At 71.2% G+C, this 113355-nt stretch carries 107 protein-coding genes, 1 pseudogene and 1 riboswitch (2 of these 109 cut by a window edge); of the genes and pseudogenes, 76 read left to right on the top strand and 32 right to left on the bottom strand.

What is annotated here, in order from left to right; genetic code table 11:
* On the bottom strand, positions 1-855 hold the 5' portion of the coding sequence (locus tag AC3IYJ_RS07840; RefSeq protein ID WP_489400610.1) for an ATP-binding protein. 1491 nt of this gene lie to the left of the window's left edge; the window shows 855 of its 2346 coding nt (coding positions 1-855); its start codon is at positions 853-855; the stop codon falls past the left edge of the window.
* A 157-nt stretch (positions 856-1012) separates the two neighbouring features.
* Between AC3IYJ_RS07840 and AC3IYJ_RS07835 the strand changes: the two genes are divergently transcribed.
* From AC3IYJ_RS07835 to nusB, 13 genes are all read left to right on the top strand, one after another.
* Entirely contained in the window at positions 1013-1462 is a 450-nt protein-coding gene (locus tag AC3IYJ_RS07835; RefSeq protein ID WP_489400609.1) for a DUF948 domain-containing protein, read from the top strand.
* Positions 1463-1470: 8 nt separating this feature from the next.
* Complete coding sequence (locus tag AC3IYJ_RS07830; RefSeq protein ID WP_384657400.1) at positions 1471-1806, top strand: DUF6167 family protein; 336 nt, start codon at positions 1471-1473, stop codon at positions 1804-1806.
* Entirely contained in the window at positions 1806-4475 is a 2670-nt protein-coding gene (gene alaS / locus AC3IYJ_RS07825; protein WP_489400608.1) for an alanine--tRNA ligase, read from the top strand. Before AC3IYJ_RS07830 ends, alaS begins: the two co-directional genes overlap by 1 nt.
* Positions 4475-4945, top strand: coding sequence for a Holliday junction resolvase RuvX (gene ruvX, locus AC3IYJ_RS07820; protein WP_330295417.1), 471 nt, complete (start codon positions 4475-4477; stop codon positions 4943-4945). Before alaS ends, ruvX begins: the two co-directional genes overlap by 1 nt.
* Positions 4946-5072: 127 nt before the next feature.
* Positions 5073-6836 (top strand): endolytic transglycosylase MltG, encoded by a 1764-nt coding sequence (gene mltG / locus AC3IYJ_RS07815; protein ID WP_489400607.1) that lies wholly within the window; start codon positions 5073-5075, stop codon positions 6834-6836.
* Positions 6837-6842: 6 nt separating this feature from the next.
* Complete coding sequence (locus tag AC3IYJ_RS07810; protein WP_489400606.1) at positions 6843-7670, top strand: shikimate dehydrogenase; 828 nt, start codon at positions 6843-6845, stop codon at positions 7668-7670.
* Between the two features lie 182 nt (positions 7671-7852).
* On the top strand, positions 7853-9037 hold the full coding sequence (gene aroC / locus AC3IYJ_RS07805) for a chorismate synthase (protein ID WP_489400605.1): 1185 nt from the start codon (positions 7853-7855) through the stop codon (positions 9035-9037).
* Between the two features lie 53 nt (positions 9038-9090).
* Positions 9091-9573, top strand: a complete 483-nt coding sequence (locus AC3IYJ_RS07800; protein ID WP_489402732.1) for a shikimate kinase — start codon at positions 9091-9093, stop codon at positions 9571-9573.
* Positions 9570-10661, top strand: a complete 1092-nt coding sequence (aroB, locus tag AC3IYJ_RS07795; RefSeq protein WP_489400604.1) for a 3-dehydroquinate synthase — start codon at positions 9570-9572, stop codon at positions 10659-10661. Before AC3IYJ_RS07800 ends, aroB begins: the two co-directional genes overlap by 4 nt.
* Before the next feature lie 95 nt (positions 10662-10756).
* A complete protein-coding gene (locus AC3IYJ_RS07790) occupies positions 10757-11518 on the top strand; it encodes an AAA family ATPase (RefSeq protein WP_489400603.1) in 762 nt (253 codons plus the stop codon).
* An 85-nt stretch (positions 11519-11603) separates the two neighbouring features.
* Entirely contained in the window at positions 11604-12713 is a 1110-nt protein-coding gene (locus AC3IYJ_RS07785) for an aminopeptidase P family protein (RefSeq protein WP_489400602.1), read from the top strand.
* A 59-nt stretch (positions 12714-12772) separates the two neighbouring features.
* Positions 12773-13339: an elongation factor P gene (gene efp, locus AC3IYJ_RS07780; protein ID WP_489400601.1), complete on the top strand. Its 567-nt coding sequence runs from the start codon at positions 12773-12775 to the stop codon at positions 13337-13339.
* A gap of 2 nt (positions 13340-13341) precedes the next feature.
* Positions 13342-13779, top strand: a complete 438-nt coding sequence (gene nusB, locus AC3IYJ_RS07775; RefSeq protein ID WP_489400600.1) for a transcription antitermination factor NusB — start codon at positions 13342-13344, stop codon at positions 13777-13779.
* A gap of 192 nt (positions 13780-13971) precedes the next feature.
* On the opposite strand, the gene bldD is transcribed toward nusB, so the two are convergent.
* Positions 13972-14472 (bottom strand): transcriptional regulator BldD, encoded by a 501-nt coding sequence (gene bldD, locus AC3IYJ_RS07770; protein WP_069929708.1) that lies wholly within the window; start codon positions 14470-14472, stop codon positions 13972-13974.
* Positions 14473-14706: 234 nt separating this feature from the next.
* Between bldD and pyrR the strand changes: the two genes are divergently transcribed.
* From pyrR to AC3IYJ_RS07690, 16 genes are all read left to right on the top strand, one after another.
* Positions 14707-15297: a bifunctional pyr operon transcriptional regulator/uracil phosphoribosyltransferase PyrR gene (gene pyrR / locus AC3IYJ_RS07765; RefSeq protein WP_489400599.1), complete on the top strand. Its 591-nt coding sequence runs from the start codon at positions 14707-14709 to the stop codon at positions 15295-15297.
* A gap of 123 nt (positions 15298-15420) precedes the next feature.
* Positions 15421-16407: an aspartate carbamoyltransferase catalytic subunit gene (locus tag AC3IYJ_RS07760; RefSeq protein WP_489400598.1), complete on the top strand. Its 987-nt coding sequence runs from the start codon at positions 15421-15423 to the stop codon at positions 16405-16407.
* Between the two features lie 2 nt (positions 16408-16409).
* The gene (locus AC3IYJ_RS07755; RefSeq protein ID WP_489400597.1) at positions 16410-17696 is read left to right on the top strand and encodes a dihydroorotase; all 1287 of its coding nucleotides are present in this window, start codon (positions 16410-16412) and stop codon (positions 17694-17696) included.
* Positions 17693-18286, top strand: a complete 594-nt coding sequence (locus tag AC3IYJ_RS07750) for a PH-like domain-containing protein (protein WP_489400596.1) — start codon at positions 17693-17695, stop codon at positions 18284-18286. The genes AC3IYJ_RS07755 and AC3IYJ_RS07750 overlap by 4 nt, the downstream gene beginning before the upstream one ends.
* Positions 18283-19431, top strand: a complete 1149-nt coding sequence (gene carA, locus AC3IYJ_RS07745; RefSeq protein WP_489400595.1) for a glutamine-hydrolyzing carbamoyl-phosphate synthase small subunit — start codon at positions 18283-18285, stop codon at positions 19429-19431. The genes AC3IYJ_RS07750 and carA overlap by 4 nt, the downstream gene beginning before the upstream one ends.
* On the top strand, positions 19424-22732 hold the full coding sequence (carB, locus tag AC3IYJ_RS07740) for a carbamoyl-phosphate synthase large subunit (protein WP_489400594.1): 3309 nt from the start codon (positions 19424-19426) through the stop codon (positions 22730-22732). The genes carA and carB overlap by 8 nt, the downstream gene beginning before the upstream one ends.
* A gap of 79 nt (positions 22733-22811) precedes the next feature.
* Positions 22812-23921: a quinone-dependent dihydroorotate dehydrogenase gene (locus AC3IYJ_RS07735; protein ID WP_489400593.1), complete on the top strand. Its 1110-nt coding sequence runs from the start codon at positions 22812-22814 to the stop codon at positions 23919-23921.
* The gene (gene pyrF, locus AC3IYJ_RS07730; RefSeq protein WP_489400592.1) at positions 23918-24763 is read left to right on the top strand and encodes an orotidine-5'-phosphate decarboxylase; all 846 of its coding nucleotides are present in this window, start codon (positions 23918-23920) and stop codon (positions 24761-24763) included. The genes AC3IYJ_RS07735 and pyrF overlap by 4 nt, the downstream gene beginning before the upstream one ends.
* A 371-nt stretch (positions 24764-25134) precedes the next feature.
* Complete coding sequence (locus AC3IYJ_RS07725) at positions 25135-25992, top strand: dihydroorotate dehydrogenase electron transfer subunit (RefSeq protein ID WP_489400591.1); 858 nt, start codon at positions 25135-25137, stop codon at positions 25990-25992.
* Entirely contained in the window at positions 25989-26975 is a 987-nt protein-coding gene (locus AC3IYJ_RS07720; RefSeq protein WP_489400590.1) for a dihydroorotate dehydrogenase, read from the top strand. Before AC3IYJ_RS07725 ends, AC3IYJ_RS07720 begins: the two co-directional genes overlap by 4 nt.
* A gap of 245 nt (positions 26976-27220) precedes the next feature.
* Positions 27221-27544, top strand: a complete 324-nt coding sequence (locus AC3IYJ_RS07715; RefSeq protein ID WP_489400589.1) for an integration host factor — start codon at positions 27221-27223, stop codon at positions 27542-27544.
* Positions 27545-27605: 61 nt separating this feature from the next.
* Positions 27606-28169 (top strand): guanylate kinase, encoded by a 564-nt coding sequence (gene gmk, locus AC3IYJ_RS07710; RefSeq protein ID WP_384659227.1) that lies wholly within the window; start codon positions 27606-27608, stop codon positions 28167-28169.
* 61 nt (positions 28170-28230) lie between these two features.
* Entirely contained in the window at positions 28231-28503 is a 273-nt protein-coding gene (gene rpoZ, locus AC3IYJ_RS07705; RefSeq protein ID WP_215032941.1) for a DNA-directed RNA polymerase subunit omega, read from the top strand.
* Between the two features lie 114 nt (positions 28504-28617).
* Positions 28618-29844: a bifunctional phosphopantothenoylcysteine decarboxylase/phosphopantothenate--cysteine ligase CoaBC gene (gene coaBC / locus AC3IYJ_RS07700; protein WP_489402731.1), complete on the top strand. Its 1227-nt coding sequence runs from the start codon at positions 28618-28620 to the stop codon at positions 29842-29844.
* Between the two features lie 194 nt (positions 29845-30038).
* Positions 30039-31247, top strand: coding sequence for a methionine adenosyltransferase (gene metK, locus AC3IYJ_RS07695; protein ID WP_489400588.1), 1209 nt, complete (start codon positions 30039-30041; stop codon positions 31245-31247).
* Between the two features lie 140 nt (positions 31248-31387).
* Positions 31388-33514, top strand: a complete 2127-nt coding sequence (locus tag AC3IYJ_RS07690; protein ID WP_489400587.1) for a primosomal protein N' — start codon at positions 31388-31390, stop codon at positions 33512-33514.
* Positions 33515-33750: 236 nt separating this feature from the next.
* Here AC3IYJ_RS07690 and AC3IYJ_RS07685 read toward each other — a convergent pair whose 3' ends face one another.
* The gene (locus AC3IYJ_RS07685) at positions 33751-34278 is read right to left on the bottom strand and encodes a hypothetical protein (protein WP_489400586.1); all 528 of its coding nucleotides are present in this window, start codon (positions 34276-34278) and stop codon (positions 33751-33753) included.
* Positions 34279-34550: 272 nt separating this feature from the next.
* Here AC3IYJ_RS07685 and fmt point away from each other — a divergent pair, with 272 nt between their 5' ends.
* From fmt to AC3IYJ_RS07650, 7 genes are all read left to right on the top strand, one after another.
* Entirely contained in the window at positions 34551-35495 is a 945-nt protein-coding gene (gene fmt, locus AC3IYJ_RS07680; RefSeq protein WP_489400585.1) for a methionyl-tRNA formyltransferase, read from the top strand.
* 71 nt (positions 35496-35566) lie between these two features.
* Positions 35567-37033 carry an RsmB/NOP family class I SAM-dependent RNA methyltransferase gene (locus AC3IYJ_RS07675; RefSeq protein ID WP_489400584.1) on the top strand — a complete coding sequence of 489 codons (1467 nt, stop codon included), beginning with the start codon at positions 35567-35569 and terminating at the stop codon, positions 37031-37033.
* Positions 37034-37157: 124 nt separating this feature from the next.
* Positions 37158-37844 (top strand): ribulose-phosphate 3-epimerase, encoded by a 687-nt coding sequence (gene rpe / locus AC3IYJ_RS07670; protein ID WP_489400583.1) that lies wholly within the window; start codon positions 37158-37160, stop codon positions 37842-37844.
* 124 nt (positions 37845-37968) lie between these two features.
* The gene (locus tag AC3IYJ_RS07665) at positions 37969-38982 is read left to right on the top strand and encodes a sugar-binding transcriptional regulator (protein ID WP_330300812.1); all 1014 of its coding nucleotides are present in this window, start codon (positions 37969-37971) and stop codon (positions 38980-38982) included.
* A gap of 150 nt (positions 38983-39132) precedes the next feature.
* Entirely contained in the window at positions 39133-39357 is a 225-nt protein-coding gene (locus tag AC3IYJ_RS07660) for a hypothetical protein (RefSeq protein WP_112452447.1), read from the top strand.
* Positions 39358-39406: 49 nt separating this feature from the next.
* A complete protein-coding gene (locus tag AC3IYJ_RS07655; RefSeq protein WP_489400582.1) occupies positions 39407-39907 on the top strand; it encodes a guanyl-specific ribonuclease in 501 nt (166 codons plus the stop codon).
* A complete protein-coding gene (locus AC3IYJ_RS07650; protein ID WP_489400581.1) occupies positions 39904-40311 on the top strand; it encodes a barstar family protein in 408 nt (135 codons plus the stop codon). Before AC3IYJ_RS07655 ends, AC3IYJ_RS07650 begins: the two co-directional genes overlap by 4 nt.
* 119 nt (positions 40312-40430) lie before the next feature.
* Here the strand turns inward: AC3IYJ_RS07650 and AC3IYJ_RS07645 are convergent, their stop codons facing one another.
* The 5 genes from AC3IYJ_RS07645 to AC3IYJ_RS07625 all read right to left on the bottom strand — a co-directional run bounded on the left by AC3IYJ_RS07645 (position 40431) and on the right by AC3IYJ_RS07625 (position 43937).
* Positions 40431-40910 (bottom strand): group II truncated hemoglobin, encoded by a 480-nt coding sequence (locus tag AC3IYJ_RS07645; RefSeq protein ID WP_489400580.1) that lies wholly within the window; start codon positions 40908-40910, stop codon positions 40431-40433.
* Entirely contained in the window at positions 40907-41242 is a 336-nt protein-coding gene (locus AC3IYJ_RS07640) for a putative quinol monooxygenase (RefSeq protein ID WP_489400579.1), read from the bottom strand. Before AC3IYJ_RS07640 ends, AC3IYJ_RS07645 begins: the two co-directional genes overlap by 4 nt.
* 91 nt (positions 41243-41333) lie before the next feature.
* A complete protein-coding gene (locus AC3IYJ_RS07635) occupies positions 41334-41831 on the bottom strand; it encodes a hypothetical protein (RefSeq protein ID WP_489400578.1) in 498 nt (165 codons plus the stop codon).
* 70 nt (positions 41832-41901) lie between these two features.
* On the bottom strand, positions 41902-43545 hold the full coding sequence (locus tag AC3IYJ_RS07630; RefSeq protein ID WP_489402730.1) for an FAD-dependent oxidoreductase: 1644 nt from the start codon (positions 43543-43545) through the stop codon (positions 41902-41904).
* A 119-nt stretch (positions 43546-43664) separates the two neighbouring features.
* Positions 43665-43937: a UBP-type zinc finger domain-containing protein gene (locus tag AC3IYJ_RS07625; protein ID WP_489400577.1), complete on the bottom strand. Its 273-nt coding sequence runs from the start codon at positions 43935-43937 to the stop codon at positions 43665-43667.
* A gap of 288 nt (positions 43938-44225) precedes the next feature.
* Between AC3IYJ_RS07625 and AC3IYJ_RS07620 the strand changes: the two genes are divergently transcribed.
* The 27 genes from AC3IYJ_RS07620 (at position 44226) to AC3IYJ_RS07490 (ending at position 72529) form a co-directional block, all read left to right on the top strand.
* A complete protein-coding gene (locus AC3IYJ_RS07620; protein WP_489400576.1) occupies positions 44226-45050 on the top strand; it encodes a type 1 glutamine amidotransferase domain-containing protein in 825 nt (274 codons plus the stop codon).
* A 45-nt stretch (positions 45051-45095) separates the two neighbouring features.
* Positions 45096-46745 carry a thiamine pyrophosphate-binding protein gene (locus tag AC3IYJ_RS07615; protein WP_489400575.1) on the top strand — a complete coding sequence of 550 codons (1650 nt, stop codon included), beginning with the start codon at positions 45096-45098 and terminating at the stop codon, positions 46743-46745.
* A gap of 46 nt (positions 46746-46791) precedes the next feature.
* The gene (locus tag AC3IYJ_RS07610; RefSeq protein WP_489400574.1) at positions 46792-47223 is read left to right on the top strand and encodes a nuclear transport factor 2 family protein; all 432 of its coding nucleotides are present in this window, start codon (positions 46792-46794) and stop codon (positions 47221-47223) included.
* Between the two features lie 20 nt (positions 47224-47243).
* Entirely contained in the window at positions 47244-47699 is a 456-nt protein-coding gene (locus AC3IYJ_RS07605; RefSeq protein WP_489400573.1) for a nuclear transport factor 2 family protein, read from the top strand.
* Between the two features lie 4 nt (positions 47700-47703).
* Positions 47704-48084, top strand: coding sequence for a nuclear transport factor 2 family protein (locus AC3IYJ_RS07600; protein ID WP_489400572.1), 381 nt, complete (start codon positions 47704-47706; stop codon positions 48082-48084).
* 11 nt (positions 48085-48095) lie between these two features.
* Positions 48096-49712 (top strand): GMC family oxidoreductase, encoded by a 1617-nt coding sequence (locus AC3IYJ_RS07595; RefSeq protein WP_489400571.1) that lies wholly within the window; start codon positions 48096-48098, stop codon positions 49710-49712.
* Positions 49705-50316: a DJ-1/PfpI family protein gene (locus tag AC3IYJ_RS07590; protein ID WP_489400570.1), complete on the top strand. Its 612-nt coding sequence runs from the start codon at positions 49705-49707 to the stop codon at positions 50314-50316. Before AC3IYJ_RS07595 ends, AC3IYJ_RS07590 begins: the two co-directional genes overlap by 8 nt.
* Positions 50316-50756, top strand: coding sequence for a VOC family protein (locus tag AC3IYJ_RS07585; RefSeq protein ID WP_489400569.1), 441 nt, complete (start codon positions 50316-50318; stop codon positions 50754-50756). Before AC3IYJ_RS07590 ends, AC3IYJ_RS07585 begins: the two co-directional genes overlap by 1 nt.
* Position 50757: 1 nt before the next feature.
* Positions 50758-52578: an AGE family epimerase/isomerase gene (locus AC3IYJ_RS07580; protein WP_489400568.1), complete on the top strand. Its 1821-nt coding sequence runs from the start codon at positions 50758-50760 to the stop codon at positions 52576-52578.
* A gap of 36 nt (positions 52579-52614) precedes the next feature.
* Positions 52615-53007, top strand: a complete 393-nt coding sequence (locus tag AC3IYJ_RS07575; RefSeq protein ID WP_489400567.1) for an STAS domain-containing protein — start codon at positions 52615-52617, stop codon at positions 53005-53007.
* Complete coding sequence (gene glgX, locus AC3IYJ_RS07570; RefSeq protein ID WP_489400566.1) at positions 53004-55139, top strand: glycogen debranching protein GlgX; 2136 nt, start codon at positions 53004-53006, stop codon at positions 55137-55139. The genes AC3IYJ_RS07575 and glgX overlap by 4 nt, the downstream gene beginning before the upstream one ends.
* A 57-nt stretch (positions 55140-55196) precedes the next feature.
* Positions 55197-55508: an STAS domain-containing protein gene (locus AC3IYJ_RS07565; RefSeq protein ID WP_330295371.1), complete on the top strand. Its 312-nt coding sequence runs from the start codon at positions 55197-55199 to the stop codon at positions 55506-55508.
* Between the two features lie 4 nt (positions 55509-55512).
* On the top strand, positions 55513-55977 hold the full coding sequence (locus AC3IYJ_RS07560; protein WP_489400565.1) for an ATP-binding protein: 465 nt from the start codon (positions 55513-55515) through the stop codon (positions 55975-55977).
* Entirely contained in the window at positions 55959-57209 is a 1251-nt protein-coding gene (locus AC3IYJ_RS07555; protein WP_489400564.1) for a PP2C family protein-serine/threonine phosphatase, read from the top strand. The genes AC3IYJ_RS07560 and AC3IYJ_RS07555 overlap by 19 nt, the downstream gene beginning before the upstream one ends.
* Positions 57209-57949, top strand: coding sequence for a MinD/ParA family ATP-binding protein (locus AC3IYJ_RS07550; RefSeq protein WP_489400563.1), 741 nt, complete (start codon positions 57209-57211; stop codon positions 57947-57949). Before AC3IYJ_RS07555 ends, AC3IYJ_RS07550 begins: the two co-directional genes overlap by 1 nt.
* Positions 57950-58055: 106 nt before the next feature.
* A complete protein-coding gene (locus AC3IYJ_RS07545) occupies positions 58056-58796 on the top strand; it encodes a type 1 glutamine amidotransferase domain-containing protein (protein ID WP_489400562.1) in 741 nt (246 codons plus the stop codon).
* A gap of 49 nt (positions 58797-58845) precedes the next feature.
* Complete coding sequence (locus tag AC3IYJ_RS07540; protein ID WP_489400561.1) at positions 58846-60330, top strand: aldehyde dehydrogenase family protein; 1485 nt, start codon at positions 58846-58848, stop codon at positions 60328-60330.
* 287 nt (positions 60331-60617) lie between these two features.
* Positions 60618-61181, top strand: coding sequence for a (2Fe-2S)-binding protein (locus tag AC3IYJ_RS07535; protein ID WP_489400560.1), 564 nt, complete (start codon positions 60618-60620; stop codon positions 61179-61181).
* Positions 61178-63580 (top strand): xanthine dehydrogenase family protein molybdopterin-binding subunit, encoded by a 2403-nt coding sequence (locus tag AC3IYJ_RS07530; RefSeq protein ID WP_489400559.1) that lies wholly within the window; start codon positions 61178-61180, stop codon positions 63578-63580. The genes AC3IYJ_RS07535 and AC3IYJ_RS07530 overlap by 4 nt, the downstream gene beginning before the upstream one ends.
* Entirely contained in the window at positions 63577-64401 is an 825-nt protein-coding gene (locus tag AC3IYJ_RS07525) for an FAD binding domain-containing protein (RefSeq protein WP_489400558.1), read from the top strand. Before AC3IYJ_RS07530 ends, AC3IYJ_RS07525 begins: the two co-directional genes overlap by 4 nt.
* 95 nt (positions 64402-64496) lie before the next feature.
* Positions 64497-65723 (top strand): MFS transporter, encoded by a 1227-nt coding sequence (locus AC3IYJ_RS07520; RefSeq protein ID WP_489400557.1) that lies wholly within the window; start codon positions 64497-64499, stop codon positions 65721-65723.
* Positions 65720-67267: an ATP-binding protein gene (locus AC3IYJ_RS07515; RefSeq protein ID WP_489400556.1), complete on the top strand. Its 1548-nt coding sequence runs from the start codon at positions 65720-65722 to the stop codon at positions 67265-67267. The genes AC3IYJ_RS07520 and AC3IYJ_RS07515 overlap by 4 nt, the downstream gene beginning before the upstream one ends.
* A gap of 15 nt (positions 67268-67282) precedes the next feature.
* The gene (locus AC3IYJ_RS07510) at positions 67283-67624 is read left to right on the top strand and encodes a nuclear transport factor 2 family protein (RefSeq protein ID WP_489400555.1); all 342 of its coding nucleotides are present in this window, start codon (positions 67283-67285) and stop codon (positions 67622-67624) included.
* 93 nt (positions 67625-67717) lie between these two features.
* Complete coding sequence (locus AC3IYJ_RS07505) at positions 67718-68362, top strand: TMEM175 family protein (RefSeq protein WP_489400554.1); 645 nt, start codon at positions 67718-67720, stop codon at positions 68360-68362.
* Between the two features lie 72 nt (positions 68363-68434).
* Positions 68435-69745, top strand: a complete 1311-nt coding sequence (locus AC3IYJ_RS07500; RefSeq protein WP_489400553.1) for an IS701 family transposase — start codon at positions 68435-68437, stop codon at positions 69743-69745.
* Positions 69745-70950, top strand: coding sequence for an XdhC family protein (locus AC3IYJ_RS07495; RefSeq protein ID WP_489400552.1), 1206 nt, complete (start codon positions 69745-69747; stop codon positions 70948-70950). The genes AC3IYJ_RS07500 and AC3IYJ_RS07495 overlap by 1 nt, the downstream gene beginning before the upstream one ends.
* 136 nt (positions 70951-71086) lie before the next feature.
* A complete protein-coding gene (locus tag AC3IYJ_RS07490; RefSeq protein ID WP_489400551.1) occupies positions 71087-72529 on the top strand; it encodes a GuaB1 family IMP dehydrogenase-related protein in 1443 nt (480 codons plus the stop codon).
* A 157-nt stretch (positions 72530-72686) separates the two neighbouring features.
* Here the strand turns inward: AC3IYJ_RS07490 and AC3IYJ_RS07485 are convergent, their stop codons facing one another.
* From AC3IYJ_RS07485 to AC3IYJ_RS07460, 6 genes are all read right to left on the bottom strand, one after another.
* Positions 72687-73856 (bottom strand): glycosyltransferase, encoded by a 1170-nt coding sequence (locus AC3IYJ_RS07485; protein ID WP_489400550.1) that lies wholly within the window; start codon positions 73854-73856, stop codon positions 72687-72689.
* Positions 73856-76747, bottom strand: coding sequence for a bifunctional glycosyltransferase/CDP-glycerol:glycerophosphate glycerophosphotransferase (locus AC3IYJ_RS07480; protein ID WP_489400549.1), 2892 nt, complete (start codon positions 76745-76747; stop codon positions 73856-73858). Before AC3IYJ_RS07480 ends, AC3IYJ_RS07485 begins: the two co-directional genes overlap by 1 nt.
* A 458-nt stretch (positions 76748-77205) precedes the next feature.
* The gene (locus AC3IYJ_RS07475; protein ID WP_489400548.1) at positions 77206-78807 is read right to left on the bottom strand and encodes a hypothetical protein; all 1602 of its coding nucleotides are present in this window, start codon (positions 78805-78807) and stop codon (positions 77206-77208) included.
* Between the two features lie 259 nt (positions 78808-79066).
* The gene (locus tag AC3IYJ_RS07470) at positions 79067-80302 is read right to left on the bottom strand and encodes a histidine kinase (protein ID WP_489400547.1); all 1236 of its coding nucleotides are present in this window, start codon (positions 80300-80302) and stop codon (positions 79067-79069) included.
* Positions 80303-80336: 34 nt separating this feature from the next.
* A complete protein-coding gene (locus tag AC3IYJ_RS07465; RefSeq protein ID WP_489400546.1) occupies positions 80337-82103 on the bottom strand; it encodes a sodium/solute symporter in 1767 nt (588 codons plus the stop codon).
* Between the two features lie 55 nt (positions 82104-82158).
* Positions 82159-82410, bottom strand: coding sequence for a hypothetical protein (locus AC3IYJ_RS07460; protein WP_489400545.1), 252 nt, complete (start codon positions 82408-82410; stop codon positions 82159-82161).
* On the opposite strand from AC3IYJ_RS07460, the pseudogene AC3IYJ_RS07455 reads away from it, so the two are divergent.
* A pseudogene (locus AC3IYJ_RS07455) lies at positions 82310-82672 on the top strand (zinc ribbon domain-containing protein); the annotation flags it as partial. The gene AC3IYJ_RS07460 and the pseudogene AC3IYJ_RS07455 overlap by 101 nt on opposite strands.
* Positions 82673-82751: 79 nt before the next feature.
* Here AC3IYJ_RS07455 and AC3IYJ_RS07450 read toward each other — a convergent pair.
* The 6 genes from AC3IYJ_RS07450 to AC3IYJ_RS07425 form a co-directional block, all read right to left on the bottom strand.
* On the bottom strand, positions 82752-83027 hold the full coding sequence (locus AC3IYJ_RS07450) for a hypothetical protein (RefSeq protein ID WP_330295347.1): 276 nt from the start codon (positions 83025-83027) through the stop codon (positions 82752-82754).
* A 259-nt stretch (positions 83028-83286) separates the two neighbouring features.
* Positions 83287-84099 (bottom strand): LytR/AlgR family response regulator transcription factor, encoded by an 813-nt coding sequence (locus AC3IYJ_RS07445; protein WP_489400544.1) that lies wholly within the window; start codon positions 84097-84099, stop codon positions 83287-83289.
* Between the two features lie 178 nt (positions 84100-84277).
* A complete protein-coding gene (locus tag AC3IYJ_RS07440; RefSeq protein WP_489402729.1) occupies positions 84278-85234 on the bottom strand; it encodes an SCO0930 family lipoprotein in 957 nt (318 codons plus the stop codon).
* Positions 85235-85372: 138 nt separating this feature from the next.
* Complete coding sequence (locus tag AC3IYJ_RS07435) at positions 85373-86497, bottom strand: GDSL-type esterase/lipase family protein (RefSeq protein WP_489400543.1); 1125 nt, start codon at positions 86495-86497, stop codon at positions 85373-85375.
* Positions 86494-87372, bottom strand: coding sequence for an SDR family NAD(P)-dependent oxidoreductase (locus AC3IYJ_RS07430; protein WP_489400542.1), 879 nt, complete (start codon positions 87370-87372; stop codon positions 86494-86496). The genes AC3IYJ_RS07435 and AC3IYJ_RS07430 overlap by 4 nt, the downstream gene beginning before the upstream one ends.
* Complete coding sequence (locus AC3IYJ_RS07425) at positions 87369-88493, bottom strand: LLM class flavin-dependent oxidoreductase (protein ID WP_489400541.1); 1125 nt, start codon at positions 88491-88493, stop codon at positions 87369-87371. The genes AC3IYJ_RS07430 and AC3IYJ_RS07425 overlap by 4 nt, the downstream gene beginning before the upstream one ends.
* Before the next feature lie 307 nt (positions 88494-88800).
* Between AC3IYJ_RS07425 and AC3IYJ_RS07420 the strand changes: the two genes are divergently transcribed.
* Complete coding sequence (locus tag AC3IYJ_RS07420) at positions 88801-90270, top strand: amino acid permease (protein WP_489400540.1); 1470 nt, start codon at positions 88801-88803, stop codon at positions 90268-90270.
* 10 nt (positions 90271-90280) lie between these two features.
* Positions 90281-90736 (top strand): Lrp/AsnC family transcriptional regulator, encoded by a 456-nt coding sequence (locus AC3IYJ_RS07415; protein WP_489400539.1) that lies wholly within the window; start codon positions 90281-90283, stop codon positions 90734-90736.
* Positions 90737-90823: 87 nt separating this feature from the next.
* On the opposite strand, the gene AC3IYJ_RS07410 is transcribed toward AC3IYJ_RS07415, so the two are convergent.
* The 6 genes from AC3IYJ_RS07410 to AC3IYJ_RS07385 form a co-directional block, all read right to left on the bottom strand.
* On the bottom strand, positions 90824-91015 hold the full coding sequence (locus AC3IYJ_RS07410; RefSeq protein ID WP_489400538.1) for a DUF1059 domain-containing protein: 192 nt from the start codon (positions 91013-91015) through the stop codon (positions 90824-90826).
* Positions 91016-91116: 101 nt separating this feature from the next.
* Positions 91117-92262 (bottom strand): LLM class flavin-dependent oxidoreductase, encoded by a 1146-nt coding sequence (locus AC3IYJ_RS07405; RefSeq protein WP_489400537.1) that lies wholly within the window; start codon positions 92260-92262, stop codon positions 91117-91119.
* Between the two features lie 9 nt (positions 92263-92271).
* Positions 92272-93645 (bottom strand): NtaA/DmoA family FMN-dependent monooxygenase, encoded by a 1374-nt coding sequence (locus tag AC3IYJ_RS07400; RefSeq protein ID WP_489400536.1) that lies wholly within the window; start codon positions 93643-93645, stop codon positions 92272-92274.
* A gap of 24 nt (positions 93646-93669) precedes the next feature.
* Complete coding sequence (locus AC3IYJ_RS07395; protein ID WP_489400535.1) at positions 93670-94869, bottom strand: LLM class flavin-dependent oxidoreductase; 1200 nt, start codon at positions 94867-94869, stop codon at positions 93670-93672.
* A gap of 83 nt (positions 94870-94952) precedes the next feature.
* A complete protein-coding gene (locus AC3IYJ_RS07390) occupies positions 94953-95063 on the bottom strand; it encodes a putative leader peptide (RefSeq protein WP_489400534.1) in 111 nt (36 codons plus the stop codon).
* A gap of 99 nt (positions 95064-95162) precedes the next feature.
* Complete coding sequence (locus AC3IYJ_RS07385) at positions 95163-95870, bottom strand: GNAT family N-acetyltransferase (protein WP_489400533.1); 708 nt, start codon at positions 95868-95870, stop codon at positions 95163-95165.
* A 105-nt stretch (positions 95871-95975) separates the two neighbouring features.
* Between AC3IYJ_RS07385 and AC3IYJ_RS07380 the strand changes: the two genes are divergently transcribed.
* From AC3IYJ_RS07380 to AC3IYJ_RS07365, 4 genes are all read left to right on the top strand, one after another.
* Positions 95976-96098, top strand: a complete 123-nt coding sequence (locus AC3IYJ_RS07380; protein WP_489400532.1) for a hypothetical protein — start codon at positions 95976-95978, stop codon at positions 96096-96098.
* A gap of 53 nt (positions 96099-96151) precedes the next feature.
* Positions 96152-96610: a hypothetical protein gene (locus AC3IYJ_RS07375; RefSeq protein ID WP_489400531.1), complete on the top strand. Its 459-nt coding sequence runs from the start codon at positions 96152-96154 to the stop codon at positions 96608-96610.
* A 223-nt stretch (positions 96611-96833) separates the two neighbouring features.
* Positions 96834-97643: a carbon-nitrogen hydrolase family protein gene (locus AC3IYJ_RS07370; RefSeq protein ID WP_489400530.1), complete on the top strand. Its 810-nt coding sequence runs from the start codon at positions 96834-96836 to the stop codon at positions 97641-97643.
* Between the two features lie 76 nt (positions 97644-97719).
* On the top strand, positions 97720-99417 hold the full coding sequence (locus tag AC3IYJ_RS07365; RefSeq protein WP_489400529.1) for a flavin monoamine oxidase family protein: 1698 nt from the start codon (positions 97720-97722) through the stop codon (positions 99415-99417).
* Between the two features lie 242 nt (positions 99418-99659).
* Here the strand turns inward: AC3IYJ_RS07365 and AC3IYJ_RS07360 are convergent, their stop codons facing one another.
* The 3 genes from AC3IYJ_RS07360 to AC3IYJ_RS07350 all read right to left on the bottom strand — a co-directional run bounded on the left by AC3IYJ_RS07360 (position 99660) and on the right by AC3IYJ_RS07350 (position 103084).
* Positions 99660-100310: a DUF5995 family protein gene (locus tag AC3IYJ_RS07360; RefSeq protein WP_489400528.1), complete on the bottom strand. Its 651-nt coding sequence runs from the start codon at positions 100308-100310 to the stop codon at positions 99660-99662.
* A gap of 76 nt (positions 100311-100386) precedes the next feature.
* A complete protein-coding gene (locus AC3IYJ_RS07355) occupies positions 100387-101799 on the bottom strand; it encodes a uracil-xanthine permease family protein (RefSeq protein ID WP_489400527.1) in 1413 nt (470 codons plus the stop codon).
* Positions 101800-101869: 70 nt separating this feature from the next.
* Entirely contained in the window at positions 101870-103084 is a 1215-nt protein-coding gene (locus AC3IYJ_RS07350; RefSeq protein ID WP_489400526.1) for an MFS transporter, read from the bottom strand.
* A gap of 64 nt (positions 103085-103148) precedes the next feature.
* Between AC3IYJ_RS07350 and AC3IYJ_RS07345 the strand changes: the two genes are divergently transcribed.
* Positions 103149-104300: an ROK family transcriptional regulator gene (locus tag AC3IYJ_RS07345; RefSeq protein WP_489400525.1), complete on the top strand. Its 1152-nt coding sequence runs from the start codon at positions 103149-103151 to the stop codon at positions 104298-104300.
* 51 nt (positions 104301-104351) lie between these two features.
* On the opposite strand, the gene AC3IYJ_RS07340 is transcribed toward AC3IYJ_RS07345, so the two are convergent.
* From AC3IYJ_RS07340 to AC3IYJ_RS07330, 3 genes are all read right to left on the bottom strand, one after another.
* Positions 104352-105089, bottom strand: coding sequence for an SDR family oxidoreductase (locus tag AC3IYJ_RS07340; protein ID WP_489400524.1), 738 nt, complete (start codon positions 105087-105089; stop codon positions 104352-104354).
* A 54-nt stretch (positions 105090-105143) separates the two neighbouring features.
* The gene (sigJ, locus tag AC3IYJ_RS07335; protein WP_489400523.1) at positions 105144-106049 is read right to left on the bottom strand and encodes an RNA polymerase sigma factor SigJ; all 906 of its coding nucleotides are present in this window, start codon (positions 106047-106049) and stop codon (positions 105144-105146) included.
* Positions 106050-106221: 172 nt separating this feature from the next.
* Positions 106222-108606 (bottom strand): chitinase C-terminal domain-containing protein, encoded by a 2385-nt coding sequence (locus AC3IYJ_RS07330; protein ID WP_489400522.1) that lies wholly within the window; start codon positions 108604-108606, stop codon positions 106222-106224.
* A 437-nt stretch (positions 108607-109043) separates the two neighbouring features.
* Positions 109044-109173: riboswitch (FMN riboswitch) on the top strand.
* Positions 109174-109424: 251 nt separating this feature from the next.
* Here AC3IYJ_RS07330 and ribD point away from each other — a divergent pair.
* The 5 genes in view from ribD to ribH are tightly spaced (at most 53 nt apart) and all read left to right on the top strand, a layout consistent with a single transcriptional unit that may run on beyond the window.
* Entirely contained in the window at positions 109425-110531 is a 1107-nt protein-coding gene (gene ribD, locus AC3IYJ_RS07325; protein WP_489402728.1) for a bifunctional diaminohydroxyphosphoribosylaminopyrimidine deaminase/5-amino-6-(5-phosphoribosylamino)uracil reductase RibD, read from the top strand.
* Positions 110532-111155, top strand: coding sequence for a riboflavin synthase (locus AC3IYJ_RS07320; RefSeq protein ID WP_489400521.1), 624 nt, complete (start codon positions 110532-110534; stop codon positions 111153-111155). It begins immediately after the preceding gene.
* A complete protein-coding gene (locus tag AC3IYJ_RS07315; RefSeq protein WP_330295323.1) occupies positions 111152-111805 on the top strand; it encodes a nicotinamide mononucleotide transporter family protein in 654 nt (217 codons plus the stop codon). The genes AC3IYJ_RS07320 and AC3IYJ_RS07315 overlap by 4 nt, the downstream gene beginning before the upstream one ends.
* Positions 111802-113103: a bifunctional 3,4-dihydroxy-2-butanone-4-phosphate synthase/GTP cyclohydrolase II gene (locus tag AC3IYJ_RS07310; protein WP_489400520.1), complete on the top strand. Its 1302-nt coding sequence runs from the start codon at positions 111802-111804 to the stop codon at positions 113101-113103. The genes AC3IYJ_RS07315 and AC3IYJ_RS07310 overlap by 4 nt, the downstream gene beginning before the upstream one ends.
* A 53-nt stretch (positions 113104-113156) precedes the next feature.
* Positions 113157-113355, top strand: partial view of a 6,7-dimethyl-8-ribityllumazine synthase gene (ribH, locus tag AC3IYJ_RS07305; RefSeq protein ID WP_007262951.1) — the start only. The gene runs 287 nt beyond the window's last position; the window shows 199 of its 486 coding nt (coding positions 1-199); the start codon lies at positions 113157-113159; its stop codon lies off the right edge, out of view.

Raw genomic sequence — 113355 nt, 5'->3', positions numbered from 1 at the left:
CCGCTCCCGGGCGGTGCACAGCTCGTGGCTCCAGCCGATCGCCGTCCGCAGCGCCCGGTGGCGGGGCAGCGCCCCGCGCCCGCCGCCCGTCAGCAGGCCGAAGCGGTCCTCCAGCCGGGACAGCACCTGCGCGGGGGAGAGCGTGCGCAGCCGGCCCGCCGCCAGCTCCAGTGCCAGCGGCAGGCCGTCGAGCCGGACGCACAGCTCGGCCAGCACCGTCCGGTTGGCCTCCGTCAGGGCGAAGGCCGGGTCGGCCGCCGCGGCCCGCTCGGTCAGCAGGGTCAGGGCCTCGTCCGGGTCCAGCGGGGCCAGCGGCCAGGACAGCTCCCCGTCGAGGGTCAGCGGGCGCCGGCCGGCCGCCAGCACCCGCAGGCCGGGGGAGCGGCGCAGCAGTTCCCGTACCAGGGCGGCGGTCTCGTCGACCAGCTGCTCGAACCCGTCCAGGACCAGCAGCAGCCGCCGCTCGGCCAGGTGTTCGGCGAGCACGATGTTCAGCGGCCGTGTGGTGTGGTCGGTCAGGCCGAGCGACTCCGCGAGGGTCAGCTCCAGCAGTTCGGGATCCCGTACGCAGGCCAGCTCGGCCAGCCACACGCCGTCGCAGTAGCGTTCCTGCGCCCGGTCGGAGGGGTCTGCCCGGTCCGCCGGACCGGGCTCCGCCGCGGCCTCGGCCACCGCTCTCGCCGCGGCCAGCACCAGCCTGGTCTTGCCGACACCACCCGCTCCGGTCACGGTGACCAATCGCGAGGAATCCAGTAGTCGCCCCAGCTCGGCGAGTTCGACACCCCGCCCGACAAAGCCGCTCAGGTCCGAGGGAAGATTGCCCGGCGTCCTGTGTCCAAGGGGTCTGTGTCGCATGGGACACGGAGGGTACTCGTCCGAATGCTTTGGGTACAAGGCGCAGCCGGGCCCGCGGCCCCGTCCCCGAATTCCGGTACTGCGGCGGATCTCCGGCGCGATAGGGTCGGAGGACGACTTTTTCGCTTAGTGATCAATGTGTAGAGAGCGGTGTGACGTGTCCGGTGGAGAGGTGGCCGGGATCCTGGTGGCCGTCTTCTGGGCCATCCTGGTCTCCTTCCTCGCCGTGGTGCTGGTGAGGCTGGCCCAGGTGCTCAAGGCGGCCACGAAGCTCGTGGCCGACGTGACCGACCAGGCCGTCCCGCTGCTCGCGGACGCGTCCACCACCGTCCGCTCCGCCCGCACCCAGCTGGACCGGGTCGACGCCATCGCGAGCGACGTCCAGGAAGTCACCTCCAACGCCTCCGCGCTGTCCTCCACCGTCGCGTCCACCTTCGGCGGCCCGCTCGTGAAGATCGCGGCCTTCGGCTACGGCGTCCGCAAGGCGCTGGGCAAGGGCGGAGCGGCCGGTGCCGGTTCCGAGGACGTGCCACGCAGGACCGCGCGACGTACCGTGATCGTTGGCCGTACGGTGCCGTCGCCCCGGCGCCGGAAGCAGAAGGGCTGAGACCTCCGATGTTCCGCCGAGCCTTCTGGTTCACCGCAGGCGCAGCCGCCGGCGTGTGGGCCACCACCAAGGTCAACCGGCAGCTCAAGAAGCTGACCCCGGAGAGCCTCGCCGCACAGGCCGCCGACAAGGCGGTCGAGGCGGGCCACCGCCTCAAGGACTTCGCCCTCGACGTCAAGGCGGGAATGTCGCAGCGCGAGGACGAGCTGAACGACGCACTGGGACTCCACCAGGATCCCGACCGGCCCGACAACGTCACCGCCCTTCCCGGGCCGCGGCGGCTGCGGGCCATTGAGCACGGCCAGACCAATAAGTTTTCGTACAACCGGAATGAGGACCACTGATGGAGTCGGCTGAAATTCGCCGCCGCTGGCTGAGCTTCTTCGAGGAGCGCGGTCACACCGTTGTCCCTTCGGCGTCGCTCATCGCGGACGACCCGACTCTGCTGCTGGTCAACGCGGGCATGGTGCCCTTCAAGCCGTACTTCCTCGGCGAGGTCAAGCCGCCCGGGTCGACGCTCACCAGCGTGCAGAAGTGCGTCCGTACGCCGGACATCGAAGAGGTCGGCAAGACCACCCGCCACGGCACGTTCTTCCAGATGTGCGGCAACTTCTCCTTCGGCGAGTACTTCAAGGAAGGCGCCATCAAGTACGCCTGGGAGCTGCTCACCAGCTCCGTGGCGGACGGCGGCTACGGCCTTGAGCCCGAGAAGCTCTGGATCACCGTCTACCTCGACGACGACGAGGCCGAGACCATCTGGCGCGACGTCGTGGGCGTCCCCGCCGAGCGCATCCAGCGCCTGGGCAAGAAGGACAACTTCTGGTCCATGGGCGTCCCGGGTCCCTGTGGCCCCTGCTCCGAGATCAACTACGACCGCGGCCCGGAGTTCGGCGTCGAGGGCGGCCCCGCCGTCAACGACGAGCGCTACGTGGAGATCTGGAACCTGGTCTTCATGCAGTACGAGCGCGGCGCCGGCGACGGGAAGGAAGACTTCCCGATCCTCGGTGACCTGCCGTCGAAGAACATCGACACCGGTCTCGGCCTCGAACGCCTCGCCATGATCCTGCAGGGCGTACAGAACATGTACGAGACCGACACCCTGCGCGTGGTCATGGAGAAGGCCACCGAGCTGACCGGCGTGCAGTACGGCGCCGCGCAGGGCACCGACGTCTCGATGCGCGTGGTCGCCGACCACATCCGCACCTCCGTCATGCTCATCGGCGACGGCGTCACCCCCGGCAACGAGGGCCGCGGCTACGTGCTGCGCCGCATCATGCGCCGCGCCATCCGCAACATGCGCCTCATGGGCGCCACCGGCCCGGTGGTCCAGGACCTCGTCGACGTCGTGATCAACACGATGGGGCAGCAGTACCCGGAGCTCGTGACCGACCGCAAGCGCATCGAGACCGTCGCGCTCGCCGAAGAGGCCGCCTTCGTGAAGGCCCTGCGCGGCGGAACGAACATCCTCGACACCGCCATCACCGAGACCAAGGCCACCGGTGGCTCGGTCCTGGCCGGCGACAAGGCGTTCCTGCTCCACGACACCTGGGGCTTCCCGATCGACCTGACCCTGGAGATGGCCGCCGAACAGGGCCTCTCCGTGGACCAGGACGGCTTCCGCCGCCTGATGCAGGAGCAGAAGGACAAGGCCAAGGCCGACGCCAAGGCCAAGAAGACCGGCCACGCGGACATGTCCGCCTACCGGGAGATCGCCGACGGCTCCGGCGCCACCGAGTTCACCGGCTACGCCACCAACCAGGGCGAGTCCACCATCGTCGGCCTCCTGGTCAACGGCGTCTCCTCGCCCGCCGCCTCCGAGGGCGACGAGGTCGAGGTCGTCCTCGACCGCACCCCCTTCTACGCCGAGGGCGGCGGTCAGCTCGCCGACCAGGGCCGCATCAAGCTCGACTCCGGCGCGATCATCGAGATCCGCGACGTCCAGCAGCCTGTCCCCGGCGTCTCCGTGCACAAGGGCTCCGTCCAGGTAGGCGAGGTGACCGTCGGCGCTTCCGCCTACGCCGCCATCGACGTGAACCGCCGCCGGGCCATCGCCCGCGCCCACTCGGCCACGCACCTCACCCACCAGGCGCTGCGCGACGCGCTCGGCCCCACGGCCGCCCAGGCCGGTTCCGAGAACTCGCCCGGCCGCTTCCGCTTCGACTTCGGTTCGCCGAACGCGGTCCCCGGGTCGGTCCTCACCGACGTGGAGCAGAAGATCAACGACGTGCTCTCCCGCGAGCTCGACGTCACCGCCGAGATCCTGAGCATCGACGAGGCGAAGAAGCAGGGCGCCATCGCCGAGTTCGGCGAGAAGTACGGCGAGCGCGTGCGCGTCGTCACCATCGGCGACTTCTCCAAGGAGCTGTGCGGCGGTACCCACGTGGCGAACACCAGCCAGCTCGGCCTCGTGAAGCTGCTCGGCGAGTCCTCCATCGGCTCCGGCGTGCGCCGCGTCGAAGCCCTCGTCGGCGTGGACGCGTACAACTTCCTCGCCAAGGAGCACACGGTCGTCGCCCAGCTCCAGGAGCTGGTCAAGGGCCGTCCGGAGGAGCTGCCGGAGAAGATCGCCTCCATGCTCGGCAAGCTGAAGGACGCCGAGAAGGAGATCGAGAAGTTCCGCGCGGAGAAGGTCCTCCAGGCCGCCGCCGGCCTCGCCGCCGGTGCCCAGGACGTCCGCGGCGTGGCCGTGGTCACCGGCCAGGTGCCGGACGGCACCGGCGCCGACGACCTGCGCAAGCTGGTCCTCGACGTCCGCGGCCGCATCCAGGGCGACCGTCCCGCCGTCGTGGCCCTGTTCACCGTGGCGGGCGGCCGCCCGCTGACCGTCATCGCCACCAACGAGGCGGCCCGCGAGCGCGGCCTCAAGGCCGGCGACCTGGTCCGCACCGCCGCCAAGACCCTCGGCGGCGGTGGCGGCGGCAAGCCCGACGTGGCCCAGGGCGGCGGCCAGAACCCGGCCGCCATCGGCGACGCCATCGCGGCCGTCGAGCGCCTCGTGGGGGAGACCGCCTGATGACGCTGCGCCGCGGCCGCCGGCTCGCCATCGACGTCGGGGACGCCCGGATCGGGGTCGCCTCGTGCGACCCCGACGGGGTGTTGGCCACACCGGTGGAAACGGTCCCGGGCCGGGACATCCCCTTCGCCCACCGGCGGCTGCGGCAGCTCGTCGAGGAGTACGACCCCATCGAGGTGGTGGTCGGCCTGCCCCGTTCGCTCAGCGGACGGGAGGGGCCGGCGGCCGCCAAGTGCCGCGCCTTCGCCATGGAACTCGCCAAGGGCATCAAGCCCGTGACGGTCCGTCTGGTGGACGAGCGGATGACCACCGTCACGGCGGCCGCGGGCCTGCGTGCCTCCGGGCGCAATGCGAAGAAGGGCCGCTCGGTCATCGACCAGGCGGCCGCGGTGGTGATCCTTCAGAACGCTCTGGAGACCGAACGGGTATCAGGTAATCCGCCTGGAGAGTGCGTCGAAGTGGTTGTCTGATCGCGATACGGTAACGTTCCGCGCGAAGTGACGGCATTCGAACAGCCGTCGCCCACCAGCAGAGGCGGAACAGGGTGTCGCGGCGGACGGAGCCGTGGCCAACGCCCCGCGGCGCGCTAGGGGATCGATGACTGAGTATGGCGGGGGCCCCGGCCCCCAACCGTGGCACCCCGAGGATCCCCATTACGGGGACCAGGGGTGGACCGGACACGAGGCCCAGCAGGGTCAGCCGCCCTACGTCGACGACCTGCAGCAGCAGACGCAGCACCCCCACTACGTGCAGGAGCAGCACCCGCAGTACGGGCAGCAGCAGCACCCGGGCCAGTACCAGCAGGATCCGTACCCGCAGGCCCAGCAGCACCAGCAGCCCCAGTACATGCAGCCGGTTCCGCACCTGCAGCAGCAGGCGCCCCAGCAGCACCAGGAGACGTACGGGGGCCAGGGCTGGGACACCGGCCAGTTCCAGGCCCATGTCCAGTCCCAGGGCCAGCCCGGCATGGAGTACGTGGGCGTGGCCCAGGCCACCGACCCGTACGCGGGGGCGGAACCGTACGCCCAGCAGCAGGCGGGCGCCTACCCCGGCGAGGCCCCCGACCTCTACGGCACCCCCGATGCCTACCCGCCGCCGCAGCCCCCGGGCCGGCGGCACCTGGAGCCCGAGGCCCAGTGGCAGGACGAGGACGTCAAGGCCGACGAGGCCGAGGAGTCCTTCCTGGGCGGCGGCGGACGCGACGAGGGCGATGACGGGGACGACGGCGACTCAGGCGGCGGTCGCCGCTCCGGTCGCTCCGGCGGCAAGCCGAAGAAGCGCAGCGGCATGGCCTGCCTCATCGCGGCCGTGGTCATCGTGGGCGTGCTCGGCGGTGGCGGCTACTACGGCTACACCTACCTCAAGGGCAGGTTCGGCGCGGCCGAGGACTTCGCGGGCTCCGGCATCGACGAGTCCGTCGACGTGGAGATCCCCAAGGGGGCCAGCCTGGGCCAGATGGGCCGGATCCTCAAGGAGAAGGGCGTGGTCGCGAGCGCCCAGGCCTTCGTGAACGCGGCCAATGCCGACCCCAAGGGCAAGACGATCCAGCCGGGCATCTATCCGCTCAAGAAGAAGATGTCCGCGGCTTCCGCGGTCACGCTCATGACGGACCCGACCAAGCTCCGGGTGATCACCGTCACCGAGGGCATGCGCAACTCGACGGTCTACAAGGCGATCGACGAGAAGCTCAACAAGCCCGCGGGCACCACGCAGTCCCTCGCCAAGAGCGAGATCAAGAACCTCGGCCTGCCGGCGTGGGCCAACAACGACCCGAAGATCATGGACCCGCTCGAGGGCTTCCTGTACCCGATGCGGTACGACCTGACCAACGACAGCACCCCCGAGTCCCTGCTCAAGCAGATGGTCAAGAACGCGACCGACAAGTACACGGAGCTCGGGGTCGAGGCCAAGGCCAAGAGCCTGGGCCTGCAGAACCCGCTCCAGGTGATCACGGTCGCCAGCCTCGTCAACGCCGAGGGCAAGAACCACGACGACTTCCGGAAGATGTCGGAGGTGGTCTACAACCGCCTCAAGAAGACCAACGACGTCACCAACCAGAAGATCGAGTTCGACTCGACGTACAACTACATCAAGAACCAGAGCGAGATCAACTTCAACCTGAAGGAAGCCCAGGCCTTCGACCACCCGTACAACACGCACCACGTCAAGGGACTGCCCCCGGGGCCGATCGGGAACCCGAGTGCGGACGCGGTGAGCGCTACCCTCGACCCGGACCACGGCGGCTGGATGTTCTTCGTGTCGGTCGACGGCAACAAGACGACCTTCACCAAGACCTACGAGGAGCACCTCAAGCTCGTCGCCGAGTTCCAGGAACGGCAGAAGCAGAAGAACGGCGGGTAGCAGGACATGTCACGGATACGGGCCGCGGTGCTGGGTTCTCCCATCGAGCACTCCCTCTCACCGGTGCTGCACCGCGCCGCGTACCGGGAGCTCGGCCTCGACGACTGGTCGTACGACCGGTTCGAAGTCGACGAGGCCGCACTCCCGGAGTTCTTCGCGGGACTCGGCCCCGAGTGGGCCGGGCTCTCGCTGACGATGCCGCTCAAGCGGGCGATCATCCCGCTGCTGGACGGCATCAGCGACACCGCCGCCTCCGTCGAGGCGGTCAACACGGTCGTCTTCACCGAGGACGGCCGCCGGGTCGGCGACAACACCGACATCCCCGGGCTGATTTCCGCCCTGAGCGAGCAGGGCGTGCAGAAGGTGGAGTCCGCGGCCGTCCTCGGCGCGGGCGCCACCGCCTCCTCGGCGCTGGCCGCGCTCGCCCGGATCTGCACCGGCGAGGTGACTGCGTACGTACGCTCCGCGGCCCGGGCCGCGGAGATGCGGGAGTGGGGGGAGCGGCTCGGTGTGGACGTGCGGACGGCCGACTGGGCGGACGCGGCGCAGGCCCTGAGCGCGCCTCTGGTCATCGCGACCACCCCGGCCGGCTCCACGGACGCCCTGGCCGGCGCCGTGCCCGCCGCTCCCGGCACGCTCTTCGACGTCCTCTACGACCCCTGGCCGACCGAGCTCGCGGCCGCCTGGTCCGGTCGCGGGGGCAAGGTCCTCGGCGGCCTGGACCTGCTGGTCCACCAGGCGGTGCTCCAGGTCGAGCGGATGACGGGACGCCCCGACGCTCCGCTCGGGGCGATGCGGGCCGCCGGCGAGGCGGCACTGCACGCCCGTCACTGAACCGGGCCCCGAAGGCCTTCACTTGATCCACTTTCCCTCGTGCGCTCAAGCGCGCCTCCGTCCGGCTGTTGGACCGGAGGGCGGTGTAACGGCCCGGACATGGGAGGATCGGGTGAAGGCGGGTCCGGGCCGCGCACCCGATCGCGCCATCGCTGGATCAGGCGCGAGCATGAGGAGCATCGTTGAGCAGGTTGCGTTGGCTGACGGCCGGAGAATCGCACGGCCCGGCGCTGGTGGCGACGCTGGAGGGTCTTCCCGCCGGCGTCCCGGTCACCACGGAGCTGGTGGCCGAACACCTGGCCCGGCGTCGGCTCGGCTACGGCCGAGGTGCGCGGATGAAGTTCGAGCAGGACGAGATCACCTTCCTCGGCGGTGTCCGCCACGGCTTGTCGCAGGGATCGCCGGTCGCCGTCATGATCGGCAACACCGAGTGGCCGAAGTGGGAGACCGTCATGTCGGCCGACCCGGTCGACCCCTCGCTGCTCAAGGAGACCGGCCGCAACGCGGCGCTGACCCGTCCCCGCCCCGGCCACGCCGACCTCGCGGGCATGCAGAAGTACGGCTTCTCCGAGGCCCGGCCGATCCTGGAGCGCGCCAGCGCCCGTGAGACCGCCGCCCGGGTCGCCCTCGGAGCCATCGCCCGGTCCTTCATCAAGGAGGTCGCGGGCATCGAGATCGTCTCCCACGTGGTGGAGCTGGCCTCCGCCAAGGCCCCGTACGGGGTCTACCCGACCCCCGCCGACGTCGAGAAGCTCGACGCCGACCCGGTGCGCTGCCTCGACGCCGACGCGTCGAAGCAGATGGTCGCGGAGATCGACCAGGCCCACAAGGACGGCGACACCCTCGGCGGCGTCGTCGAGGTCCTCGCCTACGGCGTGCCCGTCGGCCTCGGCTCGCACGTGCACTGGGACCGCCGTCTCGACGCGCGCCTCGCGGCCGCGCTCATGGGCATCCAGGCCATCAAGGGCGTCGAGGTCGGCGACGGCTTCGACCTGGCCCGCGTGCCCGGCTCGCAGGCGCACGACGAGATCGTCTCCACCCCCGAGGGACTGCGGCGCACCACCGGCCGCTCCGGCGGTACCGAGGGCGGTCTGACCACCGGTGAGCTGCTGCGCGTCCGCGCCGCCATGAAGCCGATCGCCACCGTGCCCAAGGCCCTGGCGACCGTGGACGTGGCCACCGGCGAGGCCACCGTCGCGCACCACCAGCGCTCCGACGTCTGTGCCGTGCCCGCCGCGGGCATCGTCGCCGAGGCCATGGTCGCCCTGGTGCTGGCCGACGCCGTCGTGGAGAAGTTCGGTGGCGACTCCGTCCCCGAGACCCGCCGCAACGTCCAGGCGTACCTCGACAACCTCCAGATCCGGTGACGGGCACCCCCGCAACCCCCGCGACCGGACCCCTGGTCGTTCTCGTCGGCCCCATGGGGTCCGGCAAGTCCACGGTGGGCCAACTGCTCGCCGAGCGGCTCGGAGTCTCCTACCGGGACACCGACGCCGACATCGTGGCGGCGCAGGGCCGGGAGATCTCCGACATCTTCATCGACGAGGGCGAGCCGCACTTCCGTGAACTGGAGCGGGAGGCGGTCTCCGCCGCCCTCGCCGGTCACGACGGAGTACTCGCCCTCGGCGGCGGCGCCGTCCTCGACGACACGACGAGGAAGCTGCTGGCCGGCCGGCCCGTGGCCTACCTCTCGCTGGGTGTCGAGGAAGCCGTCAGGCGCGTGGGCCTCGGCACCGCGCGCCCGCTCCTCGCCGTCAACCCGCGCCGCAAGTGGCGCGAGCTGATGGACGCCCGGAGCCCCCTGTACACCGAAGTAGCGCGCGTCGTGGTGGCCACCGACGAGCGCACCCCCGAAGAGGTCGCCGACGCGGTCCTCGACGCACTGGAGTTGAAGAACGCATGACAGACCAGGTGACGCGGATCCAGGTCGGCGCCAGCGCCGGGCACGACGCGTACGAGGTACTGGTCGGCAGCCGGCTGCTCGGCGAGCTGGGCTCCCTGATCGGTAGCAAGGCCCAGCGGGTCGCCGTCATCCACCCGGAGGCCCTCGCGGCCACCGGTGAGGCGCTGCGCGACGACCTCGCCGCACAGGGCTACGAGGCCGTCGCCATCCAGGTTCCGAACGCCGAAGAGGCCAAGACGGTCGAGGTGGCGGCGTACTGCTGGAAGGCCCTCGGGCAGTCCGGCTTCACGCGCACCGACGTCATCGTCGGGGTCGGCGGGGGATCCACCACCGACCTCGCGGGCTTCGTCGCGGCCTCCTGGCTGCGAGGCGTGCGCTGGATCGCCGTACCGACCACCATCCTGGCGATGGTGGACGCGGCCGTCGGCGGCAAGACCGGCATCAACACCGCCGAGGGCAAGAACCTCGTCGGCGTCTTCCACCCGCCGGTCGGCGTGCTCTGCGACCTGGCGGCACTGGAATCGCTGCCGGTCAACGACTACGTCAGCGGTCTCGCCGAGGTCATCAAGGCCGGATTCATCTCCGACCCGGTGATCCTCGACCTGATCGAGGCGGACCCCGAGGGCGCGCGGACGCCCGCCGGCCCGCACACGGCCGAGCTGATCTGCCGCTCCATCCAGGTCAAGGCGGACGTGGTCTCCGCCGACCTCAAGGAGACGGGCCTGCGGGAGATCCTGAACTACGGGCACACCCTCGCGCACGCCATCGAGAAGAACGAGCGCTACAAGTGGCGCCACGGCGCGGCCGTCTCGGTCGGCATGGTCTTCGCGTCCGAGCTCGGCCGCCTCGCCGGCCGCCTCGACGACGTGACGGCCGACCGGCACAGGGCGATCCTCGCCGCGGTCGGACTGCCGCTGACCTACCGGGGCGACCAGTGGCCCAAGCTGCTGGAGACGATGAAGCTCGACAAGAAGTCCCGCGGCGACCTGCTGCGTTTCATCGTCCTGGACGGGCTGGCCAAGCCGACCGTCCTGGAGGGCCCGGACCCGGCCGTCCTGATGGCCGCCTTCGGCGAAGTGGCGGCCTGATCCGTCCGAGGGCATGACCGCGTGACCCTCCGGACCTCCCGGGTCATATAACGTTCTCGCATCAGTCGTGGCGGAACGGGACGGAGTGGCAGCGCATGCAGCACGGAGTGGGGGGCGGGGGCTGGGAGCCGCCGGGGGGCCAGCACCCGGCGGCGCCGTCCCGGCCGCCGGTACCCCCGGGACCGGGCTGGCCCGTGCCGCCCATGCCCGTGCCGCCGGCCCAGATGCCGATGCCCGTGCCGGGAGCACCGGACGGGTCCACCGGGCACATTCCGCTCCCGCCCGCCGTCCCGGGCACGGGCGGCGCCACCCTCGCGGTCCTGCTCATCGGCCCCGCGGGCGCCGGCAAGACCACGGTGGCCCGCCACTGGGCGGGCACCCGGCCGGTCCCCACCGCGCACATCAGCCTGGACGACGTACGGGAATGGGTGTGCTCGGGCTTCGCGGACCCGCAGGCCGGCTGGAACGACCACTCCGAGGCCCAGTACCGCCTCGCCCGCCGCACCTGCGGCTTCGCGGCCCGCAACTTCCTGGCCAACGGCATCTCCTGCATCCTCGACGACGCCGTCTTCCCGGACCGCCCCGTGGTGGGCCTCGGCGGCTGGAAGCGCCACGTGGGGCCCGCGCTGCTGCCGGTGGTGCTGCTGCCCGGCCTGGAGATAGTCCTGGAGCGCAACGCCGCCCGCTCCGGAAACCGGCGGCTCTCGGACGAGGAAGTCGCCCGGATCCACGGGCGCATGGCGGGCTGGTACGGCTCCGGGCTGCCCATCATCGACAACTCCCACCTGGACATCGAGGGCACCGCCCGCGCCCTGGACGAGACCCTGGCCCGCGCCATCTCGGCGCCCGCCTACTGAGCCGGACCCCGGCTGCGCACCGGGGCCGCCCCGGACGGTCGCGCTCACCAGGCCGGATGCGCGCGGCGCTCGTAGGCTCGGAAACATGTCAGACGTGTACGCGGCCCGCCGGGGCCTGCTTCGCGACCGCTGTGCGGCCGCCGGGAACGCCGCCGCACTCATCACGCGTCCGGCGAACGTGCGCTACCTCTCCGGGGCGTCACCGCTGGGCGCCGTCCTGCTCCTCGGACCGGGCGGCGAGGACATGCTGTTCTGCGCGTCGACGCCCACCGGTGAGGCGGACGAGGGAAGACTCGACGAGAACCTGCGGCTCTCCGTACTGGTGGGTCCCGGGGCGGATCCCGCCGTTGCGGCCGCCGACCTGGCCGCCTCCGGACGGGCCGATTCCCTGGCTGTGGAGGAGCACCACCTCACGGTCGGACGACACCGCGCCCTGAGCTCCGTGGCGCCGGGGCTGCGTCTGGGAGATCTGGGGACCGCCGTCGAACAGCAGCGCCTCGTCAAGGACGAGGAGGAGATCGCCTGTCTGCGGATCGCCGCCGAGATCGCCGACCAGGCCCTCGGTGAACTGCTGGAATCGATCCTGGTGGGCCGCACCGAGCGGCACCTCGCGCTGGAGCTGGAGCGCCGCCTCGTGGACCACGGGGCCGACGGTCCGGCCTTCCCGACGTCCGTGGGGACCGGCCCGCACTCCGGCCGCTCCCGGCACCGGCCCTCCGACCGCAGGGTGGAGGAGGGGGACTTCCTCTCCGTCTGCCTGGGCGCCAACTACCGGGGCTACCGCTGCGAGATCGGCCGCACCTTCGTGATCGGCACCACCCCCGCGGACTGGCAGATCGAGCTGTACGACCTGGTCTTCGCCGCGCAGCGGGCCGGGCGGGAAGCCCTCCGTCCGGGGGCCGCGTACCGAGATGTGGATCACGCCGCCCGCTCCGTACTCGACTCCGCAGGTCACGGCGAAGCCCTCGCGGCGTGGATGGGACACGGAGTCGGCCTCGAAATCGACGAGGACCCGCAGCTTGCACCTACGGCCATGGGTAAACTGGACGCTTGCGTGCCGGTCACCGTCGAACCGGGGGTTCACCTCCCCGGCCGGGGAGGTGTCCGGATCGATGACACGCTCGTCGTACGCCCCGAGGCGGACGGCGGTCCCGAGCTACTCACCATTACGACCAAGGAGCTGCTCGCGCTCTAGTCCGCCCCGGCGGACTGTGCGCGCACCCGTGGTCTTCCAGTGCAGGAGATTCCCAAACCGTGGCTTCCACGAACGACCTCAAGAACGGCATGGTGCTCAAGCTCGACGGTGGCCAGCTCTGGTCCGTCGTCGAGTTCCAGCACGTCAAGCCCGGCAAGGGCCCGGCCTTCGTGCGCACCAAGCTCAAGCACGTGCTCTCCGGCAAGGTCGTCGACAAGACGTTCAACGCCGGCACGAAGGTCGAGACGGCCACCATCGACCGCCGTGACATGCAGTTCTCGTACATGGACGGCGAGTACTTCGTCTTCATGGACATGGACACCTTCGACCAGCTGATGGTCGACCGCAAGGTCGTCGGCGACTCCGCCAACTTCCTGATCGAGGGCTTCACCGCCTCCGTCGCCCAGAACGAGGGCGCGGTGCTCTACGTCGAGCTGCCGACCTCGGTCGAGCTGGTCATCGAGCACACCGACCCGGGTGTCCAGGGCGACCGCTCCACCGGCGGCACCAAGCCGGCGAAGCTGGAGACCGGCTACGAGATGCAGGTCCCGCTCTTCGTCAACACCGGCGAGAAGGTCAAGGTCGACACCCGCAACGGCGACTACCTCGGCCGGGTGAACAGCTAACCGTGGCTGCTCGGAGCAACGCGCGCAAGCGCGCTTTCCAGATCCTGTTCGAGGCCGACCAGCGCGGGGTCTCCGTGCGCGAGGTCCTCGCGGACTGGATCCGCCACTCGCGGTCGGACACCGACCGCCAGCCCGCGGTGAACGAGTTCACCATGGAACTCGTCGAGGGGTACGCCGACAAGGTGGACCGCATCGACGATCTGATCGCCACCTACGCCGTGGACTGGGACCTCGACCGCATGCCGGTCGCGGACCGGAACATCGTGCGTCTCGGTGCCTACGAGCTGATCTGGGTGGATGGCACCCCGGACGCCGTGGCCATCGACGAGGCCGTCCAGCTGGCCAAGGAGTTCTCCACGGACGAGTCGCCCTCGTTCGTGAACGGGCTCCTGGGCCGCTTCAAGGACCTCAAGCCGAACCTGCGTCGCAGCGAGAGCTGACAGGCGCGCCGGACGGGCGAGAACGGCAGGGCCCGCAGCGCACACGCGCTGCGGGCCCTGCCGTTTCGCCGGGCGCGCATGCCGCACGGATGGCGGCAGGCACGAAAAAACCGGCGGGTGCCGGGGGCCTCTCGGCTCCCCGGCACCCGCCGGTAACGTTTCTGCTGGGCCGGGGCCCGGTACCGCTGGGGACTAGATGTCCTCGTGCGCCACCGCGCGCCGCGCGTCAGCGTCCAGCACGCCCCAGCTGATCAGCTGTTCGGTCAGGACCGAGGGGGACTGGTCGTAGATGACGGCGAGGGTGCGCAGGTCGTCCTGGCGGATCGAGAGCACCTTGCCGTTGTAGTCGCCGCGCTGGCTCTGGATGGTCGCCGCGTAACGCTGCAGCGGGCCGGCCTTCTCCGCGGGTACGTGGGCCAGGCGCTCCAGGTCGAGGCGCAGCTTCGGCGGCGGCTCGGCCGCTCCGCCGGGGGTCGTGCCCGGCAGCAGCTCCTGCACCGGAACCCCGTAGAAGTCCGCCAGCTCGGCAAGGCGCTGGACGGTCACGGCGCGGTCGCCGCGCTCGTAGGACCCGACCACCACGGCCTTCCAACGGCCCTGGGACTTCTCCTCGACACCATGGAGGGAAAGGCCCTGCTGGGTGCGGATGGCGCGGAGCTTGGCCCCGAGCTGTTTGGCGTATTCGCTGGACATAACGCTCCCGGACGCTGTGACAAGAGTGCGGCTCCGCCGCGCGGCTGGTAACTCACTGTGAGGTTACGCAGCGTTACTTGGATGCGTCAAGCCGAATGGTCACCAACGCCCACTTAAGAGGGGTCCTGGGCCGGCCCGGGGCGAGGTCGCGGGAATCCCCCTGGTACCGTGGAACACGTACATCAGACCGTCCTTTAAGGTCCGTCCCGTGAGGCGGAGAAGGAGGTCCTTTTCATGGACACCCAGCACGATCCCATTTCCGATTCCGATGTCATGCGTCCCGTTCTCGACGCACAGGACATCGCACGGGTCCTGACCCGAATCGCCCACGAGATCGTCGAACGCGCCAAGGGCGCCGACGACGTGGTGCTCCTCGGCATTCCCACCCGCGGTGTGTACCTGGCCCGCCGGCTGGCGGCCAAGCTCGAAGAGATCACCGGTGCCAAGATCCCGGTCGGTTCCCTCGACATCACCATGTACCGCGACGACCTGCGGATGAAGCCGGCCCGTGCGATCGGCCGCACCGAGATCCCCGGCGACGACATCGACGGCCGCCTGGTCGTCCTCGTCGACGACGTCCTGTTCTCCGGCCGCACCATCCGCGCCGCCCTCGACGCCCTCGGCGACATCGGCCGCCCCCGCGCCGTACAGCTCGCGGTCCTCGTCGACCGCGGCCACCGCGAGCTGCCGATCCGCGCCGACTACGTCGGCAAGAACCTCCCCACGTCGCTGCGGGAGAACGTGTCGGTCCAGCTCCAGGAGGAGGACGGCCGTGACGCCGTACTGCTCGGCCAGCGGACCGCCCGGACAGCGGGCGGGCAGTAGTCCCCACGAGTGCCGGACCCCCGGGGGTCCGCGCCCCGGCCTGCCATGCCCGCAACCCGGTCCGCCGGCCGGACCGTCTGCCCTCCCCACAGCTCTGACCACACCGACGTACGGAGTACCCGGATGAAGCGCCACCTCATCTCGGCCGCCGACCTCACCCGCGACGACGCGGTCCTCATCCTCGACACCGCCGAGGAGATGGCCCGCGTCGCGGACCGGCCGATAAAGAAACTGCCCACCTTGCGCGGCCGCACCATCTGCAACCTCTTCTTCGAGGACTCGACGCGCACGCGGATCTCCTTCGAAGCCGCCGAGAAGCGCCTCTCCGCCGACGTCATCAACTTCGCGGCCAAGGGCTCCAGCGTCTCCAAGGGCGAGTCCCTCAAGGACACCGCCCAGACCCTGGAGGCCATGGGCGTCGACGCCGTGGTCATCCGGCACAGCGCCTCCGGCGCCCCCTACCGGCTCGCGACCTCCGGCTGGATCGACGCCCCCGTCATCAACGCCGGTGACGGCACCCACGAGCACCCCACCCAGGCCCTGCTCGACGCCTTCACCATGCGCCGCCGGCTGGTCGGCAAGGACGCCGGGCTCGGCAAGGACCTGAACGGCCGCCGGATCACCATCGTCGGCGACATCCTGCACAGCCGCGTGGCCCGCTCCAACGTCCACCTGCTGCACACCCTCGGCGCCGAGGTCACCCTGGTCGCCCCGCCGACCCTCGTGCCCGTCGGGGTCGAAGCCTGGCCGTGCGAGATCTCGTACAGCCTGGACGCGGTGCTGCCGAAGTCCGACGCCGTCATGATGCTGCGGGTGCAGCGCGAGCGGATGAACGCGGCCTTCTTCCCGACCGAGCGCGAGTACTCCCGCCGCTACGGCCTGGACGGCGCCCGGATGGCGCGGATGCCCGAGCACGCCGTCGTCATGCACCCCGGCCCGATGGTCCGTGGCATGGAGATCACCGCCGAGGTGGCCGACTCCGACCGTTGCACGGTCGTCGAGCAGGTCGCCAACGGGGTCTCGATCCGCATGGCCGTCCTGTACCTGCTGCTCGGAGGCTCCGAGCCCGCCGTCTCCACCACCGCCGCCCGTACCGAGGAGAAGAAGTAACCATGAGCAAGATCCTTATCCGTGGCGCGAAGGTGCTCGGCGGCGAGGCGCAGGACGTCCTGATCGACGGCGAGACCATCGCCGAGGTGGGCACCGGCATCGAGGCCGCGGACGCGACCGTCATCGAGGCCGAGGGCAAGATCCTCCTCCCGGGCCTCGTCGACCTCCACACCCACCTGCGCGAGCCCGGCCGTGAGGACTCCGAGACCGTCCTCACCGGCACCCGCGCCGCCGCCTCCGGCGGCTACACCGCCGTCTTCGCGATGGCCAACACCTTCCCGGTCGCCGACACCGCCGGCGTCGTCGAGCAGGTGTGGCGCCTGGGCAAGGAATCCGGCTACTGCGACGTGCAGCCCATCGGCGCCGTCACCGTCGGCCTGGAGGGCAAGCAGCTCTCCGAGCTGGGCGCCATGCACGAGTCCGCCGCCCGCGTCACCGTCTTCTCCGACGACGGCAAGTGCGTGGACGACGCCGTGATCATGCGCCGCGCCCTGGAGTACGTGAAGGCCTTCGGCGGAGTCGTCGCCCAGCACGCCCAGGAGCCCCGCCTCACCGAGGGCGCCCAGATGAACGAGGGCGTCGTCTCCGCCGAGCTGGGCCTGGGCGGCTGGCCGGCCGTCGCCGAGGAGTCGATCATCGCCCGCGACGTGCTCCTCGCCGAGCACGTCGGTTCCCGGGTGCACATCTGCCACCTCTCCACCGCCGGCTCCGTCGAGATCATCCGCTGGGCCAAGTCCCGCGGCATCGACGTCACCGCCGAGGTCACCCCGCACCACCTGCTCCTCACCGACGAGCTCGTGCGCTCCTACAACCCCGTCTACAAGGTCAACCCGCCGCTGCGCACCGAGCGCGACGTGCTGGCCCTGCGCGAGGCGCTCGCCGACGGCACGATCGACATCGTCGCCACCGACCACGCCCCGCACCCGCACGAGGACAAGGACTGCGAGTGGGCCGCCGCCGCCATGGGCATGGTGGGTCTGGAGACCGCGCTCGCCGTGGTCCAGCAGACGATGGTGGAGACCGGACTGCTCGACTGGGCGGGTGTCGCCGAGCGGATGTCCTTCGCCCCGGCGCGCATCGGCGGCCTCGCGAACCACGGCCGCCCCGTCTCGGCAGGTGAACCCGCGAACCTGACCTTGGTCGATACCTCGTACCGTGGTGTCGTGGACCCCGCACACTTCGCTTCCCGCAGCCGCAACACGCCTTACGAGGGCCGTGAGCTGCCGGGTCGCGTCACTCACACCTTCCTGCGGGGCCGGGCAACGGTCGTGGACGGGACGCTGGCGTGACACCTGCAGTAATCCAACTGGCCGCCGAGGCAGCCGAACGGCAGTCGGCGGAGGTGACGGACTGGGGCGCCCGCATCGCGTGGGTGATCGGTCTGCTCGTCTTCATCGCGTTCGTGTACTGGCTGATGCGGCAGGGCTGGAAATGGCGCGGCACCCTGCAGAGCGATCTGCCGGAGCTGCCCGCCGCCCCCGGCGGTCTCCCCGAGCACCGGCTGGCACTGACCGGCCGGTACCACGGGTCCACCACCGCCGGGCAGTGGCTCGACCGGATCGTCGCCCACGGTCTGGGCATCCGCAGCAGGGTCGAGCTCACGCTCACCGACGCGGGGCTCGACGTGGTCCGTCCGGGTGCCACCGACTTCTTCGTACCGGCCGCGCAACTGCGCGGCGCCCGCCTCGACAAGGGAATCGCGGGCAAGGTACTCACCGAGGGCGGTCTCCTCGTCGTCACATGGGCGCACGGCGGCAGGCTGATCGACTCCGGATTCCGCTCCGACCGCGCGGCGGAACACGCCGCCTGGGTCGAAGCGATCAATGCGATGAACATGACGGAACACTCACTCACAACGACGGAAGGCGCCGAACGATGACGACCTCCACCAGGGGAGCAGCCAAAGCTCCCGCCGTACTCGTCCTGGAGGACGGCCGCATCTTCCGCGGCCGCGCCTACGGCGCTGTGGGGGAGACCTTCGGCGAGGCCGTGTTCTCCACCGGCATGACCGGCTACCAGGAGACCCTCACCGACCCGTCGTACCACCGGCAGGTCGTCGTGATGACCGCCCCGCACGTGGGCAACACCGGTGTCAACGACGAGGACCCCGAGTCCTCCCGCATCTGGGTCGCCGGATACGTCGTACGCGACCCCGCACGGGTCCCCTCCAACTGGCGCTCGCAGCGCTCGCTGGACGAGGAGCTCGTCAAGCAGGGCGTCGTCGGGATCTCCGGCATCGACACCCGGGCGCTCACCCGCCACCTGCGCGAGCGCGGCGCCATGCGCGTCGGCATCTTCTCGGGCGAGGCCTGGGACGGCGTCCGCGACGAGGCCCTGCTGGCCCGCGTCAAGGAAGCCCCGCAGATGAAGGGCGCGAACCTCTCCGCCGAGGTCGCCACCAAGGAGACGTACGTCGTCCCCGCCATCGGTGAGAAGAAGTTCACCGTGGCCGCCGTGGACCTCGGCATCAAGGGCATGACCCCGCACCGGATGGCCGAGCGCGGCATCGAGGTCCACGTCCTGCCCGCCACCGCCACCGTCGAGGACGTCTACGCGGTCAACCCGGACGGCGTGTTCTTCTCCAACGGCCCGGGCGACCCGGCCACCGCCGACGGCCCGGTGGCCGTCATGCAGGGCGTCCTGGAGCGCAAGACCCCGCTCTTCGGCATCTGCTTCGGCAACCAGATCCTGGGCCGCGCGCTCGGCTTCGGCACCTACAAGCTGAAGTACGGCCACCGCGGCATCAACCAGCCGGTGCAGGACCGCACCACCGGCAAGGTCGAGATCACCGCGCACAACCACGGCTTCGCCGTGGACGCGCCCCTCGACAAGGTCTCGGACACCGCCTACGGGCGCGCCGAGGTCTCGCACGTATGCCTGAACGACCAGGTCGTCGAAGGCCTCCAGCTGCTCGACCAGCCGGCCTTCTCCGTCCAGTACCACCCCGAGGCGGCTGCCGGCCCGCACGACGCCGCGTACCTCTTCGACCGCTTCGTAAATCTGATGGAGGCCGAGCGTGCCTAAGCGCACCGATATCCAGTCCGTCCTGGTCATCGGCTCCGGCCCGATCGTCATCGGACAGGCCGCAGAGTTCGACTACTCCGGCACCCAGGCCTGCCGGATCCTCAAGGCCGAGGGCCTGCGGGTCATCCTGGTGAACTCGAACCCCGCCACGATCATGACCGACCCGGAGATCGCCGACGCCACGTACGTCGAGCCGATCACCCCCGAGTTCGTCGAGAAGATCATCGCGAAGGAGCGCCCCGACGCGCTGCTCCCGACCCTCGGCGGCCAGACCGCGCTCAACACCGCCATCTCCATGCACGAGCAGGGTGTGCTGGAGAAGTACAACGTCGAGCTGATCGGCGCCAACGTCGAGGCCATCAACAAGGGCGAGGACCGAGAGCTCTTCAAGGGCGTCGTCGAAGCCGTCAAGGCGAAGATCGGCTACGGCGAGTCCGCCCGCTCGGTCATCTGCCACACGATGGACGACATCATCCAGGGCGTCGACACCCTCGGTGGCTACCCCGTCGTCGTGCGCCCCTCCTTCACCATGGGCGGCGCCGGCTCCGGCTTCGCCCACGACGAGGAGGAGCTGCGCCGCATCGCCGGCCAGGGCCTGATGCTCTCCCCGACCACCGAGGTGCTCCTGGAGGAGTCCATCCTCGGCTGGAAGGAGTACGAGCTGGAGCTGATGCGCGACACCAAGGACAACGTGGTCGTCGTCTGCTCCATCGAGAACTTCGACCCGATGGGCGTCCACACCGGCGACTCCATCACCGTCGCCCCGGCGATGACGCTGACCGACCGCGAGTACCAGCGGCTGCGCGACATCGGCATCGCGATCATCCGCGAGGTCGGCGTCGACACCGGCGGCTGCAACATCCAGTTCGCGATCGACCCGACCGACGGCCGGATCATCGTCATCGAGATGAACCCGCGCGTCTCGCGCTCCTCGGCGCTCGCGTCGAAGGCCACCGGCTTCCCGATCGCCAAGATCGCCGCCAAGCTGGCCATCGGCTACACGCTCGACGAGGTCCCCAACGACATCACCGAGAAGACCCCGGCCTCCTTCGAGCCGTCCCTCGACTACGTCGTCGTCAAGGCCCCGCGCTTCGCCTTCGAGAAGTTCCCGCTCGCCGACGCCACCCTCACCACCACCATGAAGTCGGTGGGCGAGGCCATGGCCATCGGGCGCAACTTCACCGAGGCCCTCCAGAAGGCCCTGCGCTCCCTGGAGAAGAAGGGCTCGCAGTTCACCTTCGTCGGCCCCGTCGGCGACAAGGACGAACTGCTCGCCACCGCGGTCCGCCCGACCGACGGCCGCATCAACACCGTCATGCAGGCCATCCGCGCCGGCGCCACCCAGGAAGAGGTCTTCGAGTCCACGAAGATCGACCCCTGGTTCGTCGACCAGCTCTTCCTCATCAAGGAGATCGCGGACGAGCTGGCCGCCGCCGACAAGCTCTACCCCGAGCTGCTCGCGGAGGCCAAGCGCCACGGCTTCTCCGACGCCCAGATCGCCGAGATCCGCGGCCTGCGCGAGGACGTGGTCCGCGAGGTCCGCCACGCGCTCGGCGTGCGCCCGGTCTACAAGACGGTCGACACCTGCGCCGCCGAGTTCGCCGCGAAGACCCCGTACTTCTACTCCTCGTACGACGAGGAGTCCGAGGTCGCCCCGCGCGAGAAGCCCGCGGTCATCATCCTGGGCTCCGGCCCGAACCGCATCGGCCAGGGCATCGAGTTCGACTACTCCTGCGTCCACGCCTCCTTCGCCCTCAGCGACGCCGGCTACGAGACCGTGATGGTCAACTGCAACCCGGAGACCGTCTCCACCGACTACGACACCTCCGACCGCCTGTACTTCGAGCCGCTGACGCTCGAGGACGTGCTGGAGATCGTCCACGCCGAGTCGCTGGCCGGCCCCATCGCCGGTGTCATCGTCCAGCTCGGCGGCCAGACCCCCCTGGGTCTCGCCCAAGCGCTCAAGGACAACGGCGTCCCCGTCGTCGGCACCCCGCCGGAGGCCATCCACGCCGCCGAGGACCGCGGAGCCTTCGGCCAGGTCCTCGCCGACGCCGGCCTGCCCGCCCCCAAGCACGGCACGGCCACCACCTTCGCCGGCGCCAAGGCCATCGCCGACGAGATCGGCTACCCCGTCCTCGTACGCCCCTCGTACGTGCTCGGCGGCCGCGGCATGGAGATCGTCTACGACGAGGACCGGCTGTCCTCGTACATCGCCGAGTCCACCGAGATCTCCCCGACCCGCCCCGTGCTGGTCGACCGGTTCCTCGACGACGCGATCGAGATCGACGTCGACGCCCTCTACGACGGCACCGAGCTCTACCTCGGCGGCGTCATGGAGCACATCGAGGAAGCCGGCATCCACTCCGGCGACTCGGCCTGCGCCCTGCCGCCGATCACGCTGGGCGGCTACGACATCAAGCGCCTGCGCGCCTCCACCGAGGCGATCGCCAAGGGCGTCGGCGTCCGCGGCCTGATCAACATCCAGTTCGCGATGGCGGGTGACATCCTCTACGTCCTGGAGGCCAACCCGCGCGCCTCCCGGACCGTCCCCTTCACCTCGAAGGCGACCGCCGTCCCGCTGGCCAAGGCCGCCGCCCGCATCTCGCTCGGCACCACCATCGCCGAGCTGCGCGAAGAGGGCATGCTCCCCAGGAACGGCGACGGCGGCACCCTGCCGCTCGACGCGCCGATCTCCGTCAAGGAGGCCGTCATGCCGTGGTCGCGCTTCCGCGACATCCACGGCCGCGGCGTCGACACGGTCCTGGGCCCGGAGATGCGCTCCACCGGCGAAGTCATGGGCATCGATTCGGTCTTCGGCACGGCGTACGCCAAGTCGCAGGCCGGCGCCTACGGCCCGCTGCCCACCAGCGGTCGCGCCTTCATCTCGGTGGCCAACCGGGACAAGCGCTCGATGATCTTCCCGGCGCGCGAGCTCGTCGCCCACGGCTTCGAGCTGATGGCGACCTCGGGCACCGCGGAGGTGCTGCGCCGCAACGGCATCAACGCCACCGTCGTGCGCAAGCTCAGCGAGGGCGAGGGCCCGAACGGCGAGAAGACCGTCGTCCAGCTCATCCACGACGGTCAGGTCGACCTGATCATCAACACCCCGTACGGCACCGGCGGCCGCCTCGACGGCTACGAGATCCGCACCGCCGCCGTCGCGCGGGGCGTCCCGTGCCTCACCACGGTCCAGGCGCTCGCCGCGGCCGTCCAGGGCATCGACGCGCTCAACCGCGGCGACGTGGGCGTCCGCTCGCTCCAGGAGCACGCGGAGCACCTGATCGCGGCCCGCGACTAACAGCCCGTACGAAAGGGGGGCACCGGCGACAGCGACCGGTGTCCCCCCTTTCATGAGTGCCAAAGGGATATTTCGGACGATGTACAAACTGTTCTTCAACCTCGTCTTCAAGCGGATGGACCCGGAGCAGGCCCACTACATGGCCTTCCGATGGATCCGCCTCGCCGCCCGCACCCCAGTGCTGCGCACCTTCATTGCCGCTGCCCTCGCACCCCGCTACGCGGAACTGCGCACCGAGGCCCTCGGCCTGCGCATGCACGGACCCTTCGGGCTCGCGGCCGGCTTCGACAAGAACGCCGTCGCCATCGACGGCATGTCGATGCTCGGCTTCGACCACATCGAGATCGGCACGGTCACGGCCGAGCCCCAGCCCGGCAACCCGAAGAAGCGGCTGTTCCGGCTGGTCCCGGACCGCGCGCTGATCAACCGGATGGGCTTCAACAACGAGGGCTCGGCGGCCGTCGCCGAGCGCCTGGCCGCCCGCAACCCGGTCTTCAGGACCGTCGTCGGCGTCAACATCGGCAAGACGAAGGTCGTCCCGGAGGAGGAGGCCGTAGCGGACTACGTGGCCTCCACCGAGCGCCTGGCCCGCCACGCCGACTACCTGGTCGTCAACGTCTCCTCCCCGAACACCCCGGGCCTGCGCAACCTCCAGGCCACCGAATCCCTGCGGCCGCTGCTGACGGCCGTACGGGAGGCCGCGGACCGCGTGGTGACCGACCGCCGGGTCCCGCTGCTGGTCAAGATCGCGCCGGACCTCGCGGACGAGGACGTGGACGCGGTCGCCGACCTGGCCCTGGAACTGGGTCTGGACGGCATCATCGCCACGAACACCACGATCGCCCGCGAGGGCCTGGGCCTGAAGTCCTCCCCGTCCCTGATCAAGGAGACCGGCGGGCTGTCCGGCGCCCCGGTCAAGGAGCGCTCGCTGGAGGTCCTGCGCCGGCTGTACGCGCGCGTCGGCGACCGCCTGGTGCTCGTGGGCGTCGGCGGCATCGAGAACGCCGAGGACGCCTGGCAGCGGATCCTGGCCGGTGCGAGCCTGATCCAGGGCTACAGCGCCTTCATCTACGAGGGCCCCTTCTACGCCCGTGCCATCCACAAGGGCCTGGCCGCGCGCCTGGCCGCCAGCCCGTACGCGACGCTCGCCGAAGCGGTGGGCGCCGAAACCCGAAAGGCCGCGCTGTGACCTCTGCCCCTGTGATCCCGTTCGGTACGCGCCTGCGCGAGGCGATGGACACCCGCGGCCCGCTGTGCGTGGGCATCGATCCGCACGCGGCGCTGCTGGCTTCCTGGGGCCTGGACGACGACATCGCGGGCCTGGAGAAGTTCTCCCGCACCGTGGTCGAGGCGCTGGCCGACTCGGTGGCCGTCTTCAAACCGCAGGCCGCCTTCTTCGAGCGGTTCGGCTCCAAGGGCATCGCGGTCCTGGAGCAGACCGTCGCGGACGCCCGGGCGGCGGGCGCGCTGGTGGTCATGGACGCGAAGCGCGGTGACATCGGCTCGACGATGGCGGCCTACGCCGAGACCTTCCTCTCCCCGTCCTCGCCGCTCTTCTCGGACGCGCTGACGGTCTCCCCGTACCTGGGCTACGGCTCGCTCGCCCCGGCGGTTTCGCTGGCGCGGGAGTCCGGCGCGGGCCTGTTCGTGCTGGCGCTGACCTCGAACCCGGAGGGTGCGGAGGTCCAGCGGGCGGTGCGGTCGGACGGCCGGACGATCGGCGCGACGATGCTCGGCCACCTGGCTGCGGAGAACGCGGGGGCCTCGCCGATGGGCTCCTTCGGAGCGGTCGTCGGCGCGACGCTGGGGGACCTGTCCTCCTTCGACCTGGAGATCAACGGGCCGCTGCTGGCCCCCGGCATCGGCGCGCAGGGCGCGACGGCGGCGGACCTTCCGGCGGTCTTCGGCGCGGCCGTGCGCAATGTCGTCCCGAACGTGTCGCGGGGCGTCCTGAAGCACGGCCCTGACGCGGCCGCGCTGCGCGCCTCTGCGACCCGCTTCGCGGACGAGATCCGCGCGGCCGTGGCGTAGCCGCCAGGAGCGGAGCCCTGCGGGGCTTGTCCCCTACCCGCCCTTCCGCCGTTCCCCGGGCTCTGCCCGGACCCGGTCCTCAATCGCCGGACGGGCTGGAATGTGCCGCTGCGCGGCAAATCCAGCCCCGCCCGGGGGCACCTCCCAGCGGTAGCTGGGGGAGTTTGAGGCGCGGGGTCTGGGGCGGAGCCCCAGGGAACGGGCGAAGGGCGGGTAGGGGAGCTCCGCCCCGCGCAGCGGCAACCCGCACACGGGCCGGGCCAAGGGCCTACGACCCGGAGGGTCAGGGCTTCGGACCGGTGCCCGGCGGGCAAGGGCAGGGGGAGCATGGGGTGGGGGGACACCCCCTACCCCGGACGGAGCGCCCCCGCGTGCCCCCAGTACAGACCACCGCCACCATCCGGCGGATCACCCCCGTAGGGGCCTACCACCACCTCGTCCTCGACGCCCCCGGGGTGTCAGGGGTCCGCCCCGGCCACTTCGGCGCCCTCGCCATCGGCGGCCCGGACTCCGCGATGCTGCTCCGCCGGGCCTTCTCCGTCCACCGGGCCGACCCCGACGAAGGAACCGTCGAGTTCGTCTTCGCCGAAGCCGGCCGGGGGACCAGGGCTCTGGCCGCGCACCGGCCCGGGGACACCGTCGACCTGATCGCACCCCTGGGGAACCCCTTCCCCCTCCCCGACGGCCCGATCTCCGCGGTCCTGGTGGCCGGAGGCTACGGCAGCGCCCCGATGTTCCGCCTCGCGGAGGAGATCCGCGGCCGCGGCGGCCGGGTCGCCTTCGTGCTCGGCGCGGCCACCGCCGACCGGCTGTTCGGGGTCGAGCGGGCCGAGGCCCTCTCCGAGCACGTGTACGTGGTCACCGACGACGGCTCGGCGGGCCGCGAGGGCCGCGTCACGGATCCGCTCCCCGGGGCCATCGCGGCGATCGGGGCCACCGAGGTCCACTCCTGCGGCCCGATGGGCATGCTCCGGGCCGTCACGCAGATCGCCACCGCCGCCGGCGCGGCCAGTCACACCGCCGTCGAGGAGGTGATGGCCTGCGGGATCGGGATCTGCATGAGCTGCGTCCTGCCCGTCACCGGCCCCGACGGCGTGACCCGTCTCGTTCGCTCCTGCACATCCGGCCCCGTTTTCGACGGCGCCACCGTCCGCTGGGAGCAGGCCGGAACCCTGCCGCCCGATCTCGAGGGCGCCGACGCGATGACCCCGAAGGAGGCCCGGCGATGAGTGCGGTTCAGATGCCCCCGGCGCCGCTGAGGCCCGAGGATGTCGACATGTCGGCACCCCTGGGTGCCCACGTCACCCTCCCGAACCCCGTCTCCACCGCCTCCGGTTGTGCCGGCTACGGCCGCGAGCTGCACCGGTTCACGCCCCTCGGCGAGCTCGGCACCATCACCACCAAGACCGTGATGCCCCACGTCCGCTCCGGCCGCGCCACTCCCAGGACGGCGGAGACCCCCAGCGGGATGCTGAACTCCATCGGCCTCCAGGGCTCCGGCATCGACCACCTGGTCGAGCACGAGCTGCCCTGGCTGGCCGCGCACGGGGCGCGCGTCCTGGTGTCGGTCGCGGGGGAGCACCCGGAGGAGTTCGCGGCGGCCGCGGCCCGGCTGACCGGGCAGCCCGGGGTGGTGGGCATCGAGGCCAACATCTCCTGTCCCAACGTCGCCACCCGCGGGCTCGTCTTCGCCTGCGACCCCGGCGCCTCCTTCGAGGTGGTCGCGGCGGTCAAGGCGGCCGCCGACCCGGCGCTGCCCGTCTACGCGAAGCTGACCCCAGACGTGACGCGCATCACGGACATCGCGGCCGCCTGTACGGAAGCGGGCGCCGACGGGCTCTCGATGATCAACACCGTCCTCGGGATGGCCATCGACACCGACACGATGCGCCCGGCCCTCGCCGGGGTCACCGGAGGGCTCTCCGGCCCCGCGATCCGGCCCGTCGCGGTGCGCTGCGTCCACCAGGTCCACGGGGCGATGCTGGCCGGTGGCGTACGGCGGGTTCCCATCCTCGGCATGGGCGGGATCGCCTCCGGCCGGGACGCGCTCGAATTCGTCCTCGCCGGTGCTTCCGGGGTGGCCGTCGGGACGGCGCTGTTCAACGATCCCTCGTCGCCCCTGCGGATCCGCGACGACCTGCGTTCGGTACTCGCCGCACGCGGAATCGGAGCGTTTGAGGACGCCGTCGGGCGAGCTCATCGCACTGTCTGACGAAAATCGAACGTCTTTCACCGGACAAAACCGGGGTATTTTGTCCGTGATGTACGGTTCAGTGGAGGCTGACCAGGACTTTTCATCCGTTCTCGCTGACTGGAGCGGTCATGGCCGCTAGTCTCCGACCAGAGTGAACGAGCAGCGACCGAGCACCACCGCTGTTCGGGAACTCGCCTGGTGTGATGCCTTCCGGCATCCCACCGGTCCGTATCCGACAGTTCGACATCCGAGGTGACGTAGGCGTGGCTCTTCCGCCCCTTACCCCTGAACAGCGCGCAGCAGCGCTCGAAAAGGCCGCCGCGGCTCGCCGGGAGCGGGCCGAGGTGAAGAATCGACTCAAGCACTCCGGCGCCTCCCTCCAGGACGTGATCAAGAACGGCCAGGAGAATGACGTCATCGGCAAGATGAAGGTCTCCGCACTTCTGGAGTCCCTGCCTGGCGTGGGCAAGGTGCGCGCCAAGCAGATCATGGAGCGTCTTGGCATCTCCGAGTCCCGGCGTGTCCGAGGTCTCGGTTCCAACCAGATCGCCTCTCTGGAGCGTGAGTTCGGCACCCCTGCCGGCTGACGCGTCGCCTGAAGTTCTCCCGGCGTTCTCAGGCAGTCCCGAGAAGCTGGATAATCGCTCTATGGCAGCAGAGGTTCGTCCGCGGCTGACCGTGCTCTCCGGCCCTTCGGGGGTCGGCAAGAGCACGGTCGTCGCGCATATGCGCAAGGTTCACCCCGAGGTCTGGCTCTCGGTGTCGGCCACCACCCGCAAGCCGCGGCCCGGTGAGCGACACGGAGTCCACTACTTCTTCGTCAACGACGACGAGTTCGACAAGCTGATCGCCAATGGCGAGCTGCTGGAGTGGGCCGAGTTCGCGGGCAACCGCTACGGCACACCGCGCGGCGCAGTACTGGAACGCCTGGAGAACGGTGAGCCGGTCCTGCTGGAGATCGATCTCCAGGGCGCACGACTCGTGCGCGAGTCCATGGCCGAGGCGCAGCTGGTCTTCCTGGCGCCTCCGAGCTGGGACGAGCTGGTCCGTCGGCTCACCGGCCGGGGCACCGAATCCCCGGAGGTGGTCGAGCGCCGCCTCGGCGCCGCCAAGATCGAACTGGCTGCCGAGTCCGAGTTCGACACCACCCTGGTCAACACCTCGGTCGAGGACGTGGCGCGCGAGCTGCTAACGTTGATGAATGTCGTTTGATCGCTGGTCGATGTTTTGTCGATCAGCGTTTGATTTTTCACCCATCTTCGGAAGGTAGAGCGTGTCCTCTTCCATTACTGCGCCCGAGGGCATCATCAACCCGCCGATCGACGAGCTGCTCGAGGCTACGGACTCGAAGTACAGCCTCGTGATCTACGCGGCCAAGCGTGCCCGTCAGATCAACGCGTACTACTCTCAGCTCGGCGAGGGCCTGCTTGAGTACGTCGGCCCGCTGGTGGACACCCACGTCCACGAGAAGCCGCTTTCGATCGCGCTGCGCGAGATCAACGCGGGTCTGCTGACCGCCGAGGCCATCGAGGCCCCGGCTCAGTAAGCACGTTTTCCTTTCACCGCAGGCCCGGCAGACCATCTGCCGGGCCTGTGGTGTGTCATAGGTGTCGTAGGCGTACGGGTCTTCGTACGGGGATCAGCCGAAGGGGCGTGTGTGGTGGCGGGTAAGCCGAAGGTCGTACTCGGAGTCAGCGGCGGGATCGCCGCGTACAAGGCCTGCGAGCTGCTGCGCCGGCTGACCGAGTCCGGGCACGACGTGCGCGTGGTGCCCACGGCGGCGTCGCTGAACTTCATCGGCGAGGCGACCTGGGCCGCCCTCTCCGGGAATCCGGCCTCCACCGAGGTCTGGGAGTCCGTCCACGAGGTGCCGCACGTGCGCATCGGGCAGTCCGCCGACCTCGTCGTCGTCGCCCCGGCCACCGCCGACATGCTGGCCAAGGCCGCCCACGGGCTCGCCGACGACCTGCTGACCAATACGCTGCTCACCGCACGCTGTCCGGTGGTGTTCGCACCCGCGATGCACACCGAGATGTGGGAGCACCCCGCCACCCAGGAGAACGTGGCCACGCTGCGCCGGCGCGGGGCCGTGGTCATCGAGCCCGCGGTCGGGCGGCTCACCGGCAAGGACACCGGCAAGGGGCGGCTGCCCGACCCCGAGGAGATCTTCGAGGTCTGCCGGGGAGTGCTGCGGCGCGGTCCGGCGGGTGCGGCCGGGCCCGACCTGGCCGGCCGCCACGTGGTGATCAGCGCGGGCGGCACGCGCGAGCCGCTGGACCCGGTCCGCTTCCTCGGCAACCGCTCGTCCGGCAAGCAGGGCTACGCGCTGGCGCGTACCGCCGTCGCGCGCGGGGCCAGGGTCACCCTGGTCTCCGCCAATGCCGCGCTGGCCGATCCGGCCGGGGTGGACGTCGTACGGGTGGGCACCGCGCTCCAGCTGCGCGAGGCCGTGCTCAAGGCGGCGGCCGACGCCGACGCCGTGGTGATGGCCGCGGCGGTGGCCGACTTCCGGCCCGCCGAGTACGCGAGCGGGAAGATCAAGAAGAAGGACGGGCAGGAGCCCGCCCCGGTCGTCCTGGTCCGCAACCCCGACGTCCTCGCGGAGATCTCGACCGACCGCGCCCGGGACGGCCAGGTCGTCGTGGGCTTCGCGGCGGAGACCGACGACGTGCTTGCGAACGGACGTGCGAAGCTCCTCCGCAAGGGCTGTGATCTCCTCGTCGTGAATGAGGTCGGCGAGACCAAGACCTTCGGTTCCGAGGAGAACGAGGCGGTCATCCTGTCCTCCGATGGGGGAGAGGTGGCTGTCCCCTATGGTCCGAAGGAAGTGCTCGCAGAGGTGATTTGGGACCGGGTCGCCGAGCGCCTCGCTCCCCGACACGCCTGAGCGATGGCCCTTTCCGAGGGCAACTCCGTGCGCAAGAATGGAGTGGCGCAGGTCACACGCCTTCCATTGGGCGAGACGGGTGGTCCTGCGAACGGTGGCGACCGATAAACTGCATCCGGAACGTGATCGGGCGCAGCCCCCGATGTGGTTCCGCCAATGATCAGCCAGCAGCCGCTGCAACCACAGGGAGCGTTGTGTCCCGTCGCCTTTTCACCTCGGAGTCCGTGACCGAGGGTCACCCCGACAAGATCGCTGACCAGATCAGCGACACCATCCTCGACGCGCTCCTCACCGAGGACCCGACCTCGCGCGTGGCGGTGGAGACCCTCATCACCACCGGTCTCGTGCACATTGCCGGCGAGGTGACGACGAAGGCGTACGCGCCTATCGCCCAGCTCGTCCGCGACAAGATCCTCGAGATCGGCTACGACTCCTCGAAGAAGGGCTTCGACGGCGCCTCGTGCGGCGTGTCGGTGTCCATCGGCGCACAGTCCCCGGACATCGCGCAGGGCGTGGACACCGCCTACGAGAAGCGCGTCGAGGGCGACGAGGACGAGCTCGACAAGCAGGGCGCCGGCGACCAGGGCCTGATGTTCGGCTACGCGTGCGACGAGACCCCCGAGCTCATGCCGCTGCCGATCCACATCGCGCACCGCCTCTCCAAGCGGCTGTCCGAGGTCCGCAAGAACGGGACGATCCCCTACCTGCGCCCCGACGGCAAGACCCAGGTCACCATCGAGTACGACGGCGACAAGGCCGTTCGCCTCGACACCGTCGTCGTCTCCTCGCAGCACGCCGCGGACATCGACCTGGACTCGCTGCTCGCCCCCGACATCCGCGAGTTCGTCGTGGAGTACGTGCTGGCGCAGCTCGTCGAGGACGGCATCAAGCTCGACACCGAGGGCTACCGCCTCCTGGTCAACCCGACCGGGCGCTTCGAGATCGGTGGCCCGATGGGCGACGCCGGTCTGACCGGCCGCAAGATCATCATCGACACCTACGGCGGCATGGCCCGCCACGGTGGCGGCGCGTTCTCCGGCAAGGACCCGTCCAAGGTCGACCGTTCCGCCGCGTACGCCATGCGCTGGGTCGCCAAGAACGTCGTCGCCGCCGGGCTCGCCTCGCGCTGCGAGGTCCAGGTCGCCTACGCGATCGGCAAGGCCGAGCCCGTCGGTCTCTTCGTCGAGACCTTCGGCACCCACAAGGTGGACGTGCAGAAGATCGAGGACGCGATCGGCGAGGTCTTCGACCTGCGTCCGGCCGCCATCATCCGTGACCTCGACCTGCTGCGCCCGATCTACGCCCAGACCGCCGCGTACGGCCACTTCGGCCGCGAGCTGCCGGACTTCACCTGGGAGCGCACCGACCGCGTCGACGCCCTGCGCACCGCCGCCGGTCTGTAAGACCTCGTAGGACCCGCACGACTCGTAGGACCCGCTGTGCGCAAGGCCCCGGACCCCGTGGTGGGTCCGGGGCCTTCCGCGTTCCCGCCGCACTCCGCCGGGCGCCGTCGTTGTCGGTGGGGTTTGGTAAGAATGCGGGTGTGAGCAGCACCAATGACGCGGACGGGCAGAGCGGGCCGGGAGGCCCGCCGGAGCAGCTCGCGCTGATCCGGGAGACGATCGCCGAGGCGAAGGCCAAGGCGCCCAAGGCCAAGCCGCGGACCTGGCGCGGGGCCTCCGTCGCCGAGGAGCTGCCCGTCGCCCGGGTCCTGGTGAACAAGGGCGTGCTCCACCTCGACCGGCTCTTCGACTACGCGGTCCCCGCCGAGCTCTCCGAGTCCGCCCAGCCGGGCGTCCGGGTCCGGGTCCGGTTCGGCGCGGGTTCCCACCGGGTGCACGGCGGCCGCCGCGAAGGCGGCGGTCTCATCGACGGGTTCATCGTCGAGCGGCGCGCCGAGTCCGACTACAACGGCGCGCTCGCCGCCCTCGCCCAGGTGGTCTCCTCCGAGGTGGTCCTGGGCCCCCGGATGCTCGCGCTCGCCCGCGCCGTCGCCGACCGGTACGCCGGTAGCCTCGCCGATGTGCTCCAGCTCGCGCTGCCCGCGCGCAGCGCCCGCGCCGAAGCCAAGCCGTCCCCCGAGCCGCTGCCCCCGCCCGCCGCGCCCGAACCGGCCGGCTGGGAGCGGTACGGGGCCGGCCCCGGCTTCCTGCGGGCCCTGGCCGCGGGCTCCGCCCCGCGCGCGGTGTGGACCGCCCTGCCCGGCCCCGGCTGGGCCGACGAGCTGGCCCGCGCCATGGCCGCCACCCTCGCCTCCGGCCGCGGCGCCCTCGCCGTGGTCCCCGACGGGCGCGCCGCCGCCCGGGTCGACGCCGCCCTGACCGCCCTCCTCGGCGAGGGACGGCACGCGCTGCTGACCGCCGAGTCGGGGCCCGAGAAGCGCTACCGCCAGTGGCTCGCCGTCAGCCGGGGCTCGGTGCGGGCCGTCGTGGGCACCCGGGCCGCCATGTTCGCGCCCGTGCGCGACCTCGGGCTCGTGGCCGTCTGGGACGACGGGGACTCCAGCCACAGCGACGACCACGCCCCCTTCCCGCACGTGCGGGAGGTGCTGGAGCTGCGCGCGGTCACCGACGGCTGCGCCTTCCTCGTGGGCAGCACCAGCTGCACCGTGGAGGCCGCCCAGCTCGTCGAGTCCGGCTGGGCCCGGCCGCTGGTCGCCGACCGCGAGACCGTACGGACGTACGCGCCCCGCATCCGGACCGTCGGCGACGAACTGCTGGCCCGCGACGGTGCGGCGCGGGCCGCGCGGCTGCCGAGCCTGGCGTGGGAGACCGTACGGGAGGGCCTCAAGACCGGGCCCGTACTGGTCCAGGTGCCCCGGCGCGGCTACGTGCCGCGGCTGGCCTGCGAGCGGTGCCGCACCCCGGCCCGCTGCACGGTGTGTGCGGGACCGCTGGAGGCCCCCGACGAGCGGGACCTGCACTGCGGCTGGTGCGGGCGCCAGGAGACCTCCTGGCACTGCGAGGAGTGCGGGTCGTTCCGGCTGCGGGCCCAGGTGGTCGGCGCCCGGCGCACCGCCGAGGAACTGGGGCGGGCCTTCCCGGCCGTGCCCGTACGGACCTCCGGGCGCGACCACGTCCTCGACGAGGTCCCGGACCGGCCCGCGCTGGTCGTCTGCACGCCCGGCGCCGAACCGGTCGCCACGGGCGCCGGGTACGCGGCCGCGCTGCTGCTGGACGGCTGGGCCATGCTCACCCGGCCCGACCTGAGGGCGAGCGAGGAGGCGCTGCGGCGCTGGATCGCCGCGGCCTCGCTGGTACGGGGGGACGGGCAGGTCGTGGTGGTCGCCGAGCCGACGCTGCGGCCGGTCCAGGCGCTCGTGCGGTGGGACCCCGTCGGGCACGCGGTACGGGAGCTCGCGGAGCGGGCCCAGCTGGGCTTCCCGCCGGTCTCGCGGATGGCGGCGGTGGCGGCGGGCAGCGCGGAGGCCGTCGAAGCCTTCCTGGCGGGGGCGGCGCTGCCGCCGGACGCGGAGGTGCTGGGACCGGTGCCGGTGCCTGGGCGGCGGGGTGAGGCCGGGGCGGGGGAGCGGGCGCTGGTCCGGGTGCCGCCGGGCAGTGGTGCGGCGTTGGCGGCTTCCCTGAAGGCGGCCCAGGCGGCCCGGATGGCCCGGGGCGCCCCTGCGTCCGAGGCGGTCCGGATCCGGATCGACCCCCTGGACATCGGCTAGAGCCTGGTTGGCGGGGCCGCGCCTGGCGGGTGGGTGGGCCCTGCGGGGCAGTCCCCGACCCATCCCCCAGACTCCGTCCGGGGGACCCCCAGTTCCACCGTTCCCCGGGCAGCGGGCCCGAGGGTGCGGGTGGGCTCGGGCCCTCCGGGCGTGACGACGCCCCCGGCGGGGCGACCGGGTGGGTCGCTCCGCCGGGGGCGGTTTCCGTCGGGGGTCGGCGTCCCGGCGGCGGTGGATCAGCCGTTGCGGGGGCCGGGGAACGCCCCGGTGCGGGCCGCGGTCGCCTCCTCGCGGGCCGGCTGCGGCGGGACCGAGCGGGCCGCCGGAATCGTGGGCAGCGGACCCAGGGTCCGCGTCGTCGTACCCTCGGCCAGCGGCTCGCGCTCGCGCTCGCGCTCGACGGGCTCGGCGCTCTGCGCCCGCCGGGCACCGTAACGCCGGTGCACCGCCTGCTTGGTGACCCCGAGCGCCGAGCCCACCGCGTCCCAGGAGAAGCCGAGCGAGCGGTCGAAGTCCACCGCGGCGGTGACCAGCGTCTCGACGCTGTCCCGCAGTTCTTGTGCGAGGCGGACGGTGGGCGCGGGAGCCCGGCCGTAGACGACGAAGCCCGTGGAGGGGCCCGAGCGGCGCGGGCGGTAGACGTTGCCGAGCTGGGCGGTGAGCGTACGCAGAGCATCCACCTGCCGGCGAACCCGCTCGATGTCCCGCACCAGGAGGTGCAAGCTGGCCCGTGCTTGGGCGTCGTGGGTGGCGTGGTCGGCCATGAAGAAGCCTCTCGAACCGGTGCTGAAGAGCGGATCGGGCCGCAGACACCGTTCTGTTTCGCGGCCCGTTTCGGTCAATCTCTCTTGACCAACGCGCCACCCGGCGGCCAGGTCACGCTATGGGGGCGTGTCGGCATATGCGAGGAGCGCGCGTGTGTGCGTACGCCCCCTCGCGGAGCCCGCGCAGCGGGGGCGGCGCGCAGGTGGGACGGTGGGCGCGCAGACCATAGACTGGTGCGCTGCTGACAGCCGAGATAGCGAGGTAGACCCCAGTGAAGCTCGTCTTCGCAGGCACCCCCGAGGTCGCCGTGCCCGCCCTGGACGCCTTGATCGCCTCCGGGCGCCACGAGGTCGCCGCCGTCGTCACCCGGCCCGACGCACCGGCCGGCCGCGGCCGCCGCCTCGTCGCCAGCCCCGTCGCCGAGCGCGCCGAGGAAGCCGGCATCGAGGTGCTCAAGCCCGCCCGGCCGCGCGACCCGGACTTCCAGGCCCGGCTGCGCGAGATCGACCCGGACTGCTGCCCGGTCGTCGCGTACGGCGCGCTGATCCCCAAGAGTGCCCTGGACATCCCCAGGCACGGCTGGGTCAACCTGCACTTCTCCCTGCTTCCCGCCTGGCGCGGCGCCGCGCCCGTCCAGCAGTCGATCATGGCGGGGGACCAGGTCACCGGTGCCTCCACCTTCCGGATCGAGGAGGGGCTGGACACCGGCCCGGTCTTCGGGATCCTCACCGAGGAGATCCGGCCCACCGACACCAGCGGCGACCTGTTGACCCGCCTCGCCTTCGCCGGGTCCGGTCTGCTGGTGGCGACCATGGACGGCATCGAGGACGGCACCCTGCGGGCCGTGGAGCAGCCGGCCGACGGGATCTCGCTCGCGCCGAAGATCACCGTCGAGGACGCGCGGGTCGACTGGACGGCGCCCGCGATGCGCGCCGACCGTCTGGTGCGCGGCTGCACCCCGGCGCCGGGCGCCTGGACGGTCTTCCGGGGCGAGCGGCTGAAGCTGATCTCGGTCGGCCTGGTCACCGACCGCACGGACCTGAAGCCCGGGGACCTGGGCGTGGCCAAGAACAACGTCTACGTCGGCACCGGCTCGCACGCCGTGGAGCTGCTGTGGGTGCAGCCCCAGGGCAAGAAGCCGATGAAGGCCGCCGACTGGGCGCGCGGGGTGCGGATCGCTCCCGGTGAGCGGCTGGGCGGGTCGGACGTAGGCTGATTCGTGTCACCGCAGTAGTCGTCTCTTCGTTTCATCCCCAAAGCGTTACGTAACCCCGGAGCACCTTTCACGTGAGCGAACAGCCTCCTCGCCGACCGGCCGCCACCAAGGCCAACGGCAAGCCCGCCAAGCCCTACCGCCGGCCCCAGAAGGACCCCGTCCGGATGCTGGCCTTCGAGGTGCTGCGGGCGGTGGACGAGCGCGACGCGTACGCGAACCTCGTGCTGCCGCCGCTGCTGAAGAAGGCCCGCAAGGACGAGACCTTCCAGGCACGGGACGCGGCGCTGGCCACGGAGCTGGTGTACGGGACGCTGCGCCGCCAGGGCACCTACGACGCGGTCATCAAGGCCTGCATCGACCGGCCGCTGCGCGAGGTGGACCCGCCGGTCCTGGACGTGCTCTCGCTCGGCGCGCACCAGCTGCTCGGCACCCGCATCCCCACGCACGCGGCGGTGTCCGCGAGCGTGGAGCTGGCGCGGGTGGTGCTCGGGGACGGGCGCGCGAAATTCGTGAACGCGGTGCTCCGCAAGATCGCCGCGCACGACCTGGACGGCTGGCTGGAGAAGGTCGCGCCGCCGTACGAGGACGACGCCGAGGAGCACCTCGCGGTCTACCACTCGCACCCCAGGTGGGTGGTCACCGCGCTGTGGGACTCGCTGGGCGGCGGGCGGGCCGGCATCGAGGACCTGCTGGAGGCCGACAACGAGCGGCCCGAGGTGACGCTGGTGGCACGCCCCGGGCGGTCCACCCAGGAGGAGCTGCTGGAGGCCGTCGGCGAGGACTCGGCGCTGCCGGGCCGCTGGTCCCCGTATGCGGTCCGGATGGCCGAGGGCGGCGAGCCGGGTGCGCTGGAGGCCGTGCGCGAGGGACGCGCCGGTGTCCAGGACGAGGGCAGCCAGCTGGTGGCGATGGCCCTGGCGGCCGTCCCGGTCGAGGGCCGCGACGAGCGCTGGCTCGACGGCTGCGCGGGCCCCGGTGGCAAGGCGGCCCTGCTGGCGGCACTGGCCGCCCAGCGCGGGGCCTTCCTGCTGGCCTCCGAGAAGCAGCCGCACCGGGCCCGGCTCGTCGAGCGGGCACTGGCCGGAAACCCCGGCCCGTACCAGGTCATCACGGCGGACGGGACGCGCCCGCCGTGGCTGCCGGGCTCCTTCGACCGGGTCCTGATGGACGTCCCCTGCTCCGGCCTGGGCGCGCTGCGCCGCCGCCCGGAGGCGCGGTGGCGCCGTCGGCCCGAGGACCTGGAGAGTTTCGCGCCGCTCCAGCGCGGCCTGCTGCGCGAGGCCCTCTCGGCCGTCCGCGTGGGCGGGGTCGTTGGCTACGCGACGTGCTCGCCGCACCTGGCGGAGACCCGGGTGGTCGTGGAGGACGTACTGAAGGGGCGCGGCGCGGGCATGTCCCCGGTGTCCGCTGAACTGATCGACGCGCGGCCGTACATGCAGGAGGTGCCCGCGCTGGGCGACGGGCCCGACGTGCAGCTCTGGCCGCACCTGCACGGGACGGACGCGATGTACCTGGCGCTCATCAGGCGCACGGGGTAGTCGAGGGGCGTGAGCGCGGCGGGGCGGGGGCCGGGACGGGGCAGCGGGGGCGGCCGGATCCCGCTCTCCCGCCGACTTCCGGGGTAGTGGCCGGAAGCCGCCTGCGGCATGGCACGCTTGGGGCATGGCCGTTCAGATCAATCCCAGCATCTTGTCCGCCGACTTCGCCCGGCTCGCAGAGGAGGCGAAGGCCGTCCAGGGGGCCGACTGGTTGCATGTCGACGTCATGGACAACCACTTCGTCCCGAACCTCACCCTCGGCATGCCGATCGTGGAGTCGCTGAGCCGCGCCACGGACATCCCGCTGGACCTGCACCTGATGATCGAGGACCCCGACCGTTGGGCCCCGCAGTACATCGAGGCCGGCGCCGGCTCCGTGACCTTCCACGCCGAGGCGGCGGCCGCGCCCGTGCGGCTCGCGCGCGAGATCCGGGCCAAGGGGGCGCGGGCGTCCATGGCACTGAAGCCCGCGACGCCCATCGAGCAGTACGAGGACATTCTTCCCGAGCTCGACATGGTGCTGATCATGACGGTCGAGCCCGGCTTCGGCGGACAGCCGTTTCTGGACATCATGCTGCCCAAGATCCGCCGCACCCGCGAGCTGATCTCCAGGCACGGCCTGGAGGTGTGGCTCCAGGTCGACGGCGGGGTCTCGGCCTCGACCATCGAGCGGTGTGCGGAGGCCGGCGCGGACGTGTTCGTCGCAGGCAGCGCGGTCTACGGGGCGGTCGATCCGGCGGCCGCCGTACGCACGCTGCGCGAGCAGGCGGGCGTGGCGATCGCCGCGGCGCCCTGGGCTTGCGACCACTGAGACAAGGCTTGGTGAACAGCTCGGTGAACGGGAGCTGTCCAGGCTGATCAACGGCCGTCGGATCTGACAGGATGAACGGCGAGTCGAGAGTGTGAACAGCAGTGAGGAGAACGCGGTGTCTGCAATGTCGGCGGGACGGTCAGCCCTGCGGATGGGACCCGCGGAGCTGGTGCAGGCGGCGGCCATGGCGCGCCGCTTCTACCTGGAGGGGAAGTCCAAGATCCAGATCGCCGAGGAGTTCGGCGTGAGCCGCTTCAAGGTGGCCCGGGTCCTGGAGACCGCTCTGGAGCGCGACCTCGTACGCATCGAGATCCGGGTGCCGGCCGAGCTGGACGCGGAGCGCTCCGACGCGCTGCGCGCGCGGTACGGCCTGCGCCACGCGGTCGTGGTCGAGTCCCCGGCCGATGCCACCGAGGACGCTCCGGACCCGGAGAACCTGGGTGCGGTGGCCGCCGATCTGCTGGGCGAGCTCGTCAACGAGGGCGATGTACTGGGCCTCGCGTGGGGGCGCTCGACCATCCACATGGCCGCCTCCCTGCACCGGCTGCCCCCCTGCACCGTCGTCCAGCTCACCGGCGTGTACGACGCCGGGACGGCCGAGCGCGGGTCCGTGGAGGCCGTGCGCAGGGCCGCGCAGGTCTCCGGCGGGGACGCGCACCCCATCTACGCCCCGATGCTGCTGCCCGACCCGGCAACCGCGGCCGCCCTGCGCAACCAGACGGGGATCGCGCGCGCCTTCGAGTACTTCGACAAGGTCACCGTCGCCGCCGTCTCGATCGGTTCCTGGGAGCCGGGGATCTCGACCGTCCACGACATGCTGAGCGACGAGGAGCGGGCGCACTACGCCTCGCTGGGGGTGGCCGCCGAGATGTCGGCCCACCTGTTCGACTCGGAGGGCCGCCGGGTCGGCCGGGACCTCGGAGAGCGCTGCATCACGGTGGAGGCCGACCGGCTGCGCCGGATCCCCGAGGTCGTGGCCATCGCCGGCGGGCTGCGCAAGGCCTCCGCGATCGGTGCCGTGCTGCGGTCGGGACTCGTGACGAGCCTGGTCACCGACACCGCCGTGGCGGACTACCTGCTGACGGAATCGCAGCCCGGTCTGCGTCCCGCGCTGGAGCGGGCCGACCCCGACGAGTGACCCCCGGCGAACGTAGGGCCGGATTGGTCCGATTGTTCGGATCAATGGCGGTCAAACGCGGACGCGGGATGTTCGCTGATGCGGATGGTGCCGTAATTGAGATCCGAACGGCGGACCGTTCGACCGCCTGCTGGGCGCATACTGGGTGCAATGACAAAGTCAGCAGTACCTCGCCGCCATTTGCCGTCCAGCCCGTTCAAGGCCCCCGTGGAAGCGCCGCTCAGGCACTTCAGCGTCGGCGACCGGGTTACTCACGACGAGCACGGCCTCGGCCGTGTCGTCGCAGTAGAGGAGGGGATCGCTGTCCTCGTCGAATTCGGGCCGGAGGTCCGGAAACGAATCCTGAGTCCCTACACCAAGATGGCCGCTCTCTGAAGCCAGCTCGCGATTCGCGGGAGAATCGGATATTTGGCACGATCGGTGCATGATCTTTCGGAACGTGCCCCGATCGTTGCTGCGTGTGCTGGGAGCTGTGCTCCTCTGCGCGGCACTGGTCGGTGCGGTGGGCTGCAGCGGGAAGAAGACCGCGCCTACCGCCGCCGCCAGTACGAGTGCCAGTAGCAGCGCCGGTAGCAGTGCCAGTACCGGTGTCGAAGCGGTCCCGAATGGCTCAGCCGCGCCGACCGCCGCGCCCGGATGGGCGAAGGGGATGGCTACGGTACGCGCTGCCGCGCTGCCGCAGGAGGCACGTGACGTGCTCGCGCTGATCGACAAGGGCGGGCCGTACCAGTACCGGCAGGACGGCACGGTCTTCGGGAACTTCGAGAAGGTCCTGCCCCAGAAGAAGCGTGGCTACTACCACGAGTTCACCGTGAAGACCCCCGGTGAGCGGGATCGCGGGGCCCGGCGGATCGTGACCGGTGAGGGCGGGGAGTTCTTCTACACGGACGACCACTACAAGACCTTCAAGGCGGTTCTCCGATGACCCTGGACCCGCAGCAGCCCCTGGCCCCCGCCGTCGCCGCCGCCGAGGAGGCGGGGTGGGCGGTGCTGAGGCTGGACCTGGACGGGGTACGGAGCAAGGCCGAGCTCATGCGGCGGTGCGGTGAGGTACTGGCGCTGCCGGAGTGGTTCGGCGGGAACTGGGACGCGCTGGCGGACTGCCTGATCGATCTCTCCTGGCTGCCGGGGGCACCGGGGCGGCTGCTGGCCGTGACCTCGTGGGGCGGCTACGCGGCGTCCCGGCCGGGGGACTGGGCGACCTTCGAGGACGTCCTGGAGCAGGCCGTGGACTTCTGGCGGGATTCGACCGAGGGCACGCTGACCGTGCTGCTGGCGGCGCCCGAGCCCAAGCCCAGGCCAAAGCCGGGTCCGCCGCCCAAGCGCTGAGACCGGAGCGCGGAAGCCCGAGCGGAAGCCCGAGCACGAGGCCCGAGCACGAGGCCCGAGCGCGGAGGCCCGGGCGCCGAAAGGCGTGAGGCAGGGGCGGGGCCCCCGCCTCACGGCGGTCAGCTCTTCGGGATCCAGGGTGGTGTCTGCCCCCAGGACCAGACCGGGATGTCGGCCGCGTCCACGGGTGGCGGGTTGGGGCCCGAGTAGATCAGGGCCATCCGGGTGCCCCACTCGATGTAGTAGGCGAACACCGCGCGGAACTCCGGATCGGTGGGCAGCCCCACCTCGTCGGCCGTGTCCATCAGCAGGTCCACCCAGCGGCGGCGCTGCTGTTCGGTGATGCCGCGGCCCAGGTGCTTGGTGGCCATGTGCTGGTGGCCGCCGTGGGCCGCGGTGTACTCCTTCGGGCCGCCGAAGACCTCCGACAGCCAGACCGCGACGTGCCGGGGGTGTCCCGAGTCCATGCCGGCGAAGACCGGGGCCAGGATCTCGTCCTGCAGGGCGTGTGCGTAGAAGACGTCCGTGAGGCGGTTCATCGCCTCCTCCCCGCCCATCCACTCGTAGATGGTGGGCGTGGTGCCGGGTGTGGTGCTCATGAGAGGTCGGCGGCCTTTCCGGGTCCGACGACCTCGGTGACGAGGTAGTGCTGCATTTCCTCGATGGCCGTCACGTACGGGCGGATCGCGCTGAAGAAGGCCGGGAAGTGCTCGCCCTTGCGGAATCCGTTGAGGTGCGCGTCGACCGAGGTCCAGCGGATGCGCAGGATGTAGTGCTCCCGGTCGTTCTCCTCCTCGCAGCGCGCCAGTTCGTAGTCGATGCACTCCGGCGAGGCGGCCAGGGCCTCGGCGGCCCTGACGTACGCGCTCTCGAAGGCGGGCTGGTCGTCCAATGCGATCCGGTAGCGGATGTATTCGACGGTGGTGGTCATGGTGCGTGCCTCTCCCTGCGGTCGGGCGTTGATCGCCGCTGCTCCGGGTCAGCGTGGCGTGATCATGCGCGGATGCGGAGTCCTTTGCGCGTTATGGCGCAGACTTCTGGGAGTCGGTGACGTCCGGGCCCTCGGCGCGGACCTGCTGGACCCGGGCCAGGGACTCGCGGAGCTCGGTGAGCCAGGGGTCGGTGTTGCGCCCGACCAGGCGGACGCACCAGGCCAGGGCGTCGGCGCGGCTGCGGGCGACCCCGCCCGCGACCAGGGTGTCGAGCACCTGGCGTTCGGACTGGCGCAGCCGGGTCATCACCGGGACCGCGAGGTGGGTGAAGACCGTCTTGTCCTCGCCCGACTGGACGGCCCAGGCGACCTTGCGGCGGTAGAGCTCCTCCGCCTCCCGGGCCACTTCGATGCGCTGGTCGCGGGTGCGTTCGCGGAAGGCCGCGACGGATTCGGCCGCCGGGACGGTGCCGAGGACGGTGATCTCCTCCCGGTCCACCGTGACCGAGAGGAGGGACTCGTAGATGTCCACCGGCAGGCGCTCGGCGAACCAGGCGCGAAGCTGTTCGTTCTGCTCGGATGTAATCATGTAATCAACGTTGCGTCCGGTGCCGTCTTGATCGCAAGGGGTCCGGCGCGGTGTCCGGCGGTGTTCGCTCTCAGCCCATCGAGCGGTAGCGGTGGATCAGCGAGACCGCCATGGCTCCCTCGCCGACGCCCGAGGCGACCCGCTTGACCGAGTGGGCCCGTACGTCGCCCGCCGCGAAGACCCCGGGGACGCTGGTTTCGAGGGGGTACGGGGCGCGCTCCAGGCTCCACTCCTGCGGTAGTTCGCCGCCGTTCGAGATGAGGTCGGAGCCGGTGAGGACGAAGCCGAACCCGTCGCGCTCCACCACCCCGGCCAGCCAGTCCGTGTGCGGGCGGGCGCCGATGAAGGTGAACATGAACCGGGCCGGGACCTCCCGGTCCTCGCCGGTGTCCGCGTGGTGCAGGGTCAGGCGTTCGAGGTGGTCCTCGCCGTCGAGGCGCACGACCGTGGTGCGGACCTTCACCTCGATGTTCGGGGTGCGCTCGATCTCGTCGATGAGGTACCGGGACATGCTCGCGTCCAGGGACCCGGCGCGCACCAGGATCGTCACCCGGGCCGCGTACTTCGCGAAGTGCACCGCCGCCTGGCCGGCCGAGTTGGCGCCGCCGACGATGAACACGTGCTGCGAGATGCACGCCGAGCTCTCGGTCGTCGCCGCGCCGTAGTACAGCCCGGCGCCCTCGAAGCGGTCCGCGCCGGGGGCGTCCAGGCGGTTGTACGAGACCCCGGTCGCCAGGAGCACCGTCTCGGCGCTGATCTCCGTGCCGTCGGCGAGGGTGAGGATCTTCGCCGGGTCGTCGCGGGTGAGGGACACCACCTCCACCGGGTGCAGGATCTCGGCGCCGAAGCGGGCCGCCTGGATGGTGGCGCGGCGGGTCAGGTCGCCGCCGGAGAGGCCGGAGGGGAAGCCGAGGTAGTTCTCGATCAGGCTGGAGGTGCCGGCCTGGCCGCCCGGGGCGCGGGAGTCCAGCATCAGGGTGGACAGTCCCTCGGACGCCGAGTAGACGCCGGCCGCGAGGCCCGCCGGGCCCGCCCCGACGATCACGCACTCGTAGTGCGGGCGGGAGGCGGTGGTGGCCAGGCCGAGGCGCTGGGCGAGCTGGGTGTCGCTCGGTGCGGAGAGCACCGAGCCGTCGGGGAAGCGGACCAGCGGGAGCGCCGCGTCGGCCTGGGCGGCGGCGATCACGGTGAGCGCCTCCGGGTCCCGCTCCACGTTGAGGAAGCGGAAGGGCTGGCCGTTGCGGGTGAAGAAGTCCCGCACGGCGTGGGTGCCGGGGGAGACCAGGTGGCCCGCGACGATGATCCCGTCGTACGCCGGGCGGTAGGTGGCCAGCCAGTCCGAGAGCAGGTCGTCCAGGACGGGGAAGAGCCGCTCGTGCGGCGGGTCCCAGGGTTTGAGCAGGTAGTAGTCCAGGCGGACCCGGTTGATGGCGGTGATGGCCGCGTCCGTCTCGGCGTACGCCGTCAGCAGGACCCGGCGGGCGTCCGGGAAGCGGGAGACGGCTTCGAGGAGGAACTCGACGCCGGTGACGTCGGGCATCCGCTGGTCCACGAGGAAGAGCGCCGGGTCGTGGCCGCGTTCGTCGAGGGAGTCCAGGATCTTGAGGGCGTCGGCGGCGGAGGAGGCGCCGAGGACCCGGTAGCGGTCGCCGTACGCGCTGCGCAGATCGCGGCGGACAGCCCGCAGGACCTGCGGGTCGTCGTCCACGGCCAGGATGACGGGCTTGCGGTTCTCCGCGCGCTGGGCGGCGGCCGCGGCCGCCGGGGCCGTGGTGACCGGGGCACCCGCGGCCGGGGCCGGGGTGGCGGGGGTGGCGTTCTCCGGGGCCGCGCTCACGCCGCGTCCAGCATGAGCTTGTCGGCGTAGCACCAGGCCCAGTCCTCGCCGGGCTCGTGGGAGGCCGCGATGGGGTGGGCGGTGGTCCCGTAGTGCCGGGTGGCGTGACGGTTCTTCGAGGAATCGCAGCAGCCCACGTGCCCGCAGCTGAGGCACATCCGCAGATGCACCCAGGTGTCGCCGGAGACGAGGCACTCCTCGCAGCCCTCGGTGCCGGGTTTCACCGGACGTATCTGATCGATGTGTGTGCACAGCAGATCCACCGTCATCGTCCCCGTCCCTCTCTCGCGCTCTCGCGCTTCGCGCCCGTGATTGCAGTGCGCCCGTGATTCACGGCGCGTCCAGACCATAGGGCGGGGCCCCTGCGGAGGTTCAGTGATTCGGCCGAAGTCAGGTAGTCCGGAAGCTACTTCATGACATCGGCGGACGACTTCCTGAGGTGCCCGCGCGACCTGGGCGACTACCTCACGAAGTCGCACACCGGCGCTTTGACGAGAACCCCGGACGCGGCCAGTGTGGGGGACGCCAACGACAACAGGCGGCGCCTGGAGGAATCCGTGAGCAGAAAGATTCTGGTCATTGTCTCCGAACACGGTTACTGGGCCGAGGAACTGATCGGCCCGGTATCCAAGTTCGACGAACAGGGCTATGAAGTCGTATTCGCCACGCCGACCGGAAAGCGCGCGCACGCGCTTCCGCCGAGCCTCGACGCGAACTACATCGATCCTCCACTGGGACGCTCGGTCACCACTGAGGAGAACGCCCGGCTGGGCCGGGAGTTCGAGCAGTCGAGCCGGCTCGACTCCCCCCTCGACATCGAAGCGTGGGCGCCCGAGCGCCCGTACACCAGCGACGAGGGATACCTCCGCAAGCTGGAGCAGTACCACCGCGATCTGGACAAGCTCCAGGCGGACATCGCAGGTTACGACGCGATCCTGATCGTCGGGGGCAGCGGACCCATCGCCGACCTCGCCAACAACGAGCGCGTGCACGCCCTGATCCTGGCCTTCAAGAACGCCGGGAAGGTCATCGCGGCCGAGTGCTACGGGGTCGCCTGCCTGGCCTTCGCCCGCGACTGGGGCGACCGGCGCAGCATCATCTGGGGCAAGCACGTGACCGGCCACTGCAAGGAGTACGACTACAAGGACGGCACCGGATTCCTCGGCACCGACTTCAACATGGGGCCGCCGCCCTACCCGCTGGAGTACATCCTGCGCGATGCGACCGGGCCGCGCGGGGCGTACCACGGGAATTTCGGCCACCCGCTCTCGGTCATCGTCGACTTCCCGTTCGTTACCGGCCGTTCCACCCCCGATTCATATCTGACGGGGCAGAAGATCGTGGAAACCCTGGAAAACGGTCTCACCCGGTACGGCTGGTAATTCCGAAGCGTCCCGGCAATGCCCGTGAACACGAGGGGGAGTTCGATGAGTTCCGGAGCCACTCCCGGACGGGAAAGGCTGATCGACCAGTTCAAGGCAGACGGCCTGAACATCATGTTCGGAAATCCGGGGACCGTGGAACAGGGATTCCTCGACGCGGTCGACGCGGCGGAGGACTTCAGCTACGTCCTCGCGCTCCAGGAGACGGTGGCCGCCGGCATCGCCGACGGCTACGCACGGGCCACCGGCGGCGCGGCCCTGCTCCAGCTCCACTCCGGGGTGGGGCTGGGCAACGGGATCGGCATGCTCTACCAGTCCCTGCGCGGCCACACCCCGCTCGTGGTGATCGCCGGCGACGCCGGGGTCCGCTACGACGCCATGGACGCGCAGATGGCCTGCGACCTGGTGGCCATGGCCAAGCCGGTGACCAAGTACGCCACCCGGGTCACCGACCGGCACTCGGTGCTGCGCACCGTCCGCCGGGCGGTGAAGATCGCCCTGACCCCGCCGCGCGGCCCGGTGTTCGTGGCGCTGCCGATGGACGTGCTGGACGAGCTGAACTCCGAGCCCGTGCTGCCCGCCACGACGGTGCTCACGGACGTGGCACCCTCGCCGGCCTCGGTGGGGCGGGCGGCCGCACTGCTCGCCTCCGCCGAGCGGCCCGTCGTCCTCGTCGGCGACGGGATCTCCCTGGCCGGGGCGCAGCGCGAACTCGTCGCCGTCGCCGAGCTGCTGGGCGCCGACGTGTACGAGGTCGACTCCTCCGAGGTGAACATCGCGGCCTCGCACCCGCTGCGCCGCGGCCAGACGGGCCACATGTTCGGCCCGCACAGCAAGGAGCTGATCGGGGACGCGGACGGGGTGCTGATCGTGGGCACCTACGTCTTCCCCGAGGTCTTCCCCGAGCTGGAGAGCCCCTTCCGGGCGGGCGCGAAGGTCGTGCACATCGACCTGAACGCCTACGAGATCGCCAAGAACCACCCGGTGGACCTCGGGCTCGCCGCCGATCCGCGCCGAGCGCTGGCCGCGCTGGCCGGCGTACTGGAGCAGGTGCTCACCCCCCGGCAGCGGGCGGCGGCGGCCGGGCGGCTGGACGAGCGGACCCGGGAGCGGGCGCGCGCGGGACTCCTCGCCGGGTCCGACGTGGACGGCACGCCGATGGCCGTCTTCCTGCGGACCCTGGCCGAGCGCACCGGCGGCGACCTCATCGTCTTCGACGAGGCGCTGACCACCTCCCCGCTGGTCACCAGGTACCTGCCGCCGGAGCGGCCGGGGGACTACCACCTCACCCGGGGCGGCTCGCTCGGGGTGGGCTTCCCGGGCGCGGTCGGAGCCAAGCTCGCCCGCCCGGACCGGCTCGTCGTCGGCTTCGCGGGCGACGGCGGGTCGATGTACACCTACCAGGCGCTGTGGACCGCGGCCCGGCACGGCATCGAGGCCAAGTTCGTGGTCTGCAACAACCGCAAGTACCGGCTGCTGGACGACAACATCGCCCAGTACTGGCGGGAGCGGGAGATCCCCGAGCACGGCTTCCCGGGCTCCTTCGACCTCTCCCGGCCCGAGATCGACTTCGCGGGGCTGGCACGGTCGCTCGGAGCGGGCGGGATGCGGGTGGAGAAGCCGGACGAGGCGGTCGCCGCCGTGGGCCGGATGCTCGCCCACCCCGGACCGTTCCTGGTCGACGTACAGATCTGAACAGCCCCTGTGGAACCGAACACCACCACGGACAGGAGGAGACCGCATGCCCGCCGAGCGGCTGACCGAGGACGCGATCCGCGCCTTCGCCGACAACTGGTACGTGGCCCTGGACCGGCACGTCGCGCCGGACCAGGTGCTCGCCCTGATCACCGAGGACCTGGAGTTCAAGGTCCCCGAGGACACCTTCCTCGGCCACCAGGGCTTCGGCCGCTGGTACGAGGCGGTCACGAACCGCTTCTTCGACGAGGTGCACACGGTCACCAAGGTGGAGCCCGTCATCGACGGGGACCGGGCGGTCGTCCGGGTCCTCGTCAACTGGCAGGCCAAGATCTGGGACCCGCCCGCCGCCCGCAGCCGGTGGCTCGGCTTCGACGCCGACCAGACCTGGACGGTGGTCGCCGGCCCCGACGGGCCGCTGATCCAGCGGTACACCGTCAACGAGCTGGCGCCCATGCCCGGTTCCGCCTCCCTCTGAACGCCGAAGGGGACAAGACGATGACCGAAGTGACACGGGAGCGGGTCGAGGCGGCGTACCGCGCCCTCGGCTCCGGCGACCGGGCCAGGATCCTGGAGTACTACGCGGAGGACCTGCGCTGGCAGGTCCCCGGCAACCACCCGCTGGCCGGCTGGTACGAGAGCCTGGACGCCTTCCTGGAACTGATGGGCCGGACCCACAAGCTCACCGGCGGCACCTTCCGCATGGACCTGGAAGCGGTCCTGGTCGGCGATGACTGCAGCGCGGACGTCTGCCGCAACGTCGCCCTGCGCGGCGGCGCCGACGAGTCGAGCAGCTCCCCGTACGAGCGGATGGACTACCCGGTCTTCCATTTCATGCGCTGGCGGGACGGCCGGATCGTCGAGGGCCACGACGGGCTGTTCGGCGACTCGGCCACGGCCTTCAGCCAGTTCTGGGCGCCCTTCGCGCCGGACGGAACCCGCAGGGACGGATAGGGGAATGAGCGCCATGGACGCGCGGCAGATCTTGCAGAAGTACTACGAGTACGCCAACTCCGGCGACTGGGACCGCTGGTGCGACCTCTTCGCCGAGGACCAGGTCATGGACGAGCAGCTGGCCGGCCACATCGAGGGCCTGGAACTGCTGCGGTCGATGATGAAGGGCATGGGCACGATGTACCGGGTCTTCCGGAACGAGCCCGTGCACTTCCTCGTCGACGGGGAGAAGGCCGCGGCCGTCTCCCACCTGACCGCGGTCACCCCCGAGGGCAAGGGCATCGAGGCCGAGGTCATGAACTTCTTCCGGATCGTGGACGGAAAGATCGCCTACATGGCCAACTTCCACGACACCGTCCCCTTCCAGGTGCTCGGCCAGGGCTGAGGGGACGCGTGATGGCCGTAGACGAGTACGACTACATCGTGGTGGGATCCGGCACCGCGGGCAGCGTCCTGGCGAGCCGCCTCTCCGAGGACCCGGACGTCACCGTCCTGGTCCTGGAGGCCGGCGCGGGCCGCATCCCGCCCGAGGTGGACGATCCGTCCTCCTGGTACAAGCTGCTCGGCGGGCCCGTGGACTGGGGCTACACCAGCGTCCCGCAGCCCGGCCTCGACGGCCGCCGTACGTACGAGCCGCGCGGCAAAGCCCCCGGGGGCAGCAGCAACCTCTACATCATGATGCACATCCGGGGCCACGCCTCGGACTTCGACAACTGGGCCTACCAGGGCGCGGCCGGCTGGGCGTACGAGGACGTGCTGCCCTACTTCGCCCTGCTGGAGGGCCAGGAGGACGCCACCGCCGTCACCACCGGCACCCGCGGCCCGCAGCGGATCACCCACGCGGGCCGGCACAACCCCAACCCGCTCTCCCGGGCCTTCATCGACGCGGCCGTCGAGCTCGGCCACGAGGAGATCGCCGACTTCAACACCGACGGCCCGCGGCGCGGGCTCTTCGGCACCGGCTGGCACCACATCGACGTGGCCGACGGCCGTCGCCAGGGCGTACTCGCCGCCTATCTGGAGCCGTCCCTGGACCGCTCGAACCTGACCCTGCGCACCAGTGCGCAGAGCACCCGGCTGCTCTTCGAGGGCGACACCTGCACGGGGGTCGAGTACGTACAGCTGGCGGCGCCCGCGCAGATCCCGGGGCGGACCGTGCGCGACGGCCACAGCACGCCGGCCGGACCCGGGCTGCACACCGTACGGGCCCGCCGGGAGGTGATCGTGGCCGCCGGGGCGATCGAATCGCCGAAGCTGCTGATGCTCTCCGGGATCGGACACCCCGAGCAGCTGCGCGAGCACGGGATCCAGACGGTCGCGGCCCTGCCCGGGGTCGGCGAGAACTTCCACAACCACGTCCTGACCGGGCTGATGGCCGAGGTCAACCAGGAACTCCCGCCACCCGCGCAGAACCTGTCGGAGAGCGCGCTGTTCCTCTCGTCCCGGCCGGGGCTGCCCGCGCCGGACCTGCAGATCGCCTTCGTGCACGTGCCGTTCGACGTGATCGTCGGCCGGGACCATCCCGACACGGTGTCCATCCTGCCGGGAGTGGTGCGCCCGGCCTCGCGCGGCTGGATCAGGCTGGCGAGCGCCGATCCGCTGGCCCACCCGCTGATCAACCCGAACTACCTGGGCGACCGCTGGGACCTGGAGCGGATGGTTCAGGGGGTCAAGCTGGCCCGGGAGATCTTCGCGACCTCCGCCTTCTCGCCCTGGTACAAGCAGGAGCTCCAGCCCGGACCCGGCCACCTGTCCGACGAGGACCTGCGCACCTTCGTGAAGCAGAAGTCGGAGAGCTACCACCACCAGGCCGGCTCCTGCCGCATGGGCATCGACGACCTCGCGGTCGTCGACCCCGAACTGCGGGTGCACGGCGTACGCAACCTGCGCGTCGTGGACGCGAGCGTGATGCCGGCCGTCCCGTCGGGCAACTGCCACACCGCCATCGCCATGATCGCCGAACGCGCCGCGGACCTGGTCCGAGGCCTGGACAGGGGGGTTCGCGGTGCCTGAAGCCGTACTGCGCGAGGGCGCGCTCTCCGGGACCCGGATCGCGGTCCTGGTCGAGAGCGACTTCTACGAGCCGGAGATCTTCTACTACAGCCGCCGGTTCGCGGAGGAGGGCGCCGAGGTCGACTTCCTGACCCGGCTGTGGGGCAACGACTCCATCACCTTCTCCGGGCACGAGTACCGGGCGCCGTTCACCGCCGAGAAGTCCCTGGAGGGGCTGAGCGACGAGGACCTGCGCCGGTACGCGGCGATCATCGTGCCCTCCGGCATGGTGGCGGACCGGCTGCGCTACACCGAGGACGTGGACGTACTGGCCCCGGCGACGGAGCTGCTGCGCCGGGCCTTCGAGGAACCGACGGTCCTCAAGGGGATCATCTGCCACGGCATGTGGCTGGCCGCCTCGATCCCGGGCAAGGTGCGCGGCCGCAAGGTCGTCTGCCACAACAACCTCATCGGCGACGTCCGCAACATGGGCGCGGAGTACGTGGACGAGGACGTGGTGGTCGACGGAGACCTGGTCACCGGCCGCACCGGCGCCCACCACCACCTGTTCGCCCGCCGCATCATCGAGCTGATCGCGGCCGGGCGCGGCCGGAGGGCCGCCTGATGGCGACGGCCGGGACGATGCGCTGGTCGCACGTGGGCCTGAACTGCGCGGACCAGAAGACCACCGAGGAGTTCTACACCCGGCACTTCGGCTTCTCCCGGGCCCGGGTCGTCGACCTGGGGGAGTCGCGGATCGTCTTCCTGCGCCAGGGCGAGGTGTACCTGGAGCTCTTCGCGGCCGGTACCGAAACGGCCCGTCAGGCGCACGAGGACGGGCCGCGGGCCCCGGGGCGGATGCGCCACCTGGCCTTCCAGACGGACAGCGTCGACGCGTTCCTGGCACAGCTGGGCGACGCGGCGGAAGTGACCCTGGGGCCACTGGACTTCGACGACTTCATCTGCGGATGGCGGACCGTGTGGGTCCGCGATCCCGACGGGGTGATCGTCGAGGTCAGCCAGGGGTTCGAGGACGACAGCTCCCACGACAAGGACGGTGCATGACATGGCGGACGCCGTGAACTTCTCCTTCTCCGACACGATCGCCGGCTACGTCGGACGCTTCGACTCCGGGTCCCGGCTGCTGCGGCTGAAGACCTCCGACGGCCGCGAGTTCGAGGTCTCGCTGGCCGGCGACCCCAGCGCCGAGCTGGTCCGCAACCTGGACGAGCCCTACATCGACGCCTCCGGGCACATCGACGAGATGCTCTCGCCGGGCCGGTTCCTCTACGTCTACGGGGTCCACTACCCCGAGCACGGCGGCCGTTTCGAGGCCAAGCGCCTGGTGTTCCTGGGCCGCGGGGCCGAGGACTACCGCTTCGAGGAGACCGGTTGGTGGGTCAAGCAGATCGAGTCTCTGGCCGACTTCTACAAGCGGGCGCAGTTCGGCGACGGGCCGGTGGACTTCACCGAGTACCGCACCGAGATCCGGCTCGGCGGCGACAAGACCGCCAGTCATGTCCAGGAGACCGACACGATCTCCCGGCTGGTCTACGGCATGGCCTCGGCCTACCTGCTGACCGGCAAGGACGAGTACCTGGAGGTCGCCGAGCGCGGCACCGAGTACCTGCGCAAGCACATGCGGGTCGTGGACAGCGAGGAGGACGTGGTCTTCTGGTACCACGGCATCAGCGTCGACGGGGACAGCGAACGCAAGCTGTTCACCTCGGAGTTCTCCGACGACTACGACGCGATCCCGATGTACGAGCAGATCTACGCGCTGGCCGGGCCGATCCAGACCTACCGGATCACCGGCGACAGCCGGATCAAGAGCGACGCGGACGCCACCATCCGGCTGTTCGACAAGTTCTTCAAGGACCCGGAGCAGGGCGGCTACTACTCCCACATCGACCCGATCCTCTTCAGCGCCGACCACGAGTCCCTCGGGGAGAACGCGGAGCGCAAGAATTGGAACTCGGTGGGCGACCACGCGCCCGCCTACCTGATCAACCTGTACCTGGCCACCGGCGAGCAGCGCTACGCCGACTTCCTCGAGTACACCTTCGACACGATCGCGGAGAAGTTCCCGGACTACGGGAACAGCCCCTTCGTCCAGGAGCGCTTCTTCCGCGACTGGTCGCACGACACCGCGCACAGCTGGCAGCAGAACCGCGCGGTCGTGGGACACAACCTCAAGATCGCCTGGAACCTGATGCGGATGAACTCGCTGAAGGCCAAGCCGGCCTACGAGCAGCTCGCCCGCAGGATCGGCGAGATCATGCCGGCCGTCGGCAGCGACCTGCAGCGCGGCGGCTGGTACGACGTGGTCGAGCGGATCAAGGAGGGCGACCAGGAGACGTATCGTTTCGCCTGGCACGACCGCAAGGCCTGGTGGCAGCAGGAGCAGGCGATCCTCGCCTACCTCATCCTGAACGGCACCGTCGGCGGGACCGAGTTCCTGCGCGAGGCCCGGCAGGCGCAGTCCTTCTACAACACCTTCTTCCTCGACCACGACGAGGGAGCCGTCTACTTCAACGTGCTCGCCAGCGGTACCCCGTACCTGCTCGGCACGGAGCGGCTCAAGGGCAGCCACTCGATGTCCATGTACCACTCGGCGGAGCTCTGCTACCTCTCCGCCGTCTACAACAACCTGCTCGTGGGCGGCCGGGAGATGGACTTCCACTTCCAGCCCGACCCGACGAACCTCCCCGACCGCGTGCTGCGCGTCTCGCCCGACCTGCTCCCCGCCGGCTCGGTGCGGATCGCGTCCGTGGAGATCGACGAGAAGCCGTACGAGGAGTTCGACGCCGACGAGCTGACCGTCCACCTGCCCGACGTACAGGGCCGGGTCAAGGTCAAGGTCCGGCTCCGGCCGACCGCCCAATAGCGCTCAACGGGGGCGCCCCACTCAGAGGGGAAAGCAATGACCCTGAACGTGAAGGAACGCCGCAACAAGGCGGGCACCGTGCTCGTCGCCACCGGCGAGATCAACAGCGAGACCTCCGGATCGCTGCTGCAGACCCTGCTGCCGCTGGTCCGTGAGGGCAGGCCGCTGCGCATCGACCTGACGGCCGTCACCTACGTCTCCAGCGCCGGACTGCGCACCCTGCTCGTCGTCTACCGCGAGGCCCAGCACGCCGGGGTCGCCGTCACGCTCTACGGGGTGAGCGAGGAAGTCCGGTTCGTCATGTCGGCCACCGGGTTCCTCGACTTCTTCTCCGCCGGGGAGGCCGAGGCGGCCGCCGTCAAGGCCGCGGCCAAGGCCACCGCCCAGGCCACCGCCAAAGCCACCGCCCAGGCACGGGCCGCGCGATGAGCGAGCCCGCGTCCGAACAGGTGCTGCGCGTGGACGCGTACCCGACCCACGAGGTGGGCGGGTACCGCGTCCGCGCCGGCAAGCCCTTCCCCTTCGGGGCCAACGTGGTACCCGGCGGGGTCAGCTTCTCCGTCTTCTCCGACCAGGCCACCTCCATGACCCTGGTCCTCTACAAGCGCGGAGAGCCCGAGCCGACGGCCGAACTGGAGTTCCCCCAGGAATTCCGCACCGGCAGCGTCTTCGCCATGACGGTCTTCGGCCTCGACCACGAGAACATCGAGTACGGGTACCGGGCCGACGGGCCCTACGACCCCGTCACCGGGCACCGCTTCGACGCCCGCCAGGTCCTCTCCGACCCCTACGCCCGGCTGATCGCAGGCCGCGACGTCTGGGGCGTGGAACCGGACCGCAGCCGCGGCTACCAGTACCGCTCCCGGGTCTGCCTCCAGGACTTCGACTGGGGCGACGACACCCCGCTGGGCATCCCCGCCGAGGACCTCGTCGTCTACGAGACCCACGTGCGCGGCTTCACCCGGCACCCCTCCTCGCGCGTCACCGCCCCCGGCACCTTCGCCGGGCTGCGCGAGAAGATCCCGTACCTCAAGGAGCTCGGGGTCAACTGCATCGAACTGCTGCCGGTGTTCGAGTTCGACGAGAGCGACAACCCGCGGTCCAACCCGGAGACCGGCGAGCAGCTCTTCGACTACTGGGGCTACAACACCGTCTCCTTCTTCGCGCCCAAGGCCGGCTACGCGGCCACCGGACGCTACGGAATGCAGGGCGACGAGTTCCGCACCCTGATCAAGGACCTGCACGCCGCCGGCATCGAGGTCATCCTCGACGTCGTCTTCAACCACACCGCCGAGGGCAACGAGCACGGCCCCACCATCTCGTTCAAGGGGCTCGACAACGCCACGTACTACATGCTCACGCCCGAGGGGTACTACTTCAACTTCAGCGGCACCGGCAACACCGTCAACTGCAACCACCCCGTCGTGCGCAACTACGTGCTCGACTGCCTGCGCCACTGGGTCGCCGACTACCACATCGACGGCTTCCGCTTCGACCTCGCGGCCATCCTCGGCCGGGACCTGGACGGCACACCGCTGCCCAACCCGCCGCTGCTGGAAATGCTCGCCTACGACCCCGTCCTGCGGCACACCAAGCTCATCGCCGAGGCCTGGGACGCCGGCGGTCTCTACGAGGTCGGCAACTTCCCGGCGTACGGCCGCTGGGCGGAGTGGAACGGCAAATACCGCGACACCGTGCGCAGCTTCCTCAAGGGCGACCCCGGGATCACCGGCGAGCTCGCCACCCGGATCGCCGGCTCGCCCGACCTGTACTCCAGCCGCGGAACCTCGGCGTCGGTCAACTTCCTGACCGCGCACGACGGTTTCAGCCTGGCCGACCTCGTCTCCTACAACGACAAGCACAACGAGGCCAACGGCGAGGGCAACAACGACGGCGGCAACGACAACGCCAGCTGGAACTGCGGGGTCGAGGGCCCGACCGACGACCCCGAGGTCAACGCGCTGCGCACGCGCCAGATGAAGAACGCCCTGGCCATCCTGCTCACCAGCCAGGGCGTGCCGATGCTGCTCGCCGGCGACGAGGTGGCCCGCACCCAGCAGGGCAACAACAACACCTACTGCCAGGACAACGAACTGTCCTGGTTCGACTGGGACCAGGTCGACGAGAACTCCGAACTGCTCCGGTTCACCCGGGAGATGATCGCCTTCCGCAAGCGCCACCGCGAGCTGCGCTCCACCGCCCACCCCACCGGGCAGCTGAGGGACAGCCTGGGGCTGCCCGACATCAGCTGGCACGGGGAGCGGGCCTGGCAGCCCGACTGGTCGCCGGAGAGCCGGCTGCTGGCGGTCGCCCGCTGCGGAACCCGGGACGACGACGTGGTGTACGTGGCCATGAACTCCCACTGGGAGCCGCACGACCTGGAACTGCCCGCCCTGCCCGGCGGCCGCAGCTGGCACCTCTTCGCGGACACCGGGGCCCGGGCCCCGCACGACATCCGCACCCCCGGCGCCGAACTCGAACTGGAGAACGCCGGCAAGTACCTGATCGGTCCGCGCTCGGTCGTGATCCTGGTCGGCCGGACTCCCGACCCGGAGCTCTAGCGCAGCGCCGACGCCGCTCGGTCCCACGCGAACCCGTACGTCCGAAGGAGACCTGACATGCCGCTTTCCGTGTCCCTGAGCATCGAGGGCGACACCACCGTGATCGAGCTGGCGGGGGAACTGGACGCCAAGACCGCGCCCGACTTCCACCAGACCATAGAGAAGGCAGCCGGGCACGGCACCAGCACCGTCGAGATCAGGATGGCGGGCGTCGGCTACATGGCCAGCGCCGGACTGCGCTCCCTGGTCTTCGCCCAGCAGAAGGTGGCCGACCACGTCACCATCAAGGTGGTCGGCGCCATTGAGCCCGTCTCCCGGACCATCCGGACGGCCGGGCTCGACCGCAGCATCGTTCTCTCCGACGACTGAACCGATGGATGAGGCGGTCAAAACGGCGGAGACCTCCGCCGAGCTCGAAGTGCCCGCCACGCTGGGGGTCTTGGGTGACATCGCCGCGCTCGTCCTGCGGCTGGCCGGAAGGGCGGGCCTCGACAAGGGCGCCGCGTACCGGATCAGGCTGGCCGTGGACGAGCTGGCCACGAACATCGTGATGCACGGGTACCGGGGCGGCGACGGGCGGATCACCGTCCGCGGCCGCTCCGGGCCGGGCCGGGTGCAGATCTCCGTAGAGGACTCCGCGCCGGCCTTCGACCCCGCCCGGGGACGGCTGCCCCCCGACCCGGGGACCGCCCCGGAGCGGCGCCGGATCGGCGGGCTCGGCATCCACCTGGCACTGACCAGCGTGGACGAGTTCGGCTACGTACGCAGGGACGGCCGCAACATCAGCACGCTGACAGTGATGGCTGAGGGGACGGACCCATGCCCTCCACGACCGTGATCATCCTCGACCAGTACCCGCCACCACCCGTCGAACTGCTTGACGCGCTGGGGGACATGGGTGCGGAGCTCGTCCGGCGCGGCCTGCCCGAACTGCTGGCCGGGCCGCTGGAGGAACTGCCCGAAGCCGATGTGCTGCTCGTCCCCGCCGAGGCGGACGGGGAGTCGGTGCGAACGGCCGTGCGCAGACTGCGCCGCTGGGCCGGAGCCCCCATCGTGGTCGTCTGGACCGTGACCGGGTTCGCCGCCCTGGAGGAGCACGTCCGGCTCGGCCACGACTACCTCGTACCGCCCTTCCTGCCCTCCCTCGTCGGGGCCCGGCTGCACAGCTGCTCGGAGCGCGCCGGACTCGGCCGCACCCTGCGCGAGGCCGACGCCCGCGCGGAACTCATGGGCTACGAGAAGGAACTGGAGATCGGCCGGGAGATCCAGGCCGGCTTCCTGCCCGAATCGCTACCGGTCCCCGAAGGCTGGGAGATCGACGTGTGCTTCCGGCCCGCCCGGCAGGTCGCCGGGGACTTCTACGACGTCTTCGAGCTCTCCCGCGGCCGCCGGCTCGCCTTCGTCGTCGCCGACGTCTGCGACAAGGGGGTCGGCGCCGCGCTCTTCATGGCGCTCATCCGCTCACTGCTGCGGCACACCGCCGAGAACAGCGGGCTCCAGCACCTGGTGGCCGCGGGCCGCACCGGCAACAGCCGGCGCATCCCGGTAGTCGGCGCCACCCCGCTGCTCAACGCGGTCACCGCCACCAACGGCTACCTCACCCGCAACCACCTGCGGCAGGGCTACTTCGCCACGCTCTTCTTCGGAGTGCTCGACCCGCTCACCGGATCCCTGGTCTACATCAACGGCGGCCACAACCCGCCGCTGCTGCTGGCCGCCGACGGCGCCGAACCGCGCGCCCTGGAGGTCACCGGGCCCGCCGTGGGCGTCCTGCCGGACTGTGTGTACACCCTCGGCTACGCCCAGTTGAACCCGGGCGACACCCTCTTCGTGTTCACCGACGGAGTGCCCGAGGCGCGCTGCCCCAAAGGCAGCTTCCTCGGCGACGAGCGGATGCTGGAGCTGCTCTCCGGCCCCCCGGTGAGCGGCAGGGAGGTGGTCGAACGGATGGACACGGCCGTACGCGAACACACCGGAACAGCCGAACAGCACGATGACGTCACCATGCTGGCCCTGCACCGGCCACGTGCGGCGCGGCGGCCGCACGCGAACCGGCCGGCGGTGGCCTGATGACCCGGATCATCGTGGTGCACTCGCACCGCGGCGGCACGGGGAAGTCCTCGGTGCTGGCCAACCTGGCCTTGCTCATCGCCGGCGGCGGGCGCCGGGTGGGGGTGATCGACACGGACATCCAGTCGCCCACCCTGGACCTGCTCTTCAAGCTCGGCCCCGGCCCCTCGCTGGCCGACTACCTGCTCGGGCGGTGCGAGATCGAGGCCGCCGCCCAAGAGGTCCTGCCCAGGCTCCACGTCGTACCGGCCCGGACCGGGACGGCCGCGCTGCGCGAGCTCATGACCACCGGCTACGACGTGGGGCTGCTCCCCGAGGGCTTCGACCGGCTGGCCGTCCACCACGCCCTCGACGTCCTGCTCCTGGACACCCACGCCGGGCTCAACAACGAGTCGGTCACCGCCATGGCGAGCGCCGACGTACTGATGATCATGGCGCGGGCCGACCGGATCGACCTCCTCGGGGTCGAGGAGACCATCGCCCTGACCGGCCGGCTCGCCTGTCGCCGGACCCTGGTGATGAGCATGGCCCCCGAGGGCATCGACCGGGAGGCCGCCCGCCGGCGGGCCGAAGAGGTCTACTGCACCCCCCTGGCCGGAATCCTGCCCTATGTGCCGGAAATGGCCGCGCTCTACGGTGAACGCATATTCGCAGAAGCCCATCCAGACCACCCCCTGGTCGGTGAATTCCGCACCATCATCTCGGCGTTGGACGCACGTGACGAAGTATCGCGGGCCTGACGTCACCCCCTTACGCCCCTAGCGGGGGGCGTGTTGAATCGGCAGCGAATCCGATGCGCCCGGTAGGTCCGGCACATCCAGCACATCAGAAACAAGGAGATGAGTCATGAAGATTCTCGTCGTCATGACGGCCAAGGCCACGCTTCATCTGCTGGACGGGGAACAGCACCCCTCGGGATTCTGGGCCGAGGAATTCGCCGTACCCTTTTCCCTCTTCAAGGCCGCCGGCCACGCCGTGGACGTGGCGACCGTCGCGGGCCGGGCCCCCACCGTCGACCAGACCAGCATCGACCCCCAGTTCCTGCGCTGGGTGCGCCCGGAGGGCTCCCCGGACGAGGACGCCGCCAACGCGGCCGAGTACGTACGGGTCATCGAGGACACCCCGCAGCTGAGAACCCCTATCGCGCTGGAGGACCTGGGCGAGAAGGACATCGCGGACTACGACGGCATCTACGTCAGCGGCGGCCACGGGGCCATCGGCGACCTGTCCAAGTCCGACGAGCTCGCCCAGATCCTGCGCTGGGCCATCGCCCAGGACAAGCCGCTCGCCACCGTCTGCCACGGCCACACCGCGCTGCTCGCGCTGCGCGACGGCGAGGGCCGTTGGCCCTTCGAGGGCTACCGGATGACGGCCTTCTCGCACAACGAGGAGCTGGTCACCAACATGGCGGGGCGCCTCCCGCTGATCCTCGAGGTCGAACTCACCCGGCTCGGCGCCCGCTACGAGAAGGCCGAAGCCATCTGGGACTCCCACGTGGTCGTGGACCGCAGGCTCACCACCGGCCAGAACCCGTACTCCTCCAGGGCCCTGGCAGAAACCTTCCTGACCCAGCTCGCGCAGGGCTAGCCGGACCGCCCTGCCCCCGAACCCCGACACCGGAAGGCAGCCCCCAGCCATGACCAAGCGCGTGATCGGCGACCGTCCCCTGGCCAACCCCGGGAAACTGTTCATCGGCGGCAAATGGGTCCCGGCCCGGGACGGCCGTACCGAACCGGACATCAGCCCCGTGGACGGCCGGGAGATCGTACCGGTGGCCCAGGCGGCCGCCGCCGACGCGGACGCGGCCGTGGCCGCGGCCCGCCGGGCGTACGAGGAAGGTCCCTGGAGCAGACTCTCCGCACAGGAGCGCGCGCTGCGGCTGAACCGGGTCGGTGAGCTCATCGAGCGCGATCTGGAGGAGATCGCCCTGCTGGAGACGGTGGACATGGGCAAGCCCTTCGCCTTCTCCTCCACGGTCGACGCCCCCATGGCCGCGCAGCTCATGCACTACTACGCCGGCGCCGTGACCCGGGTGGACGGCTCCTCCCGGGCCCCGGCCGGCGGGCAGCTGGCCTACACCCTGCGCGAGCCGGTGGGCGTGGTGTGCGCCATCACCCCCTTCAACTTCCCGCTGCTGCTGTCCATGACGAAGATCGCCCCGGCCCTCGCGGCCGGGAACACGGTCGTCCACAAACCCTCGCCAGCCACCCCGCTGACCGCCCTGAAGATCGCCGAGCTGTTCCAGGAGGCGGAGATCCCGGACGGGGTGCTGAACGTCATCACCGGACCGGGCGTGGAACTGGGGGAGACCCTCACCGACCACCCGGGCATCGACAAGATCGCCTTCACCGGCTCCACCGCGGTCGGCCAGTCGATCATCCGCAAGTCGGCCGGCACCCTGAAGAAGGTGACGATGGAGCTCGGCGGCAAGTCCGCCAACATCGTCTTCGCCGACGCCGACCTCGACGCCGCCGAGGAACTGGCCTTCTTCGGCATCTACTACAACAAGGGCGAGATCTGCACCGCGGGCTCCCGGCTGCTGCTCCAGCGCCCCATCCACGACGAGATGGTCGAGCGGCTCGTCACCCGGGCCGCCGCCCTCAAGCCGGGCGACCCGCGCGATCCGGCGACCCTCTTCGGACCGCTCGCCCACCAGGGCCAGTTCGACAAGGTCAGCTCGTACATCGAGGTCGGCGAGAAGGAAGGCGCCGTCCTGCGCACGGGCGGCACCGGCTGGACCCCCGAAGGCGCCTCGGCCGAAGGCCTGTACTTCCTGCCGACCGTGTTCACCGGCGTGGACAACGGCATGCGGATCGCCCAGGAGGAGATCTTCGGCCCGGTCCTGTCGATCATCCCCTTCGACACCGAGGCCGACGCCGTGCGCATCGCGAACGACAGCGCGTACGGACTCGCCGCCGGGGTCCACACCAAGGACCTGCGCCGCGCCCACCGGGTCGCCTCGCAGATCAAGGCCGGGACGGTCTGGGTCAATTGCTACAACCAGTACGACCCCTCCGTGCCCTACGGCGGCTACAAGGCCTCCGGGTACGGGCGCGAGTGCGGCCCCGAATCCCTGGAGAGCTACACCCAGACCAAATCGGTCTGGATCGGCATGGACTGATTCCGGGCCGGGACCGGAGCAGACCGGCCCGGATCCCGGCGTACGGATCGTGAAATCCCTGAACGCCACGCATTTCGAGACACCCGCCGTCGCCGGCACCTCGTGGGCCCGCGTCCGGCCCAATTCACGGCGGGCGACGGCGGGAAAGCGAAAGAAATCGTCGCGGGAATCATCGCGGATCTCGAATTCGCCTCCGTCGACACCGGCCCGCTGCCCTGCGGAGGAATTCTCCGGCAGCCCGGCGGGCCCCTCCTCAACCGGCCGCTCACGGAAGCGCAGGCGCTGGCATGGACCTCTCACTGAACGTGAACGGAAGACCCGAGCAGTTCTCGGCCGAGCCGAACGAACTGCTCGTGGAACGGCTCCGCGAAGGCCTCGGACTGACCGGCACCAAGGTCGGATGCGACACCGGCCAGTGCGGCTCGTGCGTCGTCCGGCTCGACGGCCGGTCCGTCAAGAGCTGCCTGATCCTCACCGTGTCGGCCGCCGGCTCCGCGGTGACCACCATCGAGGGCGTCACCACCCCGGGCGGTGAACTCACCGGCCTCCAGGAGGCCCTGCGCCAGGAGCACGGCACCCAGTGCGGCTTCTGCACCCCCGGCATGGTCATGGCCCTCGGCGAACTCGTCGAGAACACCGCCGCCGACCCCGAACCGCCCACCGAGCCCGAGATCCGCGAATGGCTCACCGGCAACCTGTGCCGCTGCACCGGCTACCACAGCGTCGTACGGGGAGTGCAGCGCGCCTGCTCCGCGGCCCGCGCCCGGCAGACCGCGGAGCCGGCCACCGCCACCGCGGCCGCTGTCACCGCGGCCGCCGCCACGTCCGGACAGGAGGGGTCGGGGAGATGACCACAGTGACGGGGGAGGACCTCCAGGGCGGCGGAGTGCTCGGGCAGCCGCTGGACAGTCGGGAGGACCCGCAGCTGCTGCGCGGGGAAGCCACGTACGTGGGCGACATCAACCTGCCGGGCACCGCCCACATGGCGATCCTCGGCAGCCCGGTGGCCCACGCGAAGATCCTCTCCATCGAGACCAAGGCCGCCGAACAGCTGCCCGGCGTGCTCAAGGTGGCCACCGCCGCCGACTTCACCGACGTGATGCCGCTGCCGTGCATCTGGATACCCGGCGGGGTCGAGAGCCACTTCCCGCCCCACCCCTACGGACTGCCCGGCGCCCGTCCGGTGCTGACCGGCGACGCCGTGCGCCACGTCGGCGACCCCATCGCCGTGGTCGTCGCCGAGACCCCGCGCCAGGCCGCCGCCGCGCTGGCCGCGATCTCCGTCGAGTACGAGCCGCTGCCCGTGGTGACCCGGGCCGACGAGGCCCTCGCCGAAGGCGCGCCCCAGCTGCACGAGGCCGTCCCCGGCAACCTCAACGCGTACTGGACCTGCGGGGACAAGGGCCGCACCGACGCGGCCGTCGCCGCGGCAGAGGTCACCGTCGAGCTGGACCTGGTCAACCAGCGCACCATCAACAGCCCCATCGAGCCGCGCGGCGCGGTCGGCGACTACAACGCCGTCACCGGCGAATACACGCTCTACGCCTCCACCCAGGGGCCCCACAACCACCGCTTCCTGCTCTCCGCGCTGGTCCTCGGCATCCCCTTCAACAAGCTCCGTGTGATCGCCCCGACCGTGGGCGGCAGCTTCGGCACCAAGGGGTACCTCTACCCCGACATGGCGCTGGTCCTCGTGCTCTCCAAGGCGCTCGGCCGGCCCGTGAAGTGGGTGGACACCCGCACCGGGCTGATGAACTCCACCGTCCAGGGCCGCGACCACCGCCAGCACGTCACCCTGGCCGGCACCCGCGACGGCCGGATCACCGCCGTGCGGGCCACCAGCTACGCCAACCTCGGCGCGTACCCCTCCACGATCGGCCCCGGCGTCGCCACCGCCCTGATGGGCCGGTCCATCAGCGGCATGTACGCCATCGACGCCGCCTTCTGCGAGGTCTACGCCGCCTTCACCAACACCGTCTCGCTCGGCGCCCAGCGCGGCAGCGGACGTGCGGAGGCCGCGTTCCTGATGGAACGGCTCGTCGACCGGTACGCCTCCGAGATCGGCATGGACCCGGCGGCCGTACGCCGCAAGAACCTGGTGCCGAAGGAGAAGTTCCCGTACGACAACGGCCTCGGCTGGACCTACGACTCCGGGGACTACGAGCTCAACTTCGACCGGGCCATGGAGCTCTCCGGCTACGCCGACATGCCCGCCCGCAAGGCCGAGGCCCGCACCCGAGGCAAGCGCCTCGGCGTCGGCATCGCCTCCTACGTCGCGATCTGCGGGGTCGGACCCTCCACCCGTATGTCGAAGGAGGGCATGCTCGGCGGCACCTGGGAGAGCGCCAACATCCGCGTCCACCCGACCGGCGAGGTCACCGTCACCGTGGGCTCCGCCTCCACCGGCCAGAGCCACGGCACGGTCTTCGCGCAGGTCGCCGCCGACGAGCTCGGCATCGACCCCGAGCAGGTCCAGGTGTTCGAGGGGGACACGCAGAAGGCTCCGTACGGCCAGGGCACCTACGGCTCGCGCTCCTACAGCATGGCCGCGCCCGCCGTCGCCCTCACCGCCCGGAAGATCAAGAGCAAGCTGATCAAGGCCGGTGCCGTGTTCCTCGGCGTCCCCGAGGACAAGGTCGTCTACGAGGGCGGCAAGGTCCACGAAGAGGGCAACGAGGAGAACGCCAAGACCTTCGCCGAACTGGCGATGGCCATGTGGTACGGCTGGGGACTGCCCCCCGAGATCGAACCGGCCCTCGACGAGACCACCCACTTCGACCCGCCGGACTTCAACTACCCCTTCGGCACGCACGTGGCGGTGGTCGAGATCGACGAACTGACCGGCGAGACCGAGGTGGTGGCCTACACCGCCGTCGACGACGCCGGCAACATCGGCAACCCGAAGGTGGTGCTCGGCCAGATCGAGGGCAGCATCGTGCACGGCCTCGGCCAGGCCCTGATGGAGGCCGCCGAGTACGACGGGAACGGGCTCCTGATCAGCCGCGACCTGGGCCACTACGCCCTGCCGCGCGCCATCGATGCGCCCTTCTTCTCCCTCGGCAAGACCACCACCCCCTCCCCGCACAACCCGCTCGGCGCCAAGGGCGCGGGCGAGATCGCCACCGTCCCGCCCGCCGCGGCCGTGGTCAACGCCGTCGTCGACGCCCTGTCCGACCTCGGCGTCCAGCACATCGACATGCCGCTCACCCCCGAGAAGGTCTGGCGCCGTCTGAGAGGGGAATCCCAGTGATCCTCACCGAGTTCGACTACGTCCGCCCGGCCGGCCTGGACGAGGCCCTGGCCCTGCTGGCGGGCCGGCCCGGAGCCCGGGTGCTGGCCGGCGGACAGAGCCTGCTGCCCGGCCTGCGCACCGGCCAGGAGAGCGCCGCCCTGCTCGTGGACGTACGCCGCCTGGAGGAACTCCGGGGCATCGAGCGGACCGCCGACGGGATCCGGATCGGGGCGCTCACCTCCCTCGCGGAGCTCGCCGCCCACCCGCTGCTGCTGTCCCTGGCCCCCGAGATCGCGGCCGCGGCCCGCGCCAACGGCGACCCCCAGGTCCGCAACCTCGGCACCGCGGGCGGGAACCTCGTCGCCGGCGGACGCGCCACCGACCTGCCGGTGGCCGCCATCGCCGCCGGGGCCACCGCCGAACTGGCCGGCCCCGGCGGGACCACCACCGTCACCGCCGAGGAACTCGCGGCCTCCGGGGTCCCGGTGGGCACCCTCGTCACCGCCCTGCTGGTGCCCGCCGCCGGACGGGCCGCCGCCTTCGCGAAGACCGCGGACCGGGCGACCCGCTACCCGGTGTGCGCCACCGCCGTACGGATCACCCCCGACGGGCCGCGCATCGCGGTCACCGGGGCCACCGCCCGACCGCTGCGGCTGCGCGGGGTCGAAGACCGGCTGCGCGGGGGCCCGTACACCACGGACGCCGTGCTCGCGGCCTTCCGGGCCGAGCCCCGGGAGCTGTTCGTGCCCGGGCGCGGCACCTCGGCCGAATACCTCGGCCACCTGGCGGGGGTGCTCACCGCCCGCGCGCTAGCGAGGGCGGACCGGGCAGCCGCCTGACCGACCACCACGGGGGAGTTGAAGCAGTGGAACCGCGCCCACCGACCAAACGGTCCGATCGGACCGCGCCGACCGCGACCACCACGGGGGTCACCTTGCACCCAGCCGCCCACGCGGCCAGTGCGCCCAGAGGCTCGGGCTTCTGGGTGGTGGGCGCGGTCCTCGTCCTGCTGATGCTCTCCTCCTCCGTCCCCTCCGCCCTCTACGTGCTCTACCAGCAGAAATGGGGCCTGTCCTCCGGCGTGATCACCGTGGTCTTCGCCCTCTACGCCGTCACCGTGCTCGCCGGGCTGCTGCTCTTCGGGTCGCTGTCCGACACCCTCGGCCGGCGGCCCGTGCTCGGCGCCGGGCTGGTCCTGGCCATCGTCTCCATGGGCCTCTTCGCCGGAGCCCGGGGGCTCGGACTGCTGCTCGCCGCCCGCGCCGTGCAGGGACTGGCGGTGGGACTCGCCACCGGAGCCATGGGCGCCGCCCTGCTGGAACTCACCCCGCGCTCCCGGCCCGCGCTCGGCGCCCAGGTCAACAGCGCCGGACCCACCATCGGCATCGGCCTCGGCGGGATCGGCGCCGGGCTCCTGGTCCAGTACGCGCCCGCGCCGACCGCATTGAGCTACCTGCTGCTCGTCGGGGCCTTCGCCGTCACCCTGGTCGGCGTCGTGCGGATGCGGGAGAGCGCCCCGGCCGCCCGGGGCGGCGGCCGGTTGCGGGTCGCGCCGCACCGGATCCGGATCCCCGCCGCCGCGCGCGGCCGCTTCGCCGTGCTCATCCTGACCGTCGTCGCCGTCTGGTCCGTCGGCGGGTTCTACCTCTCGCTCGGCCCGCACCTGGCCCTCTCCCTGCTCCGGTCCACCAACTACCTGGCGGGCGGAGCCACCGTGGCGCTCCTGGCGGGCGCCGCCACCGCCGCCCAGCTGCTCCTCGGCCGCACCGAGGCCCTGCGCACCGCCGTCATCGGACTGCTCGGCCTGCTGAGCGGTCTGGCCCTGGTCCTGCTCGGACTGGCACTGGGCTCGGCACCCGTTTTCCTGGCGGCCACCGCCGTCCTCGGAGCCGGCTGGGGAGCCGCCTTCCTCGGTTCCTTCCGGGCGATCAGCGCCCTCGCCGAACCGGCCCACCGCGGCGAACTGACTGCCGCCGTCTACGTCTTCGCATACCTCGCGATGAGCGTCCCGGCGGTCCTCGCCGGGCTGTTCACCAACATCCACGGCCTGCAACGGACTTCGGTCGGCTTCATGGCGGCCGTCGCCGCCGTGTGCGCACTGGCCCTGTTCGCCACCCTGCGGCTGGCCGCCCGCACCCGGTCGGAGGGGAGCACGGCATGAACACCACCGCACTGCGGGTCGCCCTGCACGGGCTGGAGATCTTCGCGGGACTCACCGGCGAGCAGCTCGACTGGCTGGTCTCCGTCTCCCGGCCACGGGTGCTCGCCGACGGGGAGATCCTCTTCCGGGACGGCGAGGAGGCGACCGGCTTCCACGTCCTGCTCTCCGGCGGGCTCGTGGTGACCAAGGTGGTCGACGGCCGCGAGGAGGTCCTGACCCGGCACTCCACCGAGGAGGAGAGCGCCGCCGCCGACGACCACGACGGCAAACCCTCGGCGGCGCACCGCTTCACCGGCGAACTCCCGCTTCTCACGGACGGGGCCTACGTGGCCACGGCCGCCGCGAGCGGACCGGCCACCACCGTGGTCGCGTACCCCAAGCCCGTCTTCTTCGAGATGCTGACCCGCTGCCACGGGGTGGCCGCCGTACTGATCCCCGTGCTGGCCTGGCGCATCAAGTCCTCCGAGGTCCAGGCCCGCAAACGGGCCACCGTCGAGGCCCTGGGGACCCTCGCCGCGGGCCTCGCGCACGAGCTGAACAACCCGGCCGCCGCCGTCGCCCGCGCCGCGCAGGAGCTGGCGCCCGCCCTGGAGCAGCTGACCCGGACCGCCCAGGCCTGGGGCTCGGCCGCCACGGGCGCGGAGCGCTCCGTATTCGACCGGCTGGCCGAGGAGCTGGACAAGACGGCGCCGCCGGTGGTTTCCGACCCGCTGGCCCAGGCGGACGCCGAGGAGGAGATCGCCGACTGGGCCGAGGAGGCGGGTGCCGAGCGTCCCGGACTGCTCGGCTCGGGGGTCGGCGACCTCGGACTGGAGCTGGGCTGGCTGCTGGAACGGCTGGAGGGGGTCGGCGAGCCGGCCCTGCCCGCCGCCCTGGACCATCTCGGGGCGCTCCTGGAGATCCGCTCGCTCGCCGCCGAACTGCGGGCGGCCGGTCCACGGATCTCCCAACTGGTGTCGGCGACCCGGGATTACGCCAATCTCGACCGGGCCCCCGAACAGCGCTTCGCGGTGACCGACGGGCTGGAGAACACGCTGGTCGTACTGCGTGCCAAGCTCGCCGGGATCACCATCGTGCGTGCGTACGAACCGGACCTGCCCGAACTGACGGGCTATCCCGGCGAGTTGAACCAGGTGTGGACCAACCTGGTCGACAACGCCTCGGCGGCCATGGACGGCGCCGGCACGCTCACCCTGCGTGCCCGGATCGAGGGCGTCTGCATGGTCGTGGAGATCGCCGACACGGGCTCGGGCATCCCGGTCGAATCCCTGCCGAGGATCTTCGAACCCTTCTACACCACCAAGGACGTGGGCAAGGGCACGGGTCTCGGGCTGCACCTCAGCTACCGGATCGTGACCCAGCGCCACCACGGTTCGATCACGGCCCACTCGCGTCCGGGGGAGACCCGGATGACCGTCCGACTGCCGCTCTCGGGCACCGACCCGGGCTGCGCACCGCTCACCGGGCCTTCCGGCGGCGGCAGTTCGGGCCGTGGCAGTACCGACAGCGGCAGTTCCGACAGCGGCAGTTCCCGACCCGGTTGAACGAATGGAGTCGACATGAGCAAGTACGACATCGCCACACTGCACCCGGTGTTCGTCCGCCAGATGGAGGCGCTGGCAGCGCTGGACATCGAGGCGGTGATGAAGAACTACACCGAGGACGCCGTGCTGTTGCGCTTCGAGGGCGTCTCGGTCGGCATCGAAGCGGTGCGCGAGACCTTCACCGGCTACCTGACGGTGAAGCCCACCCTGGTGGAGCTGCAGGAATACATCGAGACCGAGGACACGATCTTCTACCGGGCGATCATGAATTTGAACGGTCAACCGGAGCATGCGTTCGGGACACTGGTGGTCCGCGATGGCCGGATCTGGCGGCAGACTGCCGGGTTCGGCGGCTGACACCCGATATCTGGGTAGCGTGTGCGGGGAGGGCGGGGCAGAGTCCTCCCCGTGCGCGTGGGATTCGGGTGCGGTGCGGGCGAAGGGGAGGGCATGGAACAGGAAACAAACAGGGTCGAAGCGTTCAGCGACGGCGTATTCGCCATCGTGGTCACGATTCTGGTGCTGGAATTGAAGGTTCCGGAGGGTCAGGGCAGCGAGCTCTGGCACGGGCTGGTGGAACAGTGGCCGCACTACGCGGCGTACGTCGTGAGTTTCCTGATCATCGGCGTCATGTGGGTCAACCACCACACCATCTTCAGCCACCTGAAGCGCGTCGACCGGCCTCTGCTGTTCCTGAATCTCCTGGTGCTGATGGTGGTATCGGTGATTCCGTACACCACCAACATCCTCGCCGAACACCTCATGGACGGGGATTCGGCCAAGGTGGCGGCCGTTCTCTACAGCGGCTGGACCGTGGTCTATGCCCTCGCCTTCCTTGCTTTCTGGTGGTACGTCACCCAGGTCGGGCACCTTTTCCATGAAACGGTGGACAAAGAAGGCGCCCGCGCGACCCGGATGAGATTCGGACTCGGCGCGATTGCTTACCCCTTGACCGTCCTTCTGTCCTTCTTCTCCGCTCCGCTCACTCTCGTCGCACACTTCCTGATCGCGCTCTACTATGCGGCGAACCAGATCCCCATCCCCCTCGTGGTAGAGGAAGAGCGGCTCGAAACTGCCAGCGACCTCAGGAAGTAGCCGCCGGGGCCTACGGCCGTTCTCCACGGTCAAGTAGGGTATTGGATCTAGCTGGTCGCGGGGGAGGCCCAGATGGCTCGCGTAGTCCTGCCGGAGGAATCCACCAGGGAAATCTCCGAATTGATCGACGTACTGATCTCGCTCTTCTTCGAATCATTACCCCGGCGGGACCAGCGGAACTGGGCCCGCGTATATCTGAACGGCCTCGTTCGGACCAGCGGAAAGAAAACAATCCGTAACATTGCCGGAACAGGGGCCAGTTCCGTAGAACAGAGCCTCCAGCAGTTCATCAGCAAATCCCCGTGGGACTGGACCCCCGTCCGCCGCTCCCTCGCCCAGCACCTCGAACGCACCGCCCAGCGCCCGCTGGCCTGGGTGGTCCGGCCGATGGTCATCGAGAAGGCCGGCGACCGCTCGGTCGGTGTCGGTCGGCAGTTCGTCCCCCAGCTCGGCCGCACGGCCAACTGTCAGCAGGCCAGCGGGATCTGGCTCGCATCGAGCGAGGCCGGCTTCCCCGTCGAATGGACCCTCACCCTCCCCGGTCCGTGGACGGCCGAACTCCTGCGCCGCCGCCGGGCCGGAATCCCGGACACGGCACGCTCGCTCACCCCCGCCCAGGACGCCGTACACGCGGTCCAGCGGATGGCCGCCACCTGGCAACTCCAGCGCAGGCCCGTGGTGATGGAGGTCTCCAACACCGAACTCCCGCAGTGCATCGACTCCTTCGCACTCCAGGACATCCCCTTCGTGTTCAAGGTGGACGGCACCCTGCCCGTCTCCTTCGGCGGGGCCGGCCGGCACAAGCCCGGGCCGCACACCGCGCCCGCCCGCGAACTCATCGACTCCCTGCGCTCCCAGCGCCGCGTCGTCGAATGGACCCGGCACGGCCGCGCCGAAGGAGCGGTAACCCTGCTGACCTCGGCCGCCATCTTCGCCACCCCCGGTGAGGACCGGATCGTGCCCGCGGCGCCCACCCCGCTGCTGCTGGTCGGAGCATGGACCGAAGCGGCCCTGCTGCCCTCGGAGTTCTGGATCACGAACATAGGGGACCGGCCGCTCGCTCAGCTCTTCCTGCTCGCCAAACTCACCGACCGGGTCGCGCTGGACTTCACCGAGGTGTGCGAACCCGCGGGCATCCGGGACTTCGAAGGCCGCTCCTTCCGGGGCTGGCACCACCATGCCACCCTCGCCAGCGTCGCCCACGCCGCGATGCTGCTGGGCCGCCGCGGACCGGGCCCCCTCGCGCCGGAACCCGATTCGTACTCCGGCCCGACGCGTTCGGCCGCTGCCGCGCGCGCCGCCGCCCATGCGGCCGCGCCCCCGGCGTTCCCGCCGCGCCCGGTCGTCCCGGGGCAGAGCTCGCGCCGCGAATACATCCGCTGATGCTCGACATCGCCGCGGAGCTACGCGCGTGGTACGCCTCCGGCCGGGACTTCGCCGTGGCCACCGTGGTCGCCGTCAGCGGCAGCGCGCCGCGCGGACCCGGCGCCTCGCTGGCCGTCGACGACCGGGGGACCGCGCTCGGATCCCTCTCCGGAGGCTGCGTGGAGTCCGCCGCCCACGAGATGTGCCTGGAGGCGATCGCCTCCGGCGAAGGCGGCGTGCACCGCTTCGGGTACAGCGACGACGACGCCTTCGCCGTCGGGCTGACCTGCGGGGGGATCCTCGACGTCCTGATCACCCCGGTCCGCCGCAACGACCCCGTGCGGCCCGTCATCGGCGCGGTGCTCGACGCCGCCGGCTGCGGGACCCGCAGCGCGCTGGGCCGGGTGGTCTGCGGCCCGCCCGAGCAGCTGGGCCGGGCCCTGGCCGTGCACGCCGACGGCTCCTACGAGGGCTGCCTGGGCGGGAGCACCGAGCTGAACGAGGCCGCCGCCGCGCAGGTGGGGGCCCTGCTCGCGGCCGGGCGCACCGGCACCGCCGAGCTGGGCACGGCCGGCGGGCTGTGCGGGCAGCCGCTGACCTTGCTGGTCGAGTCGGCCGCCGAACCGCCCCGGCTGCTCGTCTACGGGGCCATCGACTTCGCCGCCGCCCTCACCCGGATCGGGGCCTTCCTGGGCCACCGGGTCACGGTGTGCGACGCCCGGCCGGTCTTCGTCACGGCCGCCCGGTTCCCCGAGGCCGACGAGGTGGTCGTGGACTGGCCGCACCGGCACCTGGCGGCGGAGTGGGAGGCGGGCAGGCTGGATGCCCGTACGGCGGTGTGCGTCCTGACGCACGACGCCAAGTTCGACATCCCGCTGCTCACGCTGGCCCTGCGGCTGCCGCTCGGGTACGTCGGGGCGATGGGATCGAGGCGCACCCACGAGGAGCGGACGGAGCGGCTGCGCGCCGAGGGGCTCTCGGCGGCCGCGCTGGCCGGGCTGCGGTCGCCGATCGGCCTGGACCTCGGCGGGGGGACCCCCGAGGAGACGGCCCTGGCCATCGCCGCCGAATTCACGGCGGTGCGGCACGGCAGAGAAGGAACGATTCTCCCGCTGGCGCGGCGCCGGGGCCCGGTCCACCGGCCCGCGGAACCGCCGCCCGGCCGCCCGCCGACCCGGGTCCGGACGGCCGGCGCCGTCCTCGGAAGGACCGAAGTCCCGTAGGAAACGACCATCCGGATCAAAATGTCCTGGATGATCGCCCCGGGCGGTGTGAACACCAGGACGTGGGAGAATGAAGTACGTGCGTTCCTCGGCTGCCCTGTCGGGGTTACCTCCGATCGACTGGGATGTTCAGCACGTGCGTTTCCTCAATGACCTGAAGCCGCCGTACGACCTGACGTACGACGATGTATTCATGGTGCCGAGCCGCTCCGCGGTCGGCTCCCGCCAGGGCGTCGACCTCTCCGCGCCCGATGGCACCGGCACCACCATTCCACTGGTCGTGGCCAACATGACCGCCATCGCCGGCCGCCGGATGGCCGAGACGGTCGCCCGCCGCGGCGGCATCGTCGTCATCCCGCAGGACATCCCGATCGAGGTCGTCACCGACGTCATCTCCTGGGTGAAGACGCGCCACCTCGTGCTCGACACCCCGATCACGCTGGCGCCCACCCAGACCGTCGCCGACGCGCTGTCCCTGCTGCCCAAGCGGGCCCACGGCGCCGGCGTCGTCGTCGACGCGGACGGCCGCCCGGTCGGTGTCGTCACCGACCACGACCTGACCGGCGTGGACCGCTTCACGCAGCTCTCCGAGGTCATGTCGAAGGAGCTCCTGCTCCTCGACGCCGATATCGACCCCCGCGAGGCGTTCAACAAGCTCGACGCCGGCCACCGCAAGCTGGCCCCCGCCGTCGACAAGGACGGCAAGCTCGTCGGCATCCTCACGCGCAAGGCCGCCCTGCGCGCGACCCTGTACACCCCCGCCACCGATGCCGACGGCAAGCTGCGCATCGCCGCGGCCGTGGGCATCAACGGCGACTTCGTCTCCAAGGCCAAGCAGCTGCTCGACGCGGGCGTGGACACGCTCGTCATCGACACCGCGCACGGCCACCAGGAATCGATGATCAGCGCGATCAAGGCCGTCCGGGCGCTCGACCCGCAGGTCCCGATCGTCGCCGGCAACATCGTCGCCGCCGAGGGCGTCAAGGACCTGATCGACGCCGGCGCCGACATCATCAAGGTCGGTGTGGGCCCCGGCGCCATGTGCACCACCCGCATGATGACCGGCGTGGGCCGCCCGCAGTTCTCCGCGGTGCTGGAGTGTGCGGCCGAGGCGAAGAAGTACGGCAAGCACGTGTGGGCCGACGGCGGCGTCCGTCACCCGCGCGACGTGGCGATGGCGCTGGCCGCCGGTGCGTCGAACGTCATGATCGGCTCCTGGTTCGCCGGTACGTACGAGTCCCCGGGCGACCTGCAGCAGGCGGCCGACGGCCGCCTGTACAAGGAGTCGTTCGGCATGGCCTCGGCGCGCGCGGTGCAGAACCGCACCTCCGAGGAGTCCGCGTACGACCGTGCGCGCAAGGGTCTCTTCGAGGAGGGCATCTCGACCTCCCGGATGTTCCTGGACCCGGCCCGTCCGGGCGTCGAGGACCTGATCGACTCGATCATCGCGGGCGTCCGCTCCTCCTGCACCTACGCCGGTGCCGCCTCCCTCGCGGAGTTCGAGGAGAAGGCCGTCGTCGGCATCCAGTCCGCGGCGGGCTACGCCGAGGGCAAGCCGCTGCACGCCAGCTGGAGCTAGTACAGCCAGTACTTCCCACCGCGGCCCCGCCCCCGTCCACCAGGACGGGGGCGGGGCCGCGGTCGTTTCCGCCGGAAACGACCGCGGCCGCAGGACGGCCGAAGGGGGCCACCGGCGATGTGCCGGTGGCCCCCTTCGGAAGGCCTGCAGGAGGGATCTACTCTCCCAGGAGGGTGAACAGTCCTTCCCAGCGGTTCACGATCCGTTCGGTCGAGTAGCGCTGGATGTTCTCGCGGGCAGCCTCGCCCATACCGTCCCGCAGTTCCTTGTCGGCCAGCAACTTCCTTATCTGCCGGGCCAGTTCAGCGGTATTGCCCGGCGACGCGAGCAGTCCGTCCACGCCGTCCGTGATGATCTCCCGGACTCCGGGGGCGACATCGAAGGCGACGCACGGCACGGCCGTGGCCATGGCCTCCATCGGCGCGAGGGGGAAACCCTCGCCACGGGAACTCAGGACGAACACGGAACTGTCGCGAAGAGCCCCCGGGACATCGCCGGTGCGGCCCATCCACTCCACGGAGGACTCGATCCCCAGCGCCGCGCTCTGCTTGCGCAGCGCCTCCTCCTCCTCGCCCGCGCCGAAGATGCGCAGCGTCCAGTCCTCGTGGTGCGGTGCGACCTCCGCCCAGGCGTCGAGGAGCAGGTCGACACCCTTCTCCTCGTGCAGGCGGCCGATGCTCACCACCGTCCTGGCCTCGCGCTTGGACGGCTCCTCCGGGAAGAACGGCAGCGGGTTGGGCATGAAGCCGACGTTGTCGAGCTGCTGGCGGATCCAGAGGTCCGCGTCCTCGCGCGTCAGGGTGAGCATGCGGTCCACGTCCTTGTAGAACCGCTGCACGCGCTGGAAACGGGACGAGCCGCGGCAGGTCTCGAAGGACTCGTGGCTCATGCCGATCACGGTGAGCCCGGCGGTGTCGGCGAGCGCCACCCATTCCATGGCCCACACCTGCGTGACGATGAGGATCCCACCGGGGCGGGCGGCCCGGAACAGTGCCGTCAGCTTCGCGGCCTGCTCCCGCATGCCGGCCTCACGGGCGGCATTGCGGCGCTGGTCGGCGAGGTTGAGCTTGCCCTTGAGCCCGCGGAGGGGCTTGGGGCTCGGCGGGTGGACGTCGTAGAGCGTGGTGGTCGCGTACGGCAGGTCGTCGCCGAGTTCGTGGCTGCGTCCCGCGGGCGGCGGAGTGATGCCCAGGACGTGTACCCGGTGGCCCCGGTCGCTGAAGAGGCGGGCCATCTGGTGGGTCCAGCTGGTGATGCCTCCGAGCTCGTTCACGCTGTTGGAGACGAAGAAGATGTCCCGGGTGGTGGCTTCGGTCTGCTGGGTCATCAACGCCTCCAGTGCGCGAAGAACTGATCGACAATGCTCTGGCTGGCAGTGCCCTGGTCGTGCTCGCCGAACCGGCTGCCGAACTGCTCACGCTTCGAGGCGTAATCGAGTGCCTGGGTGTCCAGGGACTTCACCGCGTCGAAGAACTCCTCTTCGGTGTCGAACACCGGACCGGGCGCGTGCTCCAGGAGATCGAAGTACGTGCCGCGGTCCTGGTGGACGTATTCCTGGTAGTCGTACGTGAAGAAGAGCATCGGCCGGTCGAGCAGGGCGTAGTCGAACATCACGGAGGAGTAGTCGGTGATCAGCGCGTCCGCGAGGTTCAGCAGCGGCGTCACGTCGTGGTGCGAGGAGACGTCGATGACCCGGCCGCGCACGGTGGGCGGCAGAACCACGTGGTTGAGGTAGTGCGACCGGACGAGCAGCACGAACTTGTCGCCGAACTCGTCGGCGAAGCGCTCCACGTCGAAGGGGAGCTCGAACTGGTTGTGCCGGCCCCCCACCTTGCGGAAGGTCGGGGCGTAGAGCAGGACCGTCTTGTTGTCGGCGATGCCCAGCTCGGCCGCGAGCGGACCGCGCTCGCGTGCTCCGCCCTCCGCCTCGCGCTGACGGGCCTGCACCAGCGCGTCGTTGCGCGGATAGCCCACCCGCAGCAGGGACTTCTCCTGCAGGCGGAAGGCCTTGGCCAGCGTGTGCACGTCGTGTTCCGACCGGATCAGGAAGCGGTCGAAGCGGTCCAGGGCGGCCTGCTGCTCCTGCTGCCGGGCCCGTGTGGCGGCCTTGAGCTCGGGCAGGTCGAAGCCCATGCGCTTGAGCGCCGAGCCGTGCCAGGTCTGGATGTAGGTGGTCTCGGGACGCTTCGTCAGCTTGAGCGGGAAGCTCTGGTTGTCCACCCAGAACTCGGCCTGGGCGAGCGCCTTGAGGTACGGCAGCGACCAGGCGCGCACCAGCGTGGCGTCCTTGGGGAAGCCCTTCGGGGAGCCGCTGTAGGACCAGATCGCCTCGAACTCGAGGCCCTGGCGCCGCATCTCCTCGTAGATGGCGCGCGGGCTGTCGCTGTACTGCCGGCCGAGGTGGCTCTCGAAGACGACCGTGTGCTTCTTGATGGGCAGCCGGCTGAAGATCTCGTGGTACAGGCGGAGCTTGGTCTCGCGGGAAGTGAGGTTCTTGCGCACGGACTTGGCCTTGCGGAACCCAGACTTGGCCAGTGCCCCCGGCTTGCCCCGCACGCCGCGGTCGATCAGTTCCTGGACGCGCTCGCTCGTCTGGCTCGCGGTGACGAGACGGAACGCCAGGTGCCCCTTGGCGGAGGCGTGGGGTTCGAGGTGGTCGGCCACCATGCGGGTCAGCCGCGGGCGCACCGGCAGCTCGCCGTCGGACAGGTCGATGTCACCGACGGTGAGTCGGGTCGTCGTACGGGCGCCGTCCACGTCCATGGACAGACGCACGTCCCAGACGGTGTCGATGATTCCCAGGGGGCGCAGGTCCTTGGTGAGGTCCACCTCCGCCTCCCAGTGCACCGACTCGCCGTCGTGCCGGAACGAGCGCACGGGGAAGGTGAAGGACTGAAGGCTGCGACGCCGGGCGCTGAATTGCAGCTCGCCCTCCAGACGGGCTCCGGACGCGATCACTCCCAGCGGATTGGTGATGCGGCCGGCCATCCGGAGGGTGTTGCCCTCGGCGGTGAAGGTGGTGACCTGATTGCGCAGGAACATCTGAGCGATCGACTTCTGGTGGTAGCCCAGGTCGGTCACGTCCAGGACGCCGCGGGCGAACTCGTCGTCGAGGTACTCGTCGCACCAGTAGATCCGGCCCTCGTGCTCGGCCAGGGGGGAAGAGATCTTGGCGCGGTTCGTGAGGCTGTCGACGGCCGGGATCAGACGCTCCCAGTCGCCCTGGTCGAGCAGGTAGGCGCAGATGGCCTGGATCGGCAGGACCTTCGCGTAGGCCTCCGGGGAGATGTCCTTGAGGTACTCCCGGGAGTGCTCGGCGAACTCCATGCGGTAGGCCTCGTCACGGAACGGCAGGTCCCGTAGGTGCAGCACCAGGTCGTGCTTGAGGAACTTGACGTCCTTGGCGAGCTTGAGCTCGGTCAGCCCGCGCTCTTCCAGCAGGGCGTCGATGCGACGGTGGATGTCCAGCCGGTGGAGGTAGTTGACCATCTCGTGCCGGCTGTTGGTCACCGACTTCTCGGCGGCCTGTTCGTGGACGTGCCAGAAATAGACCTGGTTGGGGATCAGCGTGATGCGCTTCGCCGCCAGATAGGCGTCGGCGATGAACATCAGGTCCTCGTAGAACATTCCCTTGGGGAAGCGGAGGTCGTTCTCGATGAGGAAGTCGCGGCGATAGCACTTGTTCGTCGACAGGGTGTCCCAGACGAACAGGTCGGGAAACTCGGTGACGGACTCCAGCGTGCGCGTGGTCGAGTAGATCCACGAGTACCACTCGTCGCGCTTCTGGTTACGGGTGTCCTTGTGCAGTCGGACGCACAGTCCGGACACGATGTCGGAGCGGGTCTCCTCCGCCGCCTCGAACAGGTTCCTGCACGCGTTGCGCTCCAGGACGTCGTCGCTGTCGAGGAACATGACGTAGCGGCCCGTGGTGTGCTGAATGCCGACGTTGCGGGGCTCGCCACCGGCTCCGCTGTTCTCCGGGAGCTGGTAGGCGCGGACCTTCCCGGGGTGGGTTGCGGCCAGTTCCTGGGCTACCTCGAACGAGCGGTCGGAACTGCAGTCGTCAACGATCACGACCTCGACGCTCTGCAGTGTCTGCTCCAGTACGGACTGGACCGCAGCCGGCAGCCGGTCGGCATCGTTATATACGATCACGACCACGGATATGTCCGGCACAGCAACCTCAACCTTCTTCTCGACGGCATTGCCCTCAAACATATCTCCCCATCAGTCACCTTATGGTCACGGGAGGGGTATGGCTGGATGGCGATGCCCGAATGTATTTCTGGGCGAGCCGATTCGACAGGGAAACTCGACTGCCCGCTCGACCTGGACGCTGCACCCCCGCAGGCCTGGTCAGAGGCGTATTGCCCCGGCTCCGGGCTCGTCCGGGGCTTCCGGCGACAGGCGCTCGCTCGGCCCCGCATAGCAAGGACATTCGGGGCGGTGCGCCATGGAGTCGAAGTAGTCGACATCGCACGCGCAGTCCGGCGGGTCCGTGAGGTACCTGTCCCTGGTGTACAAGGTGTTCTCCTACTGGCGGGTGTCGTCATGGCCCGTTGTCCTCGGGCCATGACGACAGGAACCTCTGGGCGGGGCGGGGCGAGGTGGATCTCTTCTTCGCCCGTTCTCGTCGTCGGGTCGGCCGGTGGCGGTGCTCCGCCACCGGCCCGCGCTCAGCGGCGGTGGATCCGGTCGATGTCGTACCACTTGGAGACGCAGGCGGAGACCCAGTCCCGCTGGTAGTTCTTGGTGTAGAAGGGTTCGGCCAGGTTCCCGATGTACAGGGGCTTGTATCCGACGTCGGTGGAGCCCTGGCGGGCTTCCTTCTCGATGCGGGCGTTCTGGGCGTCCCATGCCACCGACCGGGTGACGGTCGTCGTGGCGAGCTTCTGGACCTCCGGGACGAGCACGGCCATCGAGGCCAGGACGAAGGCGCCCGCGGCGACGACGGCGACCGGCACGTACCTGGTCGTGGTCCGTCGGCCGGCCAGGAACCGGCCGGCCCGGCGCCCGAGCAGGGCGCCGTAGGCGCACAGCCCGAGGAGCATCGGGACCAGGTAGTTCGTCCAGGTACGGGCGTACGTCCATCCGGTCGGTCCGTAGCCGCTGCGCAGGCCCGCCGCGACGGCGAAGGAGCCCAGCACCACCACGGCCACCGGGAGCAGCCACAGGGCGATGCGGGTCAGCCGCGGGACGGTGCGGAGCTCTTCCGGCTCACCGGAGGCGGGGGTGGTGGCGGAGGTGCGCATGCCGACGGCCAGGCCGATGAGGATGCCGACCGCGGCGGCTCCGAGGTAGGCCCACTGGCCGGTCACGGAGTCCCACATCTGGAGCCAGTCGTGGAGGGTGGCCCGGAAGCCCTTCACGGAGAGCAGGGATTCCTTGGACGGGTTCTGGGCGCGGCGCCAGCGGGCGCCGGGGGAGGTGTAGAGCAGGACCAGACCGCTCAGGAGTCCGAAGCACCAGACCGAGCACCAGGTGAAGGGGCGCCAGGTGCGTGCCAGCCCGAAGCGGGGTACGGACAGCAGTCCGGTGGCGGCTCCGAGGAGGCCGGTGACGAGAGTGAAGGGCTCGCTCAGGGTGCCGAGCGCGGCCGCGATCAGGAACGTCGCCACGAACCCGAAGGTGCGCAGGGGGCCGCTGGGCCGGCGGACGGTCCAGATGCCGAGCAGGAGCGCCCACACCCCGATGATGCTGGGGATGGTGTGGGAGATGGTGGCGGGGGCCCAGAGCAGCGCCTGGTAGTTGCGGGTTCCGGCGAAGTAGACGAGCGCCTGGAGGACCAGGGCGCCGGCGGTCAGGAGCAGCAGCCGGGGCTTCGCTCCGAGGAACCGCATGAACTGGCTGCCGAGCAGGACCAGGCCGAGGGTGAAGGTGACGGCGATGACGGTCGGCAGGATCTTGGTGCCGATGAGTCCGTCGCCGTAGATGACACCGCTCAGGAAGGCGTTGGCGACCCGGCCGTTCTGGGTCATGTAGAAGTCGGACGTGATGCCGAAGACACCCATGTCACGGGACTTCCAGGCCGCGCACCAGTCGTCCGAGGTGGGCCGCACGTAGAGCCCGAGGAAGCAGCCGACGGCGACCAGGGCCCCCGACACGGTCACCAGGATTCCGGCCGTACCGAGCATGAGCCCGCGCCCGAACGCACGTCGGTCGCTGCCCCGGTCCGTTGCGGTGGAAGCGGCCGGAGAATTCGCCCGAAAGGCGTCCTCCCCGTCGAACCCGCGCTCGGCCTTGCCTTCCCCTGTCCCCTGGGGCACGTCAGTCCTCATTCACCAAATCCTTCACAGCGGCGCCGGTCGGGCCTTCGACCGATCGCGCCTGCCGTGCAGGTCAGCGCAGGGTGGGCCCGGTCACGTCAATGTGCACGGTGCGCGTCCACCCGGATCCGGAGGCCGCGCGGGACCTATGAGCCTCCGTCCACACCAAGGACGTTACTCCATGGGAGTGGCCGATACCGTATCGGGCCCTTCGGCCACAGGCCGGGTCAGGGCCCGCGCCCTCGCCGGGAGGGCGCGGGCCCTGACCCGGTCAGCGCCGGGGAAACCGGCCGGGCGGGGACGAGCTGTGGACTCCGGCGCGGTACTTCGGGATCCGCACGGTGATCTTCATGCCCGCGCCCACCCCCGTCTCGATGACGAGGCCGTGGTCGTCCCCGTAGACCTGGCGCAGCCGGTCGTCCACATTGGGCAGCCCGACGCCGGAGGAGGAGCCGGAGTGCTCCCCGGCCAGGATGCGGCGCAGCAGGTCCGGATCCATCCCGACGCCGTTGTCCTCGATGGTGATCAGCGCCTCCGCGCCCGCGTCCCGGGCGGCGATGGTGATCCGGCACTCCTCGGTGGAATCCTCCAGCCCGTGCTTGACCGCGTTCTCCACCAGCGGCTGCAGGCACAGGAACGGCAGCGCCACCGGAAGTACCTCCGGTGCCACCTGCAAGGTCAGCTTCAGCCGCTCCCCGAACCGGGCCCCGGCCAGAGCCAGGTACTGCTCGATGGAACGCAGCTCCTCGGCCAGCGTGGTGAAGTCCCCGTGCCGACGGAAGGAGTACCGGGTGAAGTCCGCGAACTCCAGCAGCAGGTCCCGGGCCCGCTCCGGATCGGTGCGCACGAACGAGGCGATCGCGGCGAGGGAATTGAAGATGAAGTGTGGGGAGATCTGCGCGCGCAGCGCCTTGATCTCCGCCTCCATCAACCGGGTCCGCGAGCGGTCCAGCTCGGACAGCTCCAGCTGTACGGAGACCCAGCGCGCGAGCTCGGTCGCGGCCCGCACCAGCACCGCCGACTCCCGGGACCCGTAGGCCACCAGCGCGCCCAGCATCCCGTCCTCGCCGGTCAGCGGGGCCACCACCACCCACTTCAGCGGGCAGTCGGGACGTTCGCACTCGGTCCGCACGCTCTGGCTGCGACCCGATTCCAGCATCTGGGCGACGCGGACCATCACGCGGCGCTCGTGGTGGTCGGCGCCCGGACCGTCCCAGGCGAGGACGTGTCCGCGGTCGGTCAGGCACAGGGCCTCGGTGCCGAGCAGCGAGCGCAGGCGTTTGGCGGCCTTGCGGGCGGCGTCCTCGGTGAGGCCGGCGCGCAGCGGGGGAGCGGCGAGCGAGGCGGTGTGCAGGGTGTGGAAGGTGGCCCGTTCGACGGGGGTGCCGAGGTCGAGGCCGAAGGCGCGCTCGCCGCGCCGGGCCTGCCACCGGCCGCCGACCCAGCCGAGCCCCAGGAGCGCCACGGCTCCGGCCGCGGCCAACACGCAGAGCAGTGCTCCGCTCATGGAGCACCGACCCTGTCCGAGAGCACCGCCCCGTTCACGGAGCACCGCCCTTGGCGCCGCTCCGGGGGCCGTCGGCCGCGCGGGCCGGGGCCTCGCCCGCCACGGCCTCCGGCAGGTGCAGCCGGGCCAGCGTCGCCGCCGTACCCGCCGGTATCCGCCCGCGCGTGCCCAGCGACACCACCACCATCGTCAGGAACCCGAGCGGCACCGACCACACCGCCGGCCACGCCAGCAGCGTGTTCGGCCAGCCCGCCGGAGCCAGCCCGGCCCGGGTCGCCAGCACCGCGCTCAGCGCAGCCCCGCCCCCCGTCACCAGACCGGCCACCGCCCCCGGCGGGGTCAGCCCGCGCCACCAGATGCCCAGCACCAGCAGCGGACAGAAAGAGGACGCCGACACGGCGAAGGCCAGCCCCACCGCGTCCGCCACCGGCACGTCCGTCGCCGCCACGCTCCCGCCCAGCGGCACCAGGATCGCCACCAGCACCGCCGCCCGGAAGCTCCCCACCCCGCGCCACGGCAGCACGTCCTGGTGCAGCACCCCCGCCACCGCCATCGTCAGCCCCGACGCCGTCGACAGGAACGCCGCGAAGGCGCCCCCGGCCAGCAGCGCCCCCAGCAGTTCCCCGGCCGTCCCGCCCACCATCCGGGCCGGCAGCACCAGCACCGCCGCGTCCGCCTCGCCGGTCAGGGCCAGCTCGGGGGCGTAGATCCGGCCCAGCGCCCCGTACACCGGCGGCAGCAGGTAGAACGCGCCGACCAGCCCCAGCACCACCAGCGTGGTGCGCCGCGCCGCCTGCCCGTTCGGGCTCGTGTAGAAGCGGACCGCCACGTGCGGCAGCCCCATGGTCCCGAGGAAAGTGGCCAGGATCAGCCCGTACGTCGCGTACAGCCGCAGCTCCGGCCGGGCCCCCGACAGCGGCTCCGACCAGCTGGACACGGCGGGCCCGGGGTCCGCCCGGGTTCCGGGCACCGGGGAGTCCGGGTCGAAGGTCAGCCGCGCGTGGGCCCGTACGGAGTGGCTTCCGGCGGTCAGGGTCACGGACTCGCCCGCGTACGGGTGCCCGTCCACCTGCCCGGTCACCGTCACCGTCAGAGGCTCGTCCAGGGACAGTCGTACGTCCTCGGCCAGGGTCACGGAGTTGTGCTCGCGGAAGGCGGCCGGGGCGTCGAAGGAGGCGCGCGGCGCGCCGTCCCCCACCCAGGCGGCCAGCAGGAAGAACACCGGCACGAGCAGCGCGGTCAGCTTCAGCCAGTACTGGAAGGCCTGCACGAAGGTGATGCTGCGCATGCCGCCGGCCGCCACCGCCGCCGTCACCACACAGGCGACGACCACCCCGCCCACCCAGTGCGGGGCCCCCGTCAGGATCTCCAGGGTCAGGCCGGCGCCCTGGAGCTGCGGCAGCAGGTACAGCCAGCCGACCCCGAGCACGAACAGCACCGCGATCCGGCGCACCGCCTGCGATTCCAGGCGGGCCTCCGCGAAGTCGGGCAGGGTGTACGCGCCCGAGCGGCGCAGCGGGGCCGCGACCAGGACGAGCAGCACCAGGTAGCCGGCGGTGTAGCCCACCGGGTACCAGAGCATCTGCGGACCCTGGAGCAGCACCAGGCCGGCGACGCCGAGGAAGGAGGCGGCGGAGAGGTACTCGCCGCTGATGGCCGCCGCGTTGAGGCGCGGGCCGACCGTGCGCGAAGCCACGTAGAAGTCGGAGGTGGTCCGGGATATCCGCAGGCCCAGCGCGCCCAGCAGCACCGTGACCAGGACGACGACGGCGACCGCGGTCAGCGCGTACGTCTGGTTCACCGGATTTCTCCCAGGATGCTCCGGGCTTCAGCTTGGGGAGGAATGGGTCCTGCCGTCACAGGTGCGGAGTGCCGGAATTCACTTCGCGTCTGTGGTGACCTGTGCTTTCTGGCGTTGTCAGTGGGCTCGGAAAGTCCCGCGCCAAGGCGTTGAAGGACATCAATGCTCGGTTGCCGGTGCGGCAGCGGGCGGGGATGCCCGGATAGGACTTCCGGCCGCGTTTCCTGGCCAAGTCGACCATGGCCCGCAAGGCCGCCGACGCGGCGATCGGTTCGGTCAAGCGTGAGTTGATCGCGATGGCGCGCAAGCACGGGCGCATCGTGCACCTTGTCCATCCCGCGCACACCACCATGGACTGCGGGCAGTGCGGAGCGAGAACCAAGCACGCACTACCTCTCTCGGAACGTACCTACACCTGCACCGTGTGCGGAGCCGTGTCCTCCAGGGACAAGAACTCCGCCCACGTGATGCTGGTCCGGGCTGGTCTCAACCCGGCTGGTGCTGATCGTGCAAGAGCTGACAGACCGCAGGTCCACAGCCGACGTGAGCCAGGAATTTCCGCCCCTTAGGGCGGGGAGGATTCAAGGGAGTCTACGCATGCCCGCGGACCCGGCGACAGGCCTTCCCCGACCGCGCGGCCGGATGGCGTCAGAGCGCGGGATCGCGGTGTTCCGCGCAGTCCCGCAGGGCGATTTCCAGCTCCACGTACGATTCCTCCGCGCGCCGGAAGGCCAGCGTCAGCGCCGCCTCGGCCCGGGGCGGTACCTGACCGCGGGCACCCTCACGGGACTCGTACAGCACGTCGGCCCAGCGCGCGGCCGCGCTGCGCAGGCGGGCCAGCAGGGCCTCGGCCTCGGCGGGCCCGGCCGGACGGGTACGGGGCAGTCCGGTCAACGCGTCGAGCAGCGCCTGGATTTCGGACATTCGCCTCCTCCCGGGGCCGAAGATCCACGATACGCGCGGCCGCTCGTCGCGTCGGTCCCCGGCGCCGCCGCTGCGGCCGACGGCTCCGGCGGATCGCCGTACGCCCCTCCCGGCGCGACGAACGGCTCGCCCGCGCGCCGGACGGTCGGGCGCCGTTGCCCCGTGCCCCGTCGCCCGGCCTGCCGCCCGCCCGGCCGCGCGGCCTGCCGTCCGCCCCGCCGTTCGTCCGTCCCGCCGTTCATCCGTTCGTCCGTCGTGGTCAGCCCATCGCTTGGCGCATCAGGAGGTCGCGCAGCTCCCTCGTGTGCCGTCGGCTCACCTGGAGCTCGGCCGATCCGACGCGGACGGTGGTGGTGCCCGAGTCCAGCCGGAGTTCGTCTATCCGGCCGAGCGCCACCAGGTGGCGGCGGTGGATCCGGACGAACCCGCGCGCGGCCCAGCGCTCCTCCAGCGTGGCCAGGGGGATCCGCACCAGGTGGCTGCCCTCGTCGGTGTGCAGGCGGGCGTAGTCGCCCTGGGCCTCCACGTACGCGATGTCGGCGATCGCCACGAAACGGGTGACGCCGCCCAGCTCGACGGCGATCTGGTCGGGGGCGCGGTCCCCGGCGGCCCCGGCGGAGACCTCGGGAACCGGGCGGCGCGCCACCGGGACCGACGCCACCTCCCCGGCGCCGGACGCGGCCCCGGACTGCGCGCAGGCCCGCCGCACGGCCTCGGCCAGCCGCTCCGGCCGGACCGGCTTGAGGACGTAGTCCACGGCCTTGAGGTCGAAGGCCTGCACGGCGAACCCCTCGTGGGCGGTGACGAACACGACGAGCGGAGGCCGGGCGAACCCGGCGAGCAGCCGTGCGATGTCCAGCCCGGTCAGCCCGGCCATGTGGATGTCGAGGAAGACCACGTCGATGCCGTCGGGCCCGTCCGGGCCGCTCTCCAGCGCACGCGTGATCCGGCGGAGCGCCTCGGTGGCGTCCGAGGCGCCCTCTGCGCTGCGCACCCGGGGGTCGGAGCGCAGGAGGTAGAGGAGCTCTTCGAGCAGGGGCTTCTCGTCGTCGACGGCCAGTACGCGCAGCATGCGGGCGAGTCTAGATTCCGCTCCGCCGGGGCGAAACGGTGCGCGGCCCCCGCCCGGGGGGAGAGGGGCGGGGGCCGCGCGGTCAGGTGGCCTGCCGGCGGGGTGCGGGCCGGGGTGCAGGCGTGGGGAGGGAGGGGCGGACGGGGCCGACGAGGCGTCGGGCGGGGCCGGCGGGCGGCTACTGGACGGTGATCAGCTTGCCGTCGGGGGCCACCGCGTACCACGTGCCGCCGACGCCCTGGCCGTTGATGTCACCGGCCTTCTTGTCGCCGGTGAAGGTGTAGACGGGCCAGCAGTTCACCGTCTGCTGCTTCTTGCCGTCGGGACGGTCCAGCACGAGGTAGTTCTTCTCGATGATGCCCTTGGCGTTGGCCTGGTCCACCGGGGGCACGACCGGCCACTTGGCCACGCAGTCGCCCTCGCACTTGGAGACCATGGGCCACGCGGTGTCGGGCTTGAACCGGTAGACGGTCATCCCGTTGCCGTCGACGATGTGGTCGCCGAGCTTGGGATCCTTGGCCACGGTCAGCGCGCCCGCGGTCCCGGCCGCGCCGGGGGCCGGAGCGGCCGCCTTCGCCGCCTTCTTGCCGTCGGGCGCCGCCGCGAACCAGGTGCCGCCGACGCCCTGCCCCTTGGTGTCGCCCGCCTTGGTGTCCTTGCTGAACCGGTACACGGGCCAGCCCGCCACCGTCAGCTGCTTGCTGCCGTCGCTGCGGACCACCTCGCCCAGCAGCGCCGGGTCCATGCCCGCCGCCGCGGTGGCGTCACCGGCCGCGACCACCGGCCAGGTCTTCGTGCAGTCCCCGTCGCAGTTGGACTTCGAGGGCTTCGCGGTGTCCTTGTCGAAGCGGTACAGGGTGAAGCCCGCGCTGTCGGCGAGGACCGGGCCGAGCTGCTCGTTCGCCGCGATGGCCAGCTGCCCGGCGGGCTTGGCGGATCCCGCCGCGGCCGGATCGGCGCTCCCGCCCCCGCCCCCGGATCCGTAGCCGTCGCCCGAGGCCGAGTTCTGGGCGGGGGCGGTCGCACCGGCCGGCGCGGTGGTGTCGGCCGCCTTGTCGTCCCCGCCGCAGGCGGTCGCGGTGAGTGCGACGACGACCGCCACGGCCGCCAGGGTGGTTCCGCGCTTGATGCCCATCTTGATCTCTCCCACATGTATGTCCTACGACCGCCGCCGCACCCGCTCCCTCTGTGGAGCGGTCGCGTCGGCAACTGTGTGCAGGACACGCCTTGTTGGAGCCGTTCTGTTCAATCCGTCCGGTGTGGGCTGTTTCACTCACCCAGCGTCGAACCCGGCCCGCCGCATGGCCGTGGCCACAGCGAGGCCGAGCGTGCGGTGTCCGGAGTCGTTGGGGTGCAGGCCGTCCGCCAGGTGTTCGGGGCCCAGCAGGTCCCGGCCCGGCAGCAGGGCCAGCCGGTCGTCCCCGGCGGTGATCCGGTCCCGGGTGGCCCGCTCCATCGCGTCGCGCAGCGCGCCCAGGGTGGCGCCCAGCCTGTTCGGGGTGCGCTCCGCGTCGGGGCGCAGCACGGGGGAGAGGAGGAGCAGTGGTGTCCGGGGGTGGCCCTGGCGGACCAGTTCCAGGAACACGCGGGTGGTCTCGTACAGGAGCGGGACCGAGAACGGCACGCGGGACCAGCAGTTGGTGCCGAAGGCGAGGGTGATGACGTCGGCGGGGAGATCGGCGAGCTGCTCGGCGGTGGCCAGCTCCCCGCGCGCGGCGCCCGCGTAGCCGAGGTTGACGGTGTCCCAGCCCAGCGCCCGGCCCGCGACCGCCGGCCAGCCGTGCGCGGGCCGGGTGGACCACCAGCCCTCGGTGATGGAGTCGCCGTGCACCACCCAGCGCGGAGCGGGCGGCGCGGGGCTCACCCCGCCGCCGATCCCGCGCACGCCGAGGATCAGCGGGGACTGCGTCTCGGGCGGATGGATGGTGAACGGGCCTGGCCCGCCCGGCAGTTCGATGCGCACGACGGCCTCCGCGGCCGGTTCGGTGTACAGCTCCCGGACCACTCCGTGCCGGTCCCAGAGGGCGAAGCCGTGGGCGAGGTCGTGCAGCGCGTCGGTGGGGCCGGGCACCGTCGCCCGGTAGCGGATCTCCACCGCCCGCGCGCCCTGCGCGGTGAACTCCAGGCGCACCCCGATGGGCAGGGTGGCACGCTCCCCGGTGTCCCAGGGCAGCCGCATGGTGTCGGCGGGGTCGGCGCGCACGGGGCGGCCCTTGTCCAGCCAGGCCACCCCGCGCAGGAAGGGCCCCGGGTCCAGCCAGTGGCCCGCGTCCGTCGCCTGTGCGGGAACCCGGGCCGATTCCCGGGCCGATTCCCGGGCCCCGATGTCCTCCCCGGCGTCCTGTCCGGCGTCTCCCCCGGTGTCTCTTCCGGCGTTCTCGGTTCTCCACGTGCTCATCGCTCGTCTCCGATCGTCGGGTACGGGAACTTCACGCCGACGCCGCCGTCGACCACCAGGGTCTGCCCCGTGATGTACGAGGACTGCGGCGAGGCCAGGAAGTACAGGGCGGCCGCGATGTCCGCGGTCTCGGCGACCCGTCCCAGCGGCGCGTTCAGGGCGTTGAGCCGCCGCCCCTCCGCGCCCAGCAGGGCCGCGACCCGCGGCGTCCACACCACCCCCGGTGCCACCGCGTTGACCCGTACCCCGCGCGGTCCCAGTTCGACCGCCGCCGAGCGCACCAATGACATCAGCCCGGCCTTCGCGGCCCCGTACGCGGCGTGCAGCGGGGCGCCGGTGAGCCCGGAGACGGAGGAGACGAAGACCAGCGGGCCGCCGCCGGCCGCCGCGAGGGCTTCGCCGCCGTACTGCACGGCCAGCCAGGCGTGGCGCAGTACCAGGTCGAACTGCCGGTCCCAGTCCGCGTCGTCCAGCTCGGGCAGCGCGGCGTACCGGGCCATGCCGACGATGTCGACCACCGCGCCGACCGGGCGGCCGCCGAGCAGCTCCGGCGCCTTCGCGAAGAGTTCCCGCACCTGGTCGCGCCGGGTGACGTCGGCGGCGTACGGGATCCCTCCGGTCTCGGCGGCCACCGTCCGGGCCCGCTCCGCGTCCACGTCCACGCACAGCACCCGGGCCCCGCCGGCGGCCAGCGCGTGCGCGGTCTGGCGGCCGATGCCGTTGCCCGCGCCGAGCAGGACCGTCGCGCGGCCGTCGAGGCGGCGCAGCGCCGCGTAGTCGGGGACGGGGGAGGTGTCGGGGGCGGCGGGGGCGGCGGGGGGATCGGGCGGCGCGTGCGGGGCCCCGGAGGCGGCCCGCGGCGGTCCGGCGCTCACGCGGAGGCCTTGCGGGGCTCGTAGCGGGCCAGCTCCGGGATGACTTCCTTGCCCAGGATCTCCAGGGTCCGCAGGATCTCCCGGTGCTCCAGGTATCCCCACTGGACGTAGCAGATGAGCTGGTCGACGCCGAGGTCCGCGTACCGCTTGGCCTTCGCGACGATCGTCTCCGCGTCCCCGATGAGGATCATGTCGCCGTCGCTGAACTCCCTTACCGGTACGTCCCCTTTGAGGATCGGCGTGAGCAGCGGGAAGGTCTGTTCGCGTTCTGCGGGGTTCAGGTGGGGCAGTTCCCACTCCAGGGTGAACCGTGCGAGGTTCGAGTACCACCAGGCGACCGATTCCCACACCCGGGCGTCCGGTTCGGTGCGCGGCGCGGTCGCGTGGACGAGGGTGTAGGCGGCGACCCGATCCGTGGTGACGTCGGTGAGCGGACGCGGGGCGGCGGAGGCCGTCCGGTACGCGGCCACCTGCCGGGCCATCGCCTCCAGCGGCTGCATGATCGAGAAGGAGAGCAGTCCGAGCCCGTGCGCGCCCGCGACCTCCGCCGATCCGGGGGAGGTGGCCGCCATCCAAGCGGGAGGGTGCGGATCCTGCACCGGCTTGGGGGTGACCATGCGGCGCGGGAAGCGGAAGCGCTCGGATTCGTAGGCGAAGTACTCTTCGCGCCACATTCCGGTCACGATCTCGATGGCCTCGCGCCAGTCGTCCCGGGACTTCTCCCGGTCCACCCCGAAGGCCGTCTGCTCCATGGGCGTGGACCGGCCGGTGCCCCACTCCACCCGGCCGCCGGAGAGCACGTCGACGGTGGCCACCTTCTCCGCGATGCGCTGGGGCGGGGTGAACGCGAAGGGGGTCAGCGTGACGCCGAAGCCGAGCCGGATCCGCTCGGTCAGCCCGGCCAGGTGTCCCAGGAGCACCTCGGGGGCCGGGCAGTGCGAGCGGCCCTCGCGGAAGTGGTGCTCGACCGCCCAGACGGTGCGGAACCCCATCCGGTCGGCGAGCCGGATCTGTTCCACCGCCTCGCGGTAGGCGCGCTGCTCGGCTGCTCGCTGACCGTGCGGATGGGCCCCCTGCCAGGGCCGCGGCACGTCGATCTCGTAGAGCACGTCCAGGTCCATGGCGGCACGCTGCGGCAGATCTGACGAAGTGTCAAGAATGCCGTTCGGGACTGCCCGCGCATTGATCGATCATCCGCACGCAACAAAGGACCATCCCGGACAGATCCGCGCAACGATCAGTCGCCAATGTGCAAGGATGGTGCATTACGGGCGGTATCACTCAGCTCGTAGGCTCACTCGCTGTACGTGGAGTGGCGAGGACCGCCTGCTCGGCGGTCCCCATGCCCAGGCCTCAGGCCTGCCCCTGCTCCGGACTGCTGCGGTCGACGCCGAACAACCCCACCCGCAGTGACAAAGGAGTCCCCTCGTGCTCGATCACGGCCAGGCGCCACCGCTCACCTCCGAGCCCCGTAAGGCTGCCCACCCCCTGTTGCGCCGCAAGCCCGTGGAGCAGCTGGTCGCCGAGGGCGGCCAGGGCGAGGGCGGCTCGCTCAAGCGGTCGCTCACCATGTGGCAGCTGACGATGATCAGCATCGGCGCCACCCTGGGAACCGGAATCTTCGTGGTCCTCGGCACCGCGGCCCCCAAGGCCGGCCCCGCGGTCACGATCTCCTTCATCATCGCGGGCCTCACCGCCCTGTTCTCGGCGCTCTCCTACGCGGAGCTGGCCGGATCGGTCCCGGTCTCGGGATCCTCCTACTCCTACTCGTACGCCACCATGGGCGAGCTCGTCGCCTGGATCTGCGGCTGGTGTCTGGTCCTGGAGTACGGGGTCTCCGTCGCGGCGGTCGCCGTCGGCTGGGGGCAGTACCTCAACGAGTTCCTCGACGGCACGATAGGGATCACCATCCCGCAGAGCGTCTCCGCCCCGCTGGGCGAGGGCGGCTACATCAACCTGCCGGCGCTCGTCGTCGTGCTGCTCGCCATGGTCTTCCTGATGGGCGGCGCCAAGGAGAGCGCCCGGATCAACTCGATCATGGTCGGCGTCAAGATCGTCACGCTGCTGCTCTTCATCGGCATCGGCTTCATGGGCATCAAGTCCGGCAACTACGCGGACTTCGCCCCGCTCGGTCAGGCCGGCATCAGCGCCGCGGCCGCCACCCTCTTCTTCTCCTACATCGGCTTCGACGCCGCCTCCACCGCCGGTGAGGAAGCCGAGAACCCCAAGCGCGACCTGCCCCGCGCGATCATGCTCTCGCTGCTGATCGTCACCGTCCTCTACGTCCTCGTCGCCTTCGTCGCCGTCGGCGCCATGCCGTGGCAGCAGTTCGAGGGCACCGAGGCCGCGCTGGCCCAGATCATGACCGACGTCACCGGCCACAGCTTCTGGGGCGTCGTCCTGGCCGCGGGCGCCGTCGTCGCCATCGCCTCGGTCGTCTTCGCCGTGCTCTACGGCCAGACCCGCATCCTGTTCGCCATGTCCCGCGACGGCCTGGTCCCCAAGATCTTCGCCAAGGTCAACCCGCGCACCGGCGCCCCCCGCGCCAATGTGGTGATCGTCTCCCTCTTCTGCGGAGCCCTCGCGGCCTTCATTCCGCTCGGCAAGCTGGCCGACGCCACCAGCATCGGCACCCTCTTCGCCTTCGGCCTGGTCAACGTCGCCGTGATCATCCTGCGCCGCACCCGTCCGGACATGCCGCGCACCTTCAAGGTCGCGCTGTTCCCCGTCACGCCGATCCTCGGCTTCGCAGCCTGCGCCTACATGATGTTCAGCCTCGACGCCGTCACCTGGCAGGTCTTCGGTGGCTGGATGGCCGTTGGCCTCGTGTTCTACTTCCTCTACGGCATCCGCCGCTCCCGACTGGCCACCGCAGAGCCGGCCACAGCAGAGAAGTGATCCACGCGCAGTGCGACTGAACGATCTCGACGAACGCATCGTGCACGCCCTCGCCGAAGACGCCCGCCGCTCCTTCGCGGACATCGGCTCCGAGGTCGGGCTCTCCGCCCCCGCCGTCAAGCGGCGCGTGGACCGGCTGCGTGCCGAAGGGGCCATCACCGGCTTCACCGTCCGCGTCGACCCCGCCGCCATGGGCTGGGAGACCGAGGGCTTCATCGAGATCTACTGCCGCCACAACACCTCGCCGGACGACATCCGGAGGGGGTTGTCGCGCTACCCCGAGGTGGTGTCCGCGTCGACCGTCACCGGCGACGCGGACGCCCTCGTCCAGGTCTTCGCCTCCGACATGCGGCACTTCGAGCGGGTCCTGGAGCGGATCGCGGGCGAGCCCTTCGTGGAGCGGACCAAGTCCGTGCTCGTCCTCTCCCCGCTGCTGCGGCGTTTCACCTCGGGCGCCCCGGCGTAGGCCGTCTCCTTCGGATCTTGCGGACGAGACCGACAAGATCCGAAAGAGACGACCCGGCACTCCGCGTGCCACGCCGGACGCGTGCCGTCAGGCGTGCTGCGGCACCTCGTCCTTCATCAGGGTCTGCAGCGTCGCTCGGAACTCCGGAGTGTCCTGGTGGCCGTGCACGTCGACGGAGTGCAAGACCGCCGCCCGCATGACTTCCTCTTCCTCACCCGCGATGGTGAGGGAGCAATGCGATTCGCTGGGGTACTCCCTGCAGTCCATGACCTTGCGCATGACGTACCTCCCTGGATGGCAGGTGCAGGTGGACTCACCTCCCACGATCCTCTTCCCGGACCCGCGGCGAAAGCCGGGCCGGCCGATCCGCGGGAGACGGCCTAGGCCAGGTACCCCCGGCGGGCCCATTCCCCGGCCAGCAGGCGGTACGACCGCACCCGGTCGGCGTGGTCGTGCGTGATCGTGGTGATCAGCAGCTCGTCCGCGCCGGTGGCGTCCCGCAGCCGCTCCAGCTGGTCGGCGACAGTGGCCGGGGACCCCGCGAACTGGGTCTCCACCCGGTCGGCGACCAGCTTGTGGTCCGCCGCCGACCAGCCCCGCACCAGCTCCCGGGCCTCGGCCGGGGAGGGGAAGGGGATCGCGCCCTCGGCCGTGCGGATGCTGTGCACCCACGGCGCGTACCCGGCGGCGAGCTCCCGGGCCTCCGCGTCGCTCGGCGCCACCACCACATCGGCGGACACGCTCAGATAGGGCCGGTCCAGCCCGCCCGGCCCCGCCGAGGGCTTGAAGGCCTCCCGGTACGCCGAGGCCGCTTCCAGCACGTTCGACGGACTGACGTGGTAGTTCGCGGCGAACCGCAGCCCGCCCGCCCCGGCCGTCTCCGCGCTCACCCCGCCGCTGCTGCCCAGCACCCACACCTCCACCTCGGCGCCCTCCCCGGGCACGGCGTGCACCGCCACCCCCTCCGGCGAGCGGTACTCCCCACGCAGCAGAGCCAGTACGTCGCCCACCTGCCCGGAGTACTCCTCGGACTCGGCCCCCGGCAGGTGCAGCAGCCGGTGCTGGAGCGCTACGCGCGGGTGGCCCCGTAGATGGGCGAAGGAGAACGGCTCCGGGATGCGCAGCCCGTTCTCCGTCGTATAGGCCCGCGCCGGCTCCCCGGCCGGGCGCTGCGGCGGCGGGCCGCCCGCCGAGCGGCCCAGGCCCAGGTCGATCCGGCCCGGGTACGCAGCGTCGAGCAGTCCGAACTCCTCGACCGTGGACAGGGCCGTACGGTGCCCCAGCTGGACCGCGCCCGAGCCGACCCGGATCGAGGTGGTCGCCGAGGCGGTCAGCGCCACCACGACGGCGGGGGAGGACCCGGCGACGCCCGGGTTGAGGTGGTGCTCGGCGAACCAGTACCGGGCGTAGCCGAACTGCTCGGCCTGCCGGACCAGGTCCACGGTGCTGCGCAGGGCCTCGGCGGCCGATGAGCCGGACGGGATCGGGACGAGGTCGAGGATCCCGAGCGGGACGGTGGCGGGCATGGGGTCTCCTCAGTGGTGGGTGTGGGCGAGGGGCCGGGCGTGGGGAGCCGCGAGACCGAGGTGATCGCGCAGCGTCGGCCCCTGGTACTCGTGGCGGAACACCCCGCGCTCCTGAAGCAGGGGTACGACGGTGTCCGCGAAGCCGTCCAGCCCGCCGGGCGTCAGGTGCGGGACGAGGATGAAGCCGTCGGCGGCGTCCTGCTGGACCAGGTTGTCGATCTCCCGCGCGACCGTCAGGGGCGAACCGACGAAGGACTGCCGGCCGGTCGTCTCGATCACCAGCTCCCGGATCGACAGCCCCCGGGCGGCCGCGAGCTCGCGCCACTCCCGCGCGACGGCCACCGGATCCCGGTTCAGGCGTACGCTCGCCCGCCCCAGCGCGATGGTGTTCTCCCCGGGGTCCGGGTCGATCTCCGGCAGCGGCCCGTCCGGGTCGTAGCCGGACAGGTCCCGGTTCCACACGTGCTCCAGGTACTTGATCGCGGTCGCTCCGCTGACCTGCTTGAGCCGTACCTCGTGGGCCAGCTCCCGGGCCTCGGCATCGGTGTCGCCGAGCACGAAGGTGGCCGCCGGCAGGATCTTCAGCTCGTCGGGGGTGCGCCCGTACCGGGCCAGGCGCCCCTTGACGTCCGCGTAGAAGGCACGGCCCGCGTCCAGGGTGCTGTGCCGGCCGAAGATGGCGTCCGCGCCGGCCGCCGCGAACTCGCGGCCCTCGTCCGAATCGCCCGCCTGGAAGATGACGGGCCGCCCCTGGGGGCTGCGCGGCACGTTGAAGTGGCCGGAGATGTCGAACTGCTCGCCCCGGTGGACGAAGGCCCCCGCGCCCGCGTCCCGCAGGAACTCCCCGGAGACCGGATCGGCGAGGATCTCCCCGCCGTCCCACGCGTCGAACAGCTCGTGCGCGGTGGCCAGGAACTCCCGGGCCCGCTCGTAGCGCTGCTCGCGCGGCAGGAAGCCGCCGCGCCGGAAGTTCTCCCCGGTGAAGGCGTCCCAGGAGGTGACCACGTTCCATGCGGCCCGGCCACCCGACAGGTGGTCGAGGGAGGCGAACTGGCGGGCCACCTCGTAGGGCTCGTTGAAGGTGGAGTTGATGGTGCCGGTCAGCCCGAGGTGCTCGGTGACGGCGGCGAGGGCGGCCAGCACGGTGAAGGTGTCGGGGCGTCCGACCACGTCCAAGTCGTATATCTCGCCGCCCTGTTCGCGCAGGCGCAGGCCCTCGGCGAGGAAGAGGAAGTCGAACTTGGCGCGCTCGGCGGTGCGCGCGAAGTGGACGAAGGAATCGAAGTCGATGTGACTTCCGGCGGCCGGGTCGCTCCACACGGTGGTGTTGTTGACCCCGGGGAAATGCGCCGCGAGATGGATCTGCTTGAGCGGCTTGCTCATGTCTGTCGGTCCTTCCGGATGGGGTCAGGCGGAGGCGGATGCCGTGACGGGGGCGGGCGCGGGCGCGGCGGCGTACCGGTTCGCGGGGCGCTCCAGCCCCAGCAGGCCGCGGAGCGAGGAGGCCTCGTACGCGCTGCGGAAGAGCCCGCGGCGCCGCAGTTCCGGGACCAGGCCGCGGGTGATCGCCGGCAGGTCGTGCGCGAGCACCCCAGGCCGCAGCCGGAAGCCCGTCAGTCCGGCCTCGTGCCACTCCAGCAGCAGATCGGCCAGGAGGGCCGGGGTGCCCGCGAAGACCAGGGCGTCACTGGTGTACGGGGCCCCGTGCGCGGCGTCCAGCCGCTGCAGCCGACGCTCCGCGTCCGCCGTCCTCTCGTCGAGGAAGACCGTCAGCTCGCCGAAGACGTGCGGGATCCCGGGCAGTGCGGCAAGCGCGGCGCGGGCCTCGTCTGCGGTGCGCGGGGTCACGTAACCGATGTCGGCCGTCCGGGCCAGGAAGGGGTACGCGGCGGCGTCCGAGGCGAGCGCGCTGACCGGCGGCCTGCCCTGTGGCGGCCGCGGGGTGATGGAAGGGCCCCTGACGCTGAAGTGCGGTCCCTCGAAGTCGATGTAGTGCAGCTTGGCCCGGTCGACGAAGCGGCCCGTCGACACCTCGCGGATCTCGGCGTCGTCCTCCCAGCTGTCCCACAGCCGCCGCGCCACTTCCACGTGGTCCGCGGCCTCCCCGTACAGCACGGCGGCGTCCTCGCCCGCCGCGCGGCGCCCGAAGTGGCGCACCTCGTCCGGGCGTTCGGAGATCTGGATGCGCAGACCGGCGCGCCCGCGGCTGACGTGGTCCAAGGTGGCCAGCGCCTTGGAGACGTGGAACGGCTCGGTGTGCGTGGCCACCACGCTCGGCACCAGCCCGATGTGCCGGCTCAGCGGCGCCACCCGGGCGGCCACCAGGACCGCGTCGAGGCGGCCGCGCACCAGGTCGGTGCGGCCGTCGGGCCCGGCCGGATCGGTGGACTGGAGGCCGAGCGAGTCCTCGAAGGTGACGAAGTCCAGCAGGCCGGCCTCGGCCTCGGCGACCAGCGCGGCCCAGTACCCGGCGGTGAACAGCCGGTCGGCGTCGGCGCCCGGCTCGCGCCAGGCGGCCGGGTGCCAGCCCGCGCCGTCCAGGGCGACGGCGAGACGGATGGCGGGGGAGGGCGCGGGGGAAGGGCCGGTCGGACGGTGAGCGGGCATGGCGGAGCTGCCTCCTGATCAGGCGGGCGGGCTGGCGGGCGGCGCGGCGAAGGGCGCGCGGATCGCGGAACTCGGAACGCTGATCAGGGACGACAGAGGGAAGCGGCGACCCGCTGGAGGTCGATGTGCGCGCGGGAGTGCAGGTGCACCGTGCGGCTCGGGCTGACAGGGTCACTGCTGGTGCGTACGGTCATGCCCTGCCACCTCCTCCGGTCGTTCTTCCGACGCTAGGTCAGAGGAGGCCGGGCCACAACGCCCGCAGGGCCGATCCGTGTTAAGCCTTCGTGTCCGTGTTAAGCCTTCGTGTCGGGAGTGCGAAGCCCGATGAAGAACGGCTCCCGGCGCAGGGTGAACCCCATCGCCTCGTAGAGGGCGATCGCCGAGGTGTTCTGCGCGGCCGCGTGCAGGAACGGGTCGTCCCCGCGCTCCTCCACGGCGGCCACCACCGCCCGGATCAGCCGCCCGGCCAGCCCCTTGCCCCGGTGCTCGGGGTGCGTGCACACCGCGCTGATCTCCGACCAGCCAGGCGGGCGCATCCGCTCACCGGCCATCGCGACGAGGCGTCCGCCACTGCGGATCCCCAGGTACGTGCCCAGCTCGACGGTGCGCTCGCCGAACGGGCCGGGCTTGGTCAGCGCCACCAGCTCCAGCATCTCCGGCACGTCGGCGGGCCCCAGCAGGACCGCCTCCGGCTCCTCCCTGCCCGCCACCGGCCGCCCGTCCAGCTGTACGCCCGGCAGCGACAGCAGGGTCTCCCAGCCGGGCGGCGGGGTCGGCAGCCCGGTCACCCAGACCTCCTGACCGGGCCCGACCAGCTCGGCCAGGTCCGCCCAGGCGTGCGGGTCCTCGGGATCGCAGAGCGCCGCGAAGGGCGACACGCCCGCGGCGTAGCGGGCGGCCAGCCCGGCGGGCCCGGTTTCGGCGAAGCCCCGGTGCGGGCCATCGAGCGCCTCCCAGACGGGATTGTCGAGGACGCTTCCGGGCCGGAACTGGGCGGACATGGGCGGAGCTTCCTTCCATCGTGCGGGCACTCTTGACGGCCTCAGGCGGTGCCATGAGACTGCCAACGTCAGCCTAACGGGGGCCGCGGACACGAGGGGGACCCGGTGGACCAGCTCACCACGCCGCCCGCACCCCTCCGCCGCTCCTGGCTCACCCGCCGTCTGCACATCGACCTTCTCCGCGTCTGCAGCGCCTCGGCCCCGGCCTTCTCGATCCCGGCCGTCTAGACACACCGCCGAGCACGCGCGCCAGTACATACGCAGGCAGACAGAGGAGAACCATGTCCCAGACCCATGTCCAGACGCATGCCCAGCCCCAGGTCCACCCCCAGGTCCACCCCCAGGCCCCGACCCAGCCCCAGGCCCGCCCCCGGCCCGAGGCGGCCGCGCGGTCGCTGCGCGGGCGGATCGGGGCCGGGTTCTCGCCCGTCCCGCACCGGTACCGGATCTTCCTCGCCGCCGACGACTGTCCGCACTGCCGCGGTGTCGCAGCCGCACTTGCCGAACCGGGGCTCCGCGACGCCGTCGCCGTGACCGTCCTCGTGCCCGGCAGCGACACCGCCGGGCACGAGGCGCTCCGCCGCGCGTACGAGGCCTCCGGGCACCACCACGACGGCCCGCTCACCGTCCCCGCCCTCTGCGACGGCTGGAGCGGCCGGGTGGTGTCCAACCACACCCCCGACATCCTGGAGGACCTGCGCCGCCTCAGCGCGGACCCGGCCTTCCGCGAGGCCTCGTAGGGCTGCCGTCGGGGTCGCGTTTGGGGCCGCCGCAGGGGTCTCCGTAGGGCCCCGGCCGGGCCTCGGGGGACGCCCGCGCAGGGCCCGCGCAACGAATCGCCGGGTCCGCCCGGCAAGACGCAACGAATCGATGCGCGGAGCGCAACGGTCACGGCTTGTCGGGGTCGAACGCGCGAACGTACCGTCTTATGACCCCCACCCCTCCTGCCACAGAGGTACGCCCATGCCCCCGTTGCGCACCGCCCTCCTGCAGAGCTCCGGACGGCTCGGCGACACCGCCGCCAACCTGAAGGCGCTCGACGAGGCCGTGGCACGCGCCGCACAGGCGGGGGCCGGGCTCCTCGTGACCTCGGAGATGTTCCTGACCGGCTACGCGCTGGAGATCGAGGACATCGCCCGGCTCGCCGAACCGGCCGACGGCATGTCCGCCCGCGCCATCGGCGAGATCGCCCGCCGCCACGGGGTGGCCGTGCTCTACGGCTACCCCGAGCGGGACGGCGCGGCCGCCGACACCGTCTACAACGCGACCCAGCTCATCGGCCCCGACGGCGACCGGCTGGCGAACTACCGCAAGACCCACCTCTTCGGCCGCTTCGAGCAGGACGCCTTCACCCCCGGAGACGTCCCGGTCGTCCAGGCGGAGCTCGGCGGACTGCGGATCGGCCTGATGATCTGCTACGACGTGGAGTTCCCCGAGAACGTACGGGAGCACGCGCTCGCCGGCACCGACCTCCTCCTGGTGCCGACGGCGCAGATGCACCCCTTCCAGTTCGTCGCCGAACAGCTGGTACCCGTACGGGCCTTCGAGAACCAGATGTACATCGCGTACGTCAACCGGACCGGTCCGGAAGGCGAGTTCGAGTTCGTCGGGCTCAGCTGCCTGGCCAGTCCCGACGGGGTCACCCGCACCCGCGCCGGGCGCGGCGAGGAAATGGTGATCGGCGAGGCCGACCCCGAACTGCTGCAGGTCTCGCGCGAGACCAACCCGTACCTGCGGGACCGCCGCCCCGGCCTGTACGCCTCGCTCGTCTGAGCCTTCCGGCCCGGCTCCCCTCCGGGCCCTCCAAGCCTTCTGCCCCCCTGCCCCACCCCGCTAGGAGTCGTACCCCATGACGTCCACGGTGCCCACCACCGCCGTCCCGCACAGCGACGGTCAGCCGCCGATCACGATGTTCGGTCCGGACTTCCCCTACGCGTACGACGACTTCCTCGCGCACCCGGCGGGCCTCGGCCAGATACCGGCGACCGAGCACGGCACCGAGGTCGCCGTCATCGGCGGCGGACTGTCCGGCATCATCTCGGCGTACGAGCTGATGAAGATGGGCCTCAAGCCCGTCGTCTACGAGGCCGACCAGATCGGCGGCCGGCTGCGCACGGTGGGCTTCGAGGGCACCGGCACGGACGAGCTGACCGCGGAGATGGGCGCGATGCGCTTCCCGCCGTCCTCCACGGCGCTCCAGCACTACATCGACCTCGTGGGCCTGGTCACCGAGCCCTTCCCGAACCCGCTCTCCCCGGCCACCCCCTCCACGGTGGTCGACCTCAAGGGCGAGACGCACTACGCCGAGACCATCGCCGACCTCCCGCAGGTCTACCGCGACGTCGCCGCCGCGTGGAACGCCTGCCTCGAAGAGGGCGCCGACTTCTCCGACATGAACACCGCGATGCGCGAGCGGGACGTCCCGCGCATCCGCGAGATCTGGGCGAAGCTCGTCGAGAAGCTCGACAACCAGACCTTCTACGGGTTCCTCTGCGAGTCGGAGGCCTTCCAGTCCTTCCGCAAGCGCGAGATCTTCGGCCAGGTCGGCTTCGGCACGGGCGGCTGGGACACCGACTTCCCGAACTCGATCCTCGAGATCCTGCGCGTCGTCTACACCGAGGCCGACGACCACCACCGCGGCATCGTGGGCGGCTCCCAGCAGCTCCCGCTGCGGCTGTGGGAGCGCGAGCCCGAGAAGATCGTCCACTGGGCGCAGGGCACCTCCCTCTCCTCGCTCCACGGGGGCACCCCCCGCCCGGCGGTGACGCGCCTGCACCGCACCGCGGGCAACCGCATCACGGTCACGGACTCCTCGGGCGACATCCGCACCTACCGTGCGGCGATCTTCACGGCCCAGTCCTGGCTGCTGCTCTCCAAGATCAGCTGCGACGACTCGCTCTTCCCGATCGACCACTGGACGGCGATGGAGCGCACCCACTACATGGAGAGCTCCAAGCTCTTCGTCCCGGTCGACCGCCCGTTCTGGCTGGACAAGGACGAGGAGACGGGCCGCGACGTCATGTCGATGACCCTCACGGACCGCATGACCCGCGGCACGTACCTCCTGGACAACGGCCCTGACAAGCCGGCCGTCATCTGCCTGTCCTACACCTGGTGCGACGACAGCCTGAAGTGGCTGCCGCTGTCCGCGAACGAGCGGATGGAGGTCATGCTGAAGTCCCTCGGCGAGATCTACCCGAAGGTCGACATCCGCCGCCACATCATCGGCAACCCGGTGACCGTGTCGTGGGAGAACGAGCCCTACTTCATGGGCGCCTTCAAGGCCAACCTGCCGGGCCACTACCGCTACCAGCGGCGCCTGTTCACCCACTTCATGCAGGACCGCCTCCCCGAGGACAAGCGCGGCATCTTCCTCGCGGGCGACGACATCTCCTGGACGGCGGGCTGGGCGGAGGGCGCGGTCCAGACGGCGCTGAACGCGGTCTGGGGCGTCATGCACCAGCTCGGCGGCGCCACGGACGCCACGAACCCCGGCCCCGGCGACGTCTACGACGACATCGCCCCGGTCGAACTCCCCGAGGACTGACCCCTCCCGACCACCCCTCGGAGCGCGCCCCCACCCCCGGCCGCTCCGGCCCCGACCACGGGCCGCCCCCGCGCACGAACGCGGCGGCGGCCCGTTCTCATGTCCGGCGTCGGTGCCGGGGCCGGAGCCCCGCCGGGCCTGGAAAATCCAGCCCCGCCGGCGTTCGAGGCACGGGGGTCCGGGGGCTGGCCCCCGGGGAACGGTGGAAGGGTGGGTAGGGGACCAGGCCCGCGCAGCGGGGGTCAGGCCGTCGGAGTCAGCAGGCAGCGGCCGACCAGGCCTACGCCCGCGTCGAGGGACTCGGTGAACTCCTCCGCCAGATCGGGGGAGCGGCGCAGGGACCAGAGGAGGCGGGCCGAGGCCCAGGCTCCCGCGCGGGCCCGTTCCAGGCTCCACGCGCCGAGCAGGTGCGTCAGCGGATCCGCGATCTCCAGCAGGTCCGGGCCCGGCATCAGGTCTTCCCGGATGTGCTCCTCCAGGGAGACCAGCGTGTCACCGACCCGGTCGAAGTCCGCTTCGAGCGCGGCCGGATCGCAGTCCAGGAGGTGGCAGGTGGATACCACCGCCAGCGCCAGGTCGTGGCCGATGTGAGCGTTGATCCCGGCCAGCGCGTGCTGCAGCGGCCGGATCCCGGGGTGTCGGCGGTACTGCAGGAGCGGCCGCCAGCACGCAGGGGCCCGGTCCGCCTCCACCGCCGTCAGGTAGCGCTCCGCGAAGCGGACGCTGAGGGTCTCCGCCCGGCGCGGAGAGGGGAACGCACCGTGCGCGATCCGCTCGTGGAGCGTCTGCGTCACCGTGAGGTACACCCGGTTGAAGACGGCGACACCGTCCCGCTCGGGGAGCCGCTCGTCCAGGGCGCGCATCCGCGCCAGCACCGCTTCCATGGGGGCCATGACAGGCAGGTTCGCAGTCGCGGGCCGGGATCAGGGGAACTTGGCCGTACGCTTCGCCGGTTCGGGCGAAACTCCGTCAACCCCGCTTGTCGTCGGCGCCCGCGCCCGCGGCCCCGTCCGTCCCGTCGTACGCCGAGGTGCCCGAGTCCAGCAGGGGTTCCTGCTGCTTCAAGTGCGCCGGGGCGAAGTACCGCAGGGCGTGGTAGCCGGTGATGACGACGATCGTGCCGAGCGCGATGCCGCCCAGTTCGAAGCTGTCGCTGAAGTGCAGCTTGACCCCGCCGACGCCGATGATGATGCCGGCCGCGGCGGGCACCAGGTTCAGCGGGTTGCGCAGGTCCACCCGGCCGTTGATCCAGATCTGCGCGCCGAGCAGGCCGATCATGCCGTACAGGATCACGGTGATCCCGCCCAGCACCCCGCCGGGGATCGCGGCGACGACCGCGCCGAACTTCGGGCACAGGCCGAAGAGGAGCGCGAACCCGGCGGCCGCCCAGTAGGCGGCGGTCGAGTACACCCGGGTGGCGGCCATGACACCGATGTTCTCGGAGTAGGTGGTGTTCGGCGGGCCGCCGAGCGCCGTGGAGAGCATGGAGGCGGCGCCGTCGGCCGCGATGGCCGTGCCCAGCTTGTCGTCGAGCGGGTCGCCGGTCATCTCGCCGACGGCCTTGATGTGCCCGGCGTTCTCCGCGATCAGGGCGATGACCACCGGCAGCGCGATCAGGATCGCCGACCACTCGAAGGCCGGCGCGTGGAAGGACGGCAGGCCGATCCAGTCGGCCTTGCCGACCCCGGACAGGTCGAGCCGCCAGTGGTCCACGGCCTCCGGCCCGCCCATCGTGGAGTGGATCTTGCCGAAGACCAGGTCGAAGATCCAGGAGATGCCGTAGCCGAAGACCAGGCCGAGGAAGATCGCGATCCGGGACCAGAAGCCCCGCAGGCACACCACGGCGAGCCCGGTGAACGCCATGGTCAGCAGCGCGGTCCACTGGTCCTGGGGCCAGTACGTGGAGGCCGTCACCGGCGCCAGGTTGAAGCCGATCAGCATCACGACCGCGCCGGTCACCACCGGCGGCATCGCCGCGTGGATGATCCGTGCCCCGAACCGCTGGACGGCCAGACCGGACAGGAAGAGCGCCGCGCCGACCACGAAGACCGCGCCCGTGACGACCGCGCTGTCCCCGCCGCTCGCCCGGATCGCCGCGGCGACACCCACGAACGAGAGCGAGCAGCCCAAGTACGAGGGGATCCGGCCGCGGGTTGCGAGCAGGAAGATGACGGTGGCGACACCGGACATCATGATGGCGAGATTCGGGTCCAAACCCATCAAAACGGGTGCAACGAAACTTGCGCCGAACATTGCAACGACGTGCTGGGCGCCCAGCCCGGCGGTCCGCGGCCAGGTCAGCCGCTCGTCCGGCCGCACCACCGCGCCGGGGGCGGGGGTCCGCCCGTCTCCGTGCAGGGTCCAGCGCACGCCGAGGCCCATGTCCCACCACTTCCGTCTATCGGTCCGGTCAAGCGTCAAGCTACGAGGCCGCAGGCGGCCAGGCGACATATTACGGCCGGATAGCAGCAGGTTCGTCCTGGTTGGAGGCGGAGGCCCCCGCCGCCACCGGCCGCTGCCGCAGTACGGTCGCACCCAGGATCAGTGCGAACGCCAGCAGCGTGACCAGTCCGAAGGACACCACGAGGGAGGTCGCGTCGGCCACCGCGCCGATCGCCGACGGGGCGATCAGGCCCGAGGTGTACGTGATCGTCGCGACACCCGCGATGGCCTGCGCCGGGGCCGGACCGCTGCGGGCAGCTGCCGCGAAGGCCAGCGGGACCACCACCGCGATGCCGAGCCCGATCAGCCCGAAGCCCGCCATGGCCGCGGCCGGTTCCCGGACCGTGACGACGAGGAGTCCGCCCGCGGTGGCCAGTACCCCGCCCGCGCGGACCGTCCGTACCGCCCCGAACCGGTCGACGACCCTGTCCCCGACGAGCCGGGCGAGGGCCATGGTCAGCGCGAAGGCCGTGGTGGAGGCGGCGGCGAGGCCCGCGTCCGTGTGCAGCACGTCCCGCAGGTACACCGCGGACCAGTCCAGGCTCGCGCCCTCCGCGAAGACCGCGCAGAAGCCGATGGCCCCGATGAACAGCGCGGACTTCGGGGGCAGCGCGAAGTGCGGCGGGGCCTCGGCGTTCGCCTCGGACCGAAGGTCCAGGACGCCCCCTACGGCGACCAGCCCGATCGCCGTCAGGGCGAGCGCGGCGATCAGGTGGTGGAGACGGGCGTCGGTGCCGGTGTGCGCGGCGAAGGTGCCGGCGACCGAACCGATCAGGGCGCCCACGCTCCACATGCCGTGCAGGGAGGACATGATCGAGCGCTTCAGCCGGTTCTCGGTCTCCACGCCGAGCGCGTTCATCGCCACGTCGGACATGCCGGCGGCGGCCCCGTAGAGGAAGAGCACGAGGCAGAGCGTCACCAGGTTCGGGGCGAGGCTCGGCAGGATCAGGGCGAGGGTCCACAGGGACAGCAGCACCCGCAGGGCGGTGCGGGCGCCGAGCCGGTGGTTGATCCGCCCCGCCAGCGGCATCGTCAGCGCGGCGCCGACGGCGGGGAAGGCGAGGGCCAGGCCCAGGCTGCCCGCGCTGAGCTGCGCGTGGTCCTGGATCCAGGGGATGCGGGTGGCGAAGGAGCCGGTCACCGCACCGTGGGCGCAGAAGGCGGCGGCGATGGCGAAGCGGGCATGGCGCAGTCGCGCCGGGCTGAGGTCGGTTTCCCCGGTCATGACACGTAAACTATCAGGGACCCTGCCTGATGGTTAGTCCCCCGGGGACTCATAAGATGGGCGCGTGACTGCTGCCAGGGTCCTGACCCCCACCGCTCCGTCTCCCGCCTCCCCGAGCACGGCGCGGGCCATCAACGACCGGCTCGCCCTGCGGCTGCTCCAGGACGAGGGCGCGCTGACGGCCCCCCAGCTCAAGCAGCTGACCGGCCTGTCCCGCCCGTCCGTCGCGGACCTGGTGGAACGGCTCACCGAGGCCGGACTCATCGAGGTGGTCGGCGAATCGGGCGAACAGCGGCGCGGACCCAACGCCCGGCTCTACGGGATCGTCGCGCGGCGGGCGTACCTCGCCGCACTGGACGTACGAGTGGACAGTGCGACCGCGGTCGTCACCGACCTCCTCGGAAGGCCGCTGGCCGAGGCGGCGCTGCCCGTCGACGCGGTGGAGGAGGCAGTCGACCGGCTGCGGGAACTCGCCCGGGAGGCGGGCACGGAGCAGCTCCACACGGTGGTGATCGGAGCACCGGGCCTGGTGTCACCGGGCAGCGGCGAACTCGGCAGCACCATAGGGCTGCCCGCCTGGCACCGGGACCTGGTGGCGGCACTGCAGCGGCGGCTGCCGGCGACGGTCGTGGTGGAGAACGAGACCAACCTGGCGGCGCTGGCCGAACAGCGCCTCGGAGCCGCCCGGGACGTGGACTCCTTCGTGCTGCTGTGGCTCAGCGAGGGGGTGGGAGCGGCGGTGGTCCTCGACGGACGGCTGCGCCGCGGAGCCTCCGGCGGGGCGGGTGAGATCGGCTTCCTCCCCGTGCCGGGCGCCAAGGGGCTGCCTTCGGCCACCAACTGCGAAGGCGGGTTCCACTCGCTGGCCGGGCGCGGGGCGGTGGCCGCGCTCGCGGCGGAGCACGGCTTCGACGGGACCGCCGAGGAGGCGGTCGCGGGCGGCGCCGGTCCGGCCTTCCTCGACGCGCTGGCGGAGCGGCTCGCCCTCGGGGCAGCGGCGGTCGCGGCGATCCTGGACCCCGGCTGCGTGGTGCTCGGCGGGGAGCTCGGGCGGGCGGGCGGGTCGGAGCTGGCCTCCAGGGTCGCCTCGCGGCTCGCCGTGCTGAGCCCGGTCCCGCTGGAGGTCCGGGCGAGCACCCTGGGCGATCCCGCGGTGCTCCAGGGCGCCCGGCTGGCCGCCCGCGAGGCCGCGCAGGCGACGCTCTTCGGGGCCTGACGGCCCGGCCCCTGCTCCTGACCTTGCCCCTGACCCCACCCCGCCGTCGGCCTACCGGCGGGCGGTCAGGAACTCGGCGAAGGTGCCCCGGCCCACCGCGTGCGAGGGAGTCAGGTGGCCGCCCCGCTTGAACCCCGCGTACGCCTTCCCCGCCAGCGGGACCGCCAGCAGCGGGCGGCGCTTGCCGGTCGCCGCGAGGTAGGCGCGGGCCGCCTCCTCGAAGGTGAGGACCTCGGGGCCGCCCATGTCCGGGACCCGCCCGGCCGGCGGCCCCGCCGCCAGCTCGGCCAGCCGGTCCGCGACCTCCTCGACCGCGATCGGCTGCCCGCTGACCCCGGCGGGCAGCGGCATCACCGGCAGCTTCGCCACCGTGGCCAGCGCCTGGGCCACCAGGTCGTGGAACTGGGTCGTCCGCAGGATCGTCAGGCCGAGCCCCGACGCCTCCAGCATCCCCTCCACCTTCAGCTTCGTCCGGTAGTACGGGAGCGGGACCTCGTCCACCCCAACGATCGAGATGTAGACGACGTGCCCGACCGTCCCGGCCCGCTCGGCCGCCGCGATCAGGTGCCCGGCCGCCACGTCGTCACCTCCGCGCGGGCTGCTCGCGCAGTGCACGATCACCTGCGCGCCCGCCATCGCCGCGTCGAGACCGCTGCCGTCCCGCAGGTCGACGGGGAAGTCCGGTGCGTGCCGGCTCAGGACGCGGACCTCGTGGCCCGCCGTCCGCAGCCGTTCCACGACCGGCCTGCCCAGGGTTCCGGTGCCTCCGGTGACGAGGATGGTGCTCATGGTGTCCGTTCCTTTCCGCGGGCGATGCGTTCACCAGCTGGGACCGGACAGCCCTCAGGAATGTGACAGCTGGCGCTGGAGGAATTCCAGCTTCGCCGGGTTCATCACCGCCCGCGCGTCCTGGACCAGCCCGTCCTCGAACTCCACCTGGAGGATTCCGACCCCGCCGACGACCAGCGCCGGCTCCCCGTTGACCTCCGCGAAGGAGAACGGCAGGTCGCCGGAGTACTTGCGCAGGATGCCCAGCAGGAAGCGCGCCACGTTGTTGCGGCCCTCGACCGGCCGGCGCGCCGCACTGACCACGCCGCCGCCGTCGGAAACGAACCGGGCGTCGGCCGCCAGCAGCCCCTCCAGCCGGGCCAGGTCCCCGCTGTTCGCGGCTTCGAGGAAGCTCTCCACCAGGCCCTGCCACTGCGCCGGGTCCGGCTGGAACCGCCGCTCGGGAGCCTTCGCCGCGCTCACCCGTCCCACCGCCCGCCGGTAGAGCTGACGGCAGTTGGCCTCGGTGAGGTCGAGGAGCCCGGCGATCTCCCGGTGGCTGTACGCGAAGGCCTCGCGCAGTACGTACACGGCGCGCTCCATGGGAGTGAGCTGCTCCAGCAGCACGAGCAGGGCCATGGACACGCTGTCCCGCTGCTCGGCCGACTCCAGCGGGCCGAGCGCGCCCTCCGCGGTGAGGACCGGCTCGGGGAGCCAGGGACCCACGTACTCCTCGCGCCGGGCCCGCGCCGAGGTGAGGTGGTTGAGGCACAGGCGGGTGACGACCTTGGCGAGCCAGGCGCCGGGGTGCTCGATGGGTTCGGGGGGTTCGCGGTCGACGGCCGAGCTCCAGCGCAGGTACGCGTCCTGGACGGTGTCCTCGGCCTCGGAGGCCGAACCGAGCATGCGGTAGGCGATGGCGAACATCCGGGGCCGGTGCTGCTCGAAGTCCGCGACGGAGGCGGTCACATGTGCGATCACGGCACCAGCCTACGAAGTGCCCGTACGCGATCGCACGCGCCCGTACGCGAACGTGCGAGGACCCGGTGGCCGCCGGGCCACCGGGTCCTCATGTCTTTCCCCTGAAGTCACCATGAAAACTGGAAATGATGGAAATAGAGGAATCAGGGTCTTTCATCCGCCGCCTGCACGGTCAGCAGGCGCCCTGGTCCTTCCAGACGCCCCAGTCACCGGTGGTGCCGGGCTCTTCGTTCTGCGTCCACCACTGGGCCTTCCAGTTGTGGCCCTTGTGGGAGACGAGCGTCCCGCCCGTGTACACGTTGCCCGCGACGTAGGCCGGGTTGGCGCAGGTGCCGCCCGGAGGAGTCGTGGGAGGCGTCGTCGGGGGAGTGGTCGGCGGCGTCGTGGGCGGGGTGGTGGGAGGCGTGGTCGGCGGAGTGGTGGGCGGTGTGGAGCCGCCGCCCGGCTGCACCAGGGTCGTGCCGCGTGCCAGGTCACCGGCGAGCGCGTACGTCGTGCCGGAGATGTTCACGGTCCAGTTGGAGGGGGTGGACACCGGCAGGTAGTAGTTGAAGGCGAGGTCCACAGAGGCACCGGGGGCCAGCGTCTGCCAGGACGGGAGCTTCAGGGAGACCCGCTGGAAGTCGCCCTTCAATCCGCCGACGTTGCTCCCGGTGTGACCGCTGGAGATCACCTTCGTGCCGAAGCCGGACTGGTCGGAGGCGTTGTTCGGGGCCGAAGTGCCGTAGTCGAACTGGAACTCCGTACCGCCGGGAAGCGTGGCGTTCGTGTTGTTGGTGATCTTCAGCTTCGGGGTGATCGGGTAGTTGGAGTCGCCGAGCTTGAACTCGGTGAACTCCGTCTTGATGTCCACGGCCTGGGTCGGCAGGGCGGCGCCGGCCTTCTTCGAGCCGTAGGGGGTGGCCGACTTGAACTTCTGGTACATCGCGTCCGTCAGGGTGTCGCCCATCTCGTACTGGCCCTTGGCCGCGTTGTACGAGTAGTCGCCGGCGAGCTCCCAGACCATGGTGCCGCCGATGCCCTTGTCGACCACGTAGTCGGCCTTGGCCTTGACGGACTGCTCGTCCTCGGTGGAGAGGAAGACCTTCTTCGCGTCGTTCCACAGCCACGGCGCCACCAGGGTGGAGTCGTACTTGCGGACGTAGGCGCCGGTCAGCTTGGTGTCGGCCGGGAAGCCGTACTTGGTGACGTAGTCACCGACGACCCCCTTCTCCAGGTTCTTCGCGTGCCACATCGGGTTGGACCCGGCCGGGGCTTCGACGCCGTTGCTGTCGAGGTCGTGCCAGAGGTTGTCGATGCCGACCGCGCCGTCGCCGCACTTGGTCAGACCGGCGCCCGCCGGGCAGTTCGTGGCCGGGGCCTTGCCCCACAGGCCGTCCGTGCCGCCCTGCACGTTCTTGAAGCCGCGGGTGTAGTACGGCAGGCCCATGTTGATGCGGCCGGCCGGCATGGAGCCGCGGAAGTAGTGGTAGGCCCAGTCGGTGTTGAGGTAGCCGATGCCGCCGTACTGGGAGGTGGAGTAGACGCCGGCCGCGGCGAGTTCGCCGTCCTTGCCGTCGTCGAAGAGCGAGGCGTTCGGACCGACGAACTCGTTCCAGGCGCCGTGCAGGTCGTAGGACATGACGTTGACGTAGTCCAGGTACTGCTGCATCTGGAACGTCTCCATGCCCCGCAGCAGGTAGCCGGAGGAGGGGGCGGCGACCGAGAGCAGGTAGTGCTTGCCGTCGGAGGCGCCCGCGCGGTCGAGCTTCTCGCGCAGCGACTTCATCAGGGCCGCGTAACCCTTGACCAGACCGGCCCGCCGGGCGTTGGACAGCTGCCAGTCCAGCGGGTTGCCCGAGTCCTTCATGGTGGTCGGGTACTCGTAGTCGATGTCGACGCCGTTGAACCCGTACTTGCGGATGAACTCGACGGAGGAGTCCGCGAAGGTGTCGATGCCGGCCTGGTTGACCGAGCCGTCGGCGTTGGTGGCCATCGAGTAGAAGCCGCCGGAGGCGACGCGGTTGCCGTCGTCGCCGAAGTAGCCGCCGGTCTCGGCCCAGCCGCCGACCGAGATCAGGGTCTTGACGTTGGGGTTCTGCTTCTTGAATTTGTTGAGCAGGTTGAAATTGCCCTTGTAGGGGAGGGCGGGGTCCATCTCGGCGCCCGCGACGCCCGGCCAGGTCATCCCGGTGGCGGAGTTGTTCGCGTTGTCCGCGCCGACCGAGATCTTGTTGTTGCCGTCGACGTGGGCGAAGGCGTAGTTCAGGTGGGTGACCTTGGACCACGGGATGTTGTTGGGCAGGTAGGCGGGGGTGCCGTCCTTGCCCGTGCGCCAGCCGGTGAAATAGCCGATGACGCGGCGCTGGTGGTCGGCGCCCATCTTCTCGCGGCCCTCGGCGTCGTAGACCGAGCAGTACGGGACGTCGACGCCGGGGGTCTTGTACAGACCGTCGGGGCGACAGGATTCGTTGTCGGCGGCGTGCGAGACGCCCGCCGAGAGGCCCGCGACCAGCAGTCCGGCGATTGCGGCGCCGGACGTCAGGAGCATGGCTCTCGTCCGTGTGGGGGACAGCATTGTGCCTCCTGGGGAGGGGAGGATGGCAGGACACAACAGGCTGGTACGTGGTGCGTGTTGGCCCGTGACGTGCGCACATCTGACGGGCTGTCTCCCGGGGAAGATGAAGGGAACGTTAAGAGGACTAGACCAACCCGTCAATAGGTCTGGACCAAAGCAGCCGAGGCGGCGGGGTCGTACGGGGGTGTGAGGGGGACCATGAGGGGGGTCGCGGGAGAAGTCGCGCGCAGGTGCGGGGCGGGGCCGCGGGAAGGGGCTGCGGGGAGGGCTGGGGGGTGGGCTGCGGGAGGCGTCGCGCCCGGTGTCCGGATGCCGGGAGGGCTCTGCCGGATGGCGCAATGGAATCGCTCAAGAGAGGGTGATGTGTGACCCAGGCCACATTGACTCACTCGCGTGGCCGCCGATCACCCGTGGCACACTGGCTGCAGTACCAGTAGCAGCGCACTCCGGGGTCGGTGTAATTCCGAACCGGCGGTATAGTCCGCGACCCGTCCGCAGCCAGCGGCCGGTTGACCAGGTGAAATTCCTGGACCGACGGTTAAAGTCCGGATGGGAGGCAGTGCGCGGCGGGCCAGTCACCGGTACGCCGCCGTCGGCGGTTCCATCGGCGCATCCCTCGGGACGCGCGACCGAGGGGACCGTGTTTTCGGCCTCGGCGTCCCCGCGTGTGCTACCCGCTTCATCTGTCGTATCCCGACAGGCCCCGGAGTCCGTGCCCGATGAGGCAGGAGGACCCGGTGGCGACAGACGCCGACGCGCAGTACAGCGGCACATCCGACGGCGATGCCCGTGACGGCCGTGCCTTCGACGTGCGGGCCATGGCCCGTGCCATCGAGCTCGCCGCCCGCGGAACCGGCTCCACCAGCCCCAACCCGGTCGTCGGGTGCGTGATCACCGACGCCTCCGGCGCCGTCGTCGGCGAAGGCTGGCACGAGCGGGCCGGCGGCCCGCACGCCGAGGTCCACGCCCTGCGCGCCGCAGGCCCCGCCGCCCGCGGCGGCACCGCCTACGTCACCCTCGAACCCTGCAACCACACCGGCCGTACGGGGCCCTGCGCGCAGGCGCTCATCGAGGCCGGAATCACCCGCGTCCTCTACGCCGTCCCCGACCCGAACCCGCAGGCCAGCGGCGGGGCCGACACCTTGCGCGCCGCCGGGATCACCGCCGAGGCCGGGCTGCTGCGCGCGGAGGCCGAGGAGGGCAACGCCCCCTGGCTGACCTCCGTACGGCTCGGGCGCCCGTACATCCTGTGGAAGTACGCGGCCACCCTCGACGGCCGCGTCGCGGCCGCCGACGGCACCAGCCGCTGGATCAGCTGCGCCGAGTCCCGCGCCGACGTCCACCGGCTGCGCGCCGAGGCCGACGCCGTGGTCGTCGGCTCCGGCACGCTGCGCGCCGACGACCCGCACCTCGCGGTGCGCGGACCCGACGGCGTCACCCCCGGCGGCCAGCCGCTGCGGGTGGTCCTCGACACCCACGCCACCATCCGGCCCACCGCCCGGGTGCTGGACGACGCCGCCCCGACCCTGGTGGCCGTCGCCGAGGACGCCGATACCCGCCACCTGGCCGGAGTGGAGCTCGCCCGGCTCCCGTACGACAGGTACGGGATCTCCGTGGACGCCCTGCTCGGCGAGCTCCACCGGCGCGGGGTCCGCTCCGTGCTCCTCGAAGGCGGCCCGACCCTGGCCGGGGCCTTCGTCGCCGCGGGCGTGGTCGACAAGGTCGTCGGCTACCTCGCCCCCGTCCTCCTCGGCGCCGGACCGAACGCCCTCGCCGACGCCGGCATCGGCACCCTCACCGAAGCGCTCCGGCTCCGGATCACCGAGACCGTCCGCATCGGCACGGACATCCGTGTCACCGCCGTCCCGGTGGTCCAGTCCGTCCCCACCGTCCTGACCTCCCACACCGCCCTCAAGGAGCACTGAGTGTTCACCGGAATCGTCGAAGAACTGGGCGAAGTCACCGCCGTCGAGGAACTCCCCGAGGCCTCCCGCTTCCGCCTGCGCGGCCCCCTCGTCACCGAGGGCGCCAAGCACGGCGACTCCATCGCCGTCAATGGCGTCTGCCTGACCGTCGTGGAGACCGCCGAGGGCGAGTTCACCGCCGATGTCATGCAGGAGACCCTCAACCGCTCCAGCCTGGGGGCGCTGACCAAGGGTTCCCGGGTCAACCTGGAGCGCCCCATGGAGCTGGGCGGACGCCTCGGCGGCCACCTGGTCCAGGGCCACGTGGACGGCACCGGCGAGATCCTCTCCCGCACCCCCTCCGAGCACTGGGAACTCGTCAGGATCGCGCTCCCGGCGAACCTCTCCCGCTACGTGGTGGAGAAGGGCTCCATCACCGTCGACGGCGTCAGCCTCACCGTGGTCGAGGCCGCGGCCGACTGGTTCACCATCAGCCTCATCCCGACCACCCTCGCGCTGACCACCCTCGGCATCAAGGAGGCCGGCGACCCGGTCAACCTGGAGGTCGACGTCCTCGCCAAGTACGTCGAGCGCCTGCTGGCCGCCGGAGTCGACCCGCTCCACACCACGGGGGAGTCGAAGTGAGCGCCCTGACCTGGCTCAACACCGAGGCCTTCGAGGTCTTCGGGCAGAAGGTCATCTGGTCCGACATGATCGGCAACCTGATCGGCCTGGGCGCCCTCGCCCTCGGCTGGCGCCGCTCCATATGGACCTGGCCCGCCCAGCTCCTGTCCGGCCTGATACTCGTCGGCGCCTACGCCTCCGCGCACCTCGCCGGCGGAGTCGGCAAGCAGCTCCTCGTCATCGGCGTGGCCGTGTGGGGCTGGCGCGCCTGGCAGCTCGGCAAGCAGAAGGCCCAGGACGGCTCCATCGCCGTCCGCACCGCCACCTGGAAGGAGCGCGGGCTGCTGCTGGCCGGCGCGGCCGCCGGGACCCTGGCCGTCGGAGGCCTCTTCACCCTCGTCCCGAGCCTGTCGTGGAGCCCGTGGGCCGACGCCTACATCTTCGTCGGCACCATCGTCGCGATGGTCGCCCAGGCCCGCGGCCTGGTCGAGTTCTGGTTCGCCTGGCTCCTCGTCGACCTGGTCGGCGTCCCCCTCGCCTTCAACAGCGGACTGGCCTTCTCCGGCCTCGTCTACGTCGTGTACTTCGCCCTCGTCGTCTGGGGTGCCTACGACTGGTACCAGCGCTCGCGCACCACCCCCGCCCCGGCCCTGGAAGGAGCAACGGCATGACCTCCCTGAACCCCGTCCTGACGCCCGTGCCCGACGCGAGCGACTCCGAGCCCTTCCGGCTCGACCCCGTCGAGCAGGCCATCCGGGACATCGCGGCCGGCCGCCCGGTCGTCGTCGTGGACGACGAGGACCGCGAGAACGAGGGCGACCTCGTCATCGCGGCCGAGAAGGCCACCCCCGAGACCGTCGCGTTCATGATGAGCGAGTGCCGCGGCCTGATCTGCGCCCCGATGGAGGGCCCGGAGCTGGACCGGCTCGAACTCCCGCAGATGGTCCACCACAACACCGAGTCGATGCAGACCGCCTTCACGGTCTCCGTGGACGCGAGCGCCGCGCACGGGGTCACCACCGGCATCTCGGCCGCCGACCGCGCCACCACCCTGCGGCTGCTCGCCGACGGAGTCTCGGGCCCCGGCGACTTCGTCCGCCCCGGCCACGTCTTCCCGCTGCGCGCCAAGTCCGGCGGGGTCCTGGTCCGCAACGGCCACACCGAGGCCGCGGTCGATCTCGCCCGGCTCGCGGGGCTGCGTCCGGCCGGCGCCATCGTGGAGATCGCCGGCGAGGACGGCGTCATGCTGCGGCTGCCCGAGCTGATCCCCTTCGCCCGCAAGCACGGCCTGACGATCATCTCCATCGAGGACCTGATCGCCTACCGCCGCTCCGCGGAGCCGACCGTCCGCCGCGAGGCCGAGGTCAGCCTGCCGACCTCCTTCGGCCAGTTCACGGCCTACGGCTACCGCTCCACCGTCGACGGGGTCGAGCACGTCGCCCTCGTCCACGGCGAGATCGGCGACGGCGAGGAGGTCCTGGTCCGGATGCACTCCGAGTGCCTGACCGGCGACATCTTCCAGTCGCAGCGCTGCGACTGCGGCCCCCAGCTGCACGCGGCCATGGAGCGGGTCCAGGCCGCGGGACGCGGCGTGATCGTCTACCTGCGGGGTCACGAGGGCCGCGGCATCGGACTGCTGTCCAAGCTGCGCGCCTACGAGCTCCAGGAGCGCGGCCGCGACACCCTCGACGCCAACCTGGAACTCGGCCTGCCCGCCGACGCCCGCGACTACGCCGCCGGCGCCCAGATGCTCGCCGACCTCGGCGTCCACAGCGTCCGGCTGCTGACCAACAACCCCGACAAGGCGGAAGCCCTCGTCCGGGGAGGCATCAAGGTCTCCGACCGGGAGCCGATGCCCATGGAGGCCGGCGAGCACAACCTGCGCTACCTGCGCACCAAGCGGGACCGAATGGGCCACGACCTGCCCTGGCTGGACGCGGCCACCACGTCCGCCTGCGGCAACCAGTAGAACCACATCTACAAACCGACCGACGTACACACAACGCAACGAGGAGCAGAGCTGTGAGCGGCAAGGGCGCACCCGAACTGAGCGTGAAGAACTGCGGAGACCTGCGAGTCGCCGTGATCGCGGCCCAGTGGCACGAGAAGGTCATGGACGGCCTGGTGGACGGCGCCCTGCGGGCCCTGCACGAGCTGGGCATCGACGAGCCCACCCTGCTGCGCGTCCCCGGCAGCTTCGAGCTCCCGGTCGTGGCGAAGG

The organism is Streptomyces sp. GL_140 (assembly GCF_057834465.1).
Note: the sequence above shows the minus strand (reverse complement) of the source record. Positions and strands in the feature narration are given on the sequence as shown.

Coding starts and splice junctions, on each gene's coding strand:
- AC3IYJ_RS07655 (WP_489400582.1), top strand. CDS start 39,407: ATGATCTTTCGGAACGTGCCCCGATCGTTGCTGCGTGTGCTGGGAGCT.
- AC3IYJ_RS07600 (WP_489400572.1), top strand. CDS start 47,704: ATGAGCGCCATGGACGCGCGGCAGATCTTGCAGAAGTACTACGAGTAC.
- alaS (WP_489400608.1), top strand. CDS start 1,806: ATGGAGTCGGCTGAAATTCGCCGCCGCTGGCTGAGCTTCTTCGAGGAG.
- AC3IYJ_RS07610 (WP_489400574.1), top strand. CDS start 46,792: ATGCCCGCCGAGCGGCTGACCGAGGACGCGATCCGCGCCTTCGCCGAC.
- AC3IYJ_RS07485 (WP_489400550.1), bottom strand. CDS start 73,856: ATGACCCAGCAGACCGAAGCCACCACCCGGGACATCTTCTTCGTCTCC.
- AC3IYJ_RS07480 (WP_489400549.1), bottom strand. CDS start 76,747: ATGTTTGAGGGCAATGCCGTCGAGAAGAAGGTTGAGGTTGCTGTGCCG.
- AC3IYJ_RS07645 (WP_489400580.1), bottom strand. CDS start 40,910: ATGAGCACCACACCCGGCACCACGCCCACCATCTACGAGTGGATGGGC.
- AC3IYJ_RS07395 (WP_489400535.1), bottom strand. CDS start 94,869: ATGCCCGCTCACCGTCCGACCGGCCCTTCCCCCGCGCCCTCCCCCGCC.
- AC3IYJ_RS07445 (WP_489400544.1), bottom strand. CDS start 84,099: ATGCTGCGCGTACTGGCCGTCGACGACGAGAAGCCCCTGCTCGAAGAG.
- AC3IYJ_RS07685 (WP_489400586.1), bottom strand. CDS start 34,278: ATGGCCGACCACGCCACCCACGACGCCCAAGCACGGGCCAGCTTGCAC.
- AC3IYJ_RS07530 (WP_489400559.1), top strand. CDS start 61,178: ATGACCACAGTGACGGGGGAGGACCTCCAGGGCGGCGGAGTGCTCGGG.
- AC3IYJ_RS07800 (WP_489402732.1), top strand. CDS start 9,091: ATGGGGTCCGGCAAGTCCACGGTGGGCCAACTGCTCGCCGAGCGGCTC.
- mltG (WP_489400607.1), top strand. CDS start 5,073: ATGACTGAGTATGGCGGGGGCCCCGGCCCCCAACCGTGGCACCCCGAG.
- AC3IYJ_RS07755 (WP_489400597.1), top strand. CDS start 16,410: ATGAGCAAGATCCTTATCCGTGGCGCGAAGGTGCTCGGCGGCGAGGCG.
- AC3IYJ_RS07390 (WP_489400534.1), bottom strand. CDS start 95,063: ATGACCGTACGCACCAGCAGTGACCCTGTCAGCCCGAGCCGCACGGTG.
- AC3IYJ_RS07510 (WP_489400555.1), top strand. CDS start 67,283: ATGAGCAAGTACGACATCGCCACACTGCACCCGGTGTTCGTCCGCCAG.
- AC3IYJ_RS07340 (WP_489400524.1), bottom strand. CDS start 105,089: ATGAGCACCATCCTCGTCACCGGAGGCACCGGAACCCTGGGCAGGCCG.
- AC3IYJ_RS07660 (WP_112452447.1), top strand. CDS start 39,133: ATGACAAAGTCAGCAGTACCTCGCCGCCATTTGCCGTCCAGCCCGTTC.
- AC3IYJ_RS07550 (WP_489400563.1), top strand. CDS start 57,209: ATGACCCGGATCATCGTGGTGCACTCGCACCGCGGCGGCACGGGGAAG.
- AC3IYJ_RS07720 (WP_489400590.1), top strand. CDS start 25,989: ATGAGTGCGGTTCAGATGCCCCCGGCGCCGCTGAGGCCCGAGGATGTC.
- AC3IYJ_RS07360 (WP_489400528.1), bottom strand. CDS start 100,310: ATGGCCCCCATGGAAGCGGTGCTGGCGCGGATGCGCGCCCTGGACGAG.
- AC3IYJ_RS07435 (WP_489400543.1), bottom strand. CDS start 86,497: ATGAGCACGTGGAGAACCGAGAACGCCGGAAGAGACACCGGGGGAGAC.
- AC3IYJ_RS07375 (WP_489400531.1), top strand. CDS start 96,152: ATGTCCCAGACCCATGTCCAGACGCATGCCCAGCCCCAGGTCCACCCC.
- AC3IYJ_RS07640 (WP_489400579.1), bottom strand. CDS start 41,242: ATGACCACCACCGTCGAATACATCCGCTACCGGATCGCATTGGACGAC.
- AC3IYJ_RS07560 (WP_489400565.1), top strand. CDS start 55,513: ATGGATGAGGCGGTCAAAACGGCGGAGACCTCCGCCGAGCTCGAAGTG.
- AC3IYJ_RS07830 (WP_384657400.1), top strand. CDS start 1,471: ATGTTCCGCCGAGCCTTCTGGTTCACCGCAGGCGCAGCCGCCGGCGTG.
- AC3IYJ_RS07575 (WP_489400567.1), top strand. CDS start 52,615: ATGACCCTGAACGTGAAGGAACGCCGCAACAAGGCGGGCACCGTGCTC.
- AC3IYJ_RS07635 (WP_489400578.1), bottom strand. CDS start 41,831: ATGATTACATCCGAGCAGAACGAACAGCTTCGCGCCTGGTTCGCCGAG.
- AC3IYJ_RS07785 (WP_489400602.1), top strand. CDS start 11,604: ATGTCAGACGTGTACGCGGCCCGCCGGGGCCTGCTTCGCGACCGCTGT.
- AC3IYJ_RS07365 (WP_489400529.1), top strand. CDS start 97,720: ATGACGTCCACGGTGCCCACCACCGCCGTCCCGCACAGCGACGGTCAG.
- AC3IYJ_RS07565 (WP_330295371.1), top strand. CDS start 55,197: ATGCCGCTTTCCGTGTCCCTGAGCATCGAGGGCGACACCACCGTGATC.
- AC3IYJ_RS07545 (WP_489400562.1), top strand. CDS start 58,056: ATGAAGATTCTCGTCGTCATGACGGCCAAGGCCACGCTTCATCTGCTG.
- AC3IYJ_RS07450 (WP_330295347.1), bottom strand. CDS start 83,027: ATGTCCGAAATCCAGGCGCTGCTCGACGCGTTGACCGGACTGCCCCGT.
- AC3IYJ_RS07580 (WP_489400568.1), top strand. CDS start 50,758: ATGGCGGACGCCGTGAACTTCTCCTTCTCCGACACGATCGCCGGCTAC.
- AC3IYJ_RS07440 (WP_489402729.1), bottom strand. CDS start 85,234: ATGGGCATCAAGCGCGGAACCACCCTGGCGGCCGTGGCGGTCGTCGTC.
- carA (WP_489400595.1), top strand. CDS start 18,283: ATGACGACCTCCACCAGGGGAGCAGCCAAAGCTCCCGCCGTACTCGTC.
- AC3IYJ_RS07385 (WP_489400533.1), bottom strand. CDS start 95,870: ATGTCCGCCCAGTTCCGGCCCGGAAGCGTCCTCGACAATCCCGTCTGG.
- AC3IYJ_RS07790 (WP_489400603.1), top strand. CDS start 10,757: ATGCAGCACGGAGTGGGGGGCGGGGGCTGGGAGCCGCCGGGGGGCCAG.
- AC3IYJ_RS07555 (WP_489400564.1), top strand. CDS start 55,959: ATGCCCTCCACGACCGTGATCATCCTCGACCAGTACCCGCCACCACCC.
- glgX (WP_489400566.1), top strand. CDS start 53,004: ATGAGCGAGCCCGCGTCCGAACAGGTGCTGCGCGTGGACGCGTACCCG.
- AC3IYJ_RS07470 (WP_489400547.1), bottom strand. CDS start 80,302: ATGAGCGGAGCACTGCTCTGCGTGTTGGCCGCGGCCGGAGCCGTGGCG.
- AC3IYJ_RS07760 (WP_489400598.1), top strand. CDS start 15,421: ATGAAGCGCCACCTCATCTCGGCCGCCGACCTCACCCGCGACGACGCG.
- AC3IYJ_RS07650 (WP_489400581.1), top strand. CDS start 39,904: ATGACCCTGGACCCGCAGCAGCCCCTGGCCCCCGCCGTCGCCGCCGCC.
- AC3IYJ_RS07405 (WP_489400537.1), bottom strand. CDS start 92,262: ATGCCCGCCACCGTCCCGCTCGGGATCCTCGACCTCGTCCCGATCCCG.
- AC3IYJ_RS07665 (WP_330300812.1), top strand. CDS start 37,969: ATGTCGGCGGGACGGTCAGCCCTGCGGATGGGACCCGCGGAGCTGGTG.
- AC3IYJ_RS07505 (WP_489400554.1), top strand. CDS start 67,718: ATGGAACAGGAAACAAACAGGGTCGAAGCGTTCAGCGACGGCGTATTC.
- ruvX (WP_330295417.1), top strand. CDS start 4,475: ATGACGCTGCGCCGCGGCCGCCGGCTCGCCATCGACGTCGGGGACGCC.
- AC3IYJ_RS07595 (WP_489400571.1), top strand. CDS start 48,096: ATGGCCGTAGACGAGTACGACTACATCGTGGTGGGATCCGGCACCGCG.
- ribD (WP_489402728.1), top strand. CDS start 109,425: ATGGCCCGTGCCATCGAGCTCGCCGCCCGCGGAACCGGCTCCACCAGC.
- AC3IYJ_RS07735 (WP_489400593.1), top strand. CDS start 22,812: ATGTACAAACTGTTCTTCAACCTCGTCTTCAAGCGGATGGACCCGGAG.
- AC3IYJ_RS07495 (WP_489400552.1), top strand. CDS start 69,745: ATGCTCGACATCGCCGCGGAGCTACGCGCGTGGTACGCCTCCGGCCGG.
- gmk (WP_384659227.1), top strand. CDS start 27,606: ATGGCAGCAGAGGTTCGTCCGCGGCTGACCGTGCTCTCCGGCCCTTCG.
- AC3IYJ_RS07350 (WP_489400526.1), bottom strand. CDS start 103,084: ATGACCGGGGAAACCGACCTCAGCCCGGCGCGACTGCGCCATGCCCGC.
- rpe (WP_489400583.1), top strand. CDS start 37,158: ATGGCCGTTCAGATCAATCCCAGCATCTTGTCCGCCGACTTCGCCCGG.
- AC3IYJ_RS07540 (WP_489400561.1), top strand. CDS start 58,846: ATGACCAAGCGCGTGATCGGCGACCGTCCCCTGGCCAACCCCGGGAAA.
- AC3IYJ_RS07810 (WP_489400606.1), top strand. CDS start 6,843: ATGTCACGGATACGGGCCGCGGTGCTGGGTTCTCCCATCGAGCACTCC.
- AC3IYJ_RS07425 (WP_489400541.1), bottom strand. CDS start 88,493: ATGGACCTGGACGTGCTCTACGAGATCGACGTGCCGCGGCCCTGGCAG.
- AC3IYJ_RS07585 (WP_489400569.1), top strand. CDS start 50,316: ATGGCGACGGCCGGGACGATGCGCTGGTCGCACGTGGGCCTGAACTGC.
- bldD (WP_069929708.1), bottom strand. CDS start 14,472: ATGTCCAGCGAATACGCCAAACAGCTCGGGGCCAAGCTCCGCGCCATC.
- AC3IYJ_RS07500 (WP_489400553.1), top strand. CDS start 68,435: ATGGCTCGCGTAGTCCTGCCGGAGGAATCCACCAGGGAAATCTCCGAA.
- AC3IYJ_RS07330 (WP_489400522.1), bottom strand. CDS start 108,606: ATGCTGTCCCCCACACGGACGAGAGCCATGCTCCTGACGTCCGGCGCC.
- AC3IYJ_RS07535 (WP_489400560.1), top strand. CDS start 60,618: ATGGACCTCTCACTGAACGTGAACGGAAGACCCGAGCAGTTCTCGGCC.
- aroB (WP_489400604.1), top strand. CDS start 9,570: ATGACAGACCAGGTGACGCGGATCCAGGTCGGCGCCAGCGCCGGGCAC.
- AC3IYJ_RS07475 (WP_489400548.1), bottom strand. CDS start 78,807: ATGAGGACTGACGTGCCCCAGGGGACAGGGGAAGGCAAGGCCGAGCGC.
- AC3IYJ_RS07400 (WP_489400536.1), bottom strand. CDS start 93,645: ATGAGCAAGCCGCTCAAGCAGATCCATCTCGCGGCGCATTTCCCCGGG.
- AC3IYJ_RS07355 (WP_489400527.1), bottom strand. CDS start 101,799: ATGGGCCTCGGCGTGCGCTGGACCCTGCACGGAGACGGGCGGACCCCC.
- AC3IYJ_RS07605 (WP_489400573.1), top strand. CDS start 47,244: ATGACCGAAGTGACACGGGAGCGGGTCGAGGCGGCGTACCGCGCCCTC.
- AC3IYJ_RS07625 (WP_489400577.1), bottom strand. CDS start 43,937: ATGACGGTGGATCTGCTGTGCACACACATCGATCAGATACGTCCGGTG.
- AC3IYJ_RS07370 (WP_489400530.1), top strand. CDS start 96,834: ATGCCCCCGTTGCGCACCGCCCTCCTGCAGAGCTCCGGACGGCTCGGC.
- pyrR (WP_489400599.1), top strand. CDS start 14,707: ATGGACACCCAGCACGATCCCATTTCCGATTCCGATGTCATGCGTCCC.
- AC3IYJ_RS07515 (WP_489400556.1), top strand. CDS start 65,720: ATGAACACCACCGCACTGCGGGTCGCCCTGCACGGGCTGGAGATCTTC.
- AC3IYJ_RS07615 (WP_489400575.1), top strand. CDS start 45,096: ATGAGTTCCGGAGCCACTCCCGGACGGGAAAGGCTGATCGACCAGTTC.
- AC3IYJ_RS07410 (WP_489400538.1), bottom strand. CDS start 91,015: ATGCGCAAGGTCATGGACTGCAGGGAGTACCCCAGCGAATCGCATTGC.
- AC3IYJ_RS07310 (WP_489400520.1), top strand. CDS start 111,802: ATGACCTCCCTGAACCCCGTCCTGACGCCCGTGCCCGACGCGAGCGAC.